The following is a 112,580-nucleotide window of genomic DNA, read 5'->3' as shown; positions in this document are numbered from 1 at the left end:
GCCTGAGTGCCGGCGCCACCTATACCGGTATTAAAAACAGCACCACGGTGCCATTAAAATTAAAATGTACCGGTAAGCCGCCAAAAATAAGCCTGGCGCGTAACCAGTTTGATACGACTTACCCGAACATTACGAAAAATACCGTAACGGGCGGCGCATCCGGCGTCGGCTTTGTGGTGACGGCAAATAACGCCGAACTGAACGCCGACTCGCTGATCTCGCTCAATGGCGAACCCGATGAAAATGGTGTTTATACCATTGATTTTTCAGCACAGTATGCGCTGGTGGCTCAGGGGTCTTCCGTCACCCAGGGCGATGTAGAGTCGACCGTTACGCTGACCGTGGTAACCGAGTGATGTGGTAACCCGGCGTAACGCAGAGCGTTCGCCGGGTCTCTGTTTACATGGAGTGAAAGAGATGAAAGGATTCATTCTGCTGCTACTGACATTTTTCATCATCCCTGCGCAGGCGGGTATTGTGATCTATGGAACGCGTGTTATTTATCCGGCCGGTAAAAATGAGGTGATGGTACAGTTAATGAATCGCGGCGATCGCGGCGCCCTGGTTCAGGCGTGGATCGACGACGGTAATACATCCATTACTCCGGAGAACATTCGTGTTCCTTTTCTTATCTCCCCGCCGGTGGTGCGCGTCAGAGCCAATACCGGCCAGCAGCTTAAAATTAAAGCATTAGCCAATACGTTACCGCGAAACCAGGAGAGTTTATTTTATCTCAATGTCCTCGATATCCCACCCAATGCCAGCGTGAATGATGGTAAAAATGTGGTGAAGTTTGCAATACAAAACCGGATCAAGCTGTTTTATCGCCCGGAAGGTGTCACTGGCGTTACGCAGGCCAGTTTTCATCATTTAGTCCTGCAGCAAAAAGGCAAAAACTTGTTCCTACAAAATAACAGCGCTAACTGGATCACTATTCCCGAAATTAAAACAAATAACGTTAAGGGAAACAGTAAAGCCATTATGCTGGCACCATTTTCTCAGCAAATTATCACCCTCGGCGGCAGTGTCGCCAGACAGTACAAAATAACTCTTATTGATGATTACGGAAATTATATTAGTGATAGCATCAGCGTAAAATAAAAAGAGGTGGTTATGTTAAGGATGACATCACTGGCCCTGGCGATTATTGCATCATTATTTGCTGAAGCCCTGGCAGCAGAAGAGACCTTTGATACCAACTTTATGTTCGGAGGAATGAAAGGGGTCAAAGACAGTCACTATCAGTTTACAGATGACGCACTGGTTGCGGGCGAATATAACCTGGATGTATATGTCAATAATAAGTGGCGTGGGAAGTATGACCTGACGGTGAAGGAGCAGCCAGGGGAAAGCTGCCTGTCATTATCCCAGCTGCAGCAGCTCGGTATTAAGACCGAGGGGCTGAACAAAAAGGCTCAGGCGCAATGCATCACGTTGCGCCAGGCGGTGCAGGGTGGAAAATACCATTTTGATATCTCCACCCTGACCCTCGAGCTCAGCGTTCCGCAGGCGTTTGTTGATGAACTGGAGGAGGGCTATGCTTCCCCGGAAAGCTGGGACCGCGGGGTAAACGCCTTCTACACGTCCTATTATGCCAGTCAGTATTACAGCGATTATAAAAGCGCCGGGAATAACAAAAGCAGCTTTGCCCGCTTTACCAGCGGCTTAAATCTATTGGGATGGCAACTGCACTCTGACGCCAGCTATAACAATAATGATTCTGGTTCGGGTGAATGGAAGAGTAACACGCTCTATCTGGAACGAGGCTTCGGCGAGATAGAAAGTACGTTTCGCGCCGGGGATATGTACACGTCAGGGGATATTTTCGACACCGTGCGTTTTCGCGGGGTGCGCTTATATCGCGACATGCAGATGTTGCCCAACTCCAGGCGCAACTTTACGCCGATAGTCCAGGGGATTGCGCAAAGCAATGCCCTGGTGACCATTGAGCAAAATGGTTTCGTCATTTATCAGAAAGAGGTGCCGCCCGGTCCCTTTGCGATTGCTGATTTACAGATGGCCGGCGGCGGGGCCGACCTTGACGTGAGCATCAAGGAAGCGGACGGGACGGTCACCCGCTATCTGGTGCCCTTTTCTTCTGTACCCAATATGCTGCAGGCTGGCGTCTCGAAATACGATCTTGCTGCCGGACGCAGCCATATTGAGGGGGCCGATCGGCAGGCTGATTTTATTCAGGGGACCTATCAGTATGGTGTGAATAATCTGCTCACGCTGTACGGCGGTTCGATGCTGTCCAATCACTATTCGGCTTTTACCCTCGGGACGGGCTGGAATACCTGGCTCGGCGCGATCTCTGTCGACGCCACTCAGTCGCATAGCGAACAGGATGATGGCACCTACGATGGTCAAAGCTATCAGGTGGCCTACAGTAAATTCCTGACCCCAACCCAGACCCGTTTTGGCCTGGCGGCCTACCGCTATTCGAGCCGGGATTTCCGCACCTTTAACGATCACGTGTGGGCGAAGAACAGAACTCATTATCACCGTGACGAAAACGATATCTATGATATTGCCGATTATTATCAATATGATTTCGGTAGAAAAAACTCGCTGTCGGTCAATTTAAGCCAGGCGCTGCCGGCGGGCTATGGCGCGATCTCCCTGAGCGCCCTGTGGCGCGACTACTGGGAAAAAAGCGGCAGTAATAAAGATTATCAGCTGGGGTACTCAAACACCTGGCAGCGGCTGACCTATACGCTATCGGCCAGCCAGACCTATGACGATTATCACCACCAGGATAAGCGGTTTAACCTGTATTTCTCTATTCCGTTCAGCTGGGGGGACGATCTGACCACGCCGCGCCGTCGGTTGAATCTGTCGAACTCCACCACCTTTGATAATAGTGGCTTTGCCTCCAATAACACCGGACTCAACGGCATTGCCGGCTCCCGCGATCAGTTCAGCTACGGGGTTAACCTCAGCCATCAGCAGCAAAATAATGAAACCGCCGCGGGGGCGAATCTCACCTGGAATGCGCCGCTGGCGACCCTGAGCGGCAGCTATAGCCAGTCGTCAAACTACACGCAGGCCAGCGGGAGTCTCTCCGGTGGCGTGGTGCTCTGGTCCGGGGGCATCAATCTGGCGAATCGATTATCAGATACCTTCGCGATTTTGCAGGCGCCGGGCCTGGAGGGGGCTCGGGTGAATGGGCAGAAATATCGCACCACTAACGGGAAAGGGATTGTGCTCTATGACAACCTCACGCCGTTCCGTGAAAACGCGCTGATGCTGGATGTGTCGGATTCCCACAGCACCACGGAGCTGAAAGGCAATCGGAAAATGGTGGCCCCGTATCGGGGGGCTGTGGTGGTCAGCCACTTTGATACCGACCAGCGTAAGCCGTGGTTGATTCATGCCCGACAAGCCGCGGGCGAGCCGCTGCCGTTTGGTTATGAAATCGAGGATAACCTCGGGCACAACGTCGGGGTCGTGGGGCAGGGCAGCTTATTATATATCCGCACGGATACGATTCCGTCGACGCTGAAAGTGGCTGTCGATAAAGCAAAAAATCAGTACTGCACGATCACCTTTAAGCAAAACATTGATGAAGCGCAGACCTACGTCTGCCGGTAAAGGACTATGACGATGAAATGGCTACTGTTTCTGCTGTTCACCTTCAGCACTTTTGGCGCCTGGGCAGGGAATTGCGACCTGAACACCAGTTATATCCAGAAAGGGATCGAAGGTTACGGTATCTATATTTTCAAACCCGTGACCCTCTCCGGCACACTGGCGTTACGCGAGGGCACCTTTCCCAATGATGACTGGCTGTTTGTTTGTCAGTCATTAGAGAATGTCGTTATTACCCTGACGGGCGAAGCGCAGCACAGCACCGAGTATAATTTTCTGGTGGGTAATGAAAAATATAAAATTAAATTCGACCTGTCGCCGCATAATTTGTCTGGCAAAGATTTTACCACCAATGCCCACTATAAATTGTCGGATATTTTCACCGATACCGCCTCGATTGACTATGCCATCAGTCAGGGCGAGGTCGCGGGCAGGCCGGTGATCACTCCTGGACAGCCGTTTACGGTAAGTTATAAGCTTAATCTGAGGTACTGTCAGAACAAGGACAAAACGTGCACTGACATCCCCATCACCTATATTTTCCATATTATTCTGCAGATCAACGTGATGACCTGTGGCTTTGATAACCCGACGACGGAAATTAATATGGGTGATTATAATTTCATCGATATTAAACAGGGGACCGTAGATTACCGCCCGGAGATGATCTATATCGATTGCCGGCAGGGGGACTCCGGTATGCTGCAGCTGACGCCGGGCAAAATTGAGTACACCTTCCGGAGCGCATCGCTTCTGAAAAACGGCCTGGTGTTAGCTAACGATGAAGAGTCGTCCGCGACCGGGGCTGGTGAGGTTGGATTCCGTATTCAGGATGCCAACGGCGCGGATATCCATTATGACAATGGCTACCTGTACGAATCGCCTCAGGCCGCTACCCAGGGGAAAAATCCCATCATTCTCAACATCAAGCCCATGAAATATGGTGAGAATATCCGTACCGGAACAATCAAGAGCCGGGTCATTATCGTGGTGAATAACAACTAATCCCGCTTTGCCGTCGGCGGCGCTCCAGGCTAATGTTATCCCAAACGGTCAGGGAAGGCGTACCGCTCACCCTGGCCGGGAGGGCCGGTACACCGCTCGCCGGAGGTGAGAGGGGCGTCCGGCGGTTTACGTCTTTGCACCATGGCATATTGATGAATACTCCGTTTGCGCAACGCGACTGGCGCCTGCTGGCCGCCGGGAGCGGCGGCCTTCTTCTGCTGGCCGCCGGCATCACCTTGCACAGCCACTGGAACGACTTCCTCCAGTGGTGCCTCGCCACGCAAATTACCTTGCATCGCTATCTGGTGATGTACCTTCTGCTGCTGAACAACCATCAGTACAGCGGCGGCGTCTGGCTGCTGGTGGGCGCTTTTCTCTACGGCGTGCTCCACGCTATCGGACCGGGCCACGGCAAGTTTATCGTCACCACTTACCTGAGCACCAATCAGGAGAGCCTGACCGCGGCGCGGGTGGTGCCTTTTCTCGGCAGCCTGCTGCAGGGCGTCAGCGCCATCCTGTTTGTCTTTATTCTCGCGGTGGGGCTGAATCTGGCCGCTGGCGATCTCAGCGCCAGCCGCTGGTACGTCGAGAAGATCAGCGCCCTGACCATCGCCGCCTTTGGGGTTTACGTTATCTGTCGTGCGCTGCAGAGCCTGCTGCCGGGTAAAAGGAGAATACGCGCCCTGAGGCCGGCGCATCAGCATGATGCCTCGTGCGGCTGCGGGCACCACGGCGTGGGACACGACCTGCAGGGCGCCGACTGGAAGACACGCCTGGGCGTGGTGCTGGCCATCGGCGCCCGGCCCTGCAGCGGAGCGATTATGATCCTGCTGTTCGCCAACGCGCTGGGGATCGTCAGCTGGGGCATTGCCGCGGTGATGACCATGGCGCTGGGCACCGCGCTGTCGATCCTTGGTCTGTCACTGGCGGTGCACTATGCCCGTCACCGTACCGTCAACCGGCTGACGGCGACCAGCCGTCCGCGGCCCTGGCTGGTGCCGCTGGTGAAGATCCTCGGCGGGCTGGCGCTGATCCTCTTTGCCGCGACATTGTTTTTCACCGTGGTACCGATCAGCGCTAACGGCGACTTTATCGCCGCCGGCTGTTAACGGCTCTCCAGCAGGCGCATCAATACCCGCAGCGCCTGATCCAGCTGCTGGCGCTCGCCATCGCTGAGCCCCGCCAGCAGCTGCCGTTCATTATCGACATGGGTCTCCACCGCTTCATCGATGCGTTCACGTCCGGCGGGCGTCAGGGCGACCAGCATACTGCGGGCGTCTTCCGGATTGGGCAGGCGGGTAATAAATCCGCGTTTCTCCAATGCCTTCAGGCGATGAGTCATGGTGCCGGAGGTGATCATCAGCGTGGAGAAGAGCTGGGTAGGCGAAAGAATAAACGGCGCCCCGGCGCGGCGCAGCGTCGCCAGCATGTCAAACTCCCAGCGCACCAGCTCATGGCGTGTAAAAGCCACTTCCACCTGCGGCTCCAGCAGCATGGCGCATCGTTTCAGACGGCCAATTGGCCCCATTGGGCTGCAGTCGAGGTCCGGCCGCTCGCGCTGCCACTGGGCGAGGATCCGATCAACGGCGTCGATCGGCGGTGATTTGTCCATAAGTGCTCACTTGTCTTGATATCAAGATAATTGCGTGTACATACTTGCGGCACCAATTTAACTTGAAGTGAAGATAAAATCATGGCTTTTCTCTCGCGTAGTCTGATGCTCGACCTGCTGCTCACGGCGCTGGCGCCCGCTATCTGGGGGACGACCTACATCGTCACCTCCCAGTTTCTTCCCCCCGACCGGCCGTTTATCGCCGCCCTTCTGAGGGTTTTGCCGGCAGGCATCGCCCTGCTGATCTGGAGCCGCCGCTTTCCACAGCGCGGCGAATGGCTAAAGCTTATCGTTACCGGCATCTTAAATATCGGCGCATTTCAGGCGCTGCTGTTTATCGCCGCCTATCGCTTACCCGGCGGTCTGGCGGCAGTGATTGGCGCGATCCAGCCGCTGCTGGTGATGATTCTCGCCTGGTGCGTAGACCGGCAGCGCTCGCCCTGGCTGGCGGTATTCTCAGCCCTCGCCGGCATACTCGGTATGGCCATGCTGCTGCTGTCGCCGCGCACCGTCCTCGACCCGCTGGGCATCGGCGCGGCGTTTCTCGGGGCGATCAGTATGGCGCTGGGCACCTGGCTCTCCCGCCGCTGGGCGCTCTCCCTGCCGATCGTCGCGTTAACCGGCTGGCAGCTGGCGATCGGCGGGGTGGTGCTGGCGCCCGTGGCGCTGATCGTTGATCCCCCTTTACAACAGGTGACAGCGCTGCAGGTGGCCGGCTATCTGTGGCTGTGCGTGGCGGGCGCGATGCTGGCCTATGGCCTGTGGTTCCGGGGGATTGGCCGCCTCTCGCCGGTGGCGGTATCGGCAATGAGCCTGCTGAGCCCGGTGACCGCCGTGGTGTTGGGGTGGATTTTCCTTGGCCAAAAGATCCAGGGGATGGCGCTGGTCGGGCTGATCGTGGTGCTGGCGAGCGTGTTGTCTATTCAGCGCGCGCTGGCGCGTCAGGCGGCGGGGGCAAAAACGAAAAAAGCCCCATAACGGGGCTCGACATTGCTGTGTGCGGGGTGGGCGGCGGGAGCCAGACCAGCCGCCCGCAGGCGGCCTGTCCGGCAGCTCCCTCTGCAACCATTCGCTTATTTAGAGAGCTCGGCGGTCATATGGACCTGGTTGCCGGTGTACGCTTCAGTGATGTGGTAGGAAGCGCCTTGTTCTTTCGCAATGGTCGCGATTTTCGCTTCTGCGCTGTCCAGGGTGTCTGCTGTTACGCTCACCGGATGAGCGAAGCTAGCGAAAGAGACCAGGGAGAGCATACCGGCAGCGGCGAGTAATTTTACGTTTTTCATGGTGTTTGTCCTTTTAACTTTTATGGTGGAAAGCGTGTTTGCTTTCGATGGGCTTATAATAAGTCTGCTAACTATAACGCGCGTGGCAAAAAGTGCGATTTAGATCACATTTTTATGGCGGTCTGATGACGGAGATATGAATGTTTCTCTATTTTTTAATTTAAAAACAATGGATTAGTGATTATTTTTTGATGGGGGTATCACGCGGACTGCCTGCGATCAGAATGTAGAATGCGCCTCATTTACGCGGTTACCATTCGTTGTATGAATTAGTTGGGCGGTTTTTAGCCGCCGTTGGGGCGGATTCGGACGATTCGCAATAGCCCTCTGGCGGCCATTTCGGCATGCTGAAGCGGCCATTTCTCTCATGCCCTGGCGTTAGGCTTTCCGCGCTGTAAACATCCATCACCCCGTTTTGATCTATCAATAAGCATTTATTAATAGTTATCGATTATCTGTTATATAACTTAATGAAACGTGAACAAATGTATATTTGTCGGCGAATAAATAGCATTCTTTGACGCCGATAGCACCAGCGAACTTATATTTTTAAGTTCGTTACCTGACGCCTTAAATATTGCGGCTCCCGGTCAGTCGAAGATTCTATTAGCAGTGGCATAAATCAGCATCGCCTGATGTTTCTGGTTCTATGCGAATTCACAGTGTGCTCATTGATTCGTAATTCACTCTGACAAGGAAATGGCAATGAAAAAGGTTCTTCTCTCTGCAGCAATGGCAACCGCGTTTTTTGGCATGACTGCTGCCCATGCAGCTGATACCAATGTTGGCGGCGGCCAGGTTAATTTCTTCGGTAAAGTTACCGATGTATCCTGTACTGTTTCTGTTAACGGCCAGGGCAGCGATGCGAACGTTTACCTGTCTCCGGTAACTCTGACTGAAGTTAAAGCGGCAGCAGCGGATACTTACCTGAAACCGAAATCTTTCACCATTGACGTCTCTAACTGCCAGGCTGCTGACGGCACCAAACAGGATGACGTAAGCAAACTGGGCGTAAACTGGACCGGCGGTAACCTGCTGGCTGGCGCTACCAGCAAACAACAGGGCTACCTGGCGAACACCGAAGCTTCCGGTGCTCAGAACATCCAGCTGGTACTGTCTACTGACAACGCTACCGCGCTGACCAACAAAATCATCCCGGGTGACAGCACTCAGCCGAAAGCGAAAGGCGACGCTTCCGCTGTCGCTGATGGCGCGCGTTTCACCTACTACGTAGGCTACGCCACCAGCGCGCCGACCACTGTGACCACTGGTGTGGTTAACAGCTACGCGACTTACGAAATTACTTACCAGTAATTCCGTCAGAAAATAAAACTGCCCCGCGATGGGGCAGTTAATAACAATAATAAAGCGGCGATGACCGCCGCTTGTATTTTTATTCTGAGGTCAGCATGAAGCGTATTGCCCTTTTTTTCTGTTTCATTTTTAGTTTTGCGGCCCACGCCAACAATATTATTGTTAACGGTACCCGCTTTATTTATCCAGGAAATGAAAAAGAAATAACGGTACAGCTTTCAAATAACGCCGACCGTCCGGCGCTGGCGCAGGCCTGGCTGGATAACGGCGATGCCGATGCCACACCGGATACCATTACCACCCCGTTTATTATCACCCCGCCGATTTCGCGCGTTGACGCCAAGAGCGGCCAGACGCTGCGTATTAAGCTCGGCAGCAGCGCCGGTCTGGCGAAAGATAAAGAGACGCTGTGGTGGCTGAATCTGTTGGAAATACCGCCGGTGGTGGCCAATCAGAAAAATGAAGGCCAGAACGTGCTGCAGCTGGCGATCCGTTCGCGCTTTAAATTTATTTATCGTCCTGCCGGACTGGGCAACCGCGATGCGGCGGCCGAGAAGCTGACCCTGACCGCCAGCGGCAGTAGTCTCGCCATCAACAACCCGACGCCGTTCTACATTACCGTCAGCCGTATTTCCCGCGACGGCGGTAAAGCCCTGAACAGCAAAACCGTGATGCTGGCGCCGCAGTCCAGCCAGACGGTGGCGCTTTCCTCAGCCGTCAACCGCGGCGAAACCCTGACCGTTAACAACATTAATGACTATGGCGCCGATGTCGCAGTGAAAGTGGCCGTTAAATAAGGGAAAAGCTAATGAAGCAGAGGTCATTCTGCCCGGGAAGATTAAGCACCGCGATCGCCATCGCGCTGTGCTGCTTTCCGCCATTTTCCAGCGGACAGGAAAACCCGGGAACGGTATATCAATTTAACGACGGCTTTATTGTCGGCAGTCGCGAAAAGGTCGACCTGTCACGCTTCTCGACCAGCGCGATTACCGAAGGCACTTACTCCCTTGACGTCTACACCAACGACGAATGGAAAGGGCGCTACGATCTGCGCATCGCGCGCGACAAAGACGGTAACCTTGGGGTCTGCTACACCAAAGCGATGCTGACGCAGTACGGCATCGCGGCGGAAAAGCTCAATCCGCAGCTGAGCGAACAGGAAGGCTACTGCGGTAGCCTCAAATCCTGGCGCAACGAAGACAACGTCAAAGACAACCTGGTCCAGTCCTCCCTGCGGTTGAACATTTCGGTGCCGCAGATCTATGAAGATCAACGCCTGAAAAACTATGTCAGCCCGGAGTTCTGGGACAAAGGCATTACCGCGCTTAATCTTGGCTGGATGGCCAACGCCTGGAACAGCCACACCTCTTCGGTCGGCGGGTCGGATAACAGCAGCGCCTACCTTGGCGTCAATGCCGGCCTGTCGTGGGACGGCTGGCTGCTGAAGCATATCGGTAACCTGAACTGGCAGCAGCAGCAGGGTAAAGCGCACTGGAACAGCAACCAGACCTATCTCCAGCGGCCGATCCCGCAGATCAACTCCATTGTCAGCGGTGGGCAGATCTTTACCAATGGTGAATTTTTCGACACCATCGGTCTGCGTGGGGTTAATCTTTCCACCGATGACAATATGTTCCCGGACGGCATGCGCTCCTATGCCCCGGAAATTCGCGGCGTGGCGCAGAGCAACGCCCTCGTCACCGTGCGTCAGGGCAGCAACATTATCTATCAGACCACCGTTCCGCCGGGGCCGTTTACGCTGCAGGATGTCTATCCATCCGGCTATGGCAGCGATCTTGAGGTTTCAGTTAAAGAGGCGGATGGCTCGGTGGAAGTGTTCAGCGTGCCTTACGCCTCCGTTGCTCAGCTGCTGCGTCCGGGCATGACCCGCTACGCGCTCTCCGCCGGTAAAGTGGACGACAGCGGGCTGCGCAATAAGCCGATGCTCTATCAGGCGACCTGGCAGCACGGGATCAATAACCTGCTGACCGGCTACACCGGGGTCACCGGCTTTGACGACTATCAGGCCTTCCTGGTGGGCACCGGGATGAACACCGGCATCGGCGCCCTCTCTTTTGACGTCACCCATTCTCGGCTGAAAAGCGATAGCCATGATGACTCGGGGCAGAGCTATCGCGCCACCTTTAACCGCATGTTCACTGATACCCAGACCAGCATCGTGCTGGCGGCGTATCGCTACTCGACGAAAGGTTATTACAACCTCAACGACGCGCTGTACGCCGTCGATCAGGAAAAAAACAGCCGCAGCAACTACACCCTGTGGCGGCAAAAAAACGGCATGACCTTCACGGTAAACCAGAACCTGCCTGACGGCTGGGGCGGGTTTTACCTCAGCGGTCGTATTTCCGATTACTGGAACCGCTCCGGGACCGAGAAGCAGTATCAGGTCAGCTATAACAATTCGTTTGGTCGTCTCTCCTGGTCGGCGAGCGCCCAGCGCGTCTATACCCCGGACAGCTCCGGCCATCGCCGCGACGATCGCATTTCACTCAACTTCAGCTACCCGCTGTGGTTTGGCGACAACCACACCGCCAACCTGACGTCGAACACCTCGTTCAACAACTCGCGCTTTGCCAGCTCGCAGATTGGTATCAACGGTTCGCTGGACAGTGAAAACAACCTTAACTACGGCGTGTCGACCACCACCGCCACCGGCGGTCAGCATGATGTGGCGCTCAACGGCAGCTACCGTACGCCATGGACCACCCTCAACGGCAGCTACAGCCAGGGCGAAGGCTATCGTCAGAGCGGCATTGGCGCCAGCGGGACGATGATCGCCCACAGCGGCGGCGTGGTGCTCTCACCGGAAAGCGGCTCGACGATGGCGCTGATTGAAGCCAAAGACGCGGCCGGCGCTATGCTCCCGGGATCGCCGGGCACCCGCGTGGACAGCAATGGTTACGCCATCCTGCCGTATCTGCGCCCGTACCGAATTAACGCCGTCGAGATCGACCCGAAAGGCAGCCATGACGACGTGGCCTTCGATCGCACCGTGGCGCAGGTTGTGCCGTGGGAAGGCAGCGTGGTTAAGGTGGCGTTTGGCACCACGGTGCAGAACAACCTCACCCTGCAGGCGCGCCAGGCGAACCATGAGCCGCTGCCGTTTGCGGCGAGTATTTTCTCCCCCGACGGCAAGGAGATCGGCGTCGTCGGTCAGGGCAGCATGATGTTTATCAGCGATGCGAACGCCAAACGCGCGATTGTGAAGTGGAGCGGCGGGCAGTGTTCGGTGGATCTGGGACAGCAAACAACAAAGGATAGCGTATGTCGCTGAGGAAATTACTGACGCTTTTTATCGTCTTGATGGCGCTGGGCACCACCTCGTCCTGGGCCGTCTGTACGCGCCTTTCTTCGCCAACGGTGATGCTGGACATGGTGGTGGGCAGGGTGGTGGTACCCCCGGATCTGCCGGTGGGTTCGGTGATCCTTACCCGCGACTGGACGATGAGCGCCCCCGGCGGGGCGAGCTATCGCTGTACCTCCGGCACCAACCGCTTCGCGGCGAAGATCGTGTCGCCAGGGGCCACGGACCTGGGGAATAAAATTTATTCCACCAACGTGCCGGGAATTGGTATGCGTTTCAGCCGCGGCGGCGCGACGGTGAATATCGTCTATCCCGACGTCTATTCGTCCCGAGTGTATAACACCACCAACTATTCCCTTGAAGGATCACGTTTTACGCTGGAGATTATCAAAACCGCGGCAACCACCGGCAGCGGTACCCTCGCGGCGGGAAAATACACCTCCTACGACTGGGAGAGCGGCGGCAACCCGATCCTCGAAACCTATCTGAGCGCCAACGCGATCACCGTGGTCTCGCCCTCCTGTTCGGTATTGAGTGGGAAAAATATGAATGTTGATGTGGGTGCCATTAGACGTACTGACCTGAAAGGGGTTGGCACCACCGCGGGCGGGAAGGATTTTAATATTGAGCTGCAGTGCAGCGGCGGCCTGAGTGAAACGGGATATGCCAACATCAGCACCTCTTTCTCCGGCACCCTGGCTACCAGCACCACCGCCACCATGGGCGCCTTGCTGAATGAAAAGGCCGGCAGCGGGATGGCGAAAGGCGTCGGCATCCAGGTGCTGAAGGATGGATCCCCGCTGCAGTTTAATAAGAAATATACCGTTGGCCGCTTGAATAATCAGGAGACCCGCTACATCACCATACCGCTGCACGCGCGCTTTTATCAGTATGGCCCGACGACCAGCACCGGCGAGGTGGAGTCGCATATGATCTTTAACCTGACGTACGATTAATACGGGAGGGGGAATGAAGGGATTGCCGAAACATACTATCGCGTGGCTGCTGCTCTGCGGCAGCCTCGCCGTCCCCTCGGCGTGGGGTTTCGAGACTAATTACGACCGCGGACGGGTCGATTTTGCCGGGCGGGTGACGGATATCTCCTGCAGCGTCGCGCTCAATGGCGGCCAGAATGCCGGCAGCGGCAACGTCTGGCTGGCGCCGGTCAGCCTGGCGGAAGTGCACGATCGCGGGGCCGGCGCGTTTATGAAGCCGCAGCCTTTTACCCTGGCGCTGTCAAACTGCCAGCTACGTCATGACGGCGGCGCCGCTTCGCAGGACGAGGTGCGGCGGGTCAGCGTTCGCTGGATCGACGGTTTTTTACTGACGGCGGTCGGCAATGAGAACGCGGGCTATCTGGCTAATACCTTGCCAGACGGCGCGCAGAATATTTATCTGGCGCTGTCGACCAATGATAATAATACGCTGGATAAGAGTAATAAAATTGTCCCTGCGGATCCGCAGCAAAATCAGGTGCATTTACAGGAAAACGCGGTCAGCGGCGGCCTGTTCACCTATTATGTGGGCTACGTTTCGCCGACCCCGAAAAGCGCCACCAGCGGGCCAATTACCAGCTGGGCAACGTGGGAATTAGTTTATAATTAAGCGGGACGAAAAAGCCGGGCAAGCCCGGCTTTTTTATATGCCAATATCGTCGGCAACCAGTTGCTCAATGCTGACTTCCTGCCAGTAATGCCCCTGAATAGCAAACCACTCCATACCCTGCAGCCATTTTTTATGGGCTTCGCTTTCCACGCCTTCAATAATCACGTTGTGATGATTGCGGGATAAAAAGGTGACCAGCGCATCCATCAGCTGACGGCCGGACTCTTTGCGCATCAGATGCCAGAAAAAATCTTTATCAATTTTGACATAGTCAAAATGATAACCGCTGATGGCGTTAATCCCCGCGTAGCCAGAGCCGAAGTCATCGAGCCACAGCGAGGTATCCTGCGGGCTTTGCCAGGCGGCCAGGGAATTATTCAGAAGTTTCTCGGCGTTTTCGGTCACTTCAAAATGGACGCAGGTCAGGGCGGCGATTTTCTCTTTTATTTCCTTCTGGCGCAGCAGAGTCAGGATATGGTCATCAACGTTAATGGTAGCGGAAATATGGTTACGTAAAAACCATGCTTTATGCTGTTCAATCAACCCCAGTTGCTCGAGAAAAATACGTTCACGAACTGCCGCGGTGGCATGGCGGAAAAAATATTCTGGCGAAACGGGAAGATTATCGAAGCGGCTTAAGCATTCAACCGCGACTAAGGTACCTTGTGGGGAAAACATTTTCTGAAAGACGTAGCGTACAGCGATATCATTACGAGATAAAATGTTGTCTTCGAATATTTTAGTGTTCATTATCCCTCTTCACGAGGTTAGTCAGACAATAAGCAGAGGATAGGTTAATTATAGGCTACCTGATGATTAATGGGAATGGCAGGAAATGTAAATCAACAACGAATAAGTACGCTTTATCCGCTATTGATTTACCTCTGCGTAATTTAGCATTGATGGAGGGCGGCAATACGCTGGTTCATCGTGCGGGAATTATCAATGCCCAGCTTTTGCATGATATGGATTCGATGGCTGTGGACCGTTTTATGGGCAATGCCGAGCAGGGCGGCAATCCGCTTATTATTATTGTTGGCAATCAGCAGCTCGAGGATCTGGCACTCCCGCGGCGACAGTTGTTTGCGCAATCGTCGCGGCGGTTGTTCGCTGGCGCCCTTCGCCCGCTGGATAATAGAAGCAAACATAGATAGCGGCGATTTTTCACTAATAATCATGGCATTATCGACGGTTATTAACTCTCTGCACAGTCCGGCAATGTCGCTTTTTATCATCAGCACCGGCTGCTGGCAGCGTTGCAGGGAAAGGCGGAGCGCATTCAATAGATCAACGATTCTGATGGCAGAAATATCCTTATTGATTAAATTGAAAATAACCGTTTGGGCCTCAGGCAGCTGTTTCCCATGGATGACTTCGTCATAGCCAAAACGGGTGGCGTTTTCATGACTATCAATAAGGTAGTGATAGATTGAGTGACCAATGAGATTATCATTGGTGTACAGCAATATACTTTCCAAGGGTATCAGATTCTCTTTTTTCGCTTGGCTTCTAAGATCAGGTCCAGCAGAATTTTCTCTATTCTGCGCTGGTCGTCGAGATGGCGGAACTTAAACTGGCAGGATATCTGATAGTAGCTTTCGCTCTCTTCATTAGGGTCATCAAGGGTGATAATAATGACATTCTTTACCACCAGGTCGATGGTGATCTCGCCATATTCCGCCAGCATCAGTACGGCGTTTTTCAGCAATGCGTTATGACTGAGGAATTTCAGATTCGGCGTTTTGGTCATCAGTGCGCAACCGCCGTCTGAAATGTCCTTGATGTCGAAAAGATAGTTTTCGCCATTTTTATGGCGACCGCGGCAATAAAAATCATGCTCGTGGCGTAAACGAAAGCGGGGATCGCGGCGACGCTGCACCACCTGCAGGCATTCAGGCAAGGAAAAGGCGTAGCGGATACCTTTATCGACACCGCTATTGTCATGTTTTGTCAGGGCCGCATTAAACTCTATTTTCCCTGAATCGCTATGCAGGAGAAAGCGAATTTTATGCCCGGGCGGGATTTTGCGATGGGTCTGAATATGGAACTCGGCAAAGTCCACGCGCGTCAGTTGGGTTATGATACTGGTGTTGTTAAAAAATATTTCAATTTCAGTACGTTTGCGCAACTCCTCTCTGAAAATAGCAATAATTTCATACTTACTGGTCTTTATCGTTCCCTCTGTCATGTGCATCCCTTGTAAATAGTTGTCGTGAGGCGTTTGATTTTTCTTATAGCAATAGCAACATTCTGATTGGGTTAATCAGATGTTTTTATGAGCGTTTGATGTTATTGACTATCTTTGCAGCCAGATTGATATGTATAAACTTGGAATTCGATATTGTGTTTCCTGTAATCAAGCGTTTCAAATTTTGGTCATGACAAAAACGACAACGGCCTCCAAGCTGGAGACCGGTCGAAGGATAAAAAACTTAAGTTTAATTAACGGGGATAATGAGAGAACGATCGTCGATCACGCCCCATTTGTAGGATCTATAGTGCCAGCAGTGATGAGGTTTTTCCAGGCAAATATTGAGGAGGGAAGTCGTTCCCTCCTTTCGGCCTGACGGGTCAGGGATGCTTGCGGGTGGCGATATTATCCAGGGTGCGCAGCGCATCCGCCGGCAAAATTAGCCCGGCGGCGGCAATATTTTCCGCCAGGTGCGTCCGGGATGAGGTGCCTGGGATCAGCAGAATATTGGGCGCGCGCTGGAGTAGCCAGGCGAGGGCGACCTGCATCGGCGTCGCCTCAAGCGAGGCCGCGACCTCGTTCAGCTCCTGCGCCTGCAGGGGAGTAAAACCGCCCAACGGGAAGAAGGGAACCCAGGCGATGTGCTGGGCGGCCAGCGCATCCACCAGCGCGTCGTCGGCGCGATGGGCAATGTTATAGAGGTTTTGCACGCAGACGATAGGCGTCATTTTCTGTGCATCCGCCACCTGCTTTGCCGTCACGTTGCTGAGGCCAATATGGCGGATCAATCCTCGCTCCTTCAGCTCCAGCAGGGTGGCGAGCGGCGCCTCCAGCGACCCTTCTACCGGGCCGTGGGGGCTCAGCATACTGCGCAGGTTCACCACCTCCAGCACGTCGAGCCCCAGGTGACGCAAATTGTCCTCGACGGCCTGGGTCAGTTCAGCGGGCGACATGGCCGGCAGCCAGTTGCCTTTCTCGTCACGACGGGCGCTGACCTTGGTGACAATGCACAGATCGTCGGGGTAGGGGTGGAGCGCTTTGCGGATCAGCTGATTGGTCACATGGGGGCCATAGAAATCCGAGGTATCGATATGGTTTACCCCGGCTTCGACGGCGGCCTGCAGCACGCGCACCGCTTCTTCTGGATCTTTCGGCGGGCCGAAAACGCCGGGGCCGGCCAGCTGCATGGCGCCGTAACCCAACCGATAGACCTGGCGATCGCCGAGCGTGCCGCGACCGGATAAGGTGACACTGGACATAGGAACTCTCCTCACGGTGGCTAAGCCGTAAGTGTAATGCGCTAACAAGGAAGAGAAGGGTGAGAATATTGTCAGAATGTGCGACAGCGGCTCAGGCAAGCCGCTGTCGCCGGAGACGGATTAGCCGAAGAACATCACGGAGACGCAGAGCAGGCCGACCACCAGAGTGATGGCGTTACCCACCGAGCGATACGCCTTCAGCGCCGGGATAAGCCAGGTTGACAGCGTGGGCATGATAAACAAGATCATGGCGATAAGCGGTCCGCTGATGGCGTAGATCATCGAGATCGCATTCGGGTTGATAAAGCACACCGCAAAGGTGAAGGCAGAGACCAGCATGATCGACATCGCGCGGTTGAAGGCGCGGCTCTTGCGCACGCCCATCAGGCCCAGCGAGCTTTTGACGATTTCGCTGGCGCCTTCAATGACCCCGAAGTAGGTGCCGAGAAAGGATTTCGACATGGCGACCACGGCGACAATAATGCCGGTCACCGCCAGCCAGCCCGGCGCGCCCGGCACCATCGACAGGGCGGAGAGGATGGTCACCCCCTGATCGCGGGCGGTCTCAATATAGGTCGCCGGGATGGCCAGCAGGCAGCTGAAGACGAAAAACAGCACGCTGGCGCAGATGATGGTATAGGCCACCTTCATGATTTTTTTGCATTTACCCATGGCCAGGTCGGCGTGCTTCTCCTGCTGGTCGATAGCAAAAGTCGAGATGATCGGCGTATGGCTAAAAGCGAAAACCATCACGGGTATGGAGATCCAGACCTGGTGGAGCGTCTGCGAGCTGAACTGCATCTGGCTGGTGAGATGTTCCGGATGCCAGTCGCGGATTAAATAGAGGGAGAGAAACAGGAAGCAGGCGATAAGCGGGAAGACCAGAAAGCCCATCACCTTGATGGTGATTTGCCGGCCCATGAGAAAGATCAGGTTAAGGACCAGCACGACCCCCAGGCTCAGCAGCGCGCGTAGCGCAGGCGTCATCGGCGTGCGATGTGCCACCTGCTCGGCCAGCGAGTTGGTGATGGCCACGGCGTAGATCAGCACGACCACAAAGAAGGCGAGGAAATAGAGCCCGGTGATCAGGTTGCCAATTTTCTTACCATAGTAGTGATTTACTGCGCCGGTGATCCCGGTTCCCGGCGCGATATTGGCCGAGAGAATAAACTGGCTCAGCGCTTTGTGAGGCCAGTAGGTGAGCGGCCAGGCGACCAGCGCGGTGATGAAAAGGACAATGGCGCCAGCCGAACCCAGCTGGATCGGTAGAAATAGCGTCCCAGCGCCTACTGCAGTGCCATATAAGGCAAAACTCCATAGAGTTTCTTCTTTAGACCAAATTTTAGACATTATGCGACTTTATCAACCGTCAAACCAAAAAAAAGGAGTGCAATTTACCATATTTATGGTTCGTCTGTTGCGATAGTTTTTGGTGATAAAGTGGCAGCGGATCGCGAAGGATCCGCCGCGAGGCTAGCCGCGCGCCGCCTGGCGCGGGCGGCGGTGACGGATAACGCGCTCGCGCAGGGTGTCCCAGACCCAGTTAAACGCCATGGTGTAGGGCAGGAAGAAGAGCATGAAGCCGATCTCCAGCATAAACGCCTGCAGCAGCGATACCCCCAGCACGATGGCTACCATGGTGACGCCGATGATAACAAAGCCGGTCTCGAAGCCGATCGCGTGCAGCGCCCGCACTTTCAGCCGGCGAGGGACGCGGGAGACTGGCCACAGGCGATCGAAAGCCGCGTTATAAATGATGTTCCATACCATCGCCAGGGTGGCGAGCAGAATGCTCAGTCCGCCCATCTCCACCACCGAACGCTGCATCAGCCAGGCGGCGGTGGGGGCGAGGATCAGCGTCGCCAGCCCTTCGAAGGTGATGGCGTGGATAACGCGCTCGGTGAGCGTCTTGCGCTGATGTGGGGTCTGTTGCATGGCGAGCTACCTCCAGTTTTAGCCTGAACAGGAAATTACCCGGCAGTTTATGGAAAAATGTGATAAACAAAAGATAGAAACCATCGATAAAGTAGATACATCATGCGTTATTCACCGGAAGCGTTAACCGCCTTTGTCGAGGCCGTTGACAGCGGGTCGTTCTCCGCCGCCGCCCGTCGCCTGCGCAAAAGCCAGTCGACGATCAGTACCGCTATCGCCAACCTGGAGGCTGACCTCGGGGTGACCCTCTTCGATCGGGCAACGCGGCAGCCGACGCTGACGCCGCAGGGGGAGCAGGTGCTGAGCTATGTCAAAGCGATCCTCGCCGCCAGCGAGCGGCTGGATGAGCTGGCGGTATCGCTGTCCGGCGAGACGGAGCCGCGGCTGACCTTTGTGCTCTCGGACACCCTGCACCCGGACGTGCTGGAAGATCTGCTTGTGCAGTTTGACCGCCGCTTCCCTCATACCGAATTTGAATGCTTGATTGGCGAAGATGAGGACGTGATCGATCTCCTGCAAAAATCCCGCGCCCAGGTGGGACTGATTGAGGCGAGAGAGCGCTACCCGACCGATATCGGCAGCACCCGCCTGCCGCTGCAGACGGCGATGGGCATTTACGTGGCGCCTGACCATCCGCTGGCGGGGCAGGGCAAGGTTGTCTGGGATGAGCTGCGCAGCTGGCGCGAGCTGCGTTTGAGCACCTTTCTGGCCAGCGCGACGGAGCCTGCCGCCGGGCAGGTCTGGTCGGCGCCAAACTACCTGCTGCTGCTCAGCATGGCGGTGCAGGGCTTCGGCTGGTGCATTCTGCCCTGTGCGCTGGTGGCGGAGTTTGCGCCGCAGGGCGGACTGGTGGCGCTCGATATCCCCGGCTGGCCGCGGGCGATTTCGGTGGATCTGCTGTGGAATAAGAAAGCGCCGCCCGGGGCGGCCGGCAGCTGGCTGCGTCAGCATCTGCAGCGGCGTGAGCGTTAACGAATAGCTATTTCTTTGTGATTGGCTTCACTTTTTTTAAACAATTACAAAGTTTTTTGATAACAATTATCTAGTATATCGCTGTTTCTTTGCGCAAAAGCACGGGCAGGGGTAGAGGATGAAGGATGTCGTGATCGTCGGGGCGCTACGTACGCCGATTGGCTGCTTTCAGGGCGCGTTATCGCGCCATTCAGCCGTTGAGCTGGGCAGCGTGGTGGTGAAGGCGCTGGTGGAGAAGACGGGAATCGATCCGCAGAGCGTGGATGAGGTGATCCTCGGCCAGGTGCTGACCGCGGGAACCGGGCAAAACCCGGCCCGTCAGTCTGCTATTCGCGGCGGGTTGCCCAACACCGTATCGGCGATCACCATTAACGACGTCTGCGGTTCCGGCCTGAAAGCCCTGCACCTCGCCACCCAGGCGATCCAGTGCGGGGAGGCGGACGTGGTGATCGCCGGTGGCCAGGAGAACATGAGCCGCGCTCCGCATGTCCTCACCGACAGCCGCACCGGCGCCCAACTGGGCAACAGCCAGCTGATTGACAGCCTGGTCCATGACGGCCTGTGGGACGCCTTCAACGATTATCATATGGGCGTCACGGCGGAGAACCTCGCCCGGGAATATGGCATCAGCCGCGAACTGCAGGACGCCTGGGCGCTCAGCTCGCAGCAGAAGGCGCGCAAGGCGATTGATTCCGGACGCTTTCGCGATGAGATTGTCCCGGTCGTTACCGAGCATAACGGCGCGGCGCGCACCGTGGATACCGATGAACAACCGCGGGTGGATGCCAGCGCGGAAGGGCTGGCCAGCCTGCAGCCTACCTTCGATCGTCTCGGATCGGTAACCGCCGGCAACGCCTCCAGCATCAATGACGGCGCGGCGGCGGTGATGATGATGAGTGAGGCGAAAGCCGAGGCGCTGGGGCTGCCGATCCTTGCGCGGATCCGCGCCTTCGCCAGCGTCGGCGTCGATCCGGCGCTGATGGGCATCGCGCCGGTGCACGCCACTCGTCGCTGTCTTGAGCGGGCCGGCTGGCGGCTGGACGACGTCGATCTGATCGAAGCCAATGAGGCCTTTGCCGCTCAGGCTATCTCCGTTGGCCGGGTACTGGAGTGGGATGAGCGACGGGTCAACGTTAACGGCGGCGCGATCGCCCTCGGCCACCCCATCGGCGCCTCCGGCTGTCGGATTCTGGTGTCGCTGGTGCATGAAATGATCAAGCGCGATGCGCGTAAAGGGCTGGCGACGCTGTGCATCGGCGGCGGTCAGGGCGTGGCGCTGGCGGTAGAACGCGCGTAGCGCTGCATGTCGATTTCCATGGCCTCCTGCGGGAGGCCTTTTTTATGCGCCGCGCTTTGCCGACCCCTCTTTTTTCTCCCGTATTTCCCTCACCCACCGCCAATTTATTGAGCTCCGTCACGTCTTGTTGTGCCACCTTTTTTGAAACAAATAACTACGATCCTGGTCACTAAAACTAAGGTGCTTAAAAAATAAAATAACGTTTCATAAAAAAGAAATGACATTTTATTTATTATAAGGGGTACCCTATGTTGAAACGATCTCTGGTTCTGGCCGCCCTCTGCGGTATGTCTTTTGCGGCAACCGCGGTCACGATAGATTTACGTCATGAATTTATTGATGGCGGCAAGAGCGATAAAAGCAATGCTGACCGCGTCTCGGTGTCCCACCGCTTCGCCAACGGGCTAGGCTTTACCGTAGAGGCCAAATGGCGTTCAGGCGGCGACAACGGTTCGCAACCCTATTCGGACGTGGTGGGCAACGGCCATGAAGACACCATCAGCTGGCGCTGGAAAGCGACATCGAACCTGTTCCTCACCCCCGGGTTTACCATAGAGAGCAACGACAGCCGCTCCATCTACAAGCCGCACCTGCACGTACAATACAGTTTCGACAATGGCTTCTATGTCGCCGCTCGCTATCGCTATGAGTACACCCGCTATCCGAATGATGCCGGCAAAGATGATGACAAGGTGAATCGCGGCGACGCGTGGGCCGGGTTTGCTCTCGGCGACTGGCGCACCGAGCTGAACTATGTCTATGCCCGCAGTTCGGAAGGGGTGAACCGTAACGACAACAAACCCTACTCGCAGGAATATAACGTGAAGGTGGCCTATAAGCTGGATAACAACTGGTCGCCGTATGGTGAAATCGGCAACGTCGGCGTGAATGACCGCAGCGATCGCCAGACCCGTTTCCGCGTCGGGGTGGCTTACTCATTCTGATTTCCATCAGGCCCTCATCGTCTGTTTTCCCCGGCGCCGTCAGCCGGGGTTTTTTATGGGCCAAAGCGGGGGAACAAAAAAAAGCCCTCCGCGAAGGAGGGCAAGGCCAGTTACAGAAAAACGTTCGCCGGGGCTCAGGCGCTCAGCATCGGCGGATGGTCAGGTAATTTCGCGATATAGATGGCCGGCTTGCCGTCTTTATCGGAGCTGAACAGAATGGCGCTGTCGTCCGGCGTAAACGAGGGGTGCGGGTGCGTCACCTGGCGGCTGTTGGCCACCGTCGCCCACGAGGTATCATGGCGCGCGACGCGGAAGTAGCGCTTCTCCGCCACGTTAAAGACGTACAGATAAGGATCGTTATCAATGGAGTAGCCGCCGGTATCTTTGACATCCACCGGCGTGCCTGATCCATCGCCCACCAGCAGCGTACCGTCGAAATTGCTCATCAGATGCGAGCAGGCGGGCATCGTCATCAGGGCCTCGTTGACGCCGCTCTCCGGATCAAAGCGATAGATCGTCCGCCCCTGCTGGCCTTTCAGATAGGAGACGTAGATCAGCGCTGAACCGTCCGGGACCCAGAATTCATGGGTGCAGCTTTCCCCCGGGGCATGCGCTTTGACTTTACGCACGTTGCTGCCATCTTCATTGACCAGCCACATGCGGGCGTCAACCAGATCGTGCGGCCCTTCATGGCAGAAGGCGACGGTATGGTCGTCGAAGGGACGATAGATCGGGTGTCCCAGCCAGATTTTTTCCTCATGGATCACCTGGCTCTCACCGCTGCACAGGTCGACGCGCAGCAGGCGGCAATGCGGTCCTTTGTGGAAGAAGTCATGGAAAATCTGCCAGTCGTTGAGCGGCGTCCAGTCGCTTTTCGCAATCTCAATGCCTACCAGTTTGCTGCAATCGCTGTTTGCAACCCAGGTGCCATAGCCGACCCACGCCTCGCTGACGCGGTAAACTTCACGCTCGGCGAGGGTGGTGAGGTTCACCTCCAGCAGGGTACGGTCATTTTTCACGTAATAGAGTGACTTATCGTCCGGGGAGAGGAAGCCGCCGAAGGTGTTATCCCCGGCGCCTTCCGTCAGCTGGACGGCTTCGGCGCTGGCGATATTCAGCAGATAGTAGTTCCAGTGGCCGTCAAACTCGCCGGCGAACAGTAAATGGCTGCCATCGTTAAAAAAGCACTTCTGATAGAAGTAGTTGCGATGACAGGTGACCTCCGGGGGGGTTAAGCGGGTGACTTCCGCCCCGGTATCCGGATCGCGGCTGACGTGGTAATTCAGTTTGACCCGCATGCCTTTAGCCATGTAGTGCTCCTTTCTTTCCTGCGATGCCGCTGGACCAGAGGCGTGTCGCTGATTGATATGTTTTAAAAGATGGGTGTTAATTTATCAAAACAACGTTTCATTATTTGTGATGTCCCACGCAGTTCAGCGTAATTCCTGCATCTTCTGCGGCCTGCTGGCCTCACTTTGGCCGCCTCTCCGGACAACCGGCTGAATCATCATCCTTTTAAAACCGCTTCCTGTCCGGTGCGGGTTGCCGGATCTGTTCGCGTTTTCTTTTTTTGTAATCTCTGTCATAAAAAATGAAACAACGTTTTAAATATCATTGAAAATGACAGAGTGCGGGGCTAAGATGGCACCCATCAGTAAAACGGAACTCTGTTTTATTTTTTATGATGGGCTATGCCCGTGAGTTCGCCCTACGCTCAGTCGCGCCGCCGGCGCGAGCCGGGCCGAGAGAACCTTGCCTGCATACAGCAGGCTCTGAACGACTAAGGAACACATTATGATTCTTGATGCATTCTCCCTGCAGGGAAAAGTGGCCGTCGTGAGCGGATGCGATACCGGTTTAGGTCAGGGGATGGCCCTCGGGCTGGCGGAAGCGGGCTGCGATATTGTCGGTATCAATATTGTCGAGCCGGTGGAAACCATCGAGCGGGTGACGGCGCTGGGACGCCGCTTTCTCAGCCTGACCGCCGACCTGCGCCAGATCGACGGTATCCCTCACCTGCTGGAGCGGGCGGTGGCGGAGTTTGGCCATATTGATATTCTGGTCAACAATGCCGGCCTGATCCGCCGCGAGGACGCGCTGGCGTTCAGCGAAAAGGACTGGGACGACGTCATGAACCTCAACATCAAGAGCGTATTTTTCATGTCCCAGGCGGCGGCGAAGCACTTTATCGCCCAGGGCAGCGGCGGGAAGATCATTAACATCGCCTCGATGCTGTCGTTCCAGGGCGGGATCCGTGTGCCGTCGTATACCGCGTCCAAAAGCGCGGTAATGGGCGTCACCCGCCTGCTGGCCAACGAGTGGGCTAAACACAATATCAATGTCAACGCCATCGCCCCGGGGTATATGGCGACCAATAACACCCAGCAGCTGCGCGCTGACGAGCAGCGCAGTAGCGAAATCCTCGACCGCATTCCCGCCGGGCGCTGGGGCCTGCCGGCCGACCTGATGGGGCCGGTGGTCTTCCTCGCTTCCCCAGCCTCCGATTACATCAATGGCTACACGGTGGCGGTGGACGGCGGCTGGCTGGCGCGCTAACCGACGGCGACGGCCGGCGCGGCACTCACCGCTCCGGCCGTCTGAGCAATTATTGTCCATACCGTAAAATGAGGATCGTCCATATTCCAGAGTGAAGAATTAATGTTACCGCCCTGTATGAGCAGGGTTATTAACTATGCGAAACGAATTTTTCGTTACTTTGAAAGTTTAATGTCCATCACAAAACCCATCTTGCCAGCAAAATAGTCCATATCTTTGGCGTATCCAGCCTGACAAACTCCTCCGCCAGTCACGTACTTTCGTCCTATGTCTTTCTCTGTGTGGCAGGAATAAAAATGACTTCAATCAGTAACGACTCTGCATTAACGCCGCGGGCGCAACGTGACACCCGGCGGATGAACTGGTTTGTTTCTATCGCCGCGGCGGTGGCGGGGTTGCTCTTTGGCCTGGATATCGGCGTGATATCCGGGGCGCTGCCCTTTATTACCGACCACTTCACCTTATCCAGCCAGCTTCAGGAGTGGGTGGTCAGCAGCATGATGCTGGGGGCGGCGATAGGCGCGCTGTTTAACGGCTGGCTGTCGTTCCGCCTTGGCCGCAAATATAGCCTGATGGCGGGGGCTGTGCTCTTTGTCGCCGGCTCTATCGGCTCCGCTTTTGCCGCCAGCGTCGAAGTGCTGCTGGTGGCCCGCGTGGTGTTGGGGGTGGCCGTTGGGATCGCCTCTTACACCGCGCCGCTGTACCTCTCCGAAATGGCCAGCGAGAACGTGCGCGGCAAAATGATCAGTATGTATCAGCTGATGGTGACCCTCGGCATTGTGCTGGCGTTTCTTTCCGATACCGCCTTTAGCTACAGCGGTAACTGGCGCGCCATGCTGGGCGTGCTGGCGCTGCCGGCGGTGATCCTGATCGTTCTGGTCGTCTTTCTGCCGAACAGCCCGCGCTGGCTGGCGGAGAAAGGGCGCCATATCGAAGCGGAAGAGGTGCTGCGGATGCTGCGCGATACTTCGGAGAAGGCGCGCGATGAGCTTAACGAGATCCGCGAAAGCCTGAAGCTGAAGCAGGGCGGCTGGGCGTTGTTCAAGGTCAATCGTAACGTGCGCCGGGCGGTGTTCCTTGGCATGCTGCTGCAGGCGATGCAGCAGTTCACCGGCATGAACATCATCATGTACTACGCCCCGCGTATTTTCAAAATGGCGGGCTTTACCACTACCGAACAACAGATGATCGCCACCCTGGTGGTGGGCCTGACCTTTATGTTTGCCACCTTTATCGCGGTGTTCACGGTGGATAAAGCGGGCCGCAAGCCGGCGCTGAAAATCGGCTTCAGCGTGATGGCGCTGGGCACCCTGGTGCTCGGCTACTGCCTGATGCAGTTCGACAATGGCACCGCCTCCAGCGGCCTCTCCTGGCTTTCCGTCGGCATGACCATGATGTGTATTGCCGGGTATGCGATGAGCGCGGCGCCGGTGGTGTGGATCCTCTGCTCTGAGATCCAGCCGCTGAAATGCCGCGACTTCGGCATCACCTGCTCCACCACCACCAACTGGGTGTCGAACATGATCATCGGCGCCACCTTCCTGACGCTGCTTGACGCGATCGGCGCCGCCGGGACCTTCTGGCTCTACACGGTGCTCAACGTGGCCTTTATCGGCGTCACCTTCTGGCTGATCCCGGAGACCAAAAATGTCACCCTCGAACACATTGAGCGCAACCTGATGGCGGGCGAGAAGCTGCGCAATATCGGTAACCGTTAATGTGAGGCGCGCGGCAACCACGGGCTGGCGACCTTGCGCGTCTCCCGATGGTTGTCGCCGTGAATGATATGCAGGGCGCTCAGGCGCCCGATGTCGTAGTGCGGCAGCTGCACCGTGGAGAGCGGCGGCAGAAACAGATCGCCAATGCCTACCATATTGTCGTATCCCACCACCGCCACGTCCTGTGGAATGCGTAACCCCTGGCCCAGCAGCGTCTGATAGACCATAAAGGCGATGCGATCGTTACCGCAGATCACCGAGTCGAAGCCGGGTTTACCCTCGCGGATATGCGCCAGCACCACCGCGGGAATATCGTGGTAATGCTCATCGCCCTGGGCCATATATGAGTGGGTCAGGCTCTCCGGTTCGATGCCCGCCTCCCGGCAGGCGCGCTCCAGCCCCTGGCGGCGGCGGATTGTCGCCAGCTGGCTGGCGGGTAAGTGCAGGCACAGCGGACGACGATAGCCGGCGGCAAGCAGGGCTTTTACCGCGTCGTACTGGCCCTGTTCATCGTCCGGGATATAGCTGGCCACCGGTTGGCTGAGGCTTTCGCAGTTAGCCAGCACGCAGGGCAGGGTCAGCAGTTTGTCCGGCAGCGGCACCTGACGCAGGCCCATGGTGGTAAAGATGATGCCGTCCGGACGGTGGGAGAGGAGCAGGTCGACCACTGCTTCCGGCCGATCGTCAGAAAACATATTGACCACAAAGCTGTTCCAGCCGTGGGCGCGGGCCGTTTCTTCGATCGACAGGGTGATTTCCACCGAAAAGGGCGTGGTGACGGTATCCAGCGCCAGCACGCCGATGGTGCTGGGGGTGGCCCGCGCCCCGCGGATCTTTTTCGCCGACAGGTCGGGGACGTAGTTGGTTTCGGCGATGGCGGCCTGTACGCGGGCCAGCGTCTCCGGCTTCAGCCGCTCCGGGGTGTTCAGCGCCCGTGAGACGGTCATCAGAGATACATTCGCCAGTTTTGCTACATCTTTCAGGGATGCCATTTTTTCCTCCGCCATAGCTGCAGAGTACAGGCTATACAACTAAGTCGCTGATGTAAAAGCGTGAAACGATTTTCTGCTAACGCCGTCGTGAGCGATGTTGCGGTTGATTTTTGATCGCGATCGCATCTTCGTTATGTTAACGTTAACTTTTGTGATTAACATCATATATCGCAGCGAATCCCTCTGCGCTTTGTTTTTTGTTAACGTTACCATAATTGCATTCCTCTAACACGAGAATGTCATGATGAAAGCGCATCACTCACACAGCTACCCATTGCTCAGTGCCTTACTGTTTTTCTTTTTCGTGACCTGGTCGTCATCCGGCTCCTTGCTTTCCATCTGGCTGCACCAGGAGGTGGGGCTGAAGGCCGGCGATACCGGTATCATCTACGCCGTGCTGTCGGTTTCCGCGCTGTTTGCGCAAGTTTGCTATGGCTTTATCCAGGATAAGCTGGGGCTGCGCAAACATCTGCTCTGGTATATCACCGCGCTGCTGATCCTCTCCGGTCCGGCGTATCTGCTGTTCGGCCATCTGCTGAAAATTAACGTCCTGCTGGGCAGCATCTTCGGCGGGATCTACATCGGCTTGACCTTTAACGGCGGCATTGGCGTGCTGGAATCCTATACCGAGCGCGTGGCGCGCCAGAGCCAGTTTGAATTCGGCAGGGCGCGGATGTGGGGCTCGCTGGGCTGGGCGGTGGCCACCTTCTTCGCCGGTCTGCTGTTTAACATCAACCCGCAGCTTAACTTCCTCGTCGCCAGCTGCTCCGGACTGGTGTTTTTTATTCTGCTGGCCCGGCTGCGCGTCTCCTCGGCACCGCATGCGATGCAGGAGGCGGTTTCAGGCGGCAAGGTGACCCTGGAAGATGCGCTGCGCCTGCTGACGCTGCCGCGCTTCTGGGCGCTGGTCTTCTTCGTCATCGGCACCTGCATCTACGGCGTCTATGACCAGCAGTTCCCGGTCTATTTCTCATCGCAGTTCGCGACCCTGCAGGAAGGCAATGAGATGTATGGCTACCTTAACTCCTTCCAGGTGTTCCTCGAGGCGGCCGGCATGTTCTGCGCGCCGTGGCTGGTGAACCGCATCGGGGCCAAAAACGGTCTGATTTTCGCCGGCATGGTGATGGCGATGCGCATGGTGGCCTCCGGCCTGGTGGAAGGGCCGCTGCTGATCTCCATCACCAAACTGCTGCACGCGGTGGAGCTGCCGATACTGCTGGTGGCTATCTTTAAGTACAACAGTATCAACTTCGATAAACGCCTCTCCTCCACCCTCTATCTGGTGGGCTTCGCCTGCACCAGCTCGATTATCGCCAGCGTATTGTCGCCGCTGGCGGGCTACAGCTATGAAAAATATGGCTTCGCCCAGTCCTATCTGATCATGGGCCTGCTGGTGTTCTGCACCACCTTTATTTCCATCTTCTTGTTGCGCTCCGGCAAATCCTCCGCCGATCCGCTGATGTCGCAACCTACCGCTATCTGAATCAAAAAGAGTGAAAACGATGACTTACACAATCTCCAGGGCTGAACAGGTACTCCAGACACAACGCCAGGCGCTCAATCTGCGCTGGTATCCGCACTATCACCTGGCGGCCCGCGCCGGGTGGATCAACGACCCAAACGGTCTGGTGTGGTTCGACGGCTGGTACCATGCTTTTTATCAACATCACCCGTACTCCACCCAGTGGGGGCCGATGCACTGGGGGCATGCGCGGAGCAAGGATCTGGTGCACTGGGAGCATCTGCCGGTGGCCCTGGCGCCGGAGGGGCCGGAGGATAAAGACGGCTGCTTCTCCGGCTCGGCGGTGGTCGATGGCGATACCCTGGCGCTGATTTACACCGGGCATAAATTCCACGGCGACCCTGGCGACGAAGCCAATCTGTATCAGGTACAGTGCCTGGCCACCAGCCGGGACGGGATCCACTTCGAGCGCCAGGGGATGGTGGTCGACACTCCGCCGGGCATGCACCATTTCCGCGACCCGAAGGTCTGGCGGGAGGGAGACAGCTGGTACATGATCGTCGGCGCGCGCGAAGGCGACACCGGTCAGGTACGGCTGTACCGTTCAGCCGATCTGCGCCAGTGGCAGGACGCGGGGGTGCTGGATGAAGCGGAAAGCACCATGGGTTATATGTGGGAGTGCCCGGACTTCTTCACCCTCAACGGCAAACGCGTCCTGATGTTTTCCCCGCAGGGGATGCAGGCCGAGGGGTTCCGCAACCGCAACCTGTTCCAGAGCGGCTATCTGATCGGCGAGTGGCAGCCGGGGCAGCGATTCGTCCGCCACGGCGAGTTCACGGAGATGGATCACGGCCACGATTTCTATGCGCCGCAAAGCTTCGCCACCCCCGATGGCCGGCGGATCGTGATTGGCTGGCTGGATATGTGGGAATCGCCGCTGCCGGAGCAGCAGGACGGCTGGGCGGGCATGCTCTCCCTGCCGCGCGAGCTGAGCCTGAGCGCGGATAACCGCCTGCAGATGCGCCCGGCGAAAGAAGTGGAGAGCCTGCGCGGCGCCTGGTTCCCGTGGCCGGTAAGCACCCTGAACAATCAGCAGACCACGATGGTCGACAACTGCGAGGCGATGGAGGTCAACCTGCGCTGGAACTGCGCCAGCAGCAGCGCCGAGCAGTATGGTCTGCGCTTTGGCGATGGCCTGCGCCTCTACGTGGATGCCCAACAGCAGCGTCTGGTGCTGGAGCGGCATTATCCGCAGTATGGCCTGTGCGGGACGCGCAGCGTACCGTTGACCGCCGGGGCGGATCTCAATCTGCGGATATTTTTCGATAGCTCTTCGGTGGAGGTTTTTGTCAATGACGGCGAGGCCTGCCTGAGCAGCCGTATCTACCCGCAGGCTCCCTGCCGTGAATTAGCGTTATTTGCCTGGAGCGGTTCGGCGGCATTAACCGAAGCCGGAACCTGGCAGCTCGAATAATAAAAAGGCTGTTGTCGTTAATAACCCGTCTTTGACGATGGGCGGGTTATTATTGCCTGTATCGTCGTGCATTACCCATTAATAAAAAATTCAGTTCATTCCATAATAAAAGGGTTTACCGATGAATAAAATCTGGGTCGGGTGTTTTCTCACGTCTCTGTATCTGCCACAGGCGATGGCGCAGGCGCCGTTATCGCTGGAAGAGCGGCTGGCGCAAATGGAGCAGCGGCTGAAGGCGACGGAGGCGCGCGCCGCCAGCGCAGAGGCGGAGATTAAGACGCTGAAAGGCCAGCAGCAGGCCACGACCGTCGCCCGCGCGGCGCCGGCTACGCCGCGCCTGCAGCTGAACGACAATGGCGAATTAAAATTTTATGGCGACGTCGAATTTAATCTTGATGGCGCCAGCCGCACCGGTAGCCTGACGTCGGTCAAAACCAGCGCGAATAAAAGTTGGGCGCCCGGCGAGAAAGAACGCTGGGATATTAATGGCCGTATTCTGCTGGGTTTTGATGGCAGACGTAATGGCGACGACGGGAAATATGCCGGATTCAGCGTGCAGCCGCTGGCGGATATGGATGGCAAAATGAATCTCGACGATGCGGTATTTTTCTTTGGTCAGCAGGATGACTGGAAAATAAAAATAGGCCGCTTTGAAGCCTGGGATATGTTCCCCCTGAATCAGGATACCTTTATTGAATATTCAGGAAATACCGCCAACGACCTTTATTCCGACGGCTATGGCTATATTTACATGATGAAAGAGGGGCGCGGGCGCAGCAGCAGCGGCGGCAACCTCCTGTTCAGCAAAACCGTAGATAACTGGTATTTCGAGGTCAATACCCTGGTGGAGGACGGCAGTTCGCTGTTTGTCGATCAGAACTATCACGGTAATGCGCTGGAAAACCGCAAAAACGTAGTGTACGTGCGGCCGGTGGCGGTGTGGCAGTCCGGCGCCTGGTCGGCGGCGGCAGCGATAGAGAGCAACCTCGTCAACAACGCCTACGGCTATCAGAGTCAGAGCGGGCGCTGGGTCGACCAGTCAAACCGCACCGGCTACGGGATGACCATGAGCTGGAACACCCTGAAAAGCGATCCGCACGATGGGGCGGTGGTCAATCTGAGTACTGCCCTGCTGGACGCGGCGGATGAAACCGACTTCAGCGCCGGAATCAATGCCCTGTGGCATCGCGTGGAGCTGGGCTATATCTACGCGCATAACAAAATCGATCAGTTCAACATGGCCGGGGTGAATGGCGAGTGCGATGGCGACTGCGCAATCCTCGCGCCGGGGCGCTATGACATCCATACCGTGCATACATCCTGGCAGTTGCCGAATATTATGGCGATGCCGAACTTCAATATTTACCTTGGCGCCTACGCCTCGTGGCTCGATTCCACGGCGGCGAAGAGCGGGAATCCCGACGAACGCTATGGCGCCCGGGTGCGCTTTAAATATTTCTTCTGATATTTCTTCTGACAGGATACTCAGGCAGGCTCTCCCGCGGCGGACGCCGCGGGAGAGTTCAGGTGGGCAGGTTAACGCATCGCGCGGCGCAGAATGCGGTCGGTCTGGCGCTGGAAGTCCTCGGCCGCTTCTTCCACCGACTTTTTACCGTAGTCGATGTACTGCAGGGTGGTGCCGAACTGGGCGACGATCTGTGGGTCGTCGAAGTACGGCGAGACCGGCAGGGTGGTGGGCAGGGATTGCGCCAGCTTCAGGCCGGACACCGCCGGATCGTCGGCTTTGATGATCCCGTCCTCGGTCAGGTAGGTGACCGCCGCTTTGCTCAGCGGCACGCCACGCTCCAGACCCAGAATATCCACCCCTTCTTTACTGTTCAGCAGGAAGTTAATCAATTTCGCCGCCGCCTGCGGGTTTTTCGTCGATTTGCCAATGGACAGCATCTGCGCAGGCTTGAAGAACAGTCCGGCATCGGTGGCGCCGGGGAGCATCGGGTATTCCCCCAGCACCAGCTTCGCCGGCGGCTTCAGATTGTCGGAATATTTATTGATGGTGGAGTTCCACATGTAGGTCCCGCCCCATTCACCCTGGATCCACGGCTTCATCTCGTACATGTTGCTCTTGCCGAACGAGGCATAGTAGCGGGTGTCCGGCATCACATGGCTGTCGATAAGCTTCTTATACATGCCGAAGAAGTCCGCCCACTGCGCTTTGCTGTAGGAGAATTTGCGGCCCTTCTCATCGATGGCCGGCTGGTTGTATTTTTGCACCATGTAAGAGTTGAGCAGGGCCAGCACGTCCTGGTGCTCAAGCACCACCGGGTAGTACTGTTTCCCGAGTTTGCTTTCGAAAGTTTTTCCCGCCGCCAGCAGTTCATCCCAGGTTTTCGGGAAGGGGATGCCCGCCTTTTTCCACGCTTCGTCGTTAAAGTAGAAAACGCGGGCGGTGACCGACACCGGGATGCCGTTGAGCTTGCCGTTGACCGTGGTGGACTGCAGCTCTTTGGCGTCAAACTGGCTGAGATCGATCTCGTCTTTCAGGGTATTGAGATCGTAAAAGCCATCGCCATTTTTCGAAAAGATCGGCAGCCAGTTCCAGTTGGTCTGCATCACGTCAGGCTCGGTGCCGCCGGCTATCTGGGTGGTCAGGCGCGAAAGATGGCCGTCCCAACCGGTATATTCCGCTTTGACATTGATATCAGGATATTGCTGGTGAAAAGCCTCCAGCGCCTTGAGGGTCACCTGATGGCGGCCATTGCCCCCCCACCAGGACATGCGCAGGTCGACATCCTGCGCCAGCGAGGAGAAGGCGCTAAGGCCCAGGGTGGCGGAGAGGGTGGCGCTTATCAGCACGTTTTTCATTGTTATGCTCCAGGGTTCACAGAGAGAGGTTCTGTTCGGTTTTGGCGTCAAAGATGTGACACTTGTTAAGATCAAAGGTGAAATAGACTTTTCGATTCAGTCCCTTAGCAATCATCGGCTTCGCATCGTCCGACGGCACGCGAGCGGTCAGCTCGTAGCCCGCGACCTGCAGATAGACAAAGAACTCATGACCCATGTTTTCCACCCGCACCATCTCGCCCATGCAGCTGCCTTCGGCGAACGGTGCGTCGGAGAGCGACACGAATTCCGGGCGGACCCCGTAGAACACCTCCTGATGCTGATAGGCGCCGACTTTCTCCGCCAGACGGTCGTTCAACGGCAGGCGCTGGTCGCCAAGGGTCAGGCACAGGCGGCCGTCGTGCTCAACCAGCTGGCTGGGGCGAATATTCATCTCCGGCGCGCCGATAAAGCCGGCGACAAACATATTTTTCGGCTGGTGGTAAAGGTTGTCCGGGGTATCGACCTGCATAATGTGGCCGAGCTTCATCACGCAGATGCGGTCGCCCATGGTCATCGCTTCCGTCTGATCGTGGGTAACGTAGACGGTGGTCGCCGGTTTACCGGATTTTTTCAACTGCTTATGCAGATCGGAAATGCGGATGCGCATCGAGGCGCGCAGCTTGGCGTCCAGGTTGGAGAGCGGCTCGTCGAACAGGAAGACGTCCGGTTTTTTGACGATCGCCCGGCCCACCGCCACGCGCTGCGCCTGGCCGCCGGAGAGCTGGCGTGGCAGACGTTCCAGCAGCTCCTCCAGTTCGAGGATTTTCGCCGCTTCCTCCACCTGCCGATCAATCTGCGCCTTGGGCAGCTTGCTCAGCTTCAGGCCAAAGGCGAGGTTTTCGCGCACCGTCATATGCGGATAGAGGGCGTAGTTCTGGAACACCATCGCAATACCACGGGATTTAGGCGCCAGGTTGTTGACGATCTTGTCGCCGATCCGCACCTCGCCGCCGCTGATGGTCTCCAGACCCGCCAGCATGCGCAGGGTGGTCGATTTGGCGCAGCCGGAAGGGCCGACGATCACCATAAATTCGCCATCGGCAATCTTCAGGTCGATACCATGCACCGCTTTAAACCCGTTGGAGTAAACTTTTTCCAGTTTGTTGAAAATCACTTCAGCCATGATATTTCCCTCTTAACCTTTGATTCCGCTGCTGGTCACGCCCTGCACGAAGTAGCGTTGAGCCAGGAAGAAGACGATGATGGACGGCAGAATGGAGATGCTCGCCATTGCCAGAATTTCGTTCCACGGAGCGCCTTCCGTGACGTCGATAGACATTTTGAGCGCCAGCGCGATGGGATACTTATCGACGCTGTAGACGTAGATCAGCGGACCGATAAAGTCATTCATCGACCACATGAACTGGAACAGCGCCACCGAGATAATGGCCGGCTTGAGGATCGGCACCACCACATACCACAGCACCTGGATGGAGTTGCAGCCGTCGATCTGCGCCGCCTCTTCCATATCCCGCGGCACGCCGCGCAGAAACTGGATCAGCATAAAGACAAAGAATCCCTGGGTGGCGAAGGCCAGAGGCAGATACAGCGGCAGATAGCTGTTCAGCATCCCCATTTCGCGGAACATCAGGTACTGCGGGATAAGCAGGACGGTGCTCGGCAGCAGCATGGTGGTGATGAGCGTCGCGAACCAGAACTTCTTCCACGGGATCTCAAAGCGCGCGAAGCCGTACGCCACGATGGTGGAGGAGATGATGGTTAACACCACCTTCGGGATCACATACTTAAAGGTGTTCAGCATATAGTGGCCGAAATGGTATTCGGTGCCGGTCTTCCAGCCGTTGATAAACCCGTCCCAGGTGGCGTGGGTCGGCCACAGCCCGAGGGTGGTGAAGATCTCATGGTTCGGCTTGAACGAGGCGGAGAACATCCACGCCAGCGGGTAGAGCATCAGCAGGCCGACGAATATCAGCACGACGTAGCGCACCACCCGGCTCACTTTTTCCCGGCGCAGCGTACGGGCGACCTCACGATCGGCGTCGCTCATCACCGGCGCCATCTGTTGAATATCAGCCATTTTTGCCTCCCTTATCGGCGGAGTAGAAGACCCAGTATTTAGATGACTTAAAGGCGATCGACGCAAAGACCGCCACGACGAGGAACAGCACCCACGCCAGCGCGGCGCCATAGCCCATGTCGAAGTACTTAAAGGCGGTATCGTAGATGTAGAGCGAGAACAGGTAGGTGTAATAGGTCGGGCCGCCGCCGGTTATCACGTACGGGCCGGTAAACTCCTGGAACGCCTGGGTAGTCTGCATAATAAAGTTGAAGAAAATCACCGGGGTGATCAGCGGCACGGTGACCTTCATAAACATCTGCCACTTCGAGGCGCCGTCGATCATTGCCGCCTCATACTGCGACTGCGGGACGTTCTGCAGGGCGGCGAGGAAGATGACCATCGCGGAGCCAAACTGCCAGACGCGCAGCAGGGTGACCGACATTAAAGCCAGCGAGGGTTCCCCCAGCCAGTTGACGGCATCGATGCCAAAGACGGCGAGAAAGCTGTTCAGCAGGCCGTCAATGGCGAACAGGGCGCGCCACAGCACGGCAATCGCCACCGAGCTGCCGAGGATCGACGGGATGTAGTAGGCGGTGCGGAAAAAGCCGATGCCGCGCAGTTTGAAATTGAGCACAAAGGCAATGCCGAGGGCGAAAGCCAGTTTGAAGGGGATGGTTAAAAAGACGTAGGCAAAGGTCACCCCCATCGATTTCCAGAACAGGCTATCCTCGGTCAACATATAGCGATAGTTTTCAATGCCGTTAAATACCGGCGGACTCATCAAGTCGTACTCAGTAAAACTGAGAAAGAAAGATGAAACAAAAGGAAAAGCAGTAAAGACAATCAGCCCGATGATATAGGGCGATATCCATGCCAATCCCAGCAGCTTGTTTTCATTCATACATACCTACCTGGCTTACGAGTTGTAATACGGATCGGGTGACGCGGCGCTGTCGGCCTTTTGCCGCGACCAACGCAAAAAGTCTGAACGTTTCCTCTGGTTAACATATCCTTGTTAATGAATGGCTTAAGTTTTATCTGGCCCAACATGGAGGGGCCGTCAGGCTCTTTTTTATGCTGATCTGTTTTTTATAAAACACCGTTTTAATTTCATTTTATTGCGATTTATTTCCGCGTCATGCAGATCTGGATGGAAATGTGATCAAAGTCGAAACGATGTTTCAAAAAGGTGAGGTGGTAAGCACTTTAAGGATCTTAGGGAGCTTGAAAACAAGGAATAATCAGTCTGAACTGAGCGGGAAATATTATTACCAGGATAATGATTGGGGCGGCATCTTTTTTAGCGCGTGCTGTGAAACCTGGATCGGGGGCGGCGATCGCCCCCGTCTTTCATCAGCGTGCGAGAAAATCTTCGCGGATCGGGGTAAAGGTGTCGAGCAGCGTGCCGGGCTGCAGACAGACGCAGCCGTGCATGATCCCCGGCTGCTTATACAGCGTATCGCCAGCGCTGACGACGCGCGTCTCCTCGCCGATAGTGAACTCGAACTCGCCCGAGAGCACATAGGTGAGCTGTTCGTGAGGATGGTTATGCATCGGGCCGACGGCGCCGGCGGCAAAATTCACCTCTACGGCCATCATTTTGCCGTCGTGCGCCAGAATGCGGCGGGTTACGCCATTGCCGAGGTCTTCAAGGGTGGTGTCTTTATGGAAAATAAACATCGGGCGATCCTGTTGTTAAAATGAAACGTTGTTTCACTTAACTTATCCCACTCTTCATGAAAAAGAAATACGCGGCCAGAGAAGTGGAAAGTTGATCACAAGTTTGTTTCACTGGCAGAAACGACATAAGGAGCAGAAGATGAAAACCATTGGCCTGTTAGGCGGCATGAGCTGGGAGTCAACGATCCCTTACTATCGCCTGATTAATGAAGGCGTGAAGGCGCGACTGGGCGGGCTGCACTCCGCCAGCCTGGTGCTGCACAGCGTCGATTTTCACGACATCGAAGCCTGTCAGTCCGCCGGCGACTGGGATCGCGCCGGGGCGATCCTTGCCGAAGCCGCGGTCGGGCTCCAGCAGGCGGGCGCCGAGGGCATTGTCCTGTGCACCAACACCATGCACAAGGTAGCGGATGCCATCGCCGCCCGCTGCCAGGTTCCCTTTCTGCATATCGCCGATGCCACCGGGCGGGCGATTGCCGCCAGAGGCCAGCGGCGGGTCGCGCTGCTGGGCACTCGCTATACCATGGAGCAGACCTTTTATCGCGGTCGTCTGCAGGAGCAGTTTGCCATCGAGACGCTGATCCCCGAGGCCGACGATCGGGCGCGGATCAATCAGATCATCTTCGACGAGCTCTGTCTCGGCACCTTCAGCGAGGCGTCGCGGGACTATTATCTGCAGACGATCGCCGCCCTGGCGGAGCAGGGAGCGGAAGGGGTTATTTTCGGCTGTACGGAGATAGGCCTGCTGGTGCCTGCCGAGCTCAGCCCGCTGCCGGTCTTTGACACCGCGGCGATCCATGCGGAAGACGCGGTCAACTTTATGCTCTCTGCAGGACCGACGCCAGCGGCGTGAGGATCTGCGGCAGACTCTGCTGCAGGTGCGTCACGAAGGCATCGACCAGCGCCGAGCGCGGGCGATGGAGCGGGCGGATCAGGCTGACGGTAAACGGCACCTCAACGCTGAAGCGGCGCACCACCACGCCGCTATCGGCATAGTCCAGGGCGGTCAGCGGGTTAACCACCGAGATCCCGGCGCCGGCGCGCACCATGGCGCAGATCGAGGCCGCGCTGTGGGTTTCGACCACCATCCGCCGCTTGACCTGATGCTCAAGGAACAGGGCGTCGAGCAGCTGGCGATAGCTGTCGGTGCGCGACAGGCTGATGTAGTTTTCGCCCTGAAAATCGGCGGGGGTCAGCGTCGTCTGCGCCGCCAGCGGATGGCCGGCGGGCAGCACGCAGACTTCATTCAGCGTCAGCAACGGAGTGCGTTCGGTGCCCGCCGGGGTATGCAAGGTCTCCGTCAGGCCAAGGTCATGGCGCTGGGCGGAGAGCCACTCCTCCAGCAGCGGCGACTCCTGAGGGACGATCTGCAGGCTGACCTCCGGGTAGCGGGCGAGAAACGGTGGCAACAGCAGCGGCAGAAAGGACTGGGAAAACACCGGCAGGCAGGCGATCGACAGCTCGCCCTGGCGAAACTCGCGCAGGCTCTCGGCGGCGCTGACGATGCGGTCCAGGCCGTACCAGGAACGCTGAACCTCCTCAAACAGGCGCAGGCCCTGCACGGTTGGCTGCAGGCGACCGCGGGTCCGCTCAAACAGCTGAAGGCCGAGCACCTTCTCAAAGCGCGCCAGCTCGCGGCTGACGGTGGGTTGCGAGGTGTGCAGCATCCTCGCGGCTTCGGTCAGGTTGCCGGTGGTCATCACCGCGTGAAAGATTTCGATATGGCGCAAATTGACGGCTGGCATGCGGTCTCCCTGAGGCTCGGCTGTAACCATATCATTTTTGCATAGAGTCGCGATAAAACGATATTTTTTATTGGTCAGGCACTGTGGCGTAATCAGAAAAAACAGCGACCAACACACGCACTGCACCGGAGTTTTTATGCCACATTCGCTTTACGCCACTGATACCGATCTAACCGCGGACAACCTGCTGCGCCTGCCGGCGGAATTTGGCTGCCCGGTCTGGGTCTATGATGCGCAGATTATTCGCCGCCAGATTGCCCAGCTCAGCCAGTTTGACGTGGTGCGTTTTGCGCAAAAAGCCTGCTCTAACATCCATATTCTGCGTCTGATGCGTGAGCAGGGGGTGAAGGTGGACTCGGTGTCGCTGGGGGAGATCGAGCGTGCGCTGGCGGCAGGCTACGATCCGCAGCAGAATCCAGAGGATATTGTCTTCACCGCCGATCTGATCGACGACGCCACCCTCGATCGCGTCAAGGCGTTACAGATCCCGGTGAACGCCGGTTCGATCGACATGCTAAGCCAGCTGGGGGAGGTGTCGCCGGGCCATCGCGTCTGGCTGCGCGTCAACCCGGGCTTTGGCCACGGCCACAGCCAGAAAACCAATACCGGCGGTGAGAACAGCAAGCATGGCATCTGGTACAGCCACCTGCCGGCGGCGCTGGAAGTGATGCGTCGCTATCAGCTGCAGCTGGTGGGGATCCATATGCATATCGGCTCTGGCGTCGACTATGGTCACCTGGAGCAGGTGTGCGGCGCGATGGTGCGCCAGGTTGTCGACTTTGGTCAGGATCTGCAGGCCATCTCCGCCGGCGGCGGCCTGTCTATTCCTTACCGCGAGGGCGAAGAGGCCATCGACACCGCTCACTATTATGGCCTGTGGAACCGCGCCCGGGAGCAGATCGCCACCCATCTGGGTCACCCGGTGAAACTGGAGATTGAACCCGGACGCTTCCTGGTGGCCGAGTCCGGCGTGCTGGTGTCGCAGGTGCGCAGCGTGAAAGAGATGGGCAGCCGCCACTTCGTGCTGATTGACGCCGGCTTTAACGACCTGATGCGCCCGGCAATGTACGGCAGCTATCATCATATCACCGCTCTGGCGGCGGATGGCCGCGATCTCAGCGCCGCGCCGCAGGTGGAGACCGTGGTGGCCGGGCCGCTGTGCGAGTCCGGGGACGTCTTTACCCAGCAGGAAGGGGGGAAAGTCGAGACCCGTCTGCTGCCGGCGGTGGCCCCAGGGGATTATCTGGTGCTCCATGACACTGGCGCCTACGGGGCTTCGATGTCATCCAACTATAACAGCCGTCCGCTGCTGCCGGAGGTGCTGTTTGATGGCGGCAAGGCGCGGCTGATCCGCCGTCGCCAGACCATCCAGGAGCTGCTGGCCTTGGAGCTTATTTAAAAAAAGGTCCCGTCGTCACCGACTCACGCAACACCAGCGTGCCGGTGAACGGCGGGATCGTTTCGATCGGCTGCTGATTAGCAAGCTTGATCGCCTGATCGATAGCCGTGGTGATCATGTTGTCGATGGGCAGATAGACCGTCGACAGCCCCGGCTCCAGCCATTTCGCGCTTGGCGCATCGTCGAAGCCAAACAGCGACACATCCTGCGGAATACGCAGCCCCGCCTGATGCAGCGCCTTTGAGGCCCCCAGCGCCATATCATCGTTACAGGAAAACAGCGCGCTGAAGCGGGCTTTCTCGTCCAGCAGTTCCCGGCACAGCTCGTAGCCGCGGGTCATCGTCGAGTCCCCGTATTTCACCCGGCTCGGATCCCATTCAATACCATGTTTTATCAGCGCGTTGCGATAGCCCTGCAGGCGCGCCTGGCCGGTGGGGGTGTGCATCGGGACGGTGATGCAGGCGATATCGCGGTGGCCCTGGGTAATCAGATACTCCATGGCCTGGAAGGCGGCTTCCTGCTGTTCGAAAAACACGCAGCGTTCGCGGGCCTGCGCCACATCACGGTTAATCACCACCAGCGGCATGGCGATCGAGTTAATCAGCGACATGATCGCCTTCTCGCTCATATGCCGGGTATAGAGGATGATCGCATCGCACTGCCGGTCGGCGAGCATCTGCACCGCTTCCTCTTCGCGCTCCGGCGTATCATGGCCGTCGGTGACGATAAGCTGTTTTCCCCAGGCTTCTGTCTGGCGTGACGCCTGCTGCAGCAGACGGCCAAAGTAGAAGCCGTCAAAGGTGGAGACAACCAGCCCGATACTGTTGCTGGTCTGATTGGCCAGCGAGCGGGCAAGGAAATTCGGCCGGTAGCCCAGCTCTTCCATCGCTTTAAAGACCTGTTGGCGGGTGCTCTCTTTCACCTGACCTGTGCCGTTCAACACGCGGGAAACCGTCGCTTTCGAGACGCCTGCGCGAATTGAGACATCCAGCATTGTAGCCATTTATCGATTCCTGATTTCACGTGGTAAGGCGCAGTTTATCACAGACCGAAAAGGGACATATCGACGGGGCGGGGCGGAAAAACCATCGCGATCACGCTTTTAGCAGGAACTGACCAACCGGCGTTATCTGGTATGCCAATGGCTGTTTTTATCGATATTTGGGATACCACGAAGCGGGTTGCGAGCGCTGTCACAGAACAATTTTTGCCTGGCGACTATGTTTTGGTATGCCAAAAGTCTCTGGCTGTCTACCTGGCCGCAATAAGCCCTTTACTCTGAGGTACTCTTTTATGGCATTACAGGACAAACTGATCGACGCGCTGGGGCGTTTCGCGACGACATTCAACAGCTATCGCTACATTATGGCGATCAAATCGGCGTTTATTACCCTGATGCCGGTGATCATCGTCGGGGCCTTTTCGGTGCTGATCTCCAATATGGTGCTGGATCCGAAGAATGGGCTCGCCAGCTTTTCCTCACTCTCCTTTCTCGCGGCTCTGAAGCCGATCACCAGCGCGCTGAACTACGCCACGCTCAACTTCCTCAATATCGGCGCCGTGTTTCTGATCGGCATTGAGCTGGGGCGGATCAACGGCATCAAAAGCCTGTTTCCCGGCCTGCTGGCGGTGATCTGCTTTATCTGCGTCACGCCGACCACGGTGGAGATGATGGTCGATGGCCAGATGCACGTGGTGAAAGATGTCCTGCTGCGTCAGTTCTCCGATACCCGTAGTCTGTTCCTCGGAATGTTCATCGCCATTCTGTCGGTCGAGATTTACTGCTGGCTGGAGGGGCGCAAGGGGCTGAAGATCAAGATGCCGGATACCGTGCCGCCGAACGTTTCTGCCTCTTTTTCCGCGCTGATCCCGGCGATCATCACCACCACCGCGATCGCCACCTTTGGTTTTCTCTTCCACCAGCTGACGGGAATGTATCTCTACGATGCGGTCTACCAGGTGGTGCAGCAGCCGCTGGAGCGGGTGGTGCAGAGCCTGCCGGGGATCCTGCTGCTGATGTTCGTCGCCCAGCTGTTCTGGGTGATCGGTATTCACGGCAACCAGATGATCAAGCCGATCCGCGAGCCGCTGCTGCTGGGGGCGATCACCGTCAATATGAGCGCCTTTGAGCAGGGGAAAGAGGTACCGAACATCATCACGATGCCCTTCTGGGATGTTTACATGAGCATCGGCGGCTCGGGGCTGACCATCGGCCTGCTGATTGCGGTGATGATCGCCACCAGGCGCAAAGAGATGAAAGAGATCGCCAAGCTGTCGATAGGCCCGGGGCTGTTCAATATTAACGAGCCGGTGATCTTCGGGATGCCGATCATGCTCAACCCGATCCTCGCCATCCCGTTTATCATCACCCCGCTGGTGACCGGCAGCATCGGCTATTTCGCCACCCTGACCGGCTTCGCCGGCAAGGCGGTGGTGATGGTGCCCTGGACCACGCCGCCGCTGATCAACGCCTGGCTGTCCACCGCCGGCTCGATGGGAGCGGTGGTGACCCAGCTTATCTGCATCGTCGTCGCGGTGCTTATCTATCTGCCTTTCGTCAAAATTGCCTCCCGCCGTGCCGATGCCGCACAGCGTCAGGCCGACAATCAACAGACCGCCAACCCTGTCTGAGGAGCCTATGACTACCGTACGGATGACCATTCCCGATGATTTTATCCTTGGCGCGGCGGCTTCCGCCTGGCAGACCGAGGGCTGGAGCGGGAAAAAACCGGGGCAGGACTCCTGGCCCGATCTCTGGTACAAAAACGACCGCCACGTCTGGCATAACGGCTATGGCCCAGCGGTGGCTACCGATTTTATTAACCGCTTTCAGGAAGACGTGCAGCTGATGAAGCTGGCCGGGCTGACCCACTACCGCACCTCGATCAACTGGTCGCGCTTTCTGATCGACTATGAAAACGTCACGGTGGATGAGGAGTATGCGGCCTATTACGACCAGCTGTTCGATGCGCTACTGGCCAACGGCATTACGCCGATGATCTGCCTTGAGCATTACGAATTACCGGGCTATCTGCTGGAAAAGTATGGCGGCTGGGGGTCGAAAAAAGTGGTTGAGCTGTTTGTGCGCTACGCGGAGCAGGTCTTTGCCCGCTACCACCTGAAGGTAACCCGCTGGTTTACCTTTAATGAGCCGATCGTGGTGCAGACCCGGGTCTATCTGGATGCCCTGCGCTGGCCCTATGAGCAGAACACCAGCACCTGGATGCAGTGGAACTACCATAAGGTGCTGGCGACCGCCTGCGTGGTGAAGCGATTTCGCGAACTCGGCTATCCCGGGACCGTTGGCTGCATCCTCAATCCGGAGGTGACCTACCCACGCTCCCGCGCCCCGCATGACCTGCGCGCGGCGGAGATCTACGATCTGTTCTACAACCGTATGTTTCTCGACCCGCTGGTGCACGGGGTCTGGCCGCCGGCGCTTCTCGCGCTGCTTGAGCAGCATCAGGTGACGTGGGAGGCCAGCGCGGAGGAGCTGGCGATTATCCGCGAGCACACCGTCGATGAGCTGGGGATTAACCTTTACTATCCGCACCGGGTCAAAGCCCCGTCGCGGGCCTGGCATCCGCATACCCCGTTCCATCCAGCCTGGTATTATGAGCCGTTTGAGCTGCCCGGCCGGCGGATGAACGCCTCCCGCGGCTGGGAAATCTACCCGCAAATCATCTTTGATATGGCGATGCGGATCAAAAATGACTATCGCAACATCCCGTGGTTCGTGGCCGAGAGCGGGATGGGGGTGGAAAACGAAGGCCAGTTCCGTAACCGCGAAGGCGTCATCGATGACAGCTACCGCATTCGTTTTATCAGCGAACATCTCTGGCACACCCTGCGCGCCCGCGAGGCAGGGGCCAACTGCCAGGGCTATATGCTGTGGGCGTTTACCGACAACGTGTCGCCGATGAACGCCTTTAAAAACCGCTACGGGCTAATCGAAATCGATCTGCAAAACCATCGCGCCCGGCGGCCCAAAGCTTCGGCGCACTGGTTTCGTCAGCTCGGCGAACGGCGTGAGCTGGTGCTGGATATCGACGATGAATACCGCTAGCCGGGAGCAATCTTTGCTAAGATAGCGGCGTATTTGACTCGCAGGCATGTAACGCACAGGTGATTTTGTGGAAAAAGCGATAATTCCGCCGGAAAAGAAGCCCTATCAGGAGATTGGTGATGACCTGCGCGCCCAGATTGCGCAGGGGCGCTACCCGGTCGGGTCGCGTTTGCCGCCGGAACGCCATATTGCCGAAACCTATGGCGTCAGCCGGACCATTGTGCGCGAAGCGCTGCTGATGCTGGAGCTGCAGGGGACGGTGGATATCCGTCAGGGATCCGGGGTGTACGTCATGCGTATCCCGCATGAAAACGACAGCGAAGAAGAGCAGTTGCTCAGCAGCGACGTCGGTCCGTTTGAAATTCTCCAGGCGCGCCAGCTGCTGGAGAGCAATATCGCCGCCTTTGCCGCGAAAATGGCCACCCGCGCCGATATCGACAATCTGAAGCGGATTATCGAGCAGGAGCAGCGGGCTATCGCTCTCAACGATACCGCCCAGGATAACGCCCGCCTGTTCCATCTGGTGCTGGCCGGTGCGACGCAGAACCAGATGCTGTTGGCGACGGTGGAGCGGATCTGGCTGCAGATGGACAGCAGCCCGCTGTGGCAGCAGTTCAATGTGCATATTGCCAGCCGCGCCTGGCGGCTGAAGTGGCTCGGCGACCGGCAGACGCTGCTCGCCGCGCTGCGGCGTCGCGATGTGATGGGCGCCTGGCAGGCGATGTGGCAGCATCTGGAAAACGTCAAAAACAGTCTGCTAGAGCTGTCCGATGAAGACGCCCCGGACTTTGATGGCTATCTGTTCGATTCGGTGCCGATTTTTCAGGGGAAGCTGGTATGACGATCCTGCCGCTGTACGCCGCGCCGCAGTTCGCCCGGCAGGTGACCGACTGGCTGTGGCAGGCCTTTGGCGGCGAGGCGCTGCCGCGCGAATTTTTCGCCAGCATTGTGCAGCATAGCCAGACGGCGGAGGCGCTACCGCTGACCTTTATTGCCGTAGAAGGGGAGCAACTGCTCGGAACGATTGGCCTCTGGCGATGCGATTTGATAAGCCGCCAGGATCTGTTTCCCTGGCTGGCGGCGCTGTACGTCGCGCCCGCCGCTCGCGGTCAGGGGCTGGCCGGACAGCTGCAGCGGCATGTGATCGATTATGCCCGCCGCGCGGGCTATCAGGAGCTTTATCTCTACTCCACCTGCCGCGATTTTTATGAACGCTTCGGCTGGCGCTACATCGGCGAGGGGCTGGATTACCCGGCCACCGCCGTGCATCTCTATCGCTACGACTTATCGCCTTCCTGCGGGGCCACCACCGAATGACGGCGCACCAGCGTCGGGCTGAACAGGTGGGTGATCTCCGGCGCCGGGCGCTGCTCCGCCAGGGCTAAGGCCAATTCGGCCGCCTGGGTCGCCATTGTGACGATCGGGTAACGGACAGTGGTCAGCCGCGGGCGGACATAGCGCGAAATCAGGACATCGTCGAAGCCGATCAGCGAAATTTCCCGCGGGACGTCGATACCGTTGTCGTTCAGCACCCCCATCGCGCCGGCGGCCATCGAGTCGTTATAGCAGGCGACGGCGCTAAAGTGGCGGCCGCGGCCAAGCAGTTCGGTCATCGCCTGTTCGCCGCCGCTTTCATCCGGCTCGGCAAACGTGACCAGCCGGTCGTTGCACGGCAGGCCGCTCTCCTCCAGCGCCGCGTAGTACCCCTGCAGGCGATCTTCCGCATCAGAGATATCGTGGTTTGAGCACAGATAGCCGATACGCGTGTGCCCCTGCTGGATCAGATGACGGGTCGCCAGCCAGGCGCCGTAGCGATCGTCCAGCGCCACGCAGCGGGTTTCATATCCGGGCAGGATGCGGTTGATCAGCACCATGCCGGGGATCTGTTTCATCAGCCCGGCGAGTTCCTCATCGGGGATCATTTTGGCGTGCACCACCAGCGCCGCGCAGCGGTGGCGGATCAGCTGCTCTATCGCCTGGCGCTCCTTTTGCACGTTGTGGTAGCCATTGCCAATCAGCAAAAAATTGCCGGTGCGGTAGGCCACCTGTTCGACGGCTTTGACCATCGCGCCGAAGAAGGGGTCGGAGACATCGCCCACCACCAGGCCGACGGTTTCCGTGGACTGCTGGGCCAGCGCCCGGGCGTTCGCGTTGGGGTGATAGTTGAGGGTTTCCATCGCCGCGCCCACGGACTGACGCGAGGCTTCGCTGGCTTTGGGAGAGTTGTTGATGACGCGGGAGACGGTAGCGACGGAGACTCCTGCGAGTCGGGCTACATCCTTAATTGTCGCCATACCATGCCTTTTATAGGGTAAGCGTTTACATACTGCTATGTTACGGGAAAGAGCGGCAGATTCAAGGCGCGGCGGCGAAGGAATGGCGCAAATGTGATTCAGAGCGGGCTTATCGGTGACCTGTTTACATTGACGCTATCAGTAATTGAAACCGGCTCGGGGAAATACAAACCTTTGCTTACACTTTGCGATGCGCTGTTGCGAATGTTCGCTGGTTTGTCCGCCGAGCAGGTTGATATTCTGGCTCTCCCAGAGGTATTGATAGGTGGAGTCAACGTCAAGTTGACCACTTTACTTACACCAGCCTGCGCAGATGCGCAGGTTTTTTTTTGCCCGTCGCCGGCGTTGTTACAGATAGCGAAAATCGTAATAACTGGTTGCACTTAGGCTCACTCACTTGCGTTTTCCCGCTGGCCCGAAGCGGGCGAAAAACGCGACAATCGAGATCCCAGAGGTATTGATAGGTGAGTTTCTCAGGTACGCTCTTCGTACTGGACGTCTTACACCAGCCTGCGCGGATGCGCAGGTTTTTTTTATTCTGAAAATCCCCCCGCCGCACTGCTTTCCCACGCCTTCTCGTGTAACCTGCTTTGACTCATCACCGGTCACATGGAGTTGTTATGCTATTGGGATTTTTCAGACTGCTGTTCAAGGGGTTATACCGGGTCAGACTGACCGGCGACACGCAGGCTTTGCACCAGCAAAAAGTCTTAATTACCCCGAACCACGTCTCTTTCCTCGACGGCATTCTGCTGGCGTTGTTTTTGCCGGTCCGACCGGTTTTTGCCGTCTATACCTCAATCAGCCAGCGCTGGTTTATGCGCGCGCTGACACCGATTATCGATTTTGTGCCGCTGGACCCGACCAAGCCGATGTCGATCAAACATCTGGTGCGCCTGATCGAACAGGGGCGGCCGGTGGTCATCTTCCCGGAAGGGCGAATCTCGGTCAGCGGCTCGCTGATGAAAATTTATGACGGCGCCGCCTTTGTCGCCGCCAAATCGCAGGCGACCATCGTGCCGCTGCGCATTGAAGGCGCTGAACTGACGCCCTTCAGCCGGCTGAAGGGGCTGGTAAAGCGTCGCCTGTTCCCGCGGATTCAGCTGCACCTGCTGCCGCCTACCCATCTGCCGATGCCCGAGGCGCCGCGCGCCCGCGACCGGCGCAAAATCGCCGGGGAAATGCTGCATCAGATCATGATGGAGGCCCGGATGGCGGTGCGCCCGCGGGAAACCCTGTATGAGTCGCTGCTGGCGGCGCAAGACCGCTTCGGCGCGCGCAAACCCTGCGTGGAGGATATCAACTTCCAGCCGGATACCTATCGCAAGCTGCTGACCAAAACCCTGTTTGTCGCCCGCATTTTGGAAAAATATAGCCAGCAGGGTGAGAAGATAGGCCTGATGCTGCCCAACGCCGGCATCAGTGCGGCGGTGATTTTCGGCGCGATCGCCCGCGGGCGCATTCCGGCGATGATGAACTATACCGCCGGGGTGAAAGGACTCAGCAGCGCCATCGCCGCCGCGGAACTCAAGACCATTTTTACCTCGCGCACCTTCCTCGATAAAGGCAAGCTCTGGCACCTGCCGGAGCAGCTGACCCAGGTGCGTTGGGTGTTCCTGGAAGATCTCAAAGGCGATATCACCCCCGCAGACAAACTGTGGATTTTCGGCCATCTGCTGGCGCCGCGTCTGGCGCAGGTTAAGCAGCAGCCGGAAGACGCGGCGATGATCCTCTTCACCTCCGGCTCGGAGGGCAACCCGAAAGGGGTGGTGCACAGCCATAAAAGCCTGCTGGCCAACGTCGAGCAGATCAAAACCATCGCCGACTTTACCGCTAACGACCGCTTTATGTCGGCGCTGCCGCTGTTCCACTCTTTTGGCCTCACCGTCGGCCTGCTGACGCCGCTGCTTACCGGCGCGGAGGTGTTTCTCTATCCCAGCCCGCTGCACTATCGCGTGGTGCCTGAGCTGGTCTACGATCGCAACTGCACGGTGCTGTTCGGCACCTCGACCTTCCTCGCCAACTATGCTCGCTTCGCTAACCCCTATGATTTCTATCGTCTCCGCTACGTGGTCGCCGGGGCGGAGAAGCTGCAGGAGAGCACCAAACAGCTGTGGCAGGATAAATTCGGCCTGCGTATTCTCGAAGGCTACGGTGTGACCGAGTGCGCCCCGGTGGTCTCGATCAACGTGCCCATGGCGGCGAAGGTCGGCACCGTGGGGCGGATTCTGCCGGGGATGGACGCCCGCCTGCTGGCGATGCCTGGCATTGAGCAGGGGGGACGACTGCAGCTGAAAGGGCCGAACATTATGAAAGGCTACCTGCGGGTGGAAAATCCCGGGGTGCTGGAAGCGCCGACGGCGGAAAATCAGCACGGTGAAAAGGAAGCGGGTTGGTATGACACCGGCGATATCGTGACTTTCGATGAGCAGGGCTATGTCCGCATCCAGGGCCGTGCGAAGCGCTTCGCCAAAATCGCTGGCGAAATGATCTCTCTTGAGATGGTGGAGCAGGTGGCCCTCGGCGCGTCGCCGGACAAAATGCACGCCACGGCGATTAAACAGGACGCCAGCAAAGGCGAGGCGCTGGTGCTGTTTACCACCGATAATGAACTGACTCGCGAAGCCCTGCTGCGCTACGCTCGCCAGCACGGCGTACCGGAGCTGGCGGTGCCGCGCGATATACGCTGGCTGAAACAGCTGCCGGTGCTCGGCAGCGGCAAGCCAGACTATGTCACCCTGAAAAATATGGTCGACGAGGCGGAAACAACCCATGAGTGAGTCAGTGCATACTAACCCGTCGCTGTATTCGAAAGGGATGATGGCGGTGATCTGCGCCCAGTTCCTGTCGGCCTTCGGCGACAATGCGCTTCTCTTCGCCACCCTGGCGCTGATGAAGCAGCTCTATTATCCGGAGTGGAGCCAGCCGGTCCTGCAGATGTTGTTTGTGGGCGCTTACATCCTTTTTGCCCCCTTTGTCGGCCAGTTCGCCGACAGCTTTGCCAAAGGCCGGGTAATGATGGTGGCCAACGGCCTGAAGCTGCTTGGCGCCGGCTGTATCTGCTTCGGCGTGAATCCGTTTCTCGGCTATACGCTGGTGGGGATTGGCGCCGCCGCCTATTCGCCGGCCAAGTATGGCATTCTCGGCGAACTGACCACCGGCGATAAGTTAGTGAAGGCTAACGGACTGATGGAGTCCTCGACCATCGCGGCGATCCTGCTGGGCTCCATGGCCGGCGGGATCCTCGCCGACTGGCACGTGCTGGCGGCGCTGATCGTCTGCGCGCTGGTCTACGGTGGGGCGGTGGTGGCTAACCTGTGGATACCCAGGCTGCCGGCGGCGCGTCCGGGGCAGTCATGGCGTTTCAAGCCGATGACGCACAGCTTCTTCAGCGCCTGCCGCACGCTGTGGCGCAACGGCGAAACCCGCTTTTCGCTGATGGGCACCAGCCTGTTCTGGGGCGCTGGCGTGACCCTGCGCTTCCTGCTGGTGATCTGGGTGCCGGTGGCGCTGGGCATTACCAGCAACGCCATGCCTACCTATCTTAATGCGATGGTGGCGGTGGGGATTGTACTGGGAGCCGGGGCGGCGGCGAAGCTGGTGACCCTGGAGACAGTGTCGCGCTGTATGCCGGCCGGGATTTTGATCGGTATCGCGGTGATAGCCTTTGCCGTGCAGCAGTCGCTGCTGCCGGCGTTCGGTCTGTTGCTGCTGCTCGGGGTGTTCGGCGGCTTCTTTATCGTGCCGTTGAATGCGCTGCTGCAGGAGCGCGGGAAGCATTCGGTCGGGGCGGGTAACGCCATTGCGGTACAGAACCTGGGCGAAAACGTGGCGATGCTGCTGATGCTGGGGCTCTATTCTCTGGCGGTGAGCGTGGGCGTGCCGCCGGTCGCTGTGGGAATAGGCTTTGGCGCGGTGTTTGCTGTGGCCATCGCCGCGCTGTGGGTCTGGGGGCGGCGTAAATAACTTCTCGTCGCGGTTGACTTGAAATCGTCGCCCCTGCCAGGCGCGCGGCAGAGAGAAACCCCCGGGTTGCGGCTTGCGCCTGACCCGGGCTACCGCGGCTACTGAGGCGGCTACCCGCCCTGGGTAGCGTAGGCCCGGTAAGGCGTAGCCGCCACCGGGCAACAACGCGACGCCAGAAGCTGGCGTCGACAGGTCGTGCTACGGTGCCGGGTAGGTATAAACCTGATGCACCGCTTCAATCTCCGCTAATACCTCTTCGCTCAGCTCAAGCTGCAAACTTTCCACGTTGGCCTGCAGCTGCGCCATGGTCGTCGCCCCCAGCAGGGTGCTGGCGACAAACGGCTGCCGACGCACAAAGGCCAGCGCCATTTGCGCCGGATCGAGGCCGTGACGTCGGGCGATATCCACATAGGCCGCCACCGCTTTCTGCGACTGCTCGCCGCTGTAGCGCGTAAAGCGGCTGAACAGCGTATTGCGCGCCCCCGCCGGCTTCGCGCCGTTGAGGTACTTCCCGGTCAGGGTGCCGAAAGCCAGGCAGGAGTAGGCCAGCAGCTCCACGCCTTCGAACTGGCTCACTTCCGCGAGGCCGACTTCAAAGCTGCGGTTCAGCAGGCTGTAGGGGTTCTGAATGGTCACGATCCGCGGCAGGTCGTGCTTATCCGCCAGGTGCAGATAACGCATCACGCCGAAGGCGGTTTCATTCGATACGCCGATGTAGCGGATCTTGCCGGCGCGCTGGAACTCGGTCAGCGCCTCGAGGGTATCCAGCAGGGTCACCGCGGGGGCGGCGTCGGCCCAGGTGTAGCCGAGCTTGCCAAAGCAGTTGGTGGGGCGCTGCGGCCAGTGTACCTGGTACAGGTCGAGATAATCGGTCTGCAGACGCTTCAGGCTGGCGTGCAGCGCCTCGCGGATATTTTTCCGGTCCAGGACGTGGTTTGGTCGAATACTGCTGTCGTTATTACGCGCGGGCCCGCTGACCTTCGAGGCGAGCACCAGCTTTTCGCGATTGCCGCGTTTCGCCAGCCAGTTGCCGACGTAGGTTTCGGTCAGCCCTTGGGTCTCCGGGCGCGGCGGGACAGGGTACATTTCGGCGACATCGATCAGATTGATGCCGTTGGCGACTGCGTAATCGAGCTGCTGATGGGCATCGGCTTCGCTGTTTTGCTCGCCAAAGGTCATAGTTCCCAGCCCGAGGGTGCTGATTTCAAGTGAACTGTGTGGGATACGGTGATACTGCATAGCCAGCTTCCTTTTTATTTATAAGGTCAGGCATTCCCCGACAAAGGAGTATCAACATGGCAGAGGGTGAGAAAAAGAGGAAGTAAAAAATCAAAAAAGCCGGGTGACGAGGAGGGGCGGTGGGTGGAACCCGCGGTGTCCTGGTGTGTCCCGACTCTTCTCAGAAGGCTGGTTGTCGGTAAGCGCAGCGTCAACAGAGGCTGGGGCCGACGGGGAAAATTAACGCTTAATGATTTGCGAAACGTCGTCACGATTGATCTGCATTTTATTACCCTGCTGATCTTCGTAGCTGATAAGACCGGTATCGTCATCCACGGTAGGTTTACCGTCGGTCAGGATCATGCGCCCATCTTTGGTCGCCATGACGTAATCGCTGCTGCAACCGGAAACCGAGAACGCCAGTCCTACGGCGGAAATCAATACTGCCCATTTTTTCATCGTCATCACCTCTTGAGTAGCTGCACCCCATACCCGTCTATTAATAGCCTGATTTGTGAGACATAAAAAGCAGTAAAGTCTGAAAAAGGGTTGCAGCCTGTGACCAGGCTGCAATTATGTGGTTTACAGCGGGTTTTTCTTATTGCGCAGCAGGTTAAGACTCTCAACGGCAATAGAGAAGAACATGGCGAAGTAGATGTATCCCTTCGGCACATGGACGTCGAAACTTTCCAGCATTAGGGTAAAGCCAACGAGGATCAGGAACGACAGCGCCAGCATTTTCACCGACGGATGACGGTCAACGAAATCGCCGATAGGTCGTGCGGCGAACATCATTACCCCCACCGCAATCACGACCGCCGCCATCATAATAAACAGATGGTCCGACAGACCGACGGCGGTGATCACCGAGTCGAGGCTAAAGATGATGTCCAGCAGCATGATCTGCACGATGGCGCCGAGGAAGGAGTGAACGTTAGTTTTCAGCCCCTCCTCTTCACCTTCGATAGACTCATGGATCTCTTTACTGGCTTTCCAGATAAGGAACAGTCCGCCTAACAGCAAGATCAGATCGCGAAACGAAATCTCCTGACCGAGGACGGTGAAGAGCGGGTTGGTCAGCTTAACGACCCAGGCGATAGAGGCCAGCAGCGCCAGGCGCATGACCATCGCCCCCATTAAACCGATCCGTCGCGCGTGAGCGCGCTGGGCGGTGGGGAGCTTGGCCACGACCAGAGAGAGAAAAATAATATTATCGATCCCGAGCACGATCTCCAGCAGCGTCAAGGTGCCCAGCGCCAGCCAGGCGTTAGGATCGGTTATCCATGCAAATAACATTGTTCAAAGTCCTGCAAAATAGAAAGCAGCAATTATATGCACGCCCCAACGCAGAACAAAAAATTAATCGTGTTGTAACAAGAAATGGCGGGCGAGCAGGGCGGCGGTGAAATTCTTTTTCAGGTAGAAACCGCGCGGCAGGGTGAGGATCGTCTCCCCGCGGGCGCCGATGGCTTCGGTCAACGCCTTGCTGTTGGCCGCTTTCGGTCTTAACTGCAGCACCTCGCCGTGGCGGGCGGTAATGCGCTCCACCTCACCGAGGACAATAAGATCCATCAGCTCTTCCCAGTCCATGCGCAGCTGGCGCTCCTCTTCTTCGTTCGGACTCCACAGCAGCGGTGCGCCGACGCGCCGCGCCGCCAGAGGAATGGTGCGCTCTCCTTCCACCGGGATCCACAGGACGCGCTGCAGCTTATGCCGCACATGGCTGCTCTCCCAGGTGACGCCGCTATTGCCGGTTAACGGAGCGACGCAGACAAAGGTGGTCTCCAGCGGACGACCCCGGCTGTCGATAGGGATCGTTTTGAGCTCCACCCCCAGCGCGGCGAAATCCTGTTCGGGTTTACTGCCCGCGCTGGCCCCCAGCCACAGCTCCAGCAGGATGCCCGTCCAGCCTTTATCACGCTTCAGATCGCGGGGAATGGGGATCCCGGCCAGCGCCGCCAGCTCGCCCAGCGTATAGCCGGCCAGCTGTCGGGCCTGGGCCAACAGCTGTTCCTGACTTTGCGGCGGAGAGGAGAGAGGAGCGATAGCGGGCATAGGGCGACACCTTTGGCTAAAAAATGAGCGCTAATTTTGCGCGTTGTGGATAGAGTTTACCGTTTTCTGAGTAACTATACCAATCCCATGATTTATATGCCTTTTTAAGGTCATTGCGCTGCGGGTGAAAACCATGAAAACAGGTTTTCCAGAACTGGTCACTGACAATAAACAGGATCTTACACCATGTTATCCACAGAAAAGTGGGATAACTGGGGAAAAGCCCCACTACTGGTTCGATTTACAGCCTTGACGTGCGACGAAAATCGAATTTTTTGAGAAAATCTGCCCGCGACCTGCGCGTAATCTGTGGATAAAATCGACATTGTTCGATCTTTCATCAGTCGGCGGATCGTATGTGTGATGATCGTCACGTTATGCTGTAATAAGTGAAAGGGATATATTCTAACTTAATGAATATGCTATCATTATTATAAGGTGTTAGCGGTGCGATGTTCAGATTACTCCGGGTTTTCCCGGGTTAATTCCGTACTTCTTCACAACTCTATCCACAGAAAAAGTGAATAAAATCGGCAGTCGGGCGCTTTCGCTGTTTATAACTCTGGCAATTACTGTGAGTTATTCAAATGTTATCCGTTCTCAGTGTGCGAACAGAGTGGTTTACCGTTTCCGACGAGTGTGAAACAATCATTCACATTGAAGCTTATCTTGAGGTAGTCCGGTGATTGATGACGATGGCTACCGCCCAAATGTCGGTATTGTAATCTGTAATCGTCAGGGCCAGGTCATGTGGGCCCGACGCTATGGTCAGCACTCGTGGCAGTTCCCGCAAGGGGGCATAAATCCAGGAGAATCCGCAGAGCAGGCGATGTATCGGGAATTGTTTGAAGAGGTCGGGTTAAGCCGTAAAGATGTGCGGATCCTGGCCTCAACCCGTAACTGGCTGCGTTACAAGTTGCCTAAACGTTTGGTGCGTTGGGACACAAAGCCGGTTTGTATCGGCCAGAAACAAAAGTGGTTTCTTTTGCAGTTGATCGGTAACGACGCGGACATCAATATGCAAACCAGCAGCACGCCTGAATTTGATGGCTGGCGCTGGGTGAGTTACTGGTACCCGGTTCGTCAGGTGGTGTCGTTCAAACGCGACGTCTACCGCCGGGTGATGAAAGAGTTCGCCAGCGTAACCATGTCGCTGGCGGAGAGCGCCCCTAAGCCGCAAAGCGCGCCTGCTTATCGACGTAAAAGAGGTTAAGCCACGCACATTATGCTCACTCGGTTGCGAGAAATAGTCGAGAAGGTCGCGAGTGCGCCGCGTTTAAACGAGGCGCTGGATATTCTGGTGACAGATGTCTGCCAGGCGATGGAGACGGAAGTCTGCTCGGTTTACCTGGCTGACAATGACCGACGCTGCTATTACCTGATGGCCACCCGCGGGTTAAAAAAACCTCGCGGGCGCACCGTTGCGCTGGCATTCGATGAAGGCCTGGTGGGGCTGGTTGGCCGCCTGGCGGAGCCCATCAACCTCGCCGATGCGCAAAAACACCCCAGCTTCAAGTATATCCCCGCCGTCAAAGAGGACCGCTTCCGCGCCTTCCTTGGCGTGCCGATCATCCAGCGCCGCCAGCTGTTGGGCGTGCTGGTGGTCCAGCAGCGTGAGCTGCGCCAGTTTGATGAAAGCGAGGAGTCTTTCCTCGTCACCCTCGCCACCCAGATGGCGGCGATCCTCTCCCAGTCCCAGCTGAACGCCCTGTTTGGCCAGTATCGTCAGACGCGCATTCGCGCGCTGCCGGCCTCTTCCGGGGTGGCGATCGCCGAGGGCTGGATGGACGTCAGCCTGCCGCTGATGGAACAGGTGTATGAAGCCTCGACGCTGGATACCGCCTCGGAACGTGAACGCCTGACCGGCGCGCTGGAAGAAGCGGCCAACGAGTTTCGTCGCTACAGCAAACGCTACGCCGCCGGCGCGCAAAAAGAGACGGCGGCGATCTTCGATCTCTACTCGCACCTGCTCTCCGACGCCCGCCTGCGTCGCGAGCTCTTTGCCGAAGTCGACAAAGGCGCCGTCGCCGAGTGGGCGGTCAAAAAGATCATTGAGAAGTTCGCCGAACAGTTTGCCGCGTTGAGCGACGGCTATCTGAAAGAGCGGGCCGGCGACCTGCGCACGCTGGGTCAGCGTCTGCTGTTCCATCTCGACGACAGTATTCAGGGCCCCAACACCTGGCCGGCGCGCATTATCCTCGTGGCGGACGAGCTGTCGGCCACCACCCTCGCCGAAGTACCGCAGGATCGCCTGGCCGGCGTGGTAGTGCGCGATGGCGCCGCCAACTCCCATGCCGCCATTATGGTGCGGGCCCTTGGCATCCCAACGGTGATGGGCGCCGATATTCAGCCCTCGCTGTTGCATGGCCATACGCTGATTGTCGATGGCTATCGCGGTGAGCTGCTGGTGGATCCTGAACCTGTTCTGTTACAGGAATATCAGCGCCTTATCAGTGAAGAGAACGAGCTCAGCCGCCTGGCGGAGGACGATCTCCAGCGTGCGTCGGAGTTGAAAAGCGGCGAGCGGGTAAAAGTCATGCTCAACGCCGGCTTAAGCCCGGAGCACGAAGAGAAGCTCGGCAGTTTTGTGGACGGCATTGGTCTGTACCGTACCGAAATTCCCTTTATGCTGCAGAGCGGCTTCCCCTCTGAAGAGGAGCAGGTCGCCCAGTATCAGGGCATGCTGCAGATGTTTAACAGCAAACCGGTGACCCTGCGTACCCTGGACATCGGCGCGGATAAACAGCTGCCGTACATGCCGATCAGTGAAGAGAACCCATGCCTCGGCTGGCGCGGGATCCGCATCACCCTCGATCAGCCGGAGATCTTTTTGATCCAGGTGCGGGCGATGCTGCGCGCCAACGCCGCCACCGGCAACCTCAGCATTTTGCTGCCGATGGTGACCAGTCTGGAAGAGGTCGATGAGGCCCGCCGACTGATCGACCGCGCCAGTCGGGAAGTGGAAGAGATGATCGGCTACGCCATCCCGCGTCCGCGTCTGGGGGTGATGCTGGAGGTGCCGTCGATGGTCTTTATGCTGCCGCAGCTGGCCAGCCGGATCGATTTTATCTCGGTAGGAACGAACGACCTGACCCAGTACCTGCTGGCCGTCGACCGTAACAATACCCGGGTCGCCAGCATGTATGACAGCCTGCATCCTGCGGTATTGCGGGCGCTGGCGATGATCGCTCATGACGCGGAGCGCTTTGGCATCGATCTGCGACTGTGCGGCGAGATGGCAGGCGACCCGATGTGCGTGACGATCCTTGTCGGTCTCGGTTATCGCCACCTGTCGATGAACGGCCGCTCGGTGGCGAGGGTGAAATATCTGCTGCGCCGCATCGATATCGAAGAGGCGCAGGAGCTGTCTCGTCGCAGCCTCGAAGCCCAGATGACCGCCGAGGTGCGCCATCAGGTGGCGGCCTTTATGGAGCGTCGCGGTCTCGGCGGCCTGATCCGCGGCGGGCGGTAGCGATAGCCCGGGTGAGGCGAAAGCCGTAACCCGGGAATCCTCTGTTCACACCATCCGGCAACATACAGCACAGCCGGTGAAACGGCTTCTGTTAGCATCCGTATACATATCTTTTACACGCCGGCGCGGATCGCACTCCTGGCTTATGCTATGATTCGCCTCCTTCGGCGTGCCCGTTTTAATCGGGCATGGATCATCACCGCTGTCCACTTTCGGCGGAATAACAAGTCTTTATGGTGACAGATGAATAGTGGCTACCTGCATTTTCCGGAGTTCGATCCGGTCATTTTTTCTCTAGGCCCGGTCTCCCTCCACTGGTACGGTTTGATGTACCTGGTGGGCTTTGTCTTTGCGATGTGGCTGGCCACCCGTCGGGCGAATCGTCCGGGCAGCGGCTGGACGAAAAATGAAGTAGAAAACCTGCTTTACGCGGGCTTCCTCGGCGTCTTTCTGGGCGGCCGTATCGGTTACGTGCTGTTCTACAACCTGCCGGTATTTCTTGCCGATCCGTTGTATCTGTTCCGCGTCTGGGACGGCGGCATGTCGTTCCACGGCGGCCTGATCGGCGTGATCCTGGTGATGATTATCTTCGCCAGACGCACCAAACGCACCTTCTTCCAGGTCTCCGATTTTATCGCGCCGCTGATCCCGTTTGGCCTTGGCGCCGGGCGTCTGGGCAACTTTATCAACGGCGAGCTGTGGGGCCGCGTGGACCCGAGCTTCCATTACACGATGATTTTCCCGGGCTCCCGTGCCGAAGATCTGGCGCTGCTGCCGACCCATCCGGAATGGCAATCGCTGTTTGATACCTACGGCGCGCTGCCGCGCCACGCGTCGCAGCTGTACGAGCTGGCGCTGGAAGGCGTGGTGCTGTTCCTGATCCTGAACCTGTTTATCCGTAAACCGCGCCCGACCGGTTCCGTTTCCGGCCTGTTCCTGATTGGCTACGGCCTGTTCCGCATTATCGTGGAATTCTTCCGCCAGCCCGACGCCCAGTTCACCGGCGGCTGGGTGCAGTACATCAGCATGGGGCAGATTCTTTCGATCCCGATGGTGCTTGCGGGTATCATCATGATGGTTTGGGCTTACCGCCACCGTCCGCAGCAACTGAATTCTTGAGGAACCATGAAACAGTATCTTGATTTGATGCAGAAAGTGCTCGCTGAGGGCACGCCAAAAAATGACCGCACCGGCACTGGCACGATCTCTATTTTCGGCCATCAGATGCGTTTTAACCTGCAGGAAGGCTTCCCGCTGGTGACCACCAAGCGCTGTCATTTACGCTCCATCATCCATGAACTGCTGTGGTTCCTGCAGGGCGACACCAACATCGCCTATCTGCACGACAACAACGTCACCATCTGGGACGAGTGGGCAGATGAAAATGGCGACCTGGGACCGGTCTACGGCAAACAGTGGCGTTCCTGGCCTGCGCCGGACGGTCGTCATATCGACCAGATCAGCACGGTGATGGACCAACTGAAAAACGACCCGGACTCCCGCCGGATCATCGTCTCGGCGTGGAACGTCGGCGAGCTGGATAAAATGGCCCTGGCGCCGTGCCACGCCTTCTTCCAGTTCTACGTCGCTGACGGCAAGCTCTCCTGCCAGCTGTATCAGCGCTCCTGCGACGTATTCCTCGGCCTGCCGTTCAACATCGCCAGCTACGCGCTGCTGGTGCATATGGTGGCGCAGCAGTGCGATCTGCAGGTCGGCGATTTCGTCTGGACCGGTGGCGACACTCATCTGTACAGCAACCATCTCGAGCAGACCAATCTGCAGCTGAGCCGCGAACCGCGTCCGCTGCCGAAGCTGGTCATCAAACGCAAGCCGGCGTCGATCTTCGACTACCGCTTTGAAGACTTCGAGATTGAAGGTTACGATCCGCACCCGGGAATCAAAGCGCCGGTGGCGATTTAACCCCCTCTGCAGATATGACCAACCGGCGTCCGATGGCGCCGGTTTTTTTATGCCGTTTTCACCACCTGAATAGGGGTGGCTACCCTCGTTGCCATTACGATAGGAACGCTTCATCCCGCCCGCTGGCCGCAGGCGTTGGTGGGCGGGAAAGCTGGAAAGAGGCTCGCAAAAAAATGTTCTGCTGTTGGTCATGCAAACCTTTTTTGCGTGTCTGGCCGGGAAAGCCATTTTCCGTCGTCGCGCCAGGGCTAACCGCCGCGGCATACTCTGCGCCATGAACAGAGAACATGGTTATACCCTGATGGAAACCCTGGTGACGCTGACGTTAATGATGATCCTCAGCGTCGGCGGCCTGTATGGCTGGCAGCGCTGGCAGCAGCAGCAACGACTGTGGCAAACCGCCGTCCAGGTGCGGGATTTCCTGGTTTTCCTGCGCGATGACGCCAACGCCTACAACCGGGACCGCGTGCTTCGCGTCGGCCAGGATGAAGAGGGATGGTGCCTGAGTGCCCAGGGGGAGGGGCCGGCGTGCGCCTCCGGGGCGCCCTTGACGCTGCGCCCGCGCTGGCCGGGGATCTCGCTGGCAGGCGTCACCCCTGGCCTGGGATTCTATGGCCTGCGCAGCACCGCCTGGGCGGGGAATCTGCGTCTGCAGAGCGAGGCCGGCAGCTGGAGCATTGTGATTTCACACTGGGGGCGGATTCGTTTATGCCGCAGTGACAGCGCAGGAGGATGTCAGTGAGCCGCCGCGGATTTTCCCTCGCGGAGGCGCTTATTGCCATGGCGATAGGCTCGCTGCTGCTGATCGGCGCCTGCCGCTTTCTACCCGCTCTGCAGCGCCATATTCTGCGTCAGGGCGAACAGCTGGCCCTGGAGAATGAACTGTGGCAGCGGGTGCATGCCGTGGGGAAGCATCTGCAGCGCGCCGGATACTGCCGGGGAGTGTGCGGCGGAGCCGGGCTGGAGCTCGCCGCCGACGGCGAGTGCCTGATTGTGCGATGGGACGCGAACAGCAATGGGACATGGGAAACCTCCCCCGCGGCAGCGGCGGAGAGCACCGGCTTTCGCCTGCGCGACGGCGCGCTGGAGACTCTGCGCGGAGCCAGCGACTGCCGCGGCAGCGGATGGGAGAAAATCACCAATCCGGCCGCTATCGTGGTGACGCGCTTTGCGGTGCAGCATCGGCTGACCGAGGGCTTCGCGCCGGAGCTGAGCGTGACGCTGGCAGCGCGCTCTGCCCGGCAGATGGGTCTGGCGGCCGAGGTGGAGCAGCGGGTGACGGGGTATAACCTGTGATCCGCCAGCGTGGAATGTCGTCGCTGTTGATGGTGCTCCTGTTGCTGACTCTCGGCAGCCTGCTCCTGGAGGGGCTTAACCTGCAGCAGCGGGCGCTGCTGGCGCAAACCGCCAGCGAAACGCAGGCGATCCACGATACGGCGGTGGCCCATTCGGCGCTACAGTGGGGAAAACAGCAGGCCTGGTCGGCGCAGGCGCCGCTGACCTGCCGCGAGCAGGCGCAGCAGGGCTGGCGCGCCTGTCTTCGCATCTTCGACGACGGTTCGCTGCTGCTCAGCAGCGCCAGCGGCGAGGTGCAGGTCTGGCAGTCCGGCGAGGTGCGCGGCGGGCAAGTGCATTTCTCCGCCCATGGCTGGAGCGATTTTTGCCCGCTCAGGGAGGTGAGCCTATGTCAAATGCCATGAAGCGCCAGCGGGGTTTTAGCCTGCCGGAGACCGTTCTGGCGATGGCGCTGATGGTGCTAACGGTCACCGCGCTGGGCGGCTATCAGCGCGGAATGGCGCAAGGGGTCCACCAGCTGAACCAGACGCGTCAGCTATGGCGCGACGCCTGGCGCTATAGTCAGCTCTCTGCGCCGTTTCCGCCGGCAGGCGGACAGGTAAGCCGTATGCAGACATCGGCGCAAAGATGTGTCAGCATCACGGTAACGATCAGTATGCCCGTTGCAAAGCGGGCGCAGATGACCCGGCTGCATTGCCCGGTCAGCCAGTAGTCAGGAGCAATTATGTTAAGGGTTTACCACTCAAACCGGCTGGATGTTCTCGAGGCGTTGATGGAGTTTATCGTCGAGCGCCAGCGGCTGGATGACCCTTTTCAGGCTGAAATGGTGCTGGTGCAGAGTACCGGTATGGCGCAGTGGCTGCAGATGACCCTGGCCTCGCGCTTCGGCATTGCCGCCAACATCGAGTTCCCGCTGCCGGCGAGCTTTATCTGGGATATGTTCGTGCGCGTCCTGAAGGATATCCCTGGCGAAAGCGCCTTCAGCAAGCAGAGCATGAGCTGGAAGCTGATGACTCTCCTGCCGCAGCACCTGGAAGAGGACGATTTTATCCTGCTGCGCCAGTATCTGAGCGATGACGGCGACAAGCGCAAGCTGTTTCAGCTGGCCGCCCGGGTAGCGGACCTCTATGACCAGTATCTGGTTTATCGCCCGGAATGGCTGATGCGCTGGGAGGCCGACCAGCGGGTTGACGGCCTCGGCGACGCCCAGCAGTGGCAGGCGCCGCTGTGGAAAGCGCTGGTGCGCTATACCGCCGAGCTGGGGCAGCCGCAGTGGCACCGCGCCAATCTCTATCAGCGCTTTATCAGCGCCCTGGAAAAGGCGGATGAACCGCCCGCCGGGCTGCCGTCGCGCGTCTTTATCTGTGGAATTTCCGCGCTGCCGCCGGTCTATCTTCAGGCGCTGCAGGCGCTGGGTAAGCATGTCGATGTCTATGTGCTGTTCACCAACCCCTGCCGCTATTACTGGGGTGATATTAAAGATCCGGCGTTCCTGGCGAAGCTGCTATCGCGTCAGCGGCGCCATCACCGCGAGGCGCGCGCGCTACCCCTGTTTCGCGACACCGAGCAGGCGCCGGGGTTGTTTAATGACGCCGGGGAGCAGGATGTCGGCAACCCGTTGCTCGCCTCCTGGGGCAAACTGGGGCGCGATTATATCTACCTGCTGGCGGGGCTGGAGCGCTATGAGGAGCTGGACGCCTTTGTCGATATCGTTCCCGATAACCTGTTGCATAATCTACAGTCGGATATCCTGGAACTGCGCAACGCGGCGGTGGCCGGGCAGAGCGCGGAGGCTTTCGCCCACAGTCGCGACAAACGTCCGCTGGCGCAGGATGACCGCAGCCTGAGCATTCATATTTGCCACAGTCCGCAGCGTGAAGTGGAGGTTCTGCACGATCGGCTGCTGGCGATGCTGGAGGCGGATCCGACGCTCACGCCGCGGGATATCATCGTCATGGTGGCGGATATCGACAGCTACAGCCCCTATATACAGGCGGTGTTTGGCGCCGCCAGCGGCGACCGCTGGCTGCCGTGGGCGATCTCCGATCGCCGCGCCCGCGAGTCGCACCCGGTGCTGCAGGCGTTTATCACTTTGCTCTCGCTGCCCGACAGCCGCTTCGCCAGCGAAGATGTGCTGGCGCTGCTGGACGTGCCGGTGCTGGCGGCGCGCTTTAACATCAATGAAGAGGGTCTGCGCTACCTGCGCCAGTGGGTCAACGAGTCCGGGGTCCGCTGGGGAATGGATGACGACAACGTCCGTGAGCTGGACCTGCCGGCGACCGGCCAGCACACCTGGCGGTTCGGCCTTACCCGCATGCTGCTGGGCTACGCGATGGACAGCCGGGAGGGCGAATGGCAGTCGGTGCTGCCCTATGACGAATCCAGCGGTTTGATCGCCGAGCTGGTAGGTAACCTCGCATCGCTGCTGATGCAGCTTAACCTGTGGCGACGCGGTCTCGCCCAACAGCGGCCGCTGGCGGAGTGGCTGCCGGTCTGTCGCGATCTGCTGAATGACTTTTTCCTGCCGGACAGCGAGACCGAAGCGGCGCTGGCGCTGATTGAGCAGCAGTGGCTGGCGGTGATTGATAGCGGTCTGGAGGCGCAGTATGGCGACCAGGTGCCGTTGACGCTGCTGCGCGATGAGCTGGCCCAGCGCCTCGATCAGCAACGGATCAGCCAGCGCTTTCTCGCCGGCCCGGTCAATATCTGCACCCTGATGCCGATGCGCTCTATTCCTTTCAAAGTGGTTTGCCTGCTGGGGATGAACGATGGGGTTTATCCGCGAACGCTGCCGCCGCTGGGTTTTGATTTAATGAGCCAGAAGCCGCAGCGCGGCGACCGCAGCCGGCGCGATGATGACCGCTACCTGTTCCTGGAGGCGCTGATGTCCGCCGAACAGACGCTGTATATCAGCTACATCGGCCGTTCTATCCAGGACAACAGCGAGCGCTTTCCCTCGGTGCTGGTGCAGGAGCTGGTGGATTACGTCGGCCAGAGCCACTGTCTCGCCGGCGATGAGGAGCTTGATTGCGACGCCAGCGAGGCGCGGGTTAAAGCCCACATCACCCATCTGCATACCCGCATGCCGTTCGACGTCGCTAATTTCCAGGATAACGAGAATAAGAGCTACGCCCGGGAATGGCTGGCTGCCGCCGGCCAGCAGGGGGAGGCGCATAGCGACTTCATTCAACCGCTTACCCCGCCGCCGATAGACAGCCTGCCGTTCGAGCAGCTCCTGCGCTTCTGGCAGCACCCGGTTCGCGCGTTCTTTCAGCAGCGTCTGCGGGTCAATTTCCGTGCGGAAGAGGATGATATTCCCGATGACGAGCCCTTCACCCTGGAAGGGCTGAGCCGTTATCAACTGAACCAGCAATTGCTTAATACCCTTATCGAGGAGCAGGACGTCTCGGCCATGTTCCGCCGCTTCCGCGCCGCCGGCGAGCTGCCGTATGGCGCCTTTGGCGAACTGGTGTGGGAGACGCAGCGACTGGAGATGCAGGCCCTGGCCGAGCGGGTGATGGCCGAGCGCCAGCAGGCGCAGAGCATGGAGATCGATCTCCAGTGCGGCGGCGTAAATCTGACCGGCTGGCTGCAGCAGGTGCAGCCGGACGGGCTGCTGCGCTGGCGGCCTTCGCTGCTGAGCGTCTCCCAGGGGATGCAACTTTGGCTGGAACACCTTGTCTACTGTGCCAGCGGCGGTACCGGCGAGAGCCGGCTGTTTGTGCGTAAAGAGGGAGAGTGGCGTTTTCCGCCGCTGGCGCCCGCCGAGGCGCAGGCGTACCTGAATGAGCTGGTGGATGGCTATTTGCTGGGGATGTCGCAGCCGCTGCTGCTGCTGCCGGAAAGCGGTGGCGCCTGGCTGAAAGCCTGTTATGACGCCGAAAAGGATGTCATTTTAATGGACGAAGAGACGCAGCAGAAAGCGCGGAGCAAATTCCTGCAGACCTACGAAGGTAACATGGTGGTCAGCGGGGAGGGGGCCGATATCTGGTATCAACGCCTGTGGCGTTCGCTGGAGCCGGCGCATTACGAAGAAATCATTGCCCAGACGCAGCGTTATCTGTTACCGCTATATCGTTACCATCGGTCCACACAAATTTAAATAGTATAAAAATTGCGCAGTGAATGGCGGTTCATTTATTATGCGCAACGTATCACGGACTGATGGACATAAAAGGCTGCACGCTGTGCAGCGCAAGTTTGTTAATGATGAGGTTCGTGAATGCCCCGCAGTTTATGGTTCAAGATTTTTGTTGTGCTGGCCGCCCTCTGGGCGCCGTTTAGTCAGGCCGACACCGGATGGCAGCCTGTTCAGGAGACGATCCGCAAAAGCGAAAAAGATACGCGTCAGTATCAGGCGATCCGTCTTGATAACGACATGGTCGTGCTGCTGGTTTCCGATCCGCAGGCGGTGAAATCGCTGTCGGCGCTGGTGGTGCCGGTGGGATCCCTGCAGGATCCGGCCGATCATCAGGGGCTGGCGCATTTTCTGGAACATATGACGCTGATGGGGTCACAAAAATATCCCCAGCCTGACAGTCTGGCAGAGTTTCTTAAACTGCACGGCGGCAGCCATAACGCCAGCACCGCGCCCTACCGCACCGCGTTCTATCTCGAAGTGGAGAATAATGCGCTGGACGGGGCCGTAGACCGCCTGGCGGATGCCATTGCCGCGCCGCTGCTGGATAAAAAATATGCCGACCGCGAACGTAACGCGGTCAACGCCGAGCTAACCATGGCCCGGACGCGAGACGGGATGCGCATGGCCCAGGTCAGCGCAGAAACCATTAACCCGGCTCACCCGGCGGCCCACTTTTCTGGCGGCAACCTCGAGACGCTCAGCGATAAGCCCGGCAGCCCGGTACTTGATGCGCTGCATACCTTCCGCGATAGCTGGTACTCCGCCAATCTGATGAAGGCGGTGATCTACAGCAACAAGCCGTTGCCGGAGCTGGCGCGCATGGCCGCTGACACCTTTGGCCGCGTGCCGAATCGTCAAATCAGCAGGCCGGAAATAAGCGTGCCGGTGGTAACCGATGCGCAAAAAGGCATCATTATTCACTATGTGCCGGCGATGCCGCGTAAAGTGCTGCGCGTCGAGTTTCGCATCGACAACAACAGCGATCGCTTCCGCAGCAAAACCGATGAGCTGGTCACTTACCTGATCGGCAACCGCAGTCCGGGTACGCTCTCCGACTGGCTGCAAAAGCAGGGACTGGCGGAAGGCATCCGCGCGGATTCTGACCCGGTGGTGAACGGCAACAGCGGCGTGCTGGCGATATCTGCCACCCTCACCGATAAAGGCCTGGCGCACCGCGACGAAGTGACGGCGGCCATATTCAGCTACCTCGACCTCCTGCGTACCCAGGGCGTCGACAAACGTTACTTTGACGAGCTGGCGCATGTGCTGGCGCTGGATTTCCGCTATCCGTCGATCAACCGTGATATGGATTACGTGGAATGGCTGGCGGATACCATGATCCGGGTGCCGGTCGAGCATGCGCTGGACGTGGTCAACATTGCCGATCGGTACGACCCGCAGGCGATCAAAGACCGGCTGGCGATGATGACCCCGCAGAACGCGCGCATCTGGTATATCAGCCCGCAGGAACCGCATAACAAGACCGCCTATTTTGTCGATGCGCCGTATCAGGTGGATAAGATTAGCGAGCAGACCTTCGCTGACTGGCAGCAAAAAGCGCAGGCCATCAAGCTGCAGCTGCCGGTGCTCAACCCCTATATTCCGGATGATTTCACCCTCGTCAAAAGCGATAAAGCCTGGCCGCACCCCCAGCTGATCCTCGATGAACCGACGCTGCGGGTGGTTTATGCCCCGAGCCAGTATTTCGCCAGCGAACCGAAGGCGGATATCTCCCTGGTGCTGCGTAATCCCCAGGCGATGGACAGCGCTCGCCGGCAGGTGATGTTTGCCCTCAATGATTATCTCGCCGGCATCGCCCTCGATCAGCTTAGTAACCAGGCGGCGGTCGGCGGCATTTCGTTCTCCACCGGCGCCAATAATGGGTTAATGGTCAATGCCAACGGCTACACCCAGCACCTGCCGGCGCTGTTCAGCGACCTGCTGCAGGGGTACTTCAGCTATACGCCGACCGAGGAGCAGCTGGAGCAGGCCAAATCGTGGTATGCGCAAATGATGGATTCCGCTGAGAAGGGCAAAGCCTACGATCAGGCGATAATGCCGATCCAGATGGTCTCCCAGGTACCGTATTTCCAGCGCGAAGTACGCCGGGCGTTGCTGCCTTCCATCACTTTGCAGGAGGTGCTCGACTACCGCGCCAACCTGAAAACCAAGGGGCGCCCTGAACTGATGGTGATCGGCAATATGTCCGCCGATGCCGCCACGACGCTGGCTCGCCAGATCCAGCAGCAGCTGGGCGCTGACGGCAACGAATGGTGCCGCAATAAAGATGTAGTGGTGAACCGGCAGCAGCTGGCGATCTTCAACAAAACGGGCACCAGCACCGACTCTGCGCTGGCCGCGGTGTTCGCACCGCCCAACGTGGATGAGTTCAGCAGCACCGCCGCCAGCACCCTGCTGGGACAGATTATTCAGCCGTGGTTCTATAACCAGCTGCGTACCGAAGAGCAGCTCGGCTACGCGGTCTTTGCCTTCCCGATGAACGTGGGACGTCAGTGGGGCATGGGCTTCCTGCTGCAAAGTAGCGATAAGCAGCCGGCTTTCCTCTGGCAGCGGTTCCAGGCCTTCTTCCCCACCGCGGAGGCGAAGCTGCGGGCGATGAAGCCGGAAGAGTTTGCCCAGCTCCAGCAGGCGGTGATAAGCCAGATGATGCAGGCGCCGCAGACGCTGGGCGAAGAGGCATCGAAACTGAGCAAAGATTTCGATCGCGGTAATATGCGTTTTGATTCACGTGATAAAGTAGTGGCTCAGATTAAACTGCTGACGCCGCAAAAACTTGCTGACTTCTTCCATCAGACGGTGGTGGAACCGCAGGGCATGACGATATTGTCCCAGATTTCCGGTAGCCAGAATGGCAAAGCGGACTATGCCCAGCCGGCAGGCGGCAAAGTGTGGGAAAACGTCAGCGCATTGCAGCAATCCTTACCCCTGATGCGAGAGAATGAATGACCGACACCGCTGAGTCTTTGGATCCCCTGCGCTTGCCCTTGAGGGGCGAGCGTCTGATAGAAGCCTCTGCGGGCACCGGAAAAACCTTTACCATCGCCGCGCTGTATCTGCGGCTGCTGCTGGGGCTGGGCGGCGAGGCCGCCTATCCCCGCGCCATCAGCGTTGAAGAACTGCTGGTGGTGACCTTTACCGAGGCGGCGACCGAAGAGCTGCGCGGGCGTATCCGCAGCAACATCCACGAACTGCGCATCGCCTGTATGCGCGGTGAATCCGATAACCCGCTCTACAGCGCGCTGCTGGCGGAGATCGTCGATAAAGACGACGCCGTAAAGACATTGCTGCTGGCTGAACGGCAGATGGACGAGGCGGCGGTGTTCACCATCCACGGTTTTTGCCAGCGGATGCTGAGCCTTAACGCCTTCGAATCGGGCATGCTGTTCGAGCAGCAGCTGATAGAGGATGAATCCCGCCTGCGCTATCAGGCCTGCGCCGACTTCTGGCGCCGTCACTGTTATCCGCTGACCCGCGATATCGCGGCGGTGATCCACGATGTCTGGAAAGGGCCGCGCGATCTGCTGAAGTCCCTTGACCGCTGGCTGCAGGGCGAAGCGCCGCAGCTTAAGTCGCCGCCAGCCGCCGACGAGACGCTGGCCGAACGCCATCAGCAAATCATCGACCGCATTGACTCGCTCAAGCAGCAGTGGCGCGAGCAGGCGGGCGAGATCGAAGGCGTGCTTGAAGATTCGGGTCTTGACCGGCGGAAGTTCAATCGCGGCAACCAGGGCAAATGGCTTGAGAAAGTGACCGCCTGGGCGCAGGAAGAGACGTTGAGCTATCAGTTACCCGACGCGCTGGAAAAATTTGCCCAGTCGTTTCTGCTTGAGCGTACCAAAGCCGGTGGCGAACCGCCCGTACATCCTCTGTTTAGCGCCGTAGAATCGCTGCTGGCCTCGTCGCTGACGCTCACCGATCTGGTGCTGGCGAGAGCGATGGTCGAGATCCGCGATGCGGTCGCGCGCGAAAAGCGCCGCCGCGGCGAGCTGGGGTTTGACGATATGCTCAGCCGGCTTGACGAGGCGCTGCGCGGCGACAGCGGCGAGGCGCTGGCTAGCGCCATTCGCCAGCGTTTTCCGGTGGCGATGATCGACGAATTTCAGGATACCGACCCCCAACAGTACCGGATTTTCCGCCGTATCTGGCGCCAGCAGCCGGAGACGGCGCTGCTGCTGATCGGCGATCCGAAGCAGGCCATCTACGCCTTTCGCGGCGCCGATATCTTTACCTATATGAAAGCGCGCGGCGACGTTGCCGCGCACTATACGCTAGACACCAACTGGCGCTCCTCGCCGGGCATGGTGGGCAGCGTCAACCGGCTGTTCAGCCTCAGCGATAACCCCTTCATGTTTCGCGAGATCCCGTTCCTGCCGGTGAAGGCGGCGGCGAAGAACCAGGGGCTGCGCTTTACCGTTGACGCGGCGGACGTACCGGCGATGAACGTCTGGTTGATGTCCGGCGAGACCGTGGGCGCCGGCGATTATCAGACGTTTATGGCGCAGCTCTGCGCCACGCAGATCCGCGACTGGCTGAGCGCCGGCCAGCAGGGGCGCGCGCTGCTGTGGCGTGGGGAAACCTCGCGCCCGGTGCAGGCTTCGGATATTACCGTGCTGGTGCGCAACCGGCTGGAGGCGGCGCAGGTGCGTGAAGCGCTGCAGACGCTGGGCATCCCTTCGGTCTACCTCTCCAACCGCGACAGCGTTTTTGAGACGCTGGAGGCCCAGGAGCTGCTCTGGCTGCTGCAGGCGGTGTTGTCCCCGGAGCGGGAAAATACCCTGCGCAGCGCGCTGGCGACCTCGATGTTTGGCCTGACCGCGCGGGATATTGAAAATCTCAATCAGGATGAGCAGGCGTGGGACGCGCTGGTGGAGGAGTTCAGTGAATACCGCCAGATCTGGCGTCAGCGCGGGGTGATGCCGATGCTGCGGGCGCTGATGACGGCCCGGCATATCGCCGAGAACCTGCTGGCGACCCGGGGCGGCGAGCGGCGCTTAACCGACATATTGCACATCAGCGAACTGCTTCAGGAGGCGGCCAGCCAGCTGGAAAGCGAGCATGCCCTGGTACGCTGGCTGACGCAGCATATCGCCGAGCCGGACAGCAACGCTGCCAGCCAGCAGATGCGTCTGGAAAGCGATAAGCACCTGGTGCAAATCGTCACTATTCATAAGTCAAAAGGGCTGGAATATCCCCTGGTCTGGCTGCCGTTTATCGCCCGGTTTCGCAAACAGGACCAGGCGTTCTATCACGATCGCGAGACGTTCGCGGCGGTGCTGGATCTGGGCCAGGATGAGGCCAGCCTCGAACTGGCGGAGGCGGAGCGGCTGGCGGAAGATCTGCGCCTGCTGTACGTCGCCTTGACCCGCGCGGTCTGGCACTGCAGCCTCGGCGTAGCGCCCCTCAGCAGCCGAAAGTCCGGCAACAGCGATTTTCATCTAAGCGCCCTGGGGCGGCTGCTGCAGGCGGGCGAAGCCATGGATGCCGCCGGGCTGGCCGCGCGCTTAGCGGACTTCTGCCATGGCGATATTGCATTGCAGAGGCCGGGCGAGTTGGATCTGACCCCGTGGCAGGCGCCGGCGGCGAGCATCCCCCCGCTGTCGGCGCGCGAGCTGCAGCGCCGCATCGCCGATGACTGGCGGGTAACCAGCTATTCCGGTCTGCAGCAGCATGGCTTCAGCAGCGGGCAGGATCTGCTGCCACGTCTGGATATCGATGCCGTCGGCGTCGGCGAGGTGGTGGAAGAGCCGCAGCTGACCCCTCACCAGTTCCCGCGCGGCGCTGCGCCGGGGACCTTCCTGCACAGTCTGTTTGAGGAACTGGACTTTACCCAGCCGGTGCCGGACGGATGGATGGCGGAGAAACTGCAGCTGAGCGGGTTTGACGCACAGTGGGCGCCGGTGCTGACCGACTGGCTGGGGGGCGTGCTGAAGACCCGCCTGCCGGGGCCGGATATCGCGCTCAATCAGCTTGCGGCGCGGGATAAACAGGTGGAAATGGCATTTTACCTGCCCATCGCGCAGCTGCTGACGGCGGAGCGCCTTGATGCGCTTATCCGCCAGTACGATCCCCTTTCCGCCGACACGCCGCCGCTGGATTTCCGCCAGGTGCGCGGCATGCTGAAGGGTTTTATCGATCTGGTCTTCCGCCACGAAGGCCGCTATTACCTGCTGGATTACAAATCCAACTGGCTGGGGGAAGATCGCGAGGCCTATACCCGGCCGGCGATGGAGCAGGCGATGCGGGCCCACCGCTACGATCTGCAGTATCAGCTGTACAGCCTGGCGCTGCACCGCTATCTGCGCCACCGGCTGGCCGATTACGACTATGACCGCCACTTCGGCGGCGTGATTTATCTCTTCCTGCGCGGCATGGACGGTCAGGAGGGGGGGCAGGGGATCTTCACTACCCGGCCGGTGCGACCGCTGATTGACGGTCTGGATCAGCTTTTTGCCGGAGAAACTCAGGAGGAGGCCTCATGACTTTTGATCAACTACTGCTGGCGGCGGTGGAGCAGCGTCTGCTGCGGCCGCTGGACGTCCAGTTTGCCCTGATGGTGGCGCAAAACGACCCGCCGGCGGTCAAGCTGGCGGCGGCCTTGCTGAGCCGTGATGCCGGAGAGGGGCACGTGTGCCTGCCGCTCTCGCGGCTGAGCGGCGACGAGGCGCTAAGCGGGAAAGCGGGGGAGATCCGCGATCGGCTGCTGGCCGACGCCGGCGCGCCGGAGGACTGGCCCGCACTGCTGCTCGCTTCATCGGCGGTGAGCTGCGGCGATGCCCCGGCGCCGATGATTTTATGCGGCGACCGGCTCTATCTGAACCGGATGTGGCGCAACGAGCTGACCGTCGCCCGCTTCTTCAACGAAGCCAACCGGGTGCTGGAGATGGATGAGGCCCGGCTGGCGGCAACCCTCAATGCCCTGTTCCCTGCTACCGGCGAAACCGACTGGCAAAAAGTTGCCGCGGCGGTGGCGCTGACCCGCCGCATCTCGGTGATCTCCGGCGGTCCCGGGACCGGGAAGACCACCACCGTGGCCAAACTTCTGGCGGCGCTGATCCAGATTGAAGATAGTCCGCGCTGTCGTATTCGTCTGGCGGCGCCGACGGGGAAAGCGGCGGCGCGCCTGACCGAATCGCTGGGCGCGGCGCTGAGAAAACTGCCGCTGACCGACGCGCAGAAAGCGTTGATTCCCACCGAGGCCAGCACGCTGCATCGTCTGCTGGGCGCCCAGCCAGGCAGCCAGCGCATGCGCTATCACGCCGGCAACCCGCTGCATCTCGACGTGCTGGTGGTGGATGAAGCCTCGATGATCGACCTGCCGATGATGTCGCGGCTCATCGACGCGCTGCCGGCTCACGGGCGGGTGATCTTCCTCGGCGATCGTGACCAGCTGGCCTCCGTAGAAGCGGGGGCGGTGCTGGGCGATATCTGCGCCTGGGCGAGCTCGGGCTACACCGCCGCGCGGGCGCAGGAGCTGACCCGGCTGACCGGTTCGCCGGTACCAGCGGGCGAGGGGGCTATCGCTGGCGCGCTGAGAGACAGCTTGTGCCTGCTGCAAAAGAGCTATCGCTTCGGCAGTCACTCCGGCATCGGGAGCCTGGCGCGGGCGGTGAACGCTGGCGCGCGCGCGGAGGTGAAGGCCACGCTGCGCCAGCCGTTTGACGATATCGCGCTTCATCCCCTCAGTACGACCGAAGAGTACGAAGCCATGCTCGGTGCGGCCCAGCAGGGCTATGAGCGCTACCTGCAGCTGCGCCGCGAGCGGGCGGAACCGCAGGCCATGCTGGCCGCCTTCAGCGAGTTTCAGCTGCTGTGCGCGCTGCGGGAAGGGCCGTACGGCGTGAGCGGCGTCAATGAGCGGCTGGAGCAGCGGCTCAACCGCCAGCGGGCGATCGCCCTGCCGCGCCACTCCCGCTGGTATGACGGCCGGCCGATTATGATCGCGCGCAACGACAGCGCGCTGGGGCTGTTTAACGGCGATATCGGCATCGCCCTGGAGCGCAACGGCGAGCTGCGGGTATGGTTCCTGATGCCCGACGGCGCCATCAAGTCGGTGCAGCCGAGCCGCCTGCCGGAGCATGACACCGCCTGGGCGATGACCGTGCATAAATCGCAGGGCTCCGAGTTCGACCATGCGGCGCTGATCCTGCCGGCGCGCAGCGTTCCTCTGGTGACACGCGAACTGGTCTATACCGCGATCACCCGAGCAAAACGGCGATTGTCGCTCTATGCCGACGAGCAGGTGCTCTCCCAGGCCATTGTGACCCGCACCGAGCGGCGCAGCGGCCTGGCGGAGATTTTCGCCGGGCGTGAAGCCTCCTGAGACGCCGGGTCCGGGCGATGGAAAATGCTGCAGCCGTTGCCCGGGCTGGCGGAAAAATCAGTAACTGAAGAACAGAGGGATAAGCCAGAGCGCCGAGATCGAGTTCATGGCGAAAAAGCGGACTGCTGCGCCGCCGGCCAGCGGTGGGGTGGAACAGCGGGCACAAAAAATCACCAGCGAGGAGATGAGAAGATTCATGCCGGACGTCAGGGCCAGCAGAAATAATATCGCCACGGCGGCGCCAAGCGCGGCATAGCCATTCTGATGATGGCGCTGGTTGTCCCAGAGCACCAAAATCAACAGCAACCACGGATAGAGGGCGACCGCGGTGGTAATGAGGTTGATATGTCTGATCAGCCAGTTCGGTTGGGTTTCCATTCGTTAAGCGATCCTTGCAGGGCGGGTGGCGGCCGTGGCGCCAGTCGATATCCTGTCGACAGCCAGTAGCATATCGGTGAGCCAGCGAGAAAGATATGGTCTGCGTGGAAACCAGGAATTTAGCCCGCGTGCCGCACGTCAGGTCGGCGCGAAGAGGGGATACCGGCCCCGGGGATAACGCGATGAGCGTCGCGCTATCCCGGGCCGTTAGAAAGGGGGGAGAAGGAGCTAAGCGAGGTCGGCCATCAGCACCTTCGACCGGCGCTGATAGTTATACATCTGCTTTTTACTCTCCGGCAGCAGGTCGATATCCACCGGCGTGAAGCCGCGCTCCTGGAACCAGTGGATGCTGCGGGTGGTTAACACGAACAGCTTGCTCAGGCCCATCTGTCTGGCCTGGGCGGCAATACGCTCCAGCAGCACCTCTCCCCGCGACGAGCTCCGGTAATCCGGATGCACCGCCACGCAGGCCATTTCGCCGATCTTCTCTTCCGGGAAAGGATAGAGGGCGGCGCAGGCGATGGTGGTGTTATCGCGCTGAATAATGGTGAACTTGTCGATCTCCATCTCCAGCTGTTCGCGGGAGCGGCGCACCAGGATGCCCTGCTGCTCCAGCGGGCTTATCAGCTCAAGAATACCGCCGATATCGTTGATGGTCGCCCGACGGATCTGCTCCGCGCTCTCCATGACGATTTGGGTGCCGATGCCGTCGCGTGAGAACAGCTCCTGCAGCAGCGCGCCATTTTCCTGATAGCTGATCAGGTGGCAGCGCCGCACGCCGCTGCGGCAGGCCTTCACCGCCCCGCGCAGGAAGCGCACGGTGCCAGAGTTATAATCTTCGTCCGCTTCCAGCTCTTCGACGCGGGCCTGCGCTTCATTGGGGAACAGTTCAGAGACAATTTCCCCGGCCTGGTTGTAAACCCCTTGCGACGAACAGAAGCCGATCATTTTCTCCGCCTTCAGCTTGATGGCCAGCTGGGTGGCGATCTCCTCCGAAGTCAGGTTAAAGCTCTCGCCGGTGACCGATACTGCGACCGGCCCCATCAGGACTATGGCGCCGCTGTCGAGCTGGCGATGAATAGCCTCTTCGTCAATACGGCGAATGCGCCCGCTGTGGCAATAATCGACGCCGTCATCGACGCCCAACGGCTGGGCGATGATAAAGTTGCCGCTGACGACATTGATATGGGCCCCCTGCAGCGGGGTGTTGTTGAGGCTCATCGACAGGCGGGCGGTGATCTCCAGCTGCAGCATCCCCGCCGCCTGCTTAACCAGCTCCAGCGTTTTGGCGTCAGTCACTCGCGTCTGCTTGTGATAGACCGGCTCGTGGTGGTGCTCGGCGAGATTAGCGTCAATCTGCGGGCGGGCGCCATAGACCACCACCAGGCGAATGCCCAAGCTATGCAATAGTCCTATGTCATTGACAATATTTGAGAAATTTTCATGCTCAATGGCTTCACCGCCCAGCATGATGACAAACGTTTTTCCCCGATGGGCATTTATATAGGGAACAGAATGGCGGAATCCTTCTACCAGTTCAGTGCGACGTTCCTTCACCATGACAAACCCTCAATGCATGATTATTCGTAATTATTGTATTTTTATTCTGTTTTGCCGTTAAACGCAAGCCCCAATTTGAGGCTAAGCCACGAAAAACATGTGACCCGGCGCAGGGTGTCAATGAATGTTTACCCTTTTATAGATGACAGGTTATATGCCTTTCGTTAAAGTTTCTGGTCAATCTGTTTGTTTTGGGTATAAATGCGTTTTTATTGCTTGGGAGTGGCATGTCGGGAAACAACTCTGGATTAAGCCGTCGCCGTCTACTGCAGGGCGCGGGCGCCATGTGGTTAATGAGCGTGAGCCCCGTTGGGCTGGCCGCCGCCGCGCGGGTGGTCGCTGTTCGCGTCTGGCCAGCATCGACCTACACGCGCGTCACGGTGGAATCGAATCATGTGCTGAAATACCGGCAGTTTGCCCTCAGTAATCCGGAACGGGTGGTGGTGGATCTGGAAGGGGTTAATCTCAACTCGGTGCTGAAAGGCATGGGGGGGCAGATCCGCGATGACGATCCCTTTATTAAGTCCGCCCGCGTGGGCCAGTTTGATCCGCAAACCGTGCGCATGGTCTTCGAGCTCAAGCAGAACGTTAAGCCGCAGCTGTTTGCCCTCGCGCCGGTAGCTGGCTTTAAAGAGCGTCTGGTGATGGATCTCTACCCCGCCAACGCCACCGATGTTCAGGATCCGCTACTGGCGCTGCTTGAGGATTACAACAAAGGCGATCTGGAGCGACAGGTGCCGCCGGCGCAAAGCGGGCCGCAGCCGGGCAAAGCCGGGCGCGACCGGCCGATTGTCATCATGCTCGATCCCGGCCACGGCGGCGAAGACTCCGGCGCCGTGGGCAAGTATCGCACCCGCGAGAAAGACGTGGTGCTGCAAATTGCCCGCCGCCTGCGGGCGCTGATCGACAAAGAAGGCAATATGAAGGCCTATATGACCCGCAACGAAGACGTGTTTATCCCGTTGAAGGTGCGTGTCGCCAAGGCGCAGAAGCAGCGCGCCGACCTGTTCGTTTCGATTCACGCCGACGCCTTTACCAGCCGCCAGCCCAGCGGCTCCTCGGTGTTTGCGCTCTCCACCAAGGGGGCTACCAGTACCGCGGCAAAATATCTCGCCCAGACGCAGAACGCCTCGGATCTGATCGGTGGGGTCAGCAAGAGCGGCGATCGCTATGTCGACCACACCATGTTCGATATGGTGCAGTCCCTCACCATCGCTGACAGCCTCAAATTTGGTAAGGCAGTGCTGGAGAAAATGGGCAATATCAATAACCTGCACAAGAACAGGGTAGAGCAGGCGGGCTTTGCGGTGCTGAAGGCGCCGGATATCCCCTCCATTCTGGTGGAGACGGCGTTTATCAGTAACGTGGAAGAGGAGCGGAAGCTGAAAACGGCCAAATTCCAGCAGCAGGTGGCCGAGTCGATCCTCGCCGGGATTAAAGCCTACTTCGCCGACGGTGCGACGCTGGCCCGCCGCGGATAACCACACAGGAAAGGGACATGGCCTTACTGAAAAGCGCCCATGGCGGCAATATCCGCGAGGCCGCCGCCCTGCTGGGCATTGCGCCCGGCGAACTGCTGGACTTTAGCGCCAACATCAATCCGCTGGGAATGCCCGCCTCGCTCAGGCAGGCGATCGTCGACAATCCCGGCTGCGCCGAGCGCTACCCTGACGTTGAGTATCAACAGCTGCATCAGGCGCTGGCGGCCCACCATCGGCTGCCGGCGGCGCATATCCTCGCCGGCAACGGCGAAACTGAATCGATCTTCACCCTTGTCCAGGGCCTTAAGCCGCGGCGGGCGATGATCGTCATTCCCGGATTCGCAGAGTACCGGCGCGCGCTGCAGACTGTGGACTGCGAGGTGGTGGAGTATGCCCTGCAGGAGCGCGATGGCTGGCAGCTGACCGACGGGATCCTCAATGCTCTCACGCCGGCGCTGGACTGCCTGTTTCTCTGCACCCCGAACAACCCCACTGGTCTGCTGCCGGAGCGTGGCCTGCTGGAAGCCATTGCGCAACGCTGTCGGGCGCTGAATATCAGCCTGATCCTCGATGAAGCCTTCCTCGACTTTATTCCCGATCAGCCGGGGTTTATTCCCCTGTTGGCGCAGTATCCGCACGTCTGGGTTCTGCGCTCGCTGACTAAATTTTATGCTATTCCGGGGCTGCGTCTAGGCTACCTGCTCAACGCTGACGCCCGGGCGGTGGCCCGGCTGCGCGAGCGACAAATGCCATGGTCCATCAATGCCTATGCCGCTCTGGCCGGGGAGATCATTCTTCAGGACCGGGCGTATCAGCGGGCCACCTGGCAGTGGCTGCAGGAGGAGGGAGCGCGTTTCTACGCGCAGCTTCAGGAGATGGCCGGGCTGACCGTGTGGCCCGGGCGCGCCAACTACCTGTTCTTGCGCTGTGACAGACCCGATCTTGACCTGCAATACGCCCTGCTGCGCCAGCACGTGTTGATCCGCAGCTGCGCCAACTACCCGGGGCTGGATAGCCGCTATTTCCGGGTGGCGATCCGCAGCGCCGGCGAAAACGACCAGCTGCTGGCGGCGCTGCGCCGGGCGCTGGCCTGAGCCCTACTGCAGGGTGACGCCCCCCGGCACCATCGCCAGCAGATGCTGTTGCGGCCAGTGGGCGGCGATGCCGCGCTCTGCCAGCCGCCATTGCAAAAAATCCACGTCATGACGACGGCGGTCCAGCAGCAGGCCGACGACGCTGCCGCTGTGCGCCACGTTGAGGCCATACAATCCTGCGCTTTCCACCAGCTCCAGCAGCGCGTCAAACCCCGGCTTGGGCAACAGCCGCTGGCTGGCGATGGCGCTAATAGTGGCCGCTTCGCCCAGCAGCTGCGGGCTGCCATGCTGGCAGGCCTGCTGCACTTTCTCCCACGCCAGCTGCAGCCGGGAGGCGTTAGCCAGCAGACCCGCCTCGCGCGGCAGCTGATGGTAGTCGGTGGTACGCAGCGTCAGCGGGCTCTCCAGCACTAACAGGTCGAGCGCCGGTGGCGCAGGGCAGGCGATTTGGGTAGCGGCGGTATTATGATCGAACAGCGTCAGTTGGTGGAACAGGGTGCTGTCGGTGGGCTCCAGCGCGACGCACAGACGCGCCAGCGTCGGCTCATCCAGCGCGTGGCCCAGATGCTGGGCGGTGGCCACCGCGGTGGCGGCGATATCGGCGGTGCTGCTGGCCATCCCTTTGGCTACCGGGATCGTCGAGTGCAGGGTGATGCGGATCTGCTGACTCAGCGCCGCCGGGTAGCCCCAGTGGGCCAGCAGTTGGTCGACCATCGCCCGCGACAGCGGCCGCTCATCGTTGCGCGGTTTGCCGGTCTCGACCTCGACGGTGCTGTACCAGTCCACCGGGCAGGAGACCAGCTTCTCGCTGCCGAGGATCCAGCCCTGGATAAGTTCTCCGCATGAGGCGGGACATTGTGCAACGGCCACGTTTTCACCTTTCCGCTTACCTTCGCCAGGGCGCATAGTGGCACGGCGACCCGCCGGTTACCATGATTCTCCGCAAAGGGGAGAGGCGTCGTTTAGGCTGGTACCGCCAGCTCGCGCGCCTGCGGCAGCGCCAGGCGCATCACATCGCGGGCGATCATCAGCTCTTCATTAGTTTTGATCACCGCCACTTTGACCATCGCATTTTCGGCCTGAATAAAGGTGGCGTTGTGCTGGTTTTTCTCTTCATCGACCGAGAGCCCGAGGAAATTCAGGTTATGGCAGATGGCGCTCCTGGCTCGGGCGGAGTTTTCGCCGATGCCGCCGGTAAAGATCAGCGCGTCCAGGCCGCCCATCTGCATAATATAGCTGCCGATAGTGGCGCGAATGCGCTCAGCAAACAGCGAGAGCGCCAGGGCTGCCTGACGATTACCGCTGTCCGCCGCCTGCTCGACATCGCGATAATCGTGCGAGACGCCGGAAACGCCCAACAGGCCGGACTCGTTATTCAGCAGCTGATTCAGCTGCTCCGGCGTTTTACCCTCATGCAGCGCCAGCCACGGTAGAATCGACGGATCGATATCGCCGCTGCGGGTGCCCATCATCACCCCAGACTGCGGCGTAAAGCCCATTGAAGTGTTAACCGAACGCCCGCCTTTGATTGCGCAAACGCTGCTGCCGTTGCCGAGATGACAGCACACTACGCGCAGAGCGCTCAATGGTACGCCCAGCTTTTCCGCCAGCGTCGCGCTGACGTACTTATGGCTGGTGCCGTGGAAGCCGTAACGGCGAATGCCCAGCTCGCTGTAGTAGCGCCACGGCAGCGGATAGATAAACGCGCGCTCATCCAGCGTCTGGTGAAAAGCGGTATCAAACACCGCCACCGACGGCGCGTCGGGCAGCAGCTGGCGGAACACTTTGATGCCTAAGGCATTTACCGGGTTATGCAGCGGGGCCAGCTCTGCCAGGCGCTCGATTTCCGCTAAGGTGTCATCGGTCACCGGCGTTGAATCCTTAAAGCGCTCCCCGCCGTGCGCCACGCGGTGGCCGACGCCATCGATATCCTGCAAGCTCTGGATAATCCGATGGTTGAGGAGCTTTTCCAGCAGCAGGGTGACGGCTTCACGGTGATCGGCGATCGGCGCCGTCTCCTGCCATTTCTGCTCCGGCGTTTTGAGAGTCACCTGGGCGTTTGCCATGCCGATACGTTCGATTAATCCCTGGCAGAGCATGTCGCCCTGCGGCATCTCCAGCAGCTGGAATTTTAACGATGAACTGCCGGCGTTAATGGCCATGATTTTGTAAGACATCATAAAGGTTCCTTCGAATTCAGAAAATTCAGCACGGCATCAAGACCCAGGTTATTCAGCGCGCTGGTGATAAAAATTTGCCGGGCGCCAGCCTGCCTGAGCCACTCGCCGATCAGCGATATCCGCTGCGGGTCGGCGAGGTCAGCTTTGGTGACCAGGCCAATCGTCGGACGGTTCATCGGGACGGTAAAACCCGGAGAAAACGGCGACCACTGGGCGTCGGCATTCAGCACCAGCGCGATAACGTCGGCCTCGCAGGCGCTGGTCAGCAGGGCGCTATAAAGGCAGCGGTTCTCCAGATATTCGCCCGGCGTGTCGATGGCCATCGGCGACCATTCAATCGCCTGAGTTTTCTTGTAATGGAGCGCTTCGCCGCGCAGACCCTGGGTAAGCGAGGTTTTCCCGCACTGGCTGGGGCCGATAAGCATCAGACGTTTCATTGCGCTACGTCCGGGTGATCGTGCAGGTAGTGAACTGCATCATTTCGCCCAGCGTGCGCGTCACCTGCTTGAGGGCATACTCGACGGCGGAAACGTCGCCGGTCAGCACCACGGCGCCGGTAAAGCGGTCAAGAAAACCAATCTCTACCGCGCCGGATTTGGTGGCGATATCGCAGGCGATAATCGACGCCTCGCTGGGCGTAATGGTGAGGATGCCAATGGCGGATACCGCATCCTGCAGGCCCAGCTTCTTAAAGAGATCTTTCCCTGGATTGGCAATCAGGTGCGCGAGGGTCACCTGTTTTCCGGGAACATATTCCTGAATCATGCGATCCGTTGTCGGCTGCCTTTCCATCATCCCTCCACCATCTGTCGCCACATCGCTTCATGCGGGCGCGGGATCACCGAGCGGTAAACCAGCAGCCCTTTTTCGCCCGCGCTTTCGCTGGCAACCGTCACCGCGTTGTTGACATCAGAAACGTCGCCCGCCACCACCATGTAGCATTTACCGCCGATGCCGAAGGCCATATGCACCCGCACCAGGGTGACGTTTGAGCCTTTTACCGCCCGGTCAGCGGCGCTGATGCAGGCCGCCACGCTCCAGGTTTCAACGATGCCGACCGCCTGGCGTCGGTCTACGCTGTTCAGGCCGCTGATGGCCGGAAGGACGCTGGGATGAATATTCGCCAGAACCAGGCTGTCGACGAGCATTTCGCCGGCCTGCGAAGTGCCGGTTTCAATGGCCTGCTGGACAGCGCCGATATCGCCGCCGAGCATCAGCAAAAACTTCCCCGGACAGATGGTCTTGCTGACCAGCAGATTGACGTTGGCGCTTTTCAGCATCGCATCGCCGAGTTCCATCCCTTTGGCAATGCTGGTGAGTTCTAAAATTCCTATAGCCTGAGACATGGTTAACCTCTTACCACCGTGATGGCCTGTTCGCTGATGGCCGTAACAACGCCATCAATGCTGGCGTGAACCGGCGCGCCTAATGCACCTGCCGGAATATCGGCAACGCATTGTCCGCGCGTTACGCGCTCCCCAACCGCAACGTTGGGCACCGCGCCGGCGCCGATATGCTGGCGCAGCTGCAAAGTCACTTTTTCTACCGATGGTTGGTCTTCAACCAGCGGCGCCTCCTGGTACCAGGGGCTTAATCCCAGTTTGGCGATCAATCGCTTCACCGGTACGAGGCGGTATTTCGCCATTTCGTCGGCAGGATACAGCGGCCCTTCATAGCGCTGGTTTTGCGCGCGCAGCTCGCGTTTCAGCATGCGGTTGATGCGCATCGGCGAAATGCCGACCGGGCAGGCCACGCTTTCGCAGACGTTGCACTCCGAGCAGGTGAGGGCGCTAAGCAGCAGCTGCGGCGTAGCGGCCTGATGAAAGTTCACTGCCCGCACCAGCAGGTGCGGAGAGAGTTCGTGGCCGATCAGATGCCGTGGGCAGAGATCGGTACACAGCCGGCACTGCTCGCAGACGGTGCGAGCCACGGAAAGCACCGTGCGTTCGTCCTGCATTCTCCGCTGAATAAGCGGATGGCTTTTCGGCAGCACCAGCAGGCCGCCGGTGGTTTTGGTCACCGGGTTATCGAGAGAGGTGATCAGGCCGCCCATCATCGGACCGCCGTTAATAAAACCGGGGTCATCGACCGTCGCGCCGCCCGCCAGCGCCAGTACTTCGCGCAGCGGCATGCCGATGGGGACCGTGACGGTCAGCGGTCGGGCGACCGCGCCGTTAACGGTCAGCGTGCGGCGGGTCACCGCAAACTGCTGCTCAACCGCACGGGCAATATTGAGGACCGTTTGCACGTTATTGACCACCACGCCGACGCTGGCCGGCAGCGCGGCGGGCGCGACCCGGCGACCGGTTGCCAGCCAGATGGTCAGCACTTCATCGCCCGCGGGATAGACATCCGGCAGAATATGCAGACGGATACCGGCAGGCAGCAGCGGGGTAAGGGCGTCGATAGCCCGGCGGTATTTTTCTTTCAGGGCAATGACCCCTTCGCGCGCGCCGGTTGCCGTCATCGCGTACTGCACGCCGCGCACAAGGCGCGCAGCCTGCTGCCACATCAGCTGTTGGTCGACCTTGAGCATCGGTTCGCACTCGGCGGCGTTGACCAGAAAAATCTCTACCTGTGCCTGTAGCTTAACGTGGGCGGGAAACCCCGCGCCGCCCGCGCCGACGACGCCTGCTGCGCGCACGCGCTCGCGGATTTCATCGGCGCTATGGGAGATTTCAACGCTGTTGATGGCGGCGCTCATAGCAGTTCCTCCAGCAGTTCGCGAATTTCCCCGGCGCTGGCCGGGCGCGGGTTGGTGCGTAGCGTGACGTCCGCCAGCGCGGCCTGCACCATTGCCGGAATACGCGCGGAAAACTCAGAGCGTCCTTCTTTCAGCGCGATCGCCAGTGACGGCAGCGCACAGCTCTGCTTGAGACGTTCGATCTGCTGAATCAGCGCATTTGTTGCCGTGATGTCGTTGGCTTCTGCCGGGCAAAAGCCGCAGGCTTTGGCCAGCCGCGCGTAGCGTTTGCCGGCGCGTGGATTGCCGGCGTTAAAGCGGATAACCTGGGTTAACAGCAGCGCGTTAGCCAGGCCGTGCGGCAGATGAAACTGCCCGCCAAGCTGGTGGGCAATAGCGTGATTAAGCCCCAGTCCCGCCTGGCTGAAGGCCATCCCGGCGAGGGTTGAGGCGTTATGCATTTTCCCGCGCGTCGCCACGCAGTCACCTTTTTCCACCGCCGTGGGCAGATACTGGAACACCAGTTTGGCGGCTTTTTCCGCCAGCGCGTCGGTAAAGTCGCTGGCGTGCGGCGAAACCCACGCCTCCAGCGCATGGGTCAGCACGTCCATGCCGGTGTTGGCCGTAATCGGCGGCGGCACGCTGACCACCAGCTCCGGGTCAAGGATCGCCATATCCGGATACAGCGCATTGTTGAACAGCGGGTACTTAATGCCTTTATCCGGGTCGCTAATCACGCAGGCGCTGGTCACTTCCGAGCCGGTGCCGCTGGTGGTTGGTATGGCCACGCAGGTTTCGATGTTGATGCCGCTCTGCTGGCTGAACCAGACGATAGCTTTCGCCGCGTCCATTGCCGAACCGCCGCCGAAGCCGATGACCACCTGCGGACGCAGGGCCTGCATTTGCGCAATCCCCTGCACCACGGTATGGATAGTAGGGTCCGGCGTTATCTCGCTAAAGACGCTAATGCGGTTATCTGCGGGCAACGCGTTACGCAGGGTATCCAGCAGCGGCGAACGCGCCAGAAAGCCATCGCAGATTATCCAGATGTGCTTATTGGTAAAGCGCTTGAGCACCGCCAGACTGCCCTGACCGCTGTACAACCGCGTTTGTAGTGAGAAAGTATTCATCGCGACCTCGGTTAGCGGATGGAAAAGCCGTTGGTCAGCACGCAGCGCCGGGAGCGGGCAAAGGTGCGCGCCGAGGTTGTCCCTTCACCGGTTGGCGTGGCAATGGTAAAGGTGGTAAAACCTTCGCCGCCGACGCCGATCCCGGCATAGGAGGGGCCGTTCTTGACGAATATCGAGGTTTGCAGGGTGCGGGCCGCAAGGTTCAGGCGCGACACGTTCTGCGAGTGCATAATGGCGGTATGATGCAGCCCCTCTTCAACCTTGAGGGCCAGCGCCAGCGCGCTATCGAAATCGCGGACTTTCACCACCGGCAGCATCGGCATTAGCTGTTCGCTGGTGACCCACGGGTCATCGGCGTTGACGATAGCAATCAGCAGACGCGGCGCTTTCGCCGGCACGGCGATCCCGGCCGCTTCCAGCATGGCCGACGGGCTTTTGCCGACCAGTTTTTTGTTCGCCTGGCCTTCAGGCAGGCAGGCGGCGCGGAGTTTGTCGGTATCGGCTGGACTGAGCAGCAGCGCGCCGAAGGTTTGCATTTGCTGCACCAGGCGTTCAGCCACGCTCTCCACCACAATCAGGCTCTTCTCGGCGATGCAGGGCAGGTTGTAATCGAACGAAGCGCCGTTGATGATATCTTCCGCCGCCTTCACCAAATCCGCCGTTTCATCAACGATACAGGGCGGGTTGCCTGCGCCTGCGCCAATCACTTTTTTACCGCTCTTCATGCCCATTGCCACAATACCCGGGCCGCCGGTGATAGCCAGCACCGCGATGCGCGGGTGGGCCATCATCTGCTGGGTCGCTTCAAAGGTTGGTTCCGCTACGGTGACCACCAGATTGCGGATGCCGCAGCAGCGGAAAACAATCTCTTCAATCAGGCTGATGAGCTTGAGAGAGACCTTTTTCGCTCCCGGATGCGGGCTGAAGTAGACGCTGTTGCCCGCCGCCAGCATGCTGATGCTGTTGTTGATGATGGTTTCCGTCGGGTTGGTGCTCGGCGCGACGGAGCCGATAACGCCAAACGGCGAATATTCAAAGAGCACCATGCCGCCGTCGCCGGTCAGCGCGGTGGTGGTGAGGTCTTCTACGCCCGGGGTATTGTCGAGCGCGGCCTTGTTTTTCAGGAATTTATCTTCTTTGTTGCCCATCCCCGTTTCATTGGCGCTCTCTTCCGCCAGCGTCGCCAGCAGCGGCGTCAGCTCCTGACGTATTGCGCTGATGATGGCGCTGCGGGTTTTTAGCGGGCACTGCTGATAACGTAAGAACGCCTGGTGCGCGGCGTCGATAGCCTCGCTGACGGACTGAAAAATCCCTTTGCCCTGAGGCTGGACCGGCGTTTGCGCTGGCGTGGTTAATTGCTCGCTAAGAATGGTGCGAATCAGGGTTTCGAGTTCAGAAGTATTCATTAATGTGTTCCCACGTTAATAGCCGCGATGGCGGTCTGTGCTATGTCCATGTCCTGCTCAACGCTGCCGCCGCTGATGCCAAGACCCCCAATTAATAAGCCGTCGCGCCACAGGGCGTAACCGCCGCCAAAGGTGACCACTTTTCCCTGTAAATGACTTTCCAGACCGTAAAGCGCCGCGCCCGGCTGAACGACATCGCTCAGCTCATGGGTCGCCGTTTTCATTGCCACCGCGGTCCAGGCCTTTTTCGGCGCCAGTTCGCTGCTGACCAGCAGGGCGTCCGGCATCCGCCAGGTGACGGTTTCCGTACCGTGGGCATCAACGATGCTAATCACCACCGGCACCTGAAGCTGCTGCGCGCGCTCAACCGCGGCGCGGGTGAGCTGGTGCAGATCGTGGAATGAGAGTGCCACGGGCGTCGTCTCCTTGCTGTGGCTCGGCTGGCTGGCGGCCAGATAGCGCCTGCTAACCTCACGGATAATATCGTTCTGGTGCGCATCGCTATCTTCCGCGCGGGCCAGGGCGTACAGGCAATCTGATAAGCGGTTGATGTAGCGCATCAGCACCTGGCGTACGTTGACTTCCGCCGCCAGCTCAACCAGACGGCGTTCGGCGCGGCGGGCCAGCGTGCGGGCAAAATGCAGGCGGCTCGCGGCTTCGCAGCGGCCGGGTAAAATAAAGCTATGCAGCGGTTCGACGCGGGCCATGGCCCGATCGATGGCGGCTTCCAGGGCGGAAATCTCTTCGCTGCTGATATAGCGCTGTTTCGGCGACGGCTGTTCGCTGTCACTGGCCAGTTCTGCGCTAAACCAAAATATTTGCTGCTGGATGGCCTCGAGTAAGGCGCGGTGTTTTTTATCCGCGGCGGCGCAGGCGCACAGGCTCAGCGCGGCGTTCAGTTCGTCCAGCGTGCCGTAGGCTTCAACCCGCGGGTGCGTTTTGCTCACCCGCTGGCCGGTAAAGAGTGAGGTGGTGCCAGCGTCGCCCGTTCGGGTATAAATCGCCATATTCGCTCCTTAACGTGAAAGCGTATCGACAATGCCGACAACGGCGAGGTCGATGGCCTCGTTTGGCCCGGAAAAAACGTGCCTGGCGCTGGAGCCGCCGCTAAGCAGAACCAGCTCGCCGATCCCTGCGCCGACGGAATCCACGGCGACTTCATCGCCGGAGGTGGGGGAGGCGGGGAGTTCGCCATCGGCGCTGACCCGCCGCACCAGCAGCAGCTTTTTGCCGATCAGGGAAGGCGATTTTTGCGTGGAGACAACCGCGCCCGTGACTCGTGCCAGATGCATGATTTACTCCTGCTTAATGAATTGAATATGCCGCGCCTGTGCCGCTTCGCGCGCCAGCGCGGTCACGATGCATTTGCGGTGGATAACCAGACGCCCCTGGCCCAGCTGCGCGACGTCGCGATAGCTCAGCACTGAACCTGCGTGCAGGATCAGCGGCAGTCCGCGCTCGTCGGTGAATATCACCGGCAGGCGCGCCAGTTTTTTGAGCGGGATAACCGGCAGCAGCTGGCTGTGCAGGGTGAGCTGCACGCGGATGCCGAAAGCCAGCGCCTCGTGAATTTTCCGCGCCGCAGGATCGTCGGTTTCCGCCTCTGTCAGCTGGCCCAGCAGCGGCAGGTCAACGAGCAGGATGCGCAGCGAGGCGTGCTGACAGAACAGCGCTGGACAGTCGGCATCACGGAGCTGCGCAACGCTCAGCGTCGCCGTGCTATGGGCGCGACGCTGCAGCCTGGAGACGATTTCCTCCACAATGCGCTGCAAAACTGCGCCGTTCATCGCGGGCCTACCAGCCGGGCAAAGGCCTGCGGGTTATCTGCACCGGCGGCGTTGGCTTCATCGGTATCAATGTGCATTTCGAGGCGCATGTCCGGTGACACGCGAATCGCCACGTTGTCGAAAATCAGCCCGCGCTCGTCGCCTTCAATGGCCACGGAGACCCTGTCGCCATGGGAAACCCGCAGGATAAGCGCATCGAGCGGCGACATATGGATATGCCGCTGCGCGACGATAACCCCTGTCGAGAGTTCTAGCTCGCCAAAAGGGCTGACCAGACGGATGCCCGGCGTCCCTTTCAGATCGCCGGACATTCTCAGCGGCGCCGCAACCCCCAGGGTTCTGGCATCGGTACGCGATATTTCCACCTGGCTTACCGAACGCAGTGGGCCGAGCAGACGCACATTTTTGAGCTGCCCCTTCGGCCCTACCAGGGTTACGGTTTGCTCCGCAGCGTACTGTCCCGGCTGCAGCAGCGCTTTTTTCTCGCTGATGGGATGACCGGGAAACAGGCGTTCATAATCCGACGCCGACAGGTGGATATGACGATTTGAAACCCCCAGCGGAATGGGCCGCAGACGCATCTCGTCGAGGACTTTACTGACCGTTGATTCGAGAAGCTGTTTATCCATTACGCTTCACCTCGCTTGCCGGGATGAATGCAAAGGGTGCGCGGCTCGCCCTTCTGGCGCGGACATTTTGGATCCAGGCACAGGTTGCAGCTCACCACGCCTTGTTGCTGGAGGGGCTCTTCTGCTGGCGCTTCAGAAACGACATCAGCCGTCTCTGACTCTTCAGGCTCAGGTTCCATGACGGAGGGTGGGGGAGCCTCTGCTGGCAGGATCCCTTCTCCGGGTCTGGCGATGACTTTATGAGCCACCAGACCGTTTCGCTGTTCGGCAAACTGTGCACCGGTGGTGATGGCCGCCTGTACTGAGGCCACATCACCGGTAATTTTAATGACCATCCAGCCTGAACCATTGGTCTTTTCGAGGGCGACCAGCGTGATAGAAGCGGATTTCGCCATGATATCGGCGCAGCTAATAGCCAGTGCCAGACCACAAACTTCAAGTAATCCCAGTGATTGCTTCACGCGGTGCTCCTTATTCGCCATCAATCAGGCTGATTTCGGTAAAATGGCCTCAACGTCGCTGTGCGGACGCGGGATCACGTGGCAGGATTTCACTTCACCCACCACGCTTGCCGCCGCGCTGCCCGCATCCACCGCCGCTTTGACCGCGCCGACGTCGCCGCGAACCATGACGGTCACCAGACCCGAGCCAATTTTTTCGTAGCCGACCAGCTGCACGTTGGCCGATTTCACCATGGCATCGGCGGCTTCAATGGCGCCTACTAACCCTTTTGTTTCAACCAGTCCCAGTGCGTTATTCATACTGCTGTTCTCCTGTTGCTTAGCTATTCAGATCCCGGAAAGGGATCCCTTTGACCAGCCGTGCCGCGTTATTACCGGTGTTGCGGTGGGCCTGACTGTCCTGATGATGCATCAGCGTAAAAAGCGGCGCCGATGCGGGTAAATTCTTGTAGTGCACGACCAGCGTATGGCGATCGCAGGCGATGCCCACCAGCAGCGGCGAGCTGCGCGCCGCCTGCCAGGCGCTGTCCACGACATCCCCGGCCGGATGATGCTGGAGCAGGAAAGGAATGCCTTCCTCTTCGATACCTAGCAGCACTTCGCGCCACAAGCCGTCGCAGCCGTCGATGGCAGTAATGACGATGGCCGGGGCGGTGTGATTACTGTCCATGCGCAAACTCCTTATGCCAGGAGAGAATCAGACCGGTGGCCACCGCGTTTCTTGGGCCTTCGCTGCCGCGAATATTTCCTCGCCCGGCCACCAGGCGGTAGTGCGCCAGCGCATCGGTGACCAGCTGCGGAACTTCGAAATCCAGCGACGAGCCACCGACCAGCACCACGAACGGAATATCGCGAATGTTGCCGGTCGGGCTGACCTGGCGCAGCGCGCGCAGGGCGTTGGTGACAAAGACGCGCTCTTTGGCGCTGCGGCGAATGGAGCGCACTTTTTCCAGCGCTAAGTCGCCGGGAAGCGGCACCAGTTCGTCCGGTTTCACCACGCAGACGCGGGCGAATACGGCGGGGGGCAGCGGCGTGGAGAAGAACTGCACGCTGCCGTCCTCGTGGCGCAGATGGAACAGACTTTCGACTTTCGCCAGCGGGTATTTCTTGATCTCTTCCGCCAGGTAGCGATCCTCCAGCCCCAGCTCGCGGGCAATGATCATCGTCACCATATCGCCAGCTCCGGCGAGGTGAGTGGCGATGATTTCGCCTTTGGGGTTGATGATGGAGGCATCGGTGGAGCCTGCGCCGAGGTCGAGGATCGCCAGCGGACGCGTGGTGCCGGGGGTGGTCAGCGCGCCGAGAATGGCGGCTTCGGCCTCTGCACCGCCGATCTGTACGTCGATATTGAGCTTCTGCTCGATCTCGCGGGCAATCATCGCCATCTGCAAACGGTCAGATTTCACCATGGAGGCGATGCCCACGGCCTGCTCCAGCGAGAACTCCCCGGCCAGACCGCCGGTGACGCTCACCGGAACCGAGGTGTCAACGGCCAGCAGATCCTGAATGAAAATCTCGCTGCTGGGCTTGTTGGTCAGCTCGGCCATGGTCTGGCGCACGTGTTCCAGCATGCCGCCGATATTGGTCCCCGACTCGCCGGTGACGTTATCGAGTTTGCCGCAGCCGTCGACCGCTTTCATGATGGCTTCGGCGCCGGCGGCGACATCTACGCGTACGCTCCGGCCCTGGGCCAGCAGCTCAAGGTTACCGGCGGGTATCGCGCGCGCTTTGACGTCACCGGATGGCGTTTTGACCACCACGGCGGAACGGTTGCCAATCAGCGCTCGCGCCATCGGGACGATGTTTTTCGTCTCCTCGGCGTTGAGGTGGAATACGGTGGCGATGCCGTAGGGGTTAGAGAGCGTTTCGATGACCTTCCCCGGGACGGCGACCTCAATTGCCGCCAGCATCCCCAGCGGAATGCGGTCGATGTACAGCACTTCGTCAACGATCGGCAGCGGTTTTTCCAGCCGGTTGCTGACCAGCACGCCATCGTCACGTTGCAAAATGACGCCGGTAATCTGATATCCGGCGCGCAGGGAAGCGTTAATCACGCTGGCGATATCGGCAAAGTCAAACGCCGACGACACCACCAGGATATAGGGCGCGTCCGCCGGGCGGGTTAACAGCTCCTGCGGCGTAATGGTGATGCCCACGCCAAGCCCCGCGCCGCCGGGCGTTTTCGGGTTATGGCCGATCATGGTCGATTCGGTGATGATGGTTTCGGTAATGGTTTCCATCGCCACATCGCCAATCACCGGCGTGGCTTCGTTAATGCGGATGAGCGAAATATCGCTGACATTGATCCCCGCGCGCTTTGCTACGAGAGCGAGGGCCTCCTGAATGCCGAACACGTTACGCAACGTGCCTTTGATCCCGGTGGTTTCCGCCAGTGCGCTGTGCGTAATCGTCAGCGCGCCAGCCTCATCCTGCCGCGCCAGGGCGACTTCCGTCGATGAGTTACCAATGTCAATGCCAGCTATATATCGCATTGTCTACCCCTAAAGTTAATCGTCGCCTTTGAGTTTTTTACGCTCGACATACAGCGTTGCCGCTTCGCGAACGAAAGCGGCGCAGATCTTCGCCTGATAGCGGTTTTCGAGATCGTCGGCGATAGCCATCAGCTCTTCTTTCGTCGAGCGATAGGGGCGAAGGGCGTTGTAGATTTCAAGAATGCGATCGTCCGGTACCGCGGTCAGTTCGGCGGCGCGTTCAAAGTTCATCGCCAGCCGGTCGCGACCCGCATCTTTGGCGATAGAGGCCTGTAAGCGCAGGGTTTCCGGGGTAATACGCATATCCTGAGCGGTGACTTTATTGCTCAGCACGTTTTCCAGCGTAAAGTCGTCCAGCGTTTTATTGGTGGCGGTTTTCACCCATTCCGGGTGCTTGTTCGCCAGCGGGTAGTCGCTGACCTTTGCGCTACGGGACGCGCCGCCTGCCGCAGGAGCCGCCGTTGGCGCTTCGCCCTGCAGGCTGTTCATGCGGCTCAATACGTCCCGAACCATCGATTCAATTGCGTCGGTATTCATGGAGTTATCCTTTATCAAAGCGCCACGCGCAGTTCCTGCGGGTTTTTGCCCGTCACGACGTACTTGGTCTCTTTAATGTGCAAAATGGCAGATTTGGCCTGATACTTCGGGCGCGCCATCTGGTCATTCAGGGTCGGGACCGGCTGCGGCGATTCGCGTTTCGCATAGCGGGCGGCGTTTTTACCAATCTGGCGGTAGGTTTCCAGGGTCAGCAGCGGCGCCTGGGGGAACAGCTCCAGGTTAGAGAGCGGCGGCAGCCCCTGCTGGTGAATCACCGTGGTGCCTTTTGACTGGATGCCGATAGAGATGCCGGAACCGCTCAGGCGGTTGCCTTCAACGGCGACGAAGGCCACGTCGGAGGATTTAAAGCAGCGAATCACGCGCGCCTTAATGCCTTCTTCTTCAATACCTGCAATCACTTCGCGCAAAATGCTCTTATGCGGTATGCCGACGATATTGACGGTCTGCGCCAGGCCGAAAGCCGGGCCGACGGCGATAATCACTTCGTCCTGCTGCGTGCCCTGACGCGCTTCGCCCACTTCCGTCAGGAAGCCGTCGGCAGCAGGCGCGGTTGCCTGCGGCGCAGTCGAGGCCGCCGGCGCATGAAACGAGACCGGTTTATCGCTGCCCTTCATTTCGCTAAGCACTTCTTCAATTATCTGGCGCAGCAATTTTTCATTAATTTCCATTTCTCACCCCTTAATCAATCTCGTTGGGATCAAGAGCGCCAGGGATGTTTTTAATCTCTTCCCAGCGTTCGCCCTGCAGGCGATAGCCCGTTGCCGGACCGGCATAATCGTTAACGTCGTTGACGGCTGATAGCACCTGTCCGTCGCCGACGATAATGGCGGAGGTATGCAGATAGTCCCCGGTCAGCTTGGCTTTCTGGATGTTGAGCATGTCCTGGGCCACGTCGGTGAACCCGCCCTGCGCCAGCGCTTTCACCACTTCCAGTCCGTTGCGGTTTTTATTGATGATCTCCTGGGCGAACTTGATGTCTTCGACGATGTTGCGCTCCGGCATATCTTTCGAACCGTGGGCGTAGGTCGCGGCTTCCACTTCTTCATCGGTAATCGGCGGCAGCCCCATTCCGGCAAACACGGCCTGCAGCGCGCGGGCGGCTTTGTTACGGATGGCGATAACATCTTCTTCGCGAACCGGACGCAGACCGCCGTCGACCTTCAGGTCGCGCTGGATAACGTTGTAGTCGTCAAAGTCTTCGGCATCTTCGTTGGAACCGGCGAACATGTTGTCGTAGTTCGGCACCGCGGAATAACCGGAGGAGATGAAGTCGGTTCCCGGCAGGAACTGCATCAGCAGGCGCGCGGTACGACGCATATCGGAGTGGGTGAAGGTCTGGTCGTTACTGGAGGCGCACTCCAGATCCAGCGACGAACAGATCAGGTTTTCCGCCAGCACAGCGCGAATGCCTGACGGCACCGCAGACGGTACGCCGATGCAGCTTACCGAGCCGTTTTGCAACCCCTGAACGCCGGCGGCTTTGGTGATGTAGATGCAGCGCGCTTCCAGATAAAGCATGGATTTGCCTTCTGCGTAGCCCATCTGCACTTCGGAGCCGGAGCCGGAGGTGAATCGCATTTTCAGGCCGCGAGAGGCGTAGGAGGAGGCGAGGAAGCCCTTCGACCACGGGGTGTCGTCGCCGTCGGTAAAGACCGGCTCGGTGCCGTAGACGGAGATGGTTTCGGCGTAGCAGGTGTGGCCCAGCATGCCGAGCTTCAGTTCGGTCGCTTCTTCCAGCGAGCACTGGGTCAGCACGCCCGGACGGCCTACCTGAGAACCGACCAGCAGGGCGATGGCGTTAAACGGCGCATAGCGCGCTACCGCAACGGTGGTTTCCTGTTCGTCGAATCCGCGCCACGCGCCTTCGGCGGCGTCGGCGGCAATTTGCACCGGGTTGTCTTTAACGTTGGTGACGTGCGCCTGCTGAGACGGGGTGCGGCGGGCGCGCATTTTCTGCATCGCCATCATCATCTCAACCACGTTCATATACGAAACCACTTCGACAATTTTCGCCGGGGTCATCGCGGTGGTCAGCGGGACGATTTCGCTACGCTTGACGTTCGGATCGCAGAGCATATTGGCCAGCTTGACCGAATCCATCGCCATCACTTCTTCGGCGCGATTCAGGTTGATACCGTAGCGGGCGATAAAGTGGTCGATCAGGTCAAAATCGCTCACCGGTTTCCCGTCCAGCTCGGTCACCGCGCCGTTAACGATTTTTATCGACGGTTTCGGATCGTTCGGGCTTTCCATCGCGATAAAGCCTTCTTCGATCCACTCCTTAACGAAGCCGTCCTGATTCACAGGGCGTTTCGCCAGTGCTTCAAATCTTTTCGATCTCATGAATCAGCCTCGCGGGTATCAGATGTAGGAGGGGCGATCGTTTTTCGGTTCAGCACCGAGGGTCGCAAGGACGGTTTTACCGATTTCGCGCGCGGAGGTGACTGCCTGGCGGACCGCGCCGGAGTCGCCGGAAATCACCAGGATGGCTTCGTTACTGAAGCTGGTGCCGTGCGCCGGAGAGCTATACGCCACGACTTCTACGTTGGCTGACTTCAGGGCGGTATCGGCCATCAGCACGCCAACGGAGGCCGGTGCGCCGACGATAATGCCGCAGGCGCGGCCAATCGGCGCGCCGAAGGCTTTTTCCAGGGCGTAGCTGGCGCGGGCGGTGTACTGCAGCTCTATATGTCCGGCTTCATTGCCGTAAACATCGCCAAAGGTGCGATCGAGCTCTTTCAGGGCGACTTCGATACCGCGCTTAACATCGGAAACGTCGTTGCCGCCTAAAATAATCAGCGAACCGTGGCCCGCGCCGCCTTTGGTATCGCGCGGAAGCTCAATGCTGACCACTTCGGTGTTGGTGGCTTTCACCGCTTCGTCCGCCGCCATAATGTGCGGGCCTGCGCCGGTGCGGGCGCCGAGAATGCCGATGGAGCGATAGCGTTTTTCAAGCTTCATCGCGTCCAGCAGGGCGGTATCGACGTTGGCGATCACCAGGCCAAGGGTGTCGCCAATGGCGGTCCCGACAAATTCCGTTAAACTGCAGCTTTTTTCTGCCATAGCCGTCTCTCGTATTGGGTGGTTTTCAGTAGGGATGGCCTGCTGTTCCGGCGTTGCCACACGGGCAATCACCTGAGCCATGATCTGTTCAACCAGCTCATTGCTGCTCATTGGCTAATTCCCTTCGGTAAGATTTTTTCTACATCGGTGTGAGGGCGTGGGATGACGTGTACGGCTTTCACTTCTCCCACGTTACGTGCGGCGGCGGCACCGGCATCGGTGGCCGCTTTCACCGCGCCAACGTCGCCGCGCACGATGACGGTGACCAGCCCGGAGCCAATCTTTTCATAGCCCACTAACATCACATTGGCTGACTTAACCATTGCATCAGCGGCCTCTATGGCTGCGGTTAAGCCTTTGGTTTCTACCATTCCTAGTGCTTCTTGTTGCATAAAGACCTCGCATGGAGTGTTCCGATAGTGGGGACTATAAGAAGATGCGAGGAAAAAGAATGGCTGACTTCAATGTGATGGTGAAAAAATAGTGGGTATTGGATAATATAAAATTGTCTTTTATTTATTTAAGTGTTTGATGTTAATTAATATTTTTATTTGTGTTGATGTGATTATCTTGTTTTGTATATTCCATATTTACAAATTTGTTCATGACGATTTCAATTTTATCTGCTATGCGCGAGAAACTGATTTGTGATGTTTGTTGGGAAACGATGAGCTGGTTTTAGCAATATTTTTGCATGCCATGGTGGTGGCATAATGGCGAAAGCCGCGCGTGAGCAATGCAATTCTGCGTTATTTAATGACAATAATTTGTTATTGATGCCCGAATTTTCCGGAGGCTGCCGTCAGCAGGTTGCCAACAATTTGCGGACGGGAGTTCATATAGTGGTGCCCGTTGTACTCTACTGCCAGCAGGATGTTGGCTGGTCAGGACACGAACTCTGCTAAGAAGGTGTCATAATGAATGATTCGTTAAAAGCGCAATGTACCGCCGAGTTTTTGGGCACCGGGCTATTTTTGTTTTTCGGCATCGGCTGCCTGAGCGCGTTAAAGGTGGCGGGAGCCAGCCTCGGACTGTGGGAGATATGCATTATCTGGGGGCTGGGGATCTCGCTTGCCGTGTATCTGACTTCGGGGATCTCCGGCGGCCATCTCAACCCGGCGGTGACCGTCGCGTTATGGCTGTTTGCCTGCTTTCCCGGACGCAAAGTTTTCCCCTATATCGTTTCACAGGTTGCCGGCGCCTTTGGCGGCGCGGTGCTGGCCTATGTGCTGTACAGCACGATGTTTACCGAGTTTGAATCCGCCCACCATATCGCGCGCGGCAGCGTAGAGAGCCTGCAGCTGGCGAGTATTTTCAGCACCTACCCGGCGGCATCGCTGAGCATCTGGCATGCGGCGCTGGTTGAAGTGGTGATCACCTCCATGCTGATGGGGATGATTATGGCGCTGACCGACGACGGCAACGGCGTACCGAAAGGGCCGCTGGCCCCGCTGCTGATCGGCCTGCTGGTGGCGGTCATTGGCGCTTCAACCGGGCCGCTGACCGGCTTTGCAATGAATCCGGCGCGTGATTTTGGGCCGAAGCTGTTTACGTGGATGGCGGGTTGGGGCGATATCGCGATGACCGGCGGAAGGGATATACCGTACTTTATTGTGCCGATTATTGCGCCGCTGATCGGCGCCTGTCTCGGCGCGGCCATCTATCGTTATCTGATTGGTAATAATCTACCGTGTAATACCTGTAAATTAGAGGATTAATGCATCCGCTGAAATAGCGAAAAATTTTCATGAACCGGTATCACGAACTGGCTAAAAACGTCTCCCACGGATGGGAGACTTTTGCTATCGTAATATTCTTTTATCGTTGGCGGTAAATGATGATGAAAGGAAGTGAATATTAAAGAAATGTTTTATTTATAACAAAAAATTAACTGAGAGGTTTTATCATGATTTCTGCGAGCACACTGAACTCAGAACTCATTAATAAAATCGCACAGGATTTTGCGCAGGCCACCAGTCTGGCGGTTGTGGTTGTCAATATTCACGGTGATGAAATATCTGAACTGTTTAACTTCACCCCTTTCTGCCAGCTGATGCGCCAGCACCCCCAGCACAGCTCCCGCTGTCGTATGAGCGACCGCTGCGGCGGCCTCGAGGCCTCGAAAACCGATGCGCTCTGTATCTACCGCTGCCACGCCGGGTTAACCGATTTTTCCATTCCGCTGGTTATCGCCGGGCACCTTGTGGGCTTTGTGCTCTGCGGCCAGGTTCGTCTGAGCAACGATATCGAACTGGTGGACATCCTTAACGTGGATGACCGCTGGCAGGACGATCCGGCGCTGGTTCAGGCGTTCCGCGATGTGCCTGAGATGGACTATTCGCGGGTTATCGCCTCTGCGGATCTGCTCAAGCTGATCGTCGAGAATTGCCTGAAAAAACAGCTTAACTTCGTGGTTATCAAGGATAACCCGCCGCAGAACGACCCGGCGCAGAGCAGCCGGGCGGCCTCGCCGCACGATGGCAAAATGAAGAAGGCGCTGCGCTATATCGACGCGCATCTCTCTGATGAACTGCGTCTGGAGGAGGTGGCGGCGCACGTCTATCTCAGCCCGTACTACTTCAGCAAATTGTTTAAAAAATATCAGGGGATCGGCTTTAACGCCTGGGTCAATCAGCAGCGGATGGCGAGCGCAAAAGAGCTGCTTTGCCACAGCGACTGGAGCATTGCCAGCATTGCGCGGAATTTAGGTTTTTCGCAAACCAGCTATTTTTGTAAAGTGTTTCGCCAGACCTATCAGGTAACGCCGCAGGCGTTTCGTCAGCAAATTAATGCCGGATCACAAACTGAGTCATTTTAAATGACAATATTTTGCTATTGCCGATTTTTGATATCCCGGAGTATCTTCATCATTATAAAATGAAAAAAACGACAGTAGAGCAATAAATTGTCATAGCGCAACAAAATAATGATATTCGAGGGATAAACTACACCAGTTTTTATTTTTGTGATGGGATAGAGTGTCCGTTAATACGAGACCGATGATTATTCAAAACCGCTTCACTCCGCAGGCGTCATTCTGGCGGGGGATAGGGCGGTAAAAGTAAGCTTGAAACATTAACCGCCGATGCAGGGCGCATCGGCGAATAAAACCGACAGGTTCGACACCAGTTTGGTGTCAGGGAAGGGGGTGTCAATCCCCCGCAGCCCCCGCTGCTGTGATGCTGACGACCCCGTAAAAACCACTGATCGTAAGATTGGGAAGGGCGGGCGAGAACGAAGCTAAGCCAGAAGACCTGCCTGCCGGTAACAGACCAACAACTTCGGTGGGAAGTGGGTGGCTTAGCGGTGCGTGGTCGCAGGACCAGGCATGCGCGCAGCTATACTCTGACCACCTGAACAGGACAGGGTATGGCAACCAGGCGTGCGTTCATTCTTGCGGGTACCGGTAGCGGTTGTGGCAAAACCACCGTGACGCTCGGCCTGCTCAGCTTGCTCCAACAGCGCGGTTTGCGGGTGCAACCCTGTAAAGTGGGGCCAGACTATTTAGACACCGCCTGGCACACCGCCATCAGCGGCGTCGCCTCCCGCAATCTCGACAGCTTTATGCTTCCCGCCCCGATACTCAACGCGCTGTTTGTCGACCAGCTGCAGCAGGCCGATATCGCAGTCATTGAAGGGGTGATGGGCCTCTATGACGGCTACGGCACCGACCCCAACTACTGCAGCAGCGCGGCGATGGCCAAACAGCTTGGCTGCCCGGTGATTTTGCTGGTGGATGGCAAAGCGGTCTCGACCTCCATCGCCGCCACGGTGATGGGCTTTCAACATTTTGATCCGGCCCTCAATATCGCCGGCGTGATCGTTAATCGCGTCAACAGCGACACTCACTTCCAGCTGCTGAAAAGCGCCATTGAGCGCTACTGCCAGGCGCCGGTGCTCGGTTATGTGCCGCGCGTGGAAGGCGTGGCGCTGCCCGAGCGGCATCTGGGGCTGGTGACCGCCCGCGAGTCGGTGGTTAATCAACAGGCATGGCGGGATTTTGCCAGCCTGCTGGGGCGCACCCTCGACATCGACCGGCTGCTGTCCCTCAGCGAACTGGCGAACCTGCCGGCCGGCGAGTGGGGGGAGCAGCTTGCCGCCGACGCCGGCGAAGGGCTGACGCTGGCCCTCGCCGACGACGAGGCCTTCAATTTTTATTATCCCGATAACCTGGCGCTGCTGGTCCGCTGCGGCGTGAAGATCGTGCGCTTTAGCCCGCTGCGCGATCGCCATCTGCCGGCCTGCCAGATGATCTGGCTTGGCGGCGGCTACCCGGAGCTGCACGCCGCCGGCCTGTCAGCCAACCAGGAGATGCTGGCGCAGCTCCGCGCGGCGCACCGGCGCGGGGTGGCGATCTACGCCGAGTGCGGCGGCCTGATGTATCTGGGCTCCGCCCTGGAGGTCACCGGCGGCGAGCGCTATGCGATGGCGGATATCATTCCCGGCTACAGCCGGATGGGGACGCGTCTGACCCGGTTCGGCTACTGCGAAGCGCAGGCGCAGCAGCAGACGCTGCTGGCCGCCCCCGGCGAGTGGCTGCGCGGCCATGAATTTCATTACTCCGATTTTACTCCCGCCACCGCCGCCGTGCTGGCCTGCCGTAAACAGCGGGATGGCAAGACGCTTCAGCAGTGGCAGGGAGGATGGCAGTCCGGCAGCGCCTTTGCCAGCTATCTCCATGTCCATTTTGCCCAGCGACCCACCATGCTCAACCACTGGCTGCAGGCGGCAAGGAGGGCGCTATGACTCTTCTCGCCTGGTGTGTGGCCTGGATACTCGATGTCGTCATTGGCGATCCGCCGCACTGGCCGCATCCGGTGCGCTGGATAGGTCGTCTGATCAACATCAGCCAGTGCGTGGTGCGGCGGGTCTGCCATAGCGAGCGGGCGCTGCGCATTGGCGGCGGGGTGATGTGGCTGGTGGTGACCGGCCTGACGTGGGCTGTGGCCTGGGGCGTACTGGCGCTGGCGCGCGGGATCCACCCCTGGCTGGGATGGCTGGTGGAGGTATGGATGATCTTCACCGTGCTGGCGGGGCGCTGTCTGGCGCAGTCGGCGCGGGACGTCGAGCGACCGCTGCGCGCGGGGGATCTGGCGGAAAGCCGTAGCAAGCTGTCGTGGATTGTCGGGCGCGACACCACACAGCTCCAGCCGCAGCAGATTAACCGCGCGGTGGTGGAAACCGTGGCGGAAAACACCGTCGACGGCATTATCGCGCCGCTCTTCTTCCTGCTGCTCGGCGGCGCGCCGCTGGCCATGGCCTATAAGGCGGTCAACACCCTCGATTCCATGGTCGGCTATAAGCACGAAAAATACCGGGCGATCGGCATGGTCAGCGCCCGTCTTGACGATGTGGCCAACTTCCTTCCCGCCCGGCTGAGCTGGCTGCTGCTTAGCCTCGCCGCCGTGGTATGTCGGGAAGATGGCGCCCGGGCGCTGCGGACGGGCTGGCGCGATCGCTATCAGCACAGCAGTCCTAACTGCGCCTGGCCGGAAGCGACCGTCGCCGGCGCGCTGGGGATCCGCCTTGGCGGCCCGAACGACTACTTCGGCCAGCGCGTTGAAAAACCCTGGATAGGCGACGCCGTCCGCGACATTGCGGTGGACGATATTTCCCGAACCATTCGATTGATGTGGGTGGCGTCAACCCTGGCGCTGGCGCTGTTTATCGGCCTGCGCTACTGGCTGGTCGGCGCGGCCTGAGGAGAACCTGATGCAGTACATACAACAACCGCAGGCGATTGAGGCGAAAAGCTTCGACATTATCAGCGAGATCATCGCCGAAACGCGACCGGACTACCGTTTCGCCAGCCCGCTGCACGAGGCGATTATCAAGCGGGTGATCCACACCACCGCTGACTTCGAGTGGCTGGATATTCTGTGGTTTTCTCCGGATGCCCTGATCGCTCTGAGCGAGGCGCTGAGCCGGCCCTGCACCCTGTATACCGATACCACCATGGCGCTGTCCGGGATCAACAAAACCCTGTTAGCCCGCTTTGGCGGCGAATGCCGCTGCTATATCAGCGACCCGCGGGTGGTGCGCGAGGAGCAAAGCCGGGGGATGACCCGCTCGATGGCGGCGGTGGATATTGCGGTGCAGGAGCCCGGGGAGAAAGTGTTTGTCTTTGGCAATGCGCCAACTGCGTTGTTTCGCCTGCTGGAACACCGCGAAACGGCTATCGGCGGCGTGGTGGGGGTGCCGGTCGGGTTCGTCGGCGCCGCGGAGTCGAAAGCGGCGCTCAGCGAGAGCGGCCTGCCGGCTATCGCTGCGCTCGGCCGCAAAGGGGGAAGCAACGTGGCGGCAGCAATTGTGAACGCCCTGCTGTACCACCTGCGGGAGGCGCAATGAGCGATCAGGCCTTTGACGACCCGGTGTGGCATCACGGCAAAGCCCTGCGCAAGGGCTACACCACCGGCTCGTGCGCCACGGCGGCGGCAAAGGTGGCGGCGCTGATGGTGATGCGCCAGCACCTCATTCATCAGGTCTCCATTGTCACCCCTTCCGGCGTGACCCTGTGCCTTAACGTCGAGTCGCCGCACGTCGAAGGGCAGCAGGCGATCGCCGCCATCCGTAAAGACGGCGGCGACGACGTTGACGCCACCCACGGGATGCTGATTTTCGCCCGCGTGACGCTCGACGACTCCGGCGAGATAACCCTGCGCGGCGGCGAAGGTATCGGCACAGTCACCCGCAAAGGGATCGGCCTGCCCATAGGCAGCCCGGCGATTAACCGCACCCCGCGGCACACCATCGAGTCGGCGGTGCGCGAGGCGATTGGCCCGTCGCGCGGGGCGACGGTAGAGATTTTCGCCCCGGAGGGCGAGGTGCGGGCGCAAAAAACCTATAACGCGCGGCTGGGGATCCTCGGCGGGATTTCGATTATCGGCACCACCGGGATCGTCACCCCGATGTCGGAAGAGAGCTGGAAGCGCTCGCTCTCCCTCGAGCTGGAGATCAAACGCGCCGCCGGACTGGAGCGCGTGGTGCTGGTGCCGGGGAACCACGGCGAGCGCTTCGTACGTGAGCAGATGGGCATCGACTCGCAGGTGGTGGTCACCATGAGCAACTTCGTCGGCTACATGATTGAAGAGGCCGTGCGCCTCGGGTTCCGTCAGATTGTGCTGATTGGCCATCCCGGCAAGTTGATTAAAGTCGCCGCCGGGATCTTCCATACCCACAGCCATATCGCCGATGCGCGCATGGAAACGCTGGTCGCGCATCTGGCGCTGCAGGGGGCACCGCTGGCGCTGCTGCAGCTGGTGAGCGAATGCGATACCACCGAAGCGGCGATGGAGCACATCGACGCGTACGGTTTTCAGCCTATCTATAACCATCTTGCTGAACGCATCTGTCTGCGGGTGATGCAGATGCTGCGCTTTACCAAAGCGCCGCCCGTCTGCGACGCCATCATGTTCTCCTTTGATAACAAGGTTCTCGGCAGCAATCGGCCGATCGCCGAGATTGCGCGGGAGATGTCATGTTAACGGTGGTCGGCATGGGGCCGTCAGGCCTGCATCTGATGACGCCGGCGGCGCAAGATGCGGTCGCCAGCGCGGATGCGCTGGTAGGCGGTAAGCGGCATTTAGAGCAGTTCCCCGGATTTCGCGGCGAACGGTTTGCGCTGGGCGCCAATATTGCCGAACTGCTGGTCTGGCTCGGCGAACGCGCAGCGCAGAAGGTGGTGGTGCTGGCCTCAGGCGACCCGCTCTTTTACGGCATCGGCACGCGGCTGATCGCCCACTTTGGCATCGAGCGCGTGCGCATTATCCCCGGCATCAGCGCGGTGCAGTATCTCTGCGCGAAGGCCGGTATCGATATGAACGATATCTGGCTGACCAGCAGCCACGGACGGGACGTCTGTTTTGATGAGCTGGCGCGCCAGCGCAAGGTGGCGATGGTGACCGACGGGCGCTGCGGGCCGCGGGAAATCGCCGCCCAGCTGGCGGCGCGGGGTAAAGGGTATCGCTGGATGGTGATTGGCGAAAATCTGGTGATGGATAACGAGCGGATCCACTGGCTACCGGTCAGTGAGGTCGACGGTGAATATGAGATGAACGCGGTGGTGATCCTCGATGAAAGATGAGCTTTTTCTGCGCGGCGAGAAGGTGCCGATGACCAAAGAGGCGGTTCGCGCGCTGGCGCTGGCCAAACTTGAGCTACACCGGGCAAGCCACCTGATTGATATCGGCGCCGGTACCGGCAGCGTGTCGATTGAGGCGGCGCTGCAGTATCCCTCTTTGCAGGTAACCGCCATCGAACGCAACCCCGCGGCTCTCCGGCTGCTGGACGAAAACCGCCAGCATTTCGCCTGCTGCAATATTGAGATCCTGCCCGGCGAAGCGCCGATGGTGATGACCGAACGCGCCGACGCCATTTTTATGGGCGGCAGCGGCGGCCGCCTCGACGAGCTCATTGACTGGTCGTGGCAGCAGCTCTATCCCGGTGGCCGTCTGGTGATGACTTTTATCCTGCAGGAGAACCTGAATGCGGCTCTCGACTATCTGCAGCAGCGGGGGATTACACAGATTGATTGCCTGCAGCTGAACGTCTCATCGCTGACCACGCTGGGCAGCGGCCACTACTTCAAACCCCATAATCCCGTTTTTGTCATCGCCTGTCAGAAGGAAGGAAACCATGGCTGAGACTTTTGATCCCCATTGCGTGTGGTTCGTCGGCGCCGGTCCTGGCGATCGCGAACTGATTACTCTCAAAGGCTACCGTCTGCTGCAGCAGGCGCAGGTGGTGATCTACGCCGGGTCGCTGATCAACACCGAGCTGCTGGCCTACTGTCCGCCACAGGCGGAGTGTCACGACAGCGCCGCGCTGCATCTGGAGCAGATCCTCGATCTGATGGAAGCGGGCGTGAAGGCGGGAAAAACAGTGGTGCGCCTGCAGACGGGGGACGTCTCGCTGTACGGCTCGGTGCGCGAGCAGGGCGAAGAGCTGACCCGCCGCGGGATCCGCTGGCAGGTGGTGCCGGGCGTCAGCGCCTTCCTCGGCGCGGCGGCGGAGCTGGGGGTGGAATATACGGTGCCCGAGGTATCGCAAAGTCTGATTATTACCCGTCTGGAAGGGCGCACGCCGGTTCCTGCGCGCGAACAGCTGGAGGCCTTTGCCAGCCACCAGACCTCGATGGCGATTTACCTTTCCGTGCAGCGTATTCACCGGGTGGCGGAGCGGCTGGTGGAGGGCGGCTACCCGGCGACCACCCCGGTCGCGGTAATCTATAAGGCCACCTGGCCGGAAAGCCAGACCGTCCGCGGAACCCTTGCGGACATCGGCGATAAGGTACGCGACGCCGGGATCCGCAAAACGGCGCTGATCCTCGTCGGTCCCTTCCTCGGCGATGAGTATCACTACTCCAAACTGTACGCAGCGGATTTTAGCCATGAATACCGTAAAGCCTGAATCCATTGCCCTGTTTTGCCTGACGCCCGGCGGCGTGCGGCTGGCAAAAAGGCTGGCGGCGATGCTGCCGCTCACCTGCTACACCAGCGAGGCGCTGCAGGAGGAGGGGTTTATCCCCTTCAACGGCGGCTTTGCCAGCGCTGCCCGCGAGGCGTTCAGCAGCTTTTCGGCGCTGATTTTTATCGGCGCCACCGGGATTGCCGTGCGGGTGCTGGCCCCGCTGGTGAATGACAAGCTCAGCGACCCGGCGGTGGTGGTGATTGATGAGCGCGCCCGGCACGTCATCAGCCTGCTCTCCGGCCATGCCGGGGGGGCGAATGCCCTGACCCGCTATCTCGCCGGGATGCTCGGCGCCGACCCGGTGATCACCACCGCAACCGACGTCAACGAGTTGGCCGCCCTCGACACACTGGCTGTTGAGCTGAACGCCCGGATGACCGATTTTCGCGCGACGGTGAAAACCGTCAATCAGATGCTGGTGAGCGGTAAGCGGGTGGGACTGTGGTGCGACGCTGAATTTACCGAGGCGCTAAGCCGCTGCGACCAGCGCGGCTTTATTCCGGTGAGGAACCTTACGCGCTTGCCGTCGCTCGACGCGCTGATTTGCATCACCCTGCGCCGGTCGCTGCCGCCGCTGCCGATACCTCACTGGAAGCTGGTGCCCCAGCGGGTGGTGGCGGGGATCGGCTGCCGGCGCGACACCCCCTGCGCGCTGCTCAGTACGCTGCTGGAGCGCCAGCTTGCCGCCCAGCGCCTTGACCCACTGGCGTTGAAAGCGATCGGCAGCGTGAGCCTGAAGGCAAACGAGCCGGGGCTCCGCCAGCTGGCTCATCGCTGCCGGGTGCCGTTCGAAACCTTCAGCGCCGAGGCGCTGCGCGAGCACGAGCACCGCTTTCCGGCCTCGTCTTTTGTCCGGGAGACGGTCGGCGTCGGCAGCGTCTCCGGCCCGGTGGCCTGGCTGCTGAGTCAGGGGAACCTGTCCGGCGAAACCCTGCGCGAGCAGGGCGTGACCATTACTTTGGGAGTTTCACACTGATGTTAAGCGTAATCGGAATTGGCCCTGGCTCGCAGTCCATGATGACCATGGAGGCCATTGAAGCGCTGCAGGCGGCTGAAATCGTCGTTGGCTATAAGACCTACACGCACCTGGTGAAAGCCTTTACCGGCGATAAGCAGGTGATCAAAACCGGGATGTGCAAAGAGATTGAGCGCTGCCAGGCGGCGATTGAGCTGGCGCAGGCCGGGCATAACGTGGCGCTGATCAGCAGCGGCGATGCCGGCATCTACGGCATGGCGGGGTTGGTGCTGGAGCTGGTTAATAAGCAGCGGCTGGACATCGAGGTCCGCCTGATCCCGGGGATGACGGCCAGTATCGCCGCCGCCTCGCTGCTCGGCGCGCCGCTGATGCATGATTTCTGCCATATCAGCCTCAGCGACCTGCTGACGCCGTGGTCGGTGATTGAAAAACGCATTGTCGCCGCCGGGGAAGCGGACTTCGTTATCTGTTTTTACAACCCCCGCAGCCGCGGCCGCGAAGGGCATCTGGCGCGCGCCTTTGCGCTGCTGGCGGCCAGCAAAAGCGCGGATACGCCGGTTGGCGTGGTCAAATCCGCCGGGCGTAAAAAGCAGGAGAAATGGCTGACCACCCTCGGGGAGATGGATTTCGCCCCGGTGGATATGACCAGCCTGGTGATCGTCGGCAACAAAGCGACATACATCGATAACGGTCTGATGATTACCCCGCGAGGCTACGCGCTGTGAACCACGGCGACGTGCTGGTTATCGGGGGCACCAGCGATGCGCGGGCGATCTGCCAGCAGCTGGACGCCGCCGGCGTGCGCTACACCCTGTCGGTGGCGACGCCCACCGGTCAGCAGCTGGCCGGCGCTATCCGTGGCCAGATACGCTGCGGGCGCATGGAGTGGCAGCAGATGGCGGAGTGGCTGAAGGCGCAACGCACCCGCTGGGTAATCGACGCCTCTCACCCCTACGCCGAGGTGGTCAGCGAGAATATTGTACGCGCCTGCGCCAGCGTCGGAGTCTTGCTCAGCCGCTATCAAAGGCCGGAGCAGCTGAGCGATCTGCGCCATCCGCTTCTTCACGTCGTCGGCGATCTGAACGAGGCCTGCGCGGTAGCCCATCGCCTCGGCGAGCGGATCCTGCTGACCACCGGCAGCAAAGATCTGGCGGCCTGGCGGGCGGGGCTGGCGGAGAAAACGCTGCTTGCCCGGGTGCTGCCGGTGCCGGAGGTAGTTCAGCACTGCAGCGAACTGGGATTTGGCGTGGGGGAGATCTTTGCCCTCTGCGGGCCGTTCAGCGCTGAATTTAACGCCGCCTTTTATCGCCAGTGCCGGGCCGACGTCGTGGTGACGAAAGCCTCGGGGGCGGAAGGGGGCTATCAGGAAAAAGTACAACCCTGTCTCGATGCGGGGATCCCCTGCATCGTCATTACCCGTCCGGCGCCGCTGGTGACGGGCGATGAATTACTGCAAAGCCAGGCCGATTTCGCTGCGCGGCTGACGCGCTGGCTGTCGGCGACTTGAGGAACAGGATATGAAAAAAGCACTTCTGGTGGTGAGCTTTGGCACCAGCTATCACGACACCCGCGAGAAGAACATCGCCGCCTGCGAGCGCGATCTGGCCGCCAGCTGCCCGGACCGCACGCTGTTTCGCGCCTTCACCTCGGGGATGATTATTCGCAAACTGCAGCAGCGCGACGGCATCCATATCGATACCCCGCTGCAGGCCCTGCAAAAGCTGGCCGAGCAGGGGTACCAGGATGTGGCGATCCAGTCCCTGCACATTATCAACGGCGACGAGTACGAGAAGATCGTTCGCGAAGTGCAGAGCATGCGCCCGCGCTTTCAGCGTCTGACGCTGGGCGCGCCGCTGTTGAGCGGTCATGGCGATTACGTGCAGCTAATGCAGGCCCTGCGCCAGCAGATGCCGCCGCTGGCGGCGACGGAACGAGTGGTATTTATGGGGCATGGCGCCAGCCACCACGCCTTCGCGGCCTACGCCTGTCTGGATCATATGATGGCGGTGCAGGGTTTTCCGGCGCGGGTGGGGGCGGTGGAAAGCTATCCCGAAGTGGACATCGTGATTAACGAACTTGCTCGCCAGGGCGTGACCGGCGTGCACCTGATGCCGCTGATGCTGGTGGCCGGCGATCACGCCATTAACGATATGGCCTCGGACGAAGAGGACTCCTGGAAAACGCTGTTCAATGCCGCCGGTATCACGGCAACGCCGTGGCTGAGCGGGTTAGGGGAAAATCCGGCGGTGCGGGCGATGTTCGTCGCCCATCTGCAGCAGGCGCTGAATAACGCGATGGAGAAAGCAGCATGAGCGGCAAACTGTACGCCCTGAGCACCGGGCCGGGGGCGGCCGATCTGATCACTGTGCGTGCGGCGCGGATCCTCGGCCAGCTGGATGTGCTGTATGCGCCAGCCGGTCGCAAAGGCGGCGACAGCCTGGCCCTCTCCATCGTGCGCGAGTACCTTGGCGCACACACGGAGGTCCGCTGCTGCCATTTTCCGATGAGCGCCGACAGCGCGGAAAAAGAGGCGGTGTGGAACGATGTCGCCGCGGCGCTGGCCCAGGAAGTGGCGGCGGGCAGGCAGGTCGGATTTATCACCCTCGGCGATGCCATGCTGTTCAGCACCTGGGTCTTTCTGCTGCAGCGGATTGGCTGCCCGGACTGGCTGGAGATTGTCCCTGGCGTTACCTCCTTCGCCGCCATTGCTGCGCGGGCGAAAACCCCGCTGGCCATGGAGCAGCAGTCGCTGGCGGTGATCTCCTGCACCGCGCCGGAGGCGGACATTGCCGCGGCGCTGCGCCAGCATGACAGTTTGGTTCTGATGAAAGTCTACGGCCGCTTCGCCCGCATTAAGGCGCTGCTGGCGCAGGCGGGGCTGCTGGATGCGGCGCTGATGATGTCAGAGGCCACCCTGCCGGGTGAGCAGTGCTGGCGCAGCCTGCGCGAGGTCAGCGATGACCAGCCGCTGCCCTATTTCTCGACCATCCTGGTTAACAAACAGTGGGAGGAGGCGTAATGAATCAGGTGCAATCGCTGAAGCAGCTTTCGTATGGGGGGCTGGCGGCTGCTGTTCTGCTGATCATCGTCCCACAGGAGGCGTTCGCCATGCATATCATGGAGGGCTTTTTGCCGCCGATGTGGGCGCTGGCGTGGTGGCTGCTGTTTTTACCCTGCCTGTGGTACGGCCTGGTGCGCCTGCGGCGTATCGTCCAGGAAGAGAGCAATCAGAAGGTGCTGCTGGCTCTCTGCGGGGCGTTTATTTTTGTTCTTTCGGCGCTGAAGATCCCATCGGTGACCGGCAGCTGCTCGCATCCCACCGGCGTTGGTCTGGCGGTGATCCTCTTCGGGCCGGGCGTAGTGGCGGTGCTGGGGGCGATCGTTCTGCTGTTCCAGGCGCTGCTGCTGGCGCATGGCGGCCTGACCACCCTTGGCGCCAACGGGATGTCGATGGCGGTGATCGGTCCGATGGTCGGCTATCTGGTGTGGAAGCTGGCCTGTCGGGCGGGGATCCGTCGCGATGTCGGGGTCTTTCTCTGCGCCATGCTGGCGGATCTGATGACCTACTTTGTCACCTCCGTCCAGCTCGGGGTGGCCTTTCCCGATCCGGCAACCGGAGCAGGTGGATCGATCGCCAAGTTTATGGGCATCTTCTGCCTGACGCAGATCCCGATCGCCATCGCGGAAGGGTTGCTCACCGTGATGATCTACGATCAGCTAACCAAACGGCGACTGATCGCCGCGGAGGGACATTAATATGAAAAAGACCCTGATCCTGTTGGCGATGGTGGTCGCCCTGATGATCCTGCCATTTTTTATTAACCACGGCGGCGAGTTTGGCGGCTCGGACGGCGAAGCGGAGAGCCAGATCCAGGCGGTGGCGCCGGATTATCAACCCTGGTTCCAGCCGCTATATGAACCGGCGAGCGGAGAGATTGAGAGCCTGCTGTTTACCCTGCAGGGCTCGCTGGGCGCGGCGGTGATTTTTTACATTCTCGGATATGCGAGGGGCAGACAGCGCCGTGATGACCGGGTTTGACCGACTCAGCTACCAGAGCCGCTGGCTGCAGGTGGCGCCAGAGCGGAAGTTTCTGCTCTGGCTGCTGCTGATGGCGCTGGCCTTTACGCTTCCGGCGTGGGGCCAGGCGCTGACGCTGGCGTTAACCGCCGCGCTGACCTGCTGGCCGCTACGGGTCTCATTCAAGCGCTGGTGCCGCTGGATGGCGCTGCCCTTTGGCTTTTTGCTGGTCGGCGTGCTGACCATTCTGTTCAGCGTCAGCCGCGACCCGCAGATGCTGTTAGCGAGCTTTCGGCTGGGCGCTTTCTCGATAGGGATTTCCGCCCAGGGGCTGGCCGTGGCCGGGGAGACTTTCTGGCGCAGCCTGGCGGCGATGGCGGCGACGCTCTGGCTGGTGCTCAATCTGCCTTTCCCGCAGTTGATTATTTTACTTAAGCGCGGTCGCGTACCGCGGCTGCTGACGGAGCAGATCCTGCTGACCTGGCGCTTCATTTTTATTCTGTTGGACGAGGCGATGGCGATTCACCGCGCGCAAACCCTGCGTTTTGGCTATGGTAGCGTGCCGCAGGGCTATCGCTCGCTGGCGATGCTGGTGGGACTGCTGTTTACCCGGGTGATGATTCGCTACCAGCAGATGAGCACGGCGCTGGATATCAAATTGTACCAGGGTGATTTTCACCTCTAAGGATAAGTATGCTTGCCACAACCGATCTCTGGTTTCGCTATCAGGATGAGCCGGTGCTTAAAGGGCTGACGCTGGATTTTTCCCGCCATGCGGTGACCGGCCTGGTGGGGGCCAACGGCTGCGGAAAGTCGACGCTGTTTATGAACCTGAGCGGCCTGCTGCGCCCGCAGAGCGGGGCGGTGCTATGGCAGGGAAAACCGCTGGATTACAGCAAGCGCGGCCTGCTGGCGCTGCGCCAGCAGGTGGCGACGGTGTTTCAGGATCCGGACCAGCAAATCTTCTATACCGATATCGACAGCGATATCGCTTTTAGTCTGCGTAACCTCGGGGTGGCGGAAGAGGAGATCGCCCGCCGGGTAGATGAGGCGCTGACCCTCGTCGATGCCCAGGGATTTCGCCAGCAGCCGATCCAGTGCCTCAGTCATGGGCAGAAAAAACGGGTGGCGATCGCCGGGGCGCTGGTGCTGCAGGCGCGCTACCTGCTGCTTGACGAGCCCACCGCGGGCCTCGATCCCCGCGGGCGCGCGCAGATGATCGCCATCATCCGGCGCATTGTCGGGCAGGGGCGGCGCGTAGTGATCTCCAGCCACGATATCGATCTGATCTATGAGGTGAGCGACGCCGTTTACGTTCTGCGGCACGGCGAAGTGCTGGCCGAAGGGGAACCCGGCGAGGTGTTTGCTTGCGCGGAGACCATGGCCCGGGCGGGATTGACCCAGCCGTGGCTGGTGAAACTTCATAGCGAACTGGGGCTGCCGCTGTGTAAAACCGAAGCGGAGTTTTTTCAGCGGATGCGCAACGATGCGATAGGCGCGATTAAGGAGGCGTCATGACGCTGGCGATTATGTTACAGGGCACCGCTTCCGACGTCGGGAAAAGCGTGCTGGTGGCGGGACTGTGCCGCATTTTTTATCAGGATGGACTGCGCACCGCGCCGTTTAAATCACAGAATATGGCGCTGAACTCCGGCATTACGCCGGATGGCAAAGAGATGGGCCGGGCGCAGATTTTCCAGGCCGAAGCAGCCGGGATCGCCCCGGATGTCCGCATGAATCCGATTTTGCTCAAGCCCACCAGCGACCGTCAGGCGCAGGTGGTGCTGATGGGGGAGGTGGCGACCAGCATGGACGCGGTGAGCTATCACCAGTACAAGCCACGCCTGCGCGAGCAGATCCTCGCGGTCTACCAGAGCCTGGCCGGGGAGTATGAGGCGCTGGTGCTGGAAGGGGCCGGCAGCCCAGCGGAAATTAACCTGCGCGACCGCGATATCGTCAATATGGGCATGGCCGAAATGGCGCAGTGCCCGGTGATCCTGGTGGCCGACATCGACCGCGGCGGGGTATTTGCCGCGATTTACGGCACGCTGGCGCTGCTGCAGCCCGAGGAGCGAGCGCGGGTGAAAGGCGTGATTATCAATAAATTCCGCGGCGATGTGGCGCTCCTGCGCTCGGGGATCGAGCAGATCGAGGCGTTGACCGGCGTGCCGGTGCTGGGCGTTATGCCGTGGCTTGAAGTTGACCTTGAGGATGAGGACGGCGTGGCGCTGCAGGCCGGGAAATACCACCGCACCGACCGGCGCGATATCGACATCGCCGTCGTTCACCTGCCGCATATCGCCAATTTTACCGACTTTAACGCCCTGGCGGCGCAGCCTGACGTCCGGGTGCGCTATGTCCGCGACCCGCAGGCGCTGGCCGACGTCGACCTGGTCATTCTCCCGGGCAGTAAAAATACCCTCGGCGATCTGTGCTGGCTGCGTGAAAGCGGCATGGCGCACGCGGTCGAGCAGGCCCGGCAGCGCAAGGTGCCGCTGCTGGGGATCTGCGGCGGCTATCAGATGCTCGGCGATACCATTATCGATGAGGTGGAGTCTGGCCTTGGCACCCAGCCCGGACTGGGGATGCTGAAGACCGTGACCCACTTCGCCCAGCGCAAAACCACCACTCAGGTGCAGGCGACCCTGGAGGCTAACCTCCCGGATTGGTTAGCCGACGCGGCGGGGCTGCGGGTCAGTGGCTACGAAATTCATATGGGCGAGACGCGCCGTGAGGCAGGCTGCGCGCCGCTGCTGCAGCTGCATAAAGCGGGACAGTCAGTGGCAGACGGCGCGGTCAGCGACGACGGCCTGGCGTTTGGCACCTATCTCCACGGCCTGTTCGACAACGATGCCTTTACCCGGGCGCTGCTCAACGGCCTGCGTCAGCGCAAAGGGCTGGCGCCGCTGGACAGCGCCCTTGAGTATGCCCGCTATAAAACCCGCCAGTTTGACCTGCTGGCCGATGCCATGCGCGAACATATCGCCATCGATAAAATTTACGCCATCATGCGCCAACATCAGGAGCCCCTATGCTGACTTTGGTTACCGGCGGCGCGCGCAGCGGCAAAAGCCGCCATGCCGAGGCGCTGATTGCCGATGCGCCGCAGGTTTTATATATCGCCACCTCGCAAATCTTTGACGACGAGATGGCCGCAAGGATCCAGCATCATCGCGACGGCAGGCCCGCCCACTGGCGCACCGCCGAGCGCTGGCAGCAGCTTGATGAACTGATCACCCCGGATACCGCCCCAGAGGAGGCGATTTTGCTGGAATGCATTACCACCATGGTCACCAACCTGCTGTTCGCGCTCGGCGGCGACAGCGACCCCGACGGCTGGGATTACGCCGCCATGGAGCGGGCTATTGATGACGAAATTGGCGTGCTGATTGCCGCCTGTCAGCGCTGCCCGGCGCACGTCGTGCTGGTGACCAACGAGGTGGGGATGGGCATTGTGCCGGCGAACCGCCTGGCGCGGCATTTTCGTGATATCGCCGGGCGGGTCAATCAGCGCCTGGCGGCCGCGGCGGATGCGGTCTGGCTGGTGGTCTCCGGCATCGGCGTCAAAATCAAATAACTCAATCGCTGGCCGACCGGGCCAGCCCTGGCAGGGATTCTGTATGCAAAGCGTAAACGAGGTACTGCGGGCGATCCCCGCGCCGGACGCCGACGCCATGGCGCGGGCACAGCAACACATCGACGGCTTACTCAAACCCCCCGGCAGCCTCGGGCGTCTGGAGGCGCTGGCGGTGCAGCTGGCGGGAATGCCCGGCCTGGGCGGCCAGCCGCAGGTGGCGAAAAAGGCCCTGCTGGTGATGTGCGCCGACCATGGGGTGTGGGACGAAGGGGTGGCGATTTCGCCGAAGGCGGTCACGGCCATCCAGGCCGCCAATATGACCCGCGGCACCACCGGCGTCTGCGTGCTCGCCGCCCAGGCCGGGGCGCAAGTGCACGTGATTGATGTCGGGATCGATAGCGAACCGCTGCCCGGCGTGGTGAATATGCGGGTGGCGCGGGGCTGCGGCAATATTGCCCGCGGCCCGGCCATGAGCCGCGAGCAGGGGCAGGAGCTGCTGCTGGAGGTGATGCGCTACACCCGCGCGCTGGCGCAGGAGGGCGTGACTCTGTTTGGCGTCGGCGAACTGGGGATGGCCAATACCACGCCGGCGGCGGCGATGGTCAGCGTCCTGACCGGCAGCGATGCGCAGGAGGTGGTCGGGATTG

108 protein-coding genes, 1 pseudogene and 1 riboswitch (2 of these 110 cut by a window edge) are annotated in these 112,580 nt (G+C 59.3%); of the genes and pseudogenes, 63 read left to right on the top strand and 46 right to left on the bottom strand.

Annotation, left to right across the window (positions count from 1 at the left end):
• From yehD to ACQUTI_RS15320, 5 genes are all read left to right on the top strand, one after another.
• Positions 1–356 carry the 3' portion of a fimbrial protein YehD gene (yehD, locus tag ACQUTI_RS15340; RefSeq protein WP_004205371.1) on the top strand. 187 nt of this gene lie to the left of the window's left edge, so only the last 356 of its 543 coding nucleotides appear in the window; the start codon falls outside the window, past its left edge; its stop codon occupies positions 354–356.
• 61 nt (positions 357–417) lie between these two features.
• Positions 418–1,101: a fimbria/pilus periplasmic chaperone gene (locus ACQUTI_RS15335; RefSeq protein ID WP_122542330.1), complete on the top strand. Its 684-nt coding sequence runs from the start codon at positions 418–420 to the stop codon at positions 1,099–1,101.
• Between the two features lie 12 nt (positions 1,102–1,113).
• Entirely contained in the window at positions 1,114–3,594 is a 2,481-nt protein-coding gene (locus ACQUTI_RS15330) for a fimbrial biogenesis outer membrane usher protein (RefSeq protein ID WP_117263495.1), read from the top strand.
• Positions 3,595–3,606: 12 nt separating this feature from the next.
• Positions 3,607–4,596 carry a fimbrial protein gene (locus tag ACQUTI_RS15325; protein ID WP_122542332.1) on the top strand — a complete coding sequence of 330 codons (990 nt, stop codon included), beginning with the start codon at positions 3,607–3,609 and terminating at the stop codon, positions 4,594–4,596.
• Between the two features lie 152 nt (positions 4,597–4,748).
• Complete coding sequence (locus ACQUTI_RS15320; RefSeq protein WP_186602143.1) at positions 4,749–5,705, top strand: nickel/cobalt transporter; 957 nt, start codon at positions 4,749–4,751, stop codon at positions 5,703–5,705.
• Here ACQUTI_RS15320 and ACQUTI_RS15315 read toward each other — a convergent pair.
• Positions 5,702–6,208, bottom strand: a complete 507-nt coding sequence (locus ACQUTI_RS15315; protein WP_004205381.1) for a MarR family winged helix-turn-helix transcriptional regulator — start codon at positions 6,206–6,208, stop codon at positions 5,702–5,704. The genes ACQUTI_RS15320 and ACQUTI_RS15315 overlap by 4 nt on opposite strands.
• Before the next feature lie 81 nt (positions 6,209–6,289).
• Between ACQUTI_RS15315 and ACQUTI_RS15310 the strand changes: the two genes are divergently transcribed.
• Entirely contained in the window at positions 6,290–7,186 is an 897-nt protein-coding gene (locus tag ACQUTI_RS15310; protein ID WP_049004094.1) for an EamA family transporter, read from the top strand.
• 95 nt (positions 7,187–7,281) lie between these two features.
• On the opposite strand, the gene ACQUTI_RS15305 is transcribed toward ACQUTI_RS15310, so the two are convergent.
• Complete coding sequence (locus tag ACQUTI_RS15305; RefSeq protein WP_002916131.1) at positions 7,282–7,491, bottom strand: DUF1471 domain-containing protein; 210 nt, start codon at positions 7,489–7,491, stop codon at positions 7,282–7,284.
• Between the two features lie 705 nt (positions 7,492–8,196).
• On the opposite strand from ACQUTI_RS15305, the gene mrkA reads away from it, so the two are divergent.
• From mrkA to mrkF, 5 genes are all read left to right on the top strand, one after another.
• Entirely contained in the window at positions 8,197–8,805 is a 609-nt protein-coding gene (mrkA, locus tag ACQUTI_RS15300; protein ID WP_000756959.1) for a type 3 fimbria major subunit MrkA, read from the top strand.
• A gap of 95 nt (positions 8,806–8,900) precedes the next feature.
• Entirely contained in the window at positions 8,901–9,602 is a 702-nt protein-coding gene (mrkB, locus tag ACQUTI_RS15295) for a type 3 fimbria chaperone MrkB (protein WP_000820818.1), read from the top strand.
• A gap of 11 nt (positions 9,603–9,613) precedes the next feature.
• Positions 9,614–12,100 (top strand): type 3 fimbria usher protein MrkC, encoded by a 2,487-nt coding sequence (gene mrkC / locus ACQUTI_RS15290; RefSeq protein WP_428923312.1) that lies wholly within the window; start codon positions 9,614–9,616, stop codon positions 12,098–12,100.
• Positions 12,091–13,086, top strand: a complete 996-nt coding sequence (gene mrkD / locus ACQUTI_RS15285; protein ID WP_004205385.1) for a type 3 fimbria adhesin subunit MrkD — start codon at positions 12,091–12,093, stop codon at positions 13,084–13,086. The genes mrkC and mrkD overlap by 10 nt, the downstream gene beginning before the upstream one ends.
• Positions 13,087–13,099: 13 nt before the next feature.
• Positions 13,100–13,735, top strand: coding sequence for a type 3 fimbria minor subunit MrkF (mrkF, locus tag ACQUTI_RS15280; protein WP_032456584.1), 636 nt, complete (start codon positions 13,100–13,102; stop codon positions 13,733–13,735).
• 33 nt (positions 13,736–13,768) lie between these two features.
• Here the strand turns inward: mrkF and mrkJ are convergent, their stop codons facing one another.
• The 6 genes from mrkJ to ACQUTI_RS15250 all read right to left on the bottom strand — a co-directional run bounded on the left by mrkJ (position 13,769) and on the right by ACQUTI_RS15250 (position 19,120).
• Entirely contained in the window at positions 13,769–14,485 is a 717-nt protein-coding gene (mrkJ, locus tag ACQUTI_RS15275) for a cyclic-di-GMP phosphodiesterase MrkJ (protein ID WP_004205387.1), read from the bottom strand.
• A gap of 143 nt (positions 14,486–14,628) precedes the next feature.
• Positions 14,629–15,213, bottom strand: coding sequence for a transcriptional regulator MrkI (mrkI, locus tag ACQUTI_RS15270; protein WP_025999151.1), 585 nt, complete (start codon positions 15,211–15,213; stop codon positions 14,629–14,631).
• Positions 15,214–15,218: 5 nt separating this feature from the next.
• On the bottom strand, positions 15,219–15,923 hold the full coding sequence (gene mrkH, locus ACQUTI_RS15265) for a transcriptional activator MrkH (protein ID WP_004205390.1): 705 nt from the start codon (positions 15,921–15,923) through the stop codon (positions 15,219–15,221).
• A gap of 383 nt (positions 15,924–16,306) precedes the next feature.
• Positions 16,307–17,185 (bottom strand): aldo/keto reductase family oxidoreductase, encoded by an 879-nt coding sequence (locus ACQUTI_RS15260; RefSeq protein WP_017899257.1) that lies wholly within the window; start codon positions 17,183–17,185, stop codon positions 16,307–16,309.
• A gap of 120 nt (positions 17,186–17,305) precedes the next feature.
• Positions 17,306–18,535 (bottom strand): amino acid permease, encoded by a 1,230-nt coding sequence (locus ACQUTI_RS15255; RefSeq protein ID WP_428923311.1) that lies wholly within the window; start codon positions 18,533–18,535, stop codon positions 17,306–17,308.
• Positions 18,536–18,658: 123 nt separating this feature from the next.
• Positions 18,659–19,120: a multidrug/biocide efflux PACE transporter gene (locus ACQUTI_RS15250; RefSeq protein WP_017899256.1), complete on the bottom strand. Its 462-nt coding sequence runs from the start codon at positions 19,118–19,120 to the stop codon at positions 18,659–18,661.
• Positions 19,121–19,222: 102 nt separating this feature from the next.
• Between ACQUTI_RS15250 and ACQUTI_RS15245 the strand changes: the two genes are divergently transcribed.
• The 3 genes from ACQUTI_RS15245 (at position 19,223) to ompK26 (ending at position 22,333) form a co-directional block, all read left to right on the top strand.
• On the top strand, positions 19,223–20,092 hold the full coding sequence (locus ACQUTI_RS15245) for a LysR family transcriptional regulator (protein WP_004205395.1): 870 nt from the start codon (positions 19,223–19,225) through the stop codon (positions 20,090–20,092).
• Positions 20,093–20,210: 118 nt separating this feature from the next.
• The gene (locus ACQUTI_RS15240; RefSeq protein WP_004205397.1) at positions 20,211–21,389 is read left to right on the top strand and encodes an acetyl-CoA C-acetyltransferase; all 1,179 of its coding nucleotides are present in this window, start codon (positions 20,211–20,213) and stop codon (positions 21,387–21,389) included.
• Between the two features lie 248 nt (positions 21,390–21,637).
• A complete protein-coding gene (gene ompK26 / locus ACQUTI_RS15235; protein WP_004205398.1) occupies positions 21,638–22,333 on the top strand; it encodes a KdgM family porin OmpK26 in 696 nt (231 codons plus the stop codon).
• 134 nt (positions 22,334–22,467) lie between these two features.
• On the opposite strand, the gene ACQUTI_RS15230 is transcribed toward ompK26, so the two are convergent.
• On the bottom strand, positions 22,468–23,643 hold the full coding sequence (locus tag ACQUTI_RS15230; protein ID WP_004205399.1) for an oligogalacturonate lyase family protein: 1,176 nt from the start codon (positions 23,641–23,643) through the stop codon (positions 22,468–22,470).
• A gap of 484 nt (positions 23,644–24,127) precedes the next feature.
• On the opposite strand from ACQUTI_RS15230, the gene kduD reads away from it, so the two are divergent.
• The gene (gene kduD / locus ACQUTI_RS15225) at positions 24,128–24,889 is read left to right on the top strand and encodes a 2-dehydro-3-deoxy-D-gluconate 5-dehydrogenase KduD (protein WP_004205401.1); all 762 of its coding nucleotides are present in this window, start codon (positions 24,128–24,130) and stop codon (positions 24,887–24,889) included.
• A gap of 296 nt (positions 24,890–25,185) precedes the next feature.
• Complete coding sequence (gene araE, locus ACQUTI_RS15220; protein ID WP_004205402.1) at positions 25,186–26,607, top strand: arabinose-proton symporter AraE; 1,422 nt, start codon at positions 25,186–25,188, stop codon at positions 26,605–26,607.
• On the opposite strand, the gene ACQUTI_RS15215 is transcribed toward araE, so the two are convergent.
• A complete protein-coding gene (locus ACQUTI_RS15215; protein WP_004205404.1) occupies positions 26,604–27,599 on the bottom strand; it encodes a LacI family DNA-binding transcriptional regulator in 996 nt (331 codons plus the stop codon). The genes araE and ACQUTI_RS15215 overlap by 4 nt on opposite strands.
• A 94-nt stretch (positions 27,600–27,693) precedes the next feature.
• Here ACQUTI_RS15215 and ACQUTI_RS15210 point away from each other — a divergent pair, with 94 nt between their 5' ends.
• The 4 genes from ACQUTI_RS15210 to ACQUTI_RS15195 all read left to right on the top strand — a co-directional run bounded on the left by ACQUTI_RS15210 (position 27,694) and on the right by ACQUTI_RS15195 (position 32,000).
• Positions 27,694–27,828, top strand: a complete 135-nt coding sequence (locus tag ACQUTI_RS15210) for a hypothetical protein (RefSeq protein WP_048325637.1) — start codon at positions 27,694–27,696, stop codon at positions 27,826–27,828.
• A 12-nt stretch (positions 27,829–27,840) separates the two neighbouring features.
• Entirely contained in the window at positions 27,841–29,082 is a 1,242-nt protein-coding gene (locus ACQUTI_RS15205; protein WP_004205406.1) for an MFS transporter, read from the top strand.
• A 19-nt stretch (positions 29,083–29,101) separates the two neighbouring features.
• On the top strand, positions 29,102–30,535 hold the full coding sequence (locus tag ACQUTI_RS15200; RefSeq protein WP_122542450.1) for a glycoside hydrolase family 32 protein: 1,434 nt from the start codon (positions 29,102–29,104) through the stop codon (positions 30,533–30,535).
• A 121-nt stretch (positions 30,536–30,656) separates the two neighbouring features.
• The gene (locus ACQUTI_RS15195) at positions 30,657–32,000 is read left to right on the top strand and encodes a carbohydrate porin (protein WP_049004100.1); all 1,344 of its coding nucleotides are present in this window, start codon (positions 30,657–30,659) and stop codon (positions 31,998–32,000) included.
• A gap of 71 nt (positions 32,001–32,071) precedes the next feature.
• Here the strand turns inward: ACQUTI_RS15195 and ACQUTI_RS15190 are convergent, their stop codons facing one another.
• The 5 genes from ACQUTI_RS15190 to ACQUTI_RS15170 form a co-directional block, all read right to left on the bottom strand.
• Positions 32,072–33,358: an ABC transporter substrate-binding protein gene (locus tag ACQUTI_RS15190; protein WP_004205415.1), complete on the bottom strand. Its 1,287-nt coding sequence runs from the start codon at positions 33,356–33,358 to the stop codon at positions 32,072–32,074.
• A gap of 16 nt (positions 33,359–33,374) precedes the next feature.
• Complete coding sequence (locus ACQUTI_RS15185; RefSeq protein WP_004205417.1) at positions 33,375–34,502, bottom strand: ABC transporter ATP-binding protein; 1,128 nt, start codon at positions 34,500–34,502, stop codon at positions 33,375–33,377.
• 12 nt (positions 34,503–34,514) lie between these two features.
• On the bottom strand, positions 34,515–35,417 hold the full coding sequence (locus tag ACQUTI_RS15180) for a carbohydrate ABC transporter permease (RefSeq protein WP_004205418.1): 903 nt from the start codon (positions 35,415–35,417) through the stop codon (positions 34,515–34,517).
• Positions 35,410–36,300, bottom strand: coding sequence for a carbohydrate ABC transporter permease (locus ACQUTI_RS15175; RefSeq protein ID WP_122542448.1), 891 nt, complete (start codon positions 36,298–36,300; stop codon positions 35,410–35,412). The genes ACQUTI_RS15180 and ACQUTI_RS15175 overlap by 8 nt, the downstream gene beginning before the upstream one ends.
• A gap of 452 nt (positions 36,301–36,752) precedes the next feature.
• A complete protein-coding gene (locus ACQUTI_RS15170) occupies positions 36,753–37,079 on the bottom strand; it encodes a cupin domain-containing protein (protein ID WP_004205420.1) in 327 nt (108 codons plus the stop codon).
• 139 nt (positions 37,080–37,218) lie between these two features.
• Here ACQUTI_RS15170 and ACQUTI_RS15165 point away from each other — a divergent pair, with 139 nt between their 5' ends.
• On the top strand, positions 37,219–37,932 hold the full coding sequence (locus ACQUTI_RS15165; RefSeq protein ID WP_064183201.1) for an aspartate/glutamate racemase: 714 nt from the start codon (positions 37,219–37,221) through the stop codon (positions 37,930–37,932).
• Here ACQUTI_RS15165 and ACQUTI_RS15160 read toward each other — a convergent pair.
• Positions 37,898–38,824 carry a LysR family transcriptional regulator gene (locus tag ACQUTI_RS15160; RefSeq protein ID WP_004205422.1) on the bottom strand — a complete coding sequence of 309 codons (927 nt, stop codon included), beginning with the start codon at positions 38,822–38,824 and terminating at the stop codon, positions 37,898–37,900. The two genes, ACQUTI_RS15165 and ACQUTI_RS15160, sit on opposite strands and share 35 nt — an antisense overlap.
• 136 nt (positions 38,825–38,960) lie before the next feature.
• Between ACQUTI_RS15160 and lysA the strand changes: the two genes are divergently transcribed.
• Positions 38,961–40,223: a diaminopimelate decarboxylase gene (lysA, locus tag ACQUTI_RS15155; protein WP_004205426.1), complete on the top strand. Its 1,263-nt coding sequence runs from the start codon at positions 38,961–38,963 to the stop codon at positions 40,221–40,223.
• Here the strand turns inward: lysA and ACQUTI_RS15150 are convergent.
• Positions 40,216–41,217: a LacI family DNA-binding transcriptional regulator gene (locus ACQUTI_RS15150; RefSeq protein WP_074384267.1), complete on the bottom strand. Its 1,002-nt coding sequence runs from the start codon at positions 41,215–41,217 to the stop codon at positions 40,216–40,218. The two genes, lysA and ACQUTI_RS15150, sit on opposite strands and share 8 nt — an antisense overlap.
• Before the next feature lie 299 nt (positions 41,218–41,516).
• On the opposite strand from ACQUTI_RS15150, the gene ACQUTI_RS15145 reads away from it, so the two are divergent.
• The 4 genes from ACQUTI_RS15145 (at position 41,517) to ACQUTI_RS15130 (ending at position 45,606) form a co-directional block, all read left to right on the top strand.
• On the top strand, positions 41,517–42,854 hold the full coding sequence (locus ACQUTI_RS15145) for a PTS sugar transporter subunit IIC (RefSeq protein ID WP_004205429.1): 1,338 nt from the start codon (positions 41,517–41,519) through the stop codon (positions 42,852–42,854).
• Positions 42,855–42,861: 7 nt separating this feature from the next.
• The gene (locus tag ACQUTI_RS15140) at positions 42,862–44,289 is read left to right on the top strand and encodes a glycoside hydrolase family 1 protein (protein ID WP_049004102.1); all 1,428 of its coding nucleotides are present in this window, start codon (positions 42,862–42,864) and stop codon (positions 44,287–44,289) included.
• Positions 44,290–44,356: 67 nt separating this feature from the next.
• Positions 44,357–45,130 (top strand): GntR family transcriptional regulator, encoded by a 774-nt coding sequence (locus ACQUTI_RS15135; RefSeq protein WP_004205433.1) that lies wholly within the window; start codon positions 44,357–44,359, stop codon positions 45,128–45,130.
• A complete protein-coding gene (locus ACQUTI_RS15130; RefSeq protein ID WP_017899241.1) occupies positions 45,127–45,606 on the top strand; it encodes a GNAT family N-acetyltransferase in 480 nt (159 codons plus the stop codon). The genes ACQUTI_RS15135 and ACQUTI_RS15130 overlap by 4 nt, the downstream gene beginning before the upstream one ends.
• Here the strand turns inward: ACQUTI_RS15130 and galR are convergent.
• Positions 45,567–46,583: an HTH-type transcriptional regulator GalR gene (galR, locus tag ACQUTI_RS15125; protein WP_002915981.1), complete on the bottom strand. Its 1,017-nt coding sequence runs from the start codon at positions 46,581–46,583 to the stop codon at positions 45,567–45,569. The two genes, ACQUTI_RS15130 and galR, sit on opposite strands and share 40 nt — an antisense overlap.
• A 620-nt stretch (positions 46,584–47,203) precedes the next feature.
• On the opposite strand from galR, the gene aas reads away from it, so the two are divergent.
• Both aas and lplT read left to right on the top strand, forming a co-directional pair.
• A complete protein-coding gene (aas, locus tag ACQUTI_RS15120) occupies positions 47,204–49,363 on the top strand; it encodes a bifunctional acyl-ACP--phospholipid O-acyltransferase/long-chain-fatty-acid--ACP ligase (protein WP_004205437.1) in 2,160 nt (719 codons plus the stop codon).
• Positions 49,356–50,549, top strand: a complete 1,194-nt coding sequence (lplT, locus tag ACQUTI_RS15115; RefSeq protein WP_043520877.1) for a lysophospholipid transporter LplT — start codon at positions 49,356–49,358, stop codon at positions 50,547–50,549. The genes aas and lplT overlap by 8 nt, the downstream gene beginning before the upstream one ends.
• Before the next feature lie 198 nt (positions 50,550–50,747).
• On the opposite strand, the gene ACQUTI_RS15110 is transcribed toward lplT, so the two are convergent.
• The 5 genes and pseudogenes from ACQUTI_RS15110 to ACQUTI_RS15090 all read right to left on the bottom strand — a co-directional run.
• The gene (locus ACQUTI_RS15110) at positions 50,748–51,788 is read right to left on the bottom strand and encodes an NADP(H)-dependent aldo-keto reductase (protein ID WP_004205439.1); all 1,041 of its coding nucleotides are present in this window, start codon (positions 51,786–51,788) and stop codon (positions 50,748–50,750) included.
• A gap of 219 nt (positions 51,789–52,007) precedes the next feature.
• Positions 52,008–52,226 (bottom strand): YgdI/YgdR family lipoprotein, encoded by a 219-nt coding sequence (locus ACQUTI_RS15105; protein ID WP_002915974.1) that lies wholly within the window; start codon positions 52,224–52,226, stop codon positions 52,008–52,010.
• A gap of 123 nt (positions 52,227–52,349) precedes the next feature.
• Complete coding sequence (locus tag ACQUTI_RS15100; protein WP_004205441.1) at positions 52,350–53,063, bottom strand: TerC family protein; 714 nt, start codon at positions 53,061–53,063, stop codon at positions 52,350–52,352.
• 63 nt (positions 53,064–53,126) lie between these two features.
• Positions 53,127–53,822 (bottom strand): DNA mismatch repair endonuclease MutH, encoded by a 696-nt coding sequence (mutH, locus tag ACQUTI_RS15095; protein ID WP_023319078.1) that lies wholly within the window; start codon positions 53,820–53,822, stop codon positions 53,127–53,129.
• Between the two features lie 88 nt (positions 53,823–53,910).
• Positions 53,911–54,051, bottom strand: a pseudogene (locus ACQUTI_RS15090) (hypothetical protein); the annotation flags it as partial.
• A 453-nt stretch (positions 54,052–54,504) separates the two neighbouring features.
• Here ACQUTI_RS15090 and rppH point away from each other — a divergent pair.
• The 12 genes from rppH to recD all read left to right on the top strand — a co-directional run bounded on the left by rppH (position 54,505) and on the right by recD (position 72,992).
• On the top strand, positions 54,505–55,035 hold the full coding sequence (rppH, locus tag ACQUTI_RS15085; RefSeq protein WP_004205443.1) for an RNA pyrophosphohydrolase: 531 nt from the start codon (positions 54,505–54,507) through the stop codon (positions 55,033–55,035).
• Between the two features lie 12 nt (positions 55,036–55,047).
• A complete protein-coding gene (gene ptsP / locus ACQUTI_RS15080; protein ID WP_004205444.1) occupies positions 55,048–57,294 on the top strand; it encodes a phosphoenolpyruvate--protein phosphotransferase in 2,247 nt (748 codons plus the stop codon).
• Between the two features lie 243 nt (positions 57,295–57,537).
• The gene (lgt, locus tag ACQUTI_RS15075; RefSeq protein WP_004205445.1) at positions 57,538–58,413 is read left to right on the top strand and encodes a prolipoprotein diacylglyceryl transferase; all 876 of its coding nucleotides are present in this window, start codon (positions 57,538–57,540) and stop codon (positions 58,411–58,413) included.
• Positions 58,414–58,419: 6 nt separating this feature from the next.
• Complete coding sequence (gene thyA / locus ACQUTI_RS15070) at positions 58,420–59,214, top strand: thymidylate synthase (RefSeq protein ID WP_023319077.1); 795 nt, start codon at positions 58,420–58,422, stop codon at positions 59,212–59,214.
• 190 nt (positions 59,215–59,404) lie between these two features.
• Positions 59,405–59,956 carry a prepilin peptidase-dependent protein gene (locus ACQUTI_RS15065; RefSeq protein ID WP_043520870.1) on the top strand — a complete coding sequence of 184 codons (552 nt, stop codon included), beginning with the start codon at positions 59,405–59,407 and terminating at the stop codon, positions 59,954–59,956.
• Positions 59,953–60,510 (top strand): prepilin peptidase-dependent protein, encoded by a 558-nt coding sequence (locus ACQUTI_RS15060; protein ID WP_004205448.1) that lies wholly within the window; start codon positions 59,953–59,955, stop codon positions 60,508–60,510. Before ACQUTI_RS15065 ends, ACQUTI_RS15060 begins: the two co-directional genes overlap by 4 nt.
• Positions 60,507–60,914 carry a DUF2509 family protein gene (locus ACQUTI_RS15055; RefSeq protein WP_428923310.1) on the top strand — a complete coding sequence of 136 codons (408 nt, stop codon included), beginning with the start codon at positions 60,507–60,509 and terminating at the stop codon, positions 60,912–60,914. The genes ACQUTI_RS15060 and ACQUTI_RS15055 overlap by 4 nt, the downstream gene beginning before the upstream one ends.
• Positions 60,899–61,222: a prepilin-type N-terminal cleavage/methylation domain-containing protein gene (locus ACQUTI_RS15050; protein WP_428923309.1), complete on the top strand. Its 324-nt coding sequence runs from the start codon at positions 60,899–60,901 to the stop codon at positions 61,220–61,222. The genes ACQUTI_RS15055 and ACQUTI_RS15050 overlap by 16 nt, the downstream gene beginning before the upstream one ends.
• Before the next feature lie 12 nt (positions 61,223–61,234).
• The gene (gene recC, locus ACQUTI_RS15045; protein ID WP_043520865.1) at positions 61,235–64,612 is read left to right on the top strand and encodes an exodeoxyribonuclease V subunit gamma; all 3,378 of its coding nucleotides are present in this window, start codon (positions 61,235–61,237) and stop codon (positions 64,610–64,612) included.
• A gap of 120 nt (positions 64,613–64,732) precedes the next feature.
• Entirely contained in the window at positions 64,733–67,618 is a 2,886-nt protein-coding gene (ptrA, locus tag ACQUTI_RS15040; protein ID WP_053809983.1) for a pitrilysin, read from the top strand.
• Positions 67,615–71,151 carry an exodeoxyribonuclease V subunit beta gene (gene recB, locus ACQUTI_RS15035; protein ID WP_122542443.1) on the top strand — a complete coding sequence of 1,179 codons (3,537 nt, stop codon included), beginning with the start codon at positions 67,615–67,617 and terminating at the stop codon, positions 71,149–71,151. The genes ptrA and recB overlap by 4 nt, the downstream gene beginning before the upstream one ends.
• Positions 71,148–72,992, top strand: coding sequence for an exodeoxyribonuclease V subunit alpha (recD, locus tag ACQUTI_RS15030; protein WP_114508424.1), 1,845 nt, complete (start codon positions 71,148–71,150; stop codon positions 72,990–72,992). The genes recB and recD overlap by 4 nt, the downstream gene beginning before the upstream one ends.
• Positions 72,993–73,049: 57 nt before the next feature.
• Here the strand turns inward: recD and ACQUTI_RS15025 are convergent, their stop codons facing one another.
• Positions 73,050–73,370 (bottom strand): hypothetical protein, encoded by a 321-nt coding sequence (locus ACQUTI_RS15025; protein ID WP_114508423.1) that lies wholly within the window; start codon positions 73,368–73,370, stop codon positions 73,050–73,052.
• A gap of 228 nt (positions 73,371–73,598) precedes the next feature.
• The gene (gene argA / locus ACQUTI_RS15020; RefSeq protein WP_004149616.1) at positions 73,599–74,930 is read right to left on the bottom strand and encodes an amino-acid N-acetyltransferase; all 1,332 of its coding nucleotides are present in this window, start codon (positions 74,928–74,930) and stop codon (positions 73,599–73,601) included.
• 227 nt (positions 74,931–75,157) lie between these two features.
• Here argA and amiC point away from each other — a divergent pair, with 227 nt between their 5' ends.
• Both amiC and cobD read left to right on the top strand, forming a co-directional pair.
• On the top strand, positions 75,158–76,411 hold the full coding sequence (amiC, locus tag ACQUTI_RS15015) for an N-acetylmuramoyl-L-alanine amidase AmiC (RefSeq protein ID WP_017899228.1): 1,254 nt from the start codon (positions 75,158–75,160) through the stop codon (positions 76,409–76,411).
• Between the two features lie 17 nt (positions 76,412–76,428).
• Positions 76,429–77,505 (top strand): threonine-phosphate decarboxylase CobD, encoded by a 1,077-nt coding sequence (cobD, locus tag ACQUTI_RS15010; protein WP_017899227.1) that lies wholly within the window; start codon positions 76,429–76,431, stop codon positions 77,503–77,505.
• A 3-nt stretch (positions 77,506–77,508) separates the two neighbouring features.
• On the opposite strand, the gene ACQUTI_RS15005 is transcribed toward cobD, so the two are convergent.
• From ACQUTI_RS15005 to pduA, 21 genes are all read right to left on the bottom strand, one after another.
• Positions 77,509–78,375, bottom strand: coding sequence for an L-threonine kinase (locus ACQUTI_RS15005; RefSeq protein ID WP_128335990.1), 867 nt, complete (start codon positions 78,373–78,375; stop codon positions 77,509–77,511).
• A gap of 92 nt (positions 78,376–78,467) precedes the next feature.
• Positions 78,468–79,682 (bottom strand): acetate/propionate family kinase, encoded by a 1,215-nt coding sequence (locus ACQUTI_RS15000; protein WP_032431262.1) that lies wholly within the window; start codon positions 79,680–79,682, stop codon positions 78,468–78,470.
• Positions 79,682–80,122 carry a propanediol utilization protein PduV gene (pduV, locus tag ACQUTI_RS14995; RefSeq protein WP_017899224.1) on the bottom strand — a complete coding sequence of 147 codons (441 nt, stop codon included), beginning with the start codon at positions 80,120–80,122 and terminating at the stop codon, positions 79,682–79,684. Before pduV ends, ACQUTI_RS15000 begins: the two co-directional genes overlap by 1 nt.
• Positions 80,123–80,126: 4 nt before the next feature.
• Positions 80,127–80,477, bottom strand: a complete 351-nt coding sequence (gene pduU / locus ACQUTI_RS14990; protein WP_004205469.1) for a propanediol utilization microcompartment protein PduU — start codon at positions 80,475–80,477, stop codon at positions 80,127–80,129.
• Complete coding sequence (gene pduT, locus ACQUTI_RS14985; protein ID WP_017899223.1) at positions 80,477–81,031, bottom strand: propanediol utilization microcompartment protein PduT; 555 nt, start codon at positions 81,029–81,031, stop codon at positions 80,477–80,479. The genes pduU and pduT overlap by 1 nt, the downstream gene beginning before the upstream one ends.
• Positions 81,032–81,033: 2 nt before the next feature.
• Positions 81,034–82,389: a cobalamin reductase PduS gene (gene pduS / locus ACQUTI_RS14980; protein WP_131076724.1), complete on the bottom strand. Its 1,356-nt coding sequence runs from the start codon at positions 82,387–82,389 to the stop codon at positions 81,034–81,036.
• Complete coding sequence (gene pduQ, locus ACQUTI_RS14975; RefSeq protein ID WP_428923308.1) at positions 82,386–83,498, bottom strand: 1-propanol dehydrogenase PduQ; 1,113 nt, start codon at positions 83,496–83,498, stop codon at positions 82,386–82,388. Before pduQ ends, pduS begins: the two co-directional genes overlap by 4 nt.
• Positions 83,499–83,509: 11 nt before the next feature.
• Positions 83,510–84,904, bottom strand: coding sequence for a CoA-acylating propionaldehyde dehydrogenase PduP (gene pduP, locus ACQUTI_RS14970; protein ID WP_004205473.1), 1,395 nt, complete (start codon positions 84,902–84,904; stop codon positions 83,510–83,512).
• Positions 84,904–85,911, bottom strand: coding sequence for a two-domain cob(I)yrinic acid a,c-diamide adenosyltransferase PduO (gene pduO / locus ACQUTI_RS14965; protein ID WP_428923307.1), 1,008 nt, complete (start codon positions 85,909–85,911; stop codon positions 84,904–84,906). The genes pduP and pduO overlap by 1 nt, the downstream gene beginning before the upstream one ends.
• Before the next feature lie 9 nt (positions 85,912–85,920).
• On the bottom strand, positions 85,921–86,196 hold the full coding sequence (pduN, locus tag ACQUTI_RS14960) for a propanediol utilization microcompartment protein PduN (protein ID WP_000549823.1): 276 nt from the start codon (positions 86,194–86,196) through the stop codon (positions 85,921–85,923).
• Between the two features lie 3 nt (positions 86,197–86,199).
• The gene (gene pduM, locus ACQUTI_RS14955) at positions 86,200–86,691 is read right to left on the bottom strand and encodes a microcompartment protein PduM (RefSeq protein WP_057213087.1); all 492 of its coding nucleotides are present in this window, start codon (positions 86,689–86,691) and stop codon (positions 86,200–86,202) included.
• Positions 86,688–87,320, bottom strand: coding sequence for a phosphate propanoyltransferase (locus tag ACQUTI_RS14950; RefSeq protein ID WP_064189508.1), 633 nt, complete (start codon positions 87,318–87,320; stop codon positions 86,688–86,690). Before ACQUTI_RS14950 ends, pduM begins: the two co-directional genes overlap by 4 nt.
• Positions 87,320–87,802, bottom strand: coding sequence for a BMC domain-containing protein (locus tag ACQUTI_RS14945; RefSeq protein WP_085955473.1), 483 nt, complete (start codon positions 87,800–87,802; stop codon positions 87,320–87,322). The genes ACQUTI_RS14950 and ACQUTI_RS14945 overlap by 1 nt, the downstream gene beginning before the upstream one ends.
• Before the next feature lie 3 nt (positions 87,803–87,805).
• Positions 87,806–88,081: a propanediol utilization microcompartment protein PduJ gene (gene pduJ, locus ACQUTI_RS14940; RefSeq protein ID WP_001057755.1), complete on the bottom strand. Its 276-nt coding sequence runs from the start codon at positions 88,079–88,081 to the stop codon at positions 87,806–87,808.
• Positions 88,082–88,100: 19 nt separating this feature from the next.
• Positions 88,101–88,451, bottom strand: a complete 351-nt coding sequence (gene pduH, locus ACQUTI_RS14935) for a propanediol dehydratase reactivase beta subunit PduH (RefSeq protein WP_043520829.1) — start codon at positions 88,449–88,451, stop codon at positions 88,101–88,103.
• A complete protein-coding gene (gene pduG, locus ACQUTI_RS14930) occupies positions 88,441–90,273 on the bottom strand; it encodes a propanediol dehydratase reactivase alpha subunit PduG (protein ID WP_428923306.1) in 1,833 nt (610 codons plus the stop codon). Before pduG ends, pduH begins: the two co-directional genes overlap by 11 nt.
• Positions 90,274–90,288: 15 nt before the next feature.
• The gene (pduE, locus tag ACQUTI_RS14925; protein WP_080838220.1) at positions 90,289–90,810 is read right to left on the bottom strand and encodes a propanediol dehydratase small subunit PduE; all 522 of its coding nucleotides are present in this window, start codon (positions 90,808–90,810) and stop codon (positions 90,289–90,291) included.
• Positions 90,811–90,824: 14 nt separating this feature from the next.
• Positions 90,825–91,499, bottom strand: coding sequence for a propanediol dehydratase medium subunit PduD (gene pduD, locus ACQUTI_RS14920; protein WP_043520824.1), 675 nt, complete (start codon positions 91,497–91,499; stop codon positions 90,825–90,827).
• Between the two features lie 10 nt (positions 91,500–91,509).
• The gene (gene pduC / locus ACQUTI_RS14915; RefSeq protein ID WP_080838217.1) at positions 91,510–93,174 is read right to left on the bottom strand and encodes a propanediol dehydratase large subunit PduC; all 1,665 of its coding nucleotides are present in this window, start codon (positions 93,172–93,174) and stop codon (positions 91,510–91,512) included.
• An 18-nt stretch (positions 93,175–93,192) separates the two neighbouring features.
• A complete protein-coding gene (gene pduB / locus ACQUTI_RS14910; protein ID WP_004205485.1) occupies positions 93,193–94,005 on the bottom strand; it encodes a propanediol utilization microcompartment protein PduB in 813 nt (270 codons plus the stop codon).
• Entirely contained in the window at positions 94,002–94,286 is a 285-nt protein-coding gene (gene pduA / locus ACQUTI_RS14905) for a propanediol utilization microcompartment protein PduA (RefSeq protein WP_001183618.1), read from the bottom strand. Before pduA ends, pduB begins: the two co-directional genes overlap by 4 nt.
• A 525-nt stretch (positions 94,287–94,811) precedes the next feature.
• On the opposite strand from pduA, the gene pduF reads away from it, so the two are divergent.
• From pduF to cobT, 21 genes are all read left to right on the top strand, one after another.
• Positions 94,812–95,612: a propanediol diffusion facilitator PduF gene (gene pduF, locus ACQUTI_RS14900; protein ID WP_004105118.1), complete on the top strand. Its 801-nt coding sequence runs from the start codon at positions 94,812–94,814 to the stop codon at positions 95,610–95,612.
• Between the two features lie 188 nt (positions 95,613–95,800).
• Positions 95,801–96,712, top strand: coding sequence for a transcriptional regulator PocR (pocR, locus tag ACQUTI_RS14895; RefSeq protein WP_004205486.1), 912 nt, complete (start codon positions 95,801–95,803; stop codon positions 96,710–96,712).
• Between the two features lie 280 nt (positions 96,713–96,992).
• A riboswitch (cobalamin riboswitch) is annotated at positions 96,993–97,170 on the top strand.
• 93 nt (positions 97,171–97,263) lie between these two features.
• On the top strand, positions 97,264–98,640 hold the full coding sequence (locus ACQUTI_RS14890) for a cobyrinate a,c-diamide synthase (RefSeq protein WP_080841390.1): 1,377 nt from the start codon (positions 97,264–97,266) through the stop codon (positions 98,638–98,640).
• A complete protein-coding gene (cbiB, locus tag ACQUTI_RS14885; RefSeq protein WP_048295502.1) occupies positions 98,637–99,596 on the top strand; it encodes an adenosylcobinamide-phosphate synthase CbiB in 960 nt (319 codons plus the stop codon). Before ACQUTI_RS14890 ends, cbiB begins: the two co-directional genes overlap by 4 nt.
• A 10-nt stretch (positions 99,597–99,606) precedes the next feature.
• Positions 99,607–100,242 carry a cobalt-precorrin-8 methylmutase gene (locus ACQUTI_RS14880; RefSeq protein ID WP_428923305.1) on the top strand — a complete coding sequence of 212 codons (636 nt, stop codon included), beginning with the start codon at positions 99,607–99,609 and terminating at the stop codon, positions 100,240–100,242.
• The gene (cbiD, locus tag ACQUTI_RS14875) at positions 100,239–101,378 is read left to right on the top strand and encodes a cobalt-precorrin-5B (C(1))-methyltransferase CbiD (RefSeq protein WP_048295501.1); all 1,140 of its coding nucleotides are present in this window, start codon (positions 100,239–100,241) and stop codon (positions 101,376–101,378) included. The genes ACQUTI_RS14880 and cbiD overlap by 4 nt, the downstream gene beginning before the upstream one ends.
• Positions 101,372–101,977, top strand: a complete 606-nt coding sequence (locus ACQUTI_RS14870) for a cobalt-precorrin-7 (C(5))-methyltransferase (RefSeq protein ID WP_428923304.1) — start codon at positions 101,372–101,374, stop codon at positions 101,975–101,977. Before cbiD ends, ACQUTI_RS14870 begins: the two co-directional genes overlap by 7 nt.
• Positions 101,967–102,536 carry a decarboxylating cobalt-precorrin-6B (C(15))-methyltransferase gene (locus ACQUTI_RS14865; RefSeq protein ID WP_004205495.1) on the top strand — a complete coding sequence of 190 codons (570 nt, stop codon included), beginning with the start codon at positions 101,967–101,969 and terminating at the stop codon, positions 102,534–102,536. Before ACQUTI_RS14870 ends, ACQUTI_RS14865 begins: the two co-directional genes overlap by 11 nt.
• Positions 102,529–103,302: a cobalt-precorrin-4 methyltransferase gene (locus tag ACQUTI_RS14860; protein ID WP_004149602.1), complete on the top strand. Its 774-nt coding sequence runs from the start codon at positions 102,529–102,531 to the stop codon at positions 103,300–103,302. Before ACQUTI_RS14865 ends, ACQUTI_RS14860 begins: the two co-directional genes overlap by 8 nt.
• Positions 103,283–104,338, top strand: a complete 1,056-nt coding sequence (gene cbiG / locus ACQUTI_RS14855) for a cobalt-precorrin 5A hydrolase (RefSeq protein ID WP_004205497.1) — start codon at positions 103,283–103,285, stop codon at positions 104,336–104,338. Before ACQUTI_RS14860 ends, cbiG begins: the two co-directional genes overlap by 20 nt.
• Complete coding sequence (locus ACQUTI_RS14850; RefSeq protein WP_070183165.1) at positions 104,338–105,063, top strand: precorrin-3B C(17)-methyltransferase; 726 nt, start codon at positions 104,338–104,340, stop codon at positions 105,061–105,063. The genes cbiG and ACQUTI_RS14850 overlap by 1 nt, the downstream gene beginning before the upstream one ends.
• Positions 105,060–105,845: a cobalt-precorrin-6A reductase gene (locus ACQUTI_RS14845; protein ID WP_122542438.1), complete on the top strand. Its 786-nt coding sequence runs from the start codon at positions 105,060–105,062 to the stop codon at positions 105,843–105,845. The genes ACQUTI_RS14850 and ACQUTI_RS14845 overlap by 4 nt, the downstream gene beginning before the upstream one ends.
• Before the next feature lie 10 nt (positions 105,846–105,855).
• On the top strand, positions 105,856–106,650 hold the full coding sequence (gene cbiK / locus ACQUTI_RS14840) for a sirohydrochlorin cobaltochelatase (protein ID WP_017899205.1): 795 nt from the start codon (positions 105,856–105,858) through the stop codon (positions 106,648–106,650).
• Positions 106,647–107,357 (top strand): cobalt-factor II C(20)-methyltransferase, encoded by a 711-nt coding sequence (locus tag ACQUTI_RS14835; RefSeq protein WP_060656701.1) that lies wholly within the window; start codon positions 106,647–106,649, stop codon positions 107,355–107,357. Before cbiK ends, ACQUTI_RS14835 begins: the two co-directional genes overlap by 4 nt.
• The gene (cbiM, locus tag ACQUTI_RS14830) at positions 107,357–108,094 is read left to right on the top strand and encodes a cobalt ECF transporter S component CbiM (RefSeq protein ID WP_004205506.1); all 738 of its coding nucleotides are present in this window, start codon (positions 107,357–107,359) and stop codon (positions 108,092–108,094) included. Before ACQUTI_RS14835 ends, cbiM begins: the two co-directional genes overlap by 1 nt.
• Before the next feature lies 1 nt (position 108,095).
• Positions 108,096–108,377 carry an energy-coupling factor ABC transporter substrate-binding protein gene (locus ACQUTI_RS14825; protein WP_004205507.1) on the top strand — a complete coding sequence of 94 codons (282 nt, stop codon included), beginning with the start codon at positions 108,096–108,098 and terminating at the stop codon, positions 108,375–108,377.
• Entirely contained in the window at positions 108,364–109,041 is a 678-nt protein-coding gene (locus ACQUTI_RS14820) for an energy-coupling factor ABC transporter transmembrane protein (RefSeq protein ID WP_122542436.1), read from the top strand. The genes ACQUTI_RS14825 and ACQUTI_RS14820 overlap by 14 nt, the downstream gene beginning before the upstream one ends.
• A gap of 8 nt (positions 109,042–109,049) precedes the next feature.
• Positions 109,050–109,874, top strand: a complete 825-nt coding sequence (locus ACQUTI_RS14815) for an energy-coupling factor ABC transporter ATP-binding protein (RefSeq protein ID WP_017899203.1) — start codon at positions 109,050–109,052, stop codon at positions 109,872–109,874.
• Positions 109,871–111,394, top strand: a complete 1,524-nt coding sequence (locus tag ACQUTI_RS14810; protein WP_254465503.1) for a cobyric acid synthase — start codon at positions 109,871–109,873, stop codon at positions 111,392–111,394. Before ACQUTI_RS14815 ends, ACQUTI_RS14810 begins: the two co-directional genes overlap by 4 nt.
• Complete coding sequence (cobU, locus tag ACQUTI_RS14805; RefSeq protein ID WP_138100113.1) at positions 111,388–111,933, top strand: bifunctional adenosylcobinamide kinase/adenosylcobinamide-phosphate guanylyltransferase; 546 nt, start codon at positions 111,388–111,390, stop codon at positions 111,931–111,933. Before ACQUTI_RS14810 ends, cobU begins: the two co-directional genes overlap by 7 nt.
• A gap of 43 nt (positions 111,934–111,976) precedes the next feature.
• On the top strand, positions 111,977–112,580 hold the 5' portion of the coding sequence (cobT, locus tag ACQUTI_RS14800) for a nicotinate-nucleotide--dimethylbenzimidazole phosphoribosyltransferase (protein WP_023319039.1). It continues 452 nt past the right edge of the window; 604 of the gene's 1,056 nt are visible here — the first part of the coding sequence; its start codon is at positions 111,977–111,979; its stop codon lies beyond the right edge, outside the window.

The organism is Klebsiella sp. 7-CIP_Kleb., assembly GCF_050378655.1.
Taxonomy (GTDB): domain Bacteria; phylum Pseudomonadota; class Gammaproteobacteria; order Enterobacterales; family Enterobacteriaceae; genus Klebsiella; species Klebsiella quasipneumoniae.
The sequence above is the reverse complement of the archived record's forward strand: the minus strand, read 5'-3'. Positions and strand labels throughout refer to the sequence as shown.

Excerpts from the sequence above, each read along its gene's own strand:
- ACQUTI_RS15335 (WP_122542330.1), top strand. The coding sequence starts at position 418 with ATGAAAGGATTCATTCTGCTGCTACTGACATTTTTCATCATCCCTGCG.
- ACQUTI_RS15330 (WP_117263495.1), top strand. The coding sequence starts at position 1,114 with ATGTTAAGGATGACATCACTGGCCCTGGCGATTATTGCATCATTATTT.
- ACQUTI_RS15325 (WP_122542332.1), top strand. The coding sequence starts at position 3,607 with ATGAAATGGCTACTGTTTCTGCTGTTCACCTTCAGCACTTTTGGCGCC.
- ACQUTI_RS15320 (WP_186602143.1), top strand. The coding sequence starts at position 4,749 with ATGAATACTCCGTTTGCGCAACGCGACTGGCGCCTGCTGGCCGCCGGG.
- ACQUTI_RS15315 (WP_004205381.1), bottom strand. The coding sequence starts at position 6,208 with ATGGACAAATCACCGCCGATCGACGCCGTTGATCGGATCCTCGCCCAG.
- ACQUTI_RS15310 (WP_049004094.1), top strand. The coding sequence starts at position 6,290 with ATGGCTTTTCTCTCGCGTAGTCTGATGCTCGACCTGCTGCTCACGGCG.
- ACQUTI_RS15305 (WP_002916131.1), bottom strand. The coding sequence starts at position 7,491 with ATGAAAAACGTAAAATTACTCGCCGCTGCCGGTATGCTCTCCCTGGTC.
- mrkA (WP_000756959.1), top strand. The coding sequence starts at position 8,197 with ATGAAAAAGGTTCTTCTCTCTGCAGCAATGGCAACCGCGTTTTTTGGC.
- mrkB (WP_000820818.1), top strand. The coding sequence starts at position 8,901 with ATGAAGCGTATTGCCCTTTTTTTCTGTTTCATTTTTAGTTTTGCGGCC.
- mrkC (WP_428923312.1), top strand. The coding sequence starts at position 9,614 with ATGAAGCAGAGGTCATTCTGCCCGGGAAGATTAAGCACCGCGATCGCC.
- mrkD (WP_004205385.1), top strand. The coding sequence starts at position 12,091 with ATGTCGCTGAGGAAATTACTGACGCTTTTTATCGTCTTGATGGCGCTG.
- mrkF (WP_032456584.1), top strand. The coding sequence starts at position 13,100 with ATGAAGGGATTGCCGAAACATACTATCGCGTGGCTGCTGCTCTGCGGC.
- mrkJ (WP_004205387.1), bottom strand. The coding sequence starts at position 14,485 with ATGAACACTAAAATATTCGAAGACAACATTTTATCTCGTAATGATATC.
- mrkH (WP_004205390.1), bottom strand. The coding sequence starts at position 15,923 with ATGACAGAGGGAACGATAAAGACCAGTAAGTATGAAATTATTGCTATT.
- ACQUTI_RS15260 (WP_017899257.1), bottom strand. The coding sequence starts at position 17,185 with ATGTCCAGTGTCACCTTATCCGGTCGCGGCACGCTCGGCGATCGCCAG.
- ACQUTI_RS15255 (WP_428923311.1), bottom strand. The coding sequence starts at position 18,535 with ATGTCTAAAATTTGGTCTAAAGAAGAAACTCTATGGAGTTTTGCCTTA.
- ACQUTI_RS15250 (WP_017899256.1), bottom strand. The coding sequence starts at position 19,120 with ATGCAACAGACCCCACATCAGCGCAAGACGCTCACCGAGCGCGTTATC.
- ACQUTI_RS15245 (WP_004205395.1), top strand. The coding sequence starts at position 19,223 with ATGCGTTATTCACCGGAAGCGTTAACCGCCTTTGTCGAGGCCGTTGAC.
- ACQUTI_RS15240 (WP_004205397.1), top strand. The coding sequence starts at position 20,211 with ATGAAGGATGTCGTGATCGTCGGGGCGCTACGTACGCCGATTGGCTGC.
- ompK26 (WP_004205398.1), top strand. The coding sequence starts at position 21,638 with ATGTTGAAACGATCTCTGGTTCTGGCCGCCCTCTGCGGTATGTCTTTT.
- ACQUTI_RS15230 (WP_004205399.1), bottom strand. The coding sequence starts at position 23,643 with ATGGCTAAAGGCATGCGGGTCAAACTGAATTACCACGTCAGCCGCGAT.
- kduD (WP_004205401.1), top strand. The coding sequence starts at position 24,128 with ATGATTCTTGATGCATTCTCCCTGCAGGGAAAAGTGGCCGTCGTGAGC.
- araE (WP_004205402.1), top strand. The coding sequence starts at position 25,186 with ATGACTTCAATCAGTAACGACTCTGCATTAACGCCGCGGGCGCAACGT.
- ACQUTI_RS15215 (WP_004205404.1), bottom strand. The coding sequence starts at position 27,599 with ATGGCATCCCTGAAAGATGTAGCAAAACTGGCGAATGTATCTCTGATG.
- ACQUTI_RS15210 (WP_048325637.1), top strand. The coding sequence starts at position 27,694 with ATGTTGCGGTTGATTTTTGATCGCGATCGCATCTTCGTTATGTTAACG.
- ACQUTI_RS15205 (WP_004205406.1), top strand. The coding sequence starts at position 27,841 with ATGATGAAAGCGCATCACTCACACAGCTACCCATTGCTCAGTGCCTTA.
- ACQUTI_RS15200 (WP_122542450.1), top strand. The coding sequence starts at position 29,102 with ATGACTTACACAATCTCCAGGGCTGAACAGGTACTCCAGACACAACGC.
- ACQUTI_RS15195 (WP_049004100.1), top strand. The coding sequence starts at position 30,657 with ATGAATAAAATCTGGGTCGGGTGTTTTCTCACGTCTCTGTATCTGCCA.
- ACQUTI_RS15190 (WP_004205415.1), bottom strand. The coding sequence starts at position 33,358 with ATGAAAAACGTGCTGATAAGCGCCACCCTCTCCGCCACCCTGGGCCTT.
- ACQUTI_RS15185 (WP_004205417.1), bottom strand. The coding sequence starts at position 34,502 with ATGGCTGAAGTGATTTTCAACAAACTGGAAAAAGTTTACTCCAACGGG.
- ACQUTI_RS15180 (WP_004205418.1), bottom strand. The coding sequence starts at position 35,417 with ATGGCTGATATTCAACAGATGGCGCCGGTGATGAGCGACGCCGATCGT.
- ACQUTI_RS15175 (WP_122542448.1), bottom strand. The coding sequence starts at position 36,300 with ATGAATGAAAACAAGCTGCTGGGATTGGCATGGATATCGCCCTATATC.
- ACQUTI_RS15170 (WP_004205420.1), bottom strand. The coding sequence starts at position 37,079 with ATGTTTATTTTCCATAAAGACACCACCCTTGAAGACCTCGGCAATGGC.
- ACQUTI_RS15165 (WP_064183201.1), top strand. The coding sequence starts at position 37,219 with ATGAAAACCATTGGCCTGTTAGGCGGCATGAGCTGGGAGTCAACGATC.
- ACQUTI_RS15160 (WP_004205422.1), bottom strand. The coding sequence starts at position 38,824 with ATGCCAGCCGTCAATTTGCGCCATATCGAAATCTTTCACGCGGTGATG.
- lysA (WP_004205426.1), top strand. The coding sequence starts at position 38,961 with ATGCCACATTCGCTTTACGCCACTGATACCGATCTAACCGCGGACAAC.
- ACQUTI_RS15150 (WP_074384267.1), bottom strand. The coding sequence starts at position 41,217 with ATGCTGGATGTCTCAATTCGCGCAGGCGTCTCGAAAGCGACGGTTTCC.
- ACQUTI_RS15145 (WP_004205429.1), top strand. The coding sequence starts at position 41,517 with ATGGCATTACAGGACAAACTGATCGACGCGCTGGGGCGTTTCGCGACG.
- ACQUTI_RS15140 (WP_049004102.1), top strand. The coding sequence starts at position 42,862 with ATGACTACCGTACGGATGACCATTCCCGATGATTTTATCCTTGGCGCG.
- ACQUTI_RS15130 (WP_017899241.1), top strand. The coding sequence starts at position 45,127 with ATGACGATCCTGCCGCTGTACGCCGCGCCGCAGTTCGCCCGGCAGGTG.
- galR (WP_002915981.1), bottom strand. The coding sequence starts at position 46,583 with ATGGCGACAATTAAGGATGTAGCCCGACTCGCAGGAGTCTCCGTCGCT.
- aas (WP_004205437.1), top strand. The coding sequence starts at position 47,204 with ATGCTATTGGGATTTTTCAGACTGCTGTTCAAGGGGTTATACCGGGTC.
- lplT (WP_043520877.1), top strand. The coding sequence starts at position 49,356 with ATGAGTGAGTCAGTGCATACTAACCCGTCGCTGTATTCGAAAGGGATG.
- ACQUTI_RS15110 (WP_004205439.1), bottom strand. The coding sequence starts at position 51,788 with ATGCAGTATCACCGTATCCCACACAGTTCACTTGAAATCAGCACCCTC.
- ACQUTI_RS15105 (WP_002915974.1), bottom strand. The coding sequence starts at position 52,226 with ATGAAAAAATGGGCAGTATTGATTTCCGCCGTAGGACTGGCGTTCTCG.
- ACQUTI_RS15100 (WP_004205441.1), bottom strand. The coding sequence starts at position 53,063 with ATGTTATTTGCATGGATAACCGATCCTAACGCCTGGCTGGCGCTGGGC.
- mutH (WP_023319078.1), bottom strand. The coding sequence starts at position 53,822 with ATGCCCGCTATCGCTCCTCTCTCCTCTCCGCCGCAAAGTCAGGAACAG.
- ptsP (WP_004205444.1), top strand. The coding sequence starts at position 55,048 with ATGCTCACTCGGTTGCGAGAAATAGTCGAGAAGGTCGCGAGTGCGCCG.
- lgt (WP_004205445.1), top strand. The coding sequence starts at position 57,538 with ATGAATAGTGGCTACCTGCATTTTCCGGAGTTCGATCCGGTCATTTTT.
- thyA (WP_023319077.1), top strand. The coding sequence starts at position 58,420 with ATGAAACAGTATCTTGATTTGATGCAGAAAGTGCTCGCTGAGGGCACG.
- ACQUTI_RS15065 (WP_043520870.1), top strand. The coding sequence starts at position 59,405 with ATGCAAACCTTTTTTGCGTGTCTGGCCGGGAAAGCCATTTTCCGTCGT.
- ACQUTI_RS15050 (WP_428923309.1), top strand. The coding sequence starts at position 60,899 with ATGTCAAATGCCATGAAGCGCCAGCGGGGTTTTAGCCTGCCGGAGACC.
- recC (WP_043520865.1), top strand. The coding sequence starts at position 61,235 with ATGTTAAGGGTTTACCACTCAAACCGGCTGGATGTTCTCGAGGCGTTG.
- ptrA (WP_053809983.1), top strand. The coding sequence starts at position 64,733 with ATGCCCCGCAGTTTATGGTTCAAGATTTTTGTTGTGCTGGCCGCCCTC.
- recB (WP_122542443.1), top strand. The coding sequence starts at position 67,615 with ATGACCGACACCGCTGAGTCTTTGGATCCCCTGCGCTTGCCCTTGAGG.
- recD (WP_114508424.1), top strand. The coding sequence starts at position 71,148 with ATGACTTTTGATCAACTACTGCTGGCGGCGGTGGAGCAGCGTCTGCTG.
- ACQUTI_RS15025 (WP_114508423.1), bottom strand. The coding sequence starts at position 73,370 with ATGGAAACCCAACCGAACTGGCTGATCAGACATATCAACCTCATTACC.
- argA (WP_004149616.1), bottom strand. The coding sequence starts at position 74,930 with ATGGTGAAGGAACGTCGCACTGAACTGGTAGAAGGATTCCGCCATTCT.
- amiC (WP_017899228.1), top strand. The coding sequence starts at position 75,158 with ATGTCGGGAAACAACTCTGGATTAAGCCGTCGCCGTCTACTGCAGGGC.
- cobD (WP_017899227.1), top strand. The coding sequence starts at position 76,429 with ATGGCCTTACTGAAAAGCGCCCATGGCGGCAATATCCGCGAGGCCGCC.
- ACQUTI_RS15000 (WP_032431262.1), bottom strand. The coding sequence starts at position 79,682 with ATGTCTTACAAAATCATGGCCATTAACGCCGGCAGTTCATCGTTAAAA.
- pduV (WP_017899224.1), bottom strand. The coding sequence starts at position 80,122 with ATGAAACGTCTGATGCTTATCGGCCCCAGCCAGTGCGGGAAAACCTCG.
- pduU (WP_004205469.1), bottom strand. The coding sequence starts at position 80,477 with ATGGAAAGGCAGCCGACAACGGATCGCATGATTCAGGAATATGTTCCC.
- pduT (WP_017899223.1), bottom strand. The coding sequence starts at position 81,031 with ATGTCTCAGGCTATAGGAATTTTAGAACTCACCAGCATTGCCAAAGGG.
- pduS (WP_131076724.1), bottom strand. The coding sequence starts at position 82,389 with ATGAGCGCCGCCATCAACAGCGTTGAAATCTCCCATAGCGCCGATGAA.
- pduQ (WP_428923308.1), bottom strand. The coding sequence starts at position 83,498 with ATGAATACTTTCTCACTACAAACGCGGTTGTACAGCGGTCAGGGCAGT.
- pduP (WP_004205473.1), bottom strand. The coding sequence starts at position 84,904 with ATGAATACTTCTGAACTCGAAACCCTGATTCGCACCATTCTTAGCGAG.
- pduO (WP_428923307.1), bottom strand. The coding sequence starts at position 85,911 with ATGGCGATTTATACCCGAACGGGCGACGCTGGCACCACCTCACTCTTT.
- pduN (WP_000549823.1), bottom strand. The coding sequence starts at position 86,196 with ATGCATCTGGCACGAGTCACGGGCGCGGTTGTCTCCACGCAAAAATCG.
- pduM (WP_057213087.1), bottom strand. The coding sequence starts at position 86,691 with ATGAACGGCGCAGTTTTGCAGCGCATTGTGGAGGAAATCGTCTCCAGG.
- ACQUTI_RS14950 (WP_064189508.1), bottom strand. The coding sequence starts at position 87,320 with ATGGATAAACAGCTTCTCGAATCAACGGTCAGTAAAGTCCTCGACGAG.
- ACQUTI_RS14945 (WP_085955473.1), bottom strand. The coding sequence starts at position 87,802 with ATGGCGAATAAGGAGCACCGCGTGAAGCAATCACTGGGATTACTTGAA.
- pduJ (WP_001057755.1), bottom strand. The coding sequence starts at position 88,081 with ATGAATAACGCACTGGGACTGGTTGAAACAAAAGGGTTAGTAGGCGCC.
- pduH (WP_043520829.1), bottom strand. The coding sequence starts at position 88,451 with ATGGACAGTAATCACACCGCCCCGGCCATCGTCATTACTGCCATCGAC.
- pduG (WP_428923306.1), bottom strand. The coding sequence starts at position 90,273 with ATGCGATATATAGCTGGCATTGACATTGGTAACTCATCGACGGAAGTC.
- pduE (WP_080838220.1), bottom strand. The coding sequence starts at position 90,810 with ATGAATACCGACGCAATTGAATCGATGGTTCGGGACGTATTGAGCCGC.
- pduD (WP_043520824.1), bottom strand. The coding sequence starts at position 91,499 with ATGGAAATTAATGAAAAATTGCTGCGCCAGATAATTGAAGAAGTGCTT.
- pduC (WP_080838217.1), bottom strand. The coding sequence starts at position 93,174 with ATGAGATCGAAAAGATTTGAAGCACTGGCGAAACGCCCTGTGAATCAG.
- pduB (WP_004205485.1), bottom strand. The coding sequence starts at position 94,005 with ATGAGCAGCAATGAGCTGGTTGAACAGATCATGGCTCAGGTGATTGCC.
- pduA (WP_001183618.1), bottom strand. The coding sequence starts at position 94,286 with ATGCAACAAGAAGCACTAGGAATGGTAGAAACCAAAGGCTTAACCGCA.
- pduF (WP_004105118.1), top strand. The coding sequence starts at position 94,812 with ATGAATGATTCGTTAAAAGCGCAATGTACCGCCGAGTTTTTGGGCACC.
- pocR (WP_004205486.1), top strand. The coding sequence starts at position 95,801 with ATGATTTCTGCGAGCACACTGAACTCAGAACTCATTAATAAAATCGCA.
- ACQUTI_RS14890 (WP_080841390.1), top strand. The coding sequence starts at position 97,264 with ATGGCAACCAGGCGTGCGTTCATTCTTGCGGGTACCGGTAGCGGTTGT.
- cbiB (WP_048295502.1), top strand. The coding sequence starts at position 98,637 with ATGACTCTTCTCGCCTGGTGTGTGGCCTGGATACTCGATGTCGTCATT.
- ACQUTI_RS14880 (WP_428923305.1), top strand. The coding sequence starts at position 99,607 with ATGCAGTACATACAACAACCGCAGGCGATTGAGGCGAAAAGCTTCGAC.
- cbiD (WP_048295501.1), top strand. The coding sequence starts at position 100,239 with ATGAGCGATCAGGCCTTTGACGACCCGGTGTGGCATCACGGCAAAGCC.
- ACQUTI_RS14870 (WP_428923304.1), top strand. The coding sequence starts at position 101,372 with ATGTTAACGGTGGTCGGCATGGGGCCGTCAGGCCTGCATCTGATGACG.
- ACQUTI_RS14865 (WP_004205495.1), top strand. The coding sequence starts at position 101,967 with ATGAAAGATGAGCTTTTTCTGCGCGGCGAGAAGGTGCCGATGACCAAA.
- ACQUTI_RS14860 (WP_004149602.1), top strand. The coding sequence starts at position 102,529 with ATGGCTGAGACTTTTGATCCCCATTGCGTGTGGTTCGTCGGCGCCGGT.
- cbiG (WP_004205497.1), top strand. The coding sequence starts at position 103,283 with ATGAATACCGTAAAGCCTGAATCCATTGCCCTGTTTTGCCTGACGCCC.
- ACQUTI_RS14850 (WP_070183165.1), top strand. The coding sequence starts at position 104,338 with ATGTTAAGCGTAATCGGAATTGGCCCTGGCTCGCAGTCCATGATGACC.
- cbiK (WP_017899205.1), top strand. The coding sequence starts at position 105,856 with ATGAAAAAAGCACTTCTGGTGGTGAGCTTTGGCACCAGCTATCACGAC.
- ACQUTI_RS14835 (WP_060656701.1), top strand. The coding sequence starts at position 106,647 with ATGAGCGGCAAACTGTACGCCCTGAGCACCGGGCCGGGGGCGGCCGAT.
- cbiM (WP_004205506.1), top strand. The coding sequence starts at position 107,357 with ATGAATCAGGTGCAATCGCTGAAGCAGCTTTCGTATGGGGGGCTGGCG.
- ACQUTI_RS14825 (WP_004205507.1), top strand. The coding sequence starts at position 108,096 with ATGAAAAAGACCCTGATCCTGTTGGCGATGGTGGTCGCCCTGATGATC.
- ACQUTI_RS14820 (WP_122542436.1), top strand. The coding sequence starts at position 108,364 with ATGACCGGGTTTGACCGACTCAGCTACCAGAGCCGCTGGCTGCAGGTG.
- ACQUTI_RS14815 (WP_017899203.1), top strand. The coding sequence starts at position 109,050 with ATGCTTGCCACAACCGATCTCTGGTTTCGCTATCAGGATGAGCCGGTG.
- ACQUTI_RS14810 (WP_254465503.1), top strand. The coding sequence starts at position 109,871 with ATGACGCTGGCGATTATGTTACAGGGCACCGCTTCCGACGTCGGGAAA.
- cobU (WP_138100113.1), top strand. The coding sequence starts at position 111,388 with ATGCTGACTTTGGTTACCGGCGGCGCGCGCAGCGGCAAAAGCCGCCAT.